General features: G+C 73.9%; 109 protein-coding genes and 2 pseudogenes (2 of these 111 only partly in view). 53 read left to right on the top strand and 58 right to left on the bottom strand.

Going from position 1 to position 112646, the window contains the following annotated elements; genetic code table 11:
- Positions 1-2298, top strand: the 3' portion of a protein-coding gene (locus AC27L3_RS12740) for a pyridoxal-dependent decarboxylase (RefSeq protein WP_487234130.1). It extends 486 nt beyond the left edge of the window; 2298 of the gene's 2784 nt are visible here — the last part of the coding sequence; its start codon lies off the left edge, out of view; its stop codon occupies positions 2296-2298.
- A gap of 24 nt (positions 2299-2322) precedes the next feature.
- Here AC27L3_RS12740 and AC27L3_RS12735 read toward each other — a convergent pair whose 3' ends face one another.
- From AC27L3_RS12735 to AC27L3_RS12725, 3 genes are read right to left on the bottom strand one after another with little or no spacing between them, the layout of a single operon-like run.
- Positions 2323-2964 carry a hypothetical protein gene (locus tag AC27L3_RS12735; protein ID WP_487234129.1) on the bottom strand — a complete coding sequence of 214 codons (642 nt, stop codon included), beginning with the start codon at positions 2962-2964 and terminating at the stop codon, positions 2323-2325.
- Between the two features lie 40 nt (positions 2965-3004).
- A complete protein-coding gene (locus AC27L3_RS12730; protein WP_487234128.1) occupies positions 3005-4456 on the bottom strand; it encodes an MFS transporter in 1452 nt (483 codons plus the stop codon).
- A complete protein-coding gene (locus AC27L3_RS12725; protein WP_487234127.1) occupies positions 4453-5868 on the bottom strand; it encodes an FAD-dependent monooxygenase in 1416 nt (471 codons plus the stop codon). The genes AC27L3_RS12730 and AC27L3_RS12725 overlap by 4 nt, the downstream gene beginning before the upstream one ends.
- A gap of 206 nt (positions 5869-6074) precedes the next feature.
- On the opposite strand from AC27L3_RS12725, the gene AC27L3_RS12720 reads away from it, so the two are divergent.
- Both AC27L3_RS12720 and AC27L3_RS12715 read left to right on the top strand, forming a co-directional pair.
- Entirely contained in the window at positions 6075-6926 is an 852-nt protein-coding gene (locus AC27L3_RS12720) for a hypothetical protein (protein WP_487234126.1), read from the top strand.
- Positions 6927-6992: 66 nt separating this feature from the next.
- Positions 6993-7553, top strand: a complete 561-nt coding sequence (locus tag AC27L3_RS12715) for a hypothetical protein (protein ID WP_487234125.1) — start codon at positions 6993-6995, stop codon at positions 7551-7553.
- Positions 7554-7607: 54 nt separating this feature from the next.
- Here AC27L3_RS12715 and AC27L3_RS12710 read toward each other — a convergent pair whose 3' ends face one another.
- Genes AC27L3_RS12710 through AC27L3_RS12695 form a run of 4 tightly spaced genes read right to left on the bottom strand, consistent with a single transcriptional unit; the run spans position 7608 to position 11182 of the window.
- Positions 7608-8201, bottom strand: coding sequence for a GTP-binding protein (locus tag AC27L3_RS12710; protein ID WP_487234124.1), 594 nt, complete (start codon positions 8199-8201; stop codon positions 7608-7610).
- The gene (locus tag AC27L3_RS12705) at positions 8188-8556 is read right to left on the bottom strand and encodes a DUF742 domain-containing protein (protein WP_487234123.1); all 369 of its coding nucleotides are present in this window, start codon (positions 8554-8556) and stop codon (positions 8188-8190) included. Before AC27L3_RS12705 ends, AC27L3_RS12710 begins: the two co-directional genes overlap by 14 nt.
- On the bottom strand, positions 8553-8960 hold the full coding sequence (locus AC27L3_RS12700) for a roadblock/LC7 domain-containing protein (RefSeq protein WP_487234122.1): 408 nt from the start codon (positions 8958-8960) through the stop codon (positions 8553-8555). The genes AC27L3_RS12705 and AC27L3_RS12700 overlap by 4 nt, the downstream gene beginning before the upstream one ends.
- Entirely contained in the window at positions 8957-11182 is a 2226-nt protein-coding gene (locus AC27L3_RS12695) for a sensor histidine kinase (protein ID WP_487234121.1), read from the bottom strand. The genes AC27L3_RS12700 and AC27L3_RS12695 overlap by 4 nt, the downstream gene beginning before the upstream one ends.
- 433 nt (positions 11183-11615) lie before the next feature.
- Here AC27L3_RS12695 and AC27L3_RS12690 point away from each other — a divergent pair, with 433 nt between their 5' ends.
- On the top strand, positions 11616-12869 hold the full coding sequence (locus AC27L3_RS12690) for a protein-glutamine gamma-glutamyltransferase (RefSeq protein WP_487234120.1): 1254 nt from the start codon (positions 11616-11618) through the stop codon (positions 12867-12869).
- Between the two features lie 37 nt (positions 12870-12906).
- Here AC27L3_RS12690 and AC27L3_RS12685 read toward each other — a convergent pair whose 3' ends face one another.
- Complete coding sequence (locus AC27L3_RS12685) at positions 12907-13416, bottom strand: O-acetyl-ADP-ribose deacetylase (RefSeq protein WP_487234119.1); 510 nt, start codon at positions 13414-13416, stop codon at positions 12907-12909.
- Between the two features lie 346 nt (positions 13417-13762).
- Here AC27L3_RS12685 and AC27L3_RS12680 point away from each other — a divergent pair, with 346 nt between their 5' ends.
- From AC27L3_RS12680 to AC27L3_RS12670, 3 genes are read left to right on the top strand one after another with little or no spacing between them, the layout of a single operon-like run.
- Positions 13763-14170 carry a M78 family metallopeptidase domain-containing protein gene (locus tag AC27L3_RS12680; protein WP_487234118.1) on the top strand — a complete coding sequence of 136 codons (408 nt, stop codon included), beginning with the start codon at positions 13763-13765 and terminating at the stop codon, positions 14168-14170.
- Entirely contained in the window at positions 14163-15350 is a 1188-nt protein-coding gene (locus AC27L3_RS12675) for an MAB_1171c family putative transporter (RefSeq protein ID WP_487234117.1), read from the top strand. Before AC27L3_RS12680 ends, AC27L3_RS12675 begins: the two co-directional genes overlap by 8 nt.
- Positions 15347-16552, top strand: a complete 1206-nt coding sequence (locus AC27L3_RS12670; RefSeq protein WP_487234116.1) for a cytochrome P450 family protein — start codon at positions 15347-15349, stop codon at positions 16550-16552. Before AC27L3_RS12675 ends, AC27L3_RS12670 begins: the two co-directional genes overlap by 4 nt.
- A gap of 111 nt (positions 16553-16663) precedes the next feature.
- On the opposite strand, the gene AC27L3_RS12665 is transcribed toward AC27L3_RS12670, so the two are convergent.
- Positions 16664-17044, bottom strand: a complete 381-nt coding sequence (locus AC27L3_RS12665; protein ID WP_487234115.1) for a peptidoglycan-binding domain-containing protein — start codon at positions 17042-17044, stop codon at positions 16664-16666.
- Between the two features lie 274 nt (positions 17045-17318).
- Between AC27L3_RS12665 and AC27L3_RS12660 the strand changes: the two genes are divergently transcribed.
- Both AC27L3_RS12660 and AC27L3_RS12655 read left to right on the top strand, forming a co-directional pair.
- Positions 17319-18107, top strand: coding sequence for a DUF4142 domain-containing protein (locus AC27L3_RS12660; RefSeq protein WP_487234114.1), 789 nt, complete (start codon positions 17319-17321; stop codon positions 18105-18107).
- A 4-nt stretch (positions 18108-18111) separates the two neighbouring features.
- The gene (locus AC27L3_RS12655; protein ID WP_487234113.1) at positions 18112-19509 is read left to right on the top strand and encodes a DUF1996 domain-containing protein; all 1398 of its coding nucleotides are present in this window, start codon (positions 18112-18114) and stop codon (positions 19507-19509) included.
- A 134-nt stretch (positions 19510-19643) separates the two neighbouring features.
- Here the strand turns inward: AC27L3_RS12655 and AC27L3_RS12650 are convergent, their stop codons facing one another.
- Entirely contained in the window at positions 19644-20732 is a 1089-nt protein-coding gene (locus AC27L3_RS12650) for a PucR family transcriptional regulator (protein WP_487234112.1), read from the bottom strand.
- Between the two features lie 287 nt (positions 20733-21019).
- Between AC27L3_RS12650 and AC27L3_RS12645 the strand changes: the two genes are divergently transcribed.
- The 3 genes from AC27L3_RS12645 to AC27L3_RS12635 all read left to right on the top strand — a co-directional run bounded on the left by AC27L3_RS12645 (position 21020) and on the right by AC27L3_RS12635 (position 24386).
- Complete coding sequence (locus tag AC27L3_RS12645) at positions 21020-21784, top strand: hypothetical protein (protein ID WP_487234111.1); 765 nt, start codon at positions 21020-21022, stop codon at positions 21782-21784.
- Positions 21781-23271: an NADH-ubiquinone oxidoreductase-F iron-sulfur binding region domain-containing protein gene (locus AC27L3_RS12640; protein ID WP_487234110.1), complete on the top strand. Its 1491-nt coding sequence runs from the start codon at positions 21781-21783 to the stop codon at positions 23269-23271. Before AC27L3_RS12645 ends, AC27L3_RS12640 begins: the two co-directional genes overlap by 4 nt.
- Before the next feature lie 128 nt (positions 23272-23399).
- A complete protein-coding gene (locus tag AC27L3_RS12635) occupies positions 23400-24386 on the top strand; it encodes an SCO0930 family lipoprotein (RefSeq protein ID WP_487234109.1) in 987 nt (328 codons plus the stop codon).
- An 83-nt stretch (positions 24387-24469) separates the two neighbouring features.
- Here AC27L3_RS12635 and AC27L3_RS12630 read toward each other — a convergent pair whose 3' ends face one another.
- From AC27L3_RS12630 to AC27L3_RS12615, 4 genes are all read right to left on the bottom strand, one after another.
- The gene (locus AC27L3_RS12630) at positions 24470-24892 is read right to left on the bottom strand and encodes an Hsp20/alpha crystallin family protein (RefSeq protein WP_487234108.1); all 423 of its coding nucleotides are present in this window, start codon (positions 24890-24892) and stop codon (positions 24470-24472) included.
- A gap of 88 nt (positions 24893-24980) precedes the next feature.
- Positions 24981-25133, bottom strand: coding sequence for a hypothetical protein (locus AC27L3_RS12625; RefSeq protein WP_487234107.1), 153 nt, complete (start codon positions 25131-25133; stop codon positions 24981-24983).
- A gap of 556 nt (positions 25134-25689) precedes the next feature.
- Positions 25690-26349 (bottom strand): transglycosylase SLT domain-containing protein, encoded by a 660-nt coding sequence (locus AC27L3_RS12620; protein ID WP_487234106.1) that lies wholly within the window; start codon positions 26347-26349, stop codon positions 25690-25692.
- A 318-nt stretch (positions 26350-26667) separates the two neighbouring features.
- Positions 26668-27897: a S8 family peptidase gene (locus tag AC27L3_RS12615; RefSeq protein ID WP_487234105.1), complete on the bottom strand. Its 1230-nt coding sequence runs from the start codon at positions 27895-27897 to the stop codon at positions 26668-26670.
- Positions 27898-28182: 285 nt separating this feature from the next.
- On the opposite strand from AC27L3_RS12615, the gene AC27L3_RS12610 reads away from it, so the two are divergent.
- Positions 28183-29688, top strand: a complete 1506-nt coding sequence (locus tag AC27L3_RS12610) for a carboxylesterase/lipase family protein (RefSeq protein ID WP_487234104.1) — start codon at positions 28183-28185, stop codon at positions 29686-29688.
- Here AC27L3_RS12610 and AC27L3_RS12605 read toward each other — a convergent pair.
- The gene (locus AC27L3_RS12605) at positions 29663-37357 is read right to left on the bottom strand and encodes an SDR family NAD(P)-dependent oxidoreductase (RefSeq protein WP_487234103.1); all 7695 of its coding nucleotides are present in this window, start codon (positions 37355-37357) and stop codon (positions 29663-29665) included. The genes AC27L3_RS12610 and AC27L3_RS12605 overlap by 26 nt on opposite strands.
- A gap of 215 nt (positions 37358-37572) precedes the next feature.
- Here AC27L3_RS12605 and AC27L3_RS12600 point away from each other — a divergent pair, with 215 nt between their 5' ends.
- The 3 genes from AC27L3_RS12600 to AC27L3_RS12590 all read left to right on the top strand — a co-directional run bounded on the left by AC27L3_RS12600 (position 37573) and on the right by AC27L3_RS12590 (position 39549).
- On the top strand, positions 37573-38190 hold the full coding sequence (locus tag AC27L3_RS12600; protein WP_487234102.1) for a DUF6230 family protein: 618 nt from the start codon (positions 37573-37575) through the stop codon (positions 38188-38190).
- Positions 38181-39086: a DUF6114 domain-containing protein gene (locus tag AC27L3_RS12595; protein WP_487234101.1), complete on the top strand. Its 906-nt coding sequence runs from the start codon at positions 38181-38183 to the stop codon at positions 39084-39086. Before AC27L3_RS12600 ends, AC27L3_RS12595 begins: the two co-directional genes overlap by 10 nt.
- Before the next feature lie 172 nt (positions 39087-39258).
- Positions 39259-39549, top strand: a complete 291-nt coding sequence (locus AC27L3_RS12590) for a hypothetical protein (protein ID WP_487234100.1) — start codon at positions 39259-39261, stop codon at positions 39547-39549.
- A 54-nt stretch (positions 39550-39603) separates the two neighbouring features.
- On the opposite strand, the gene AC27L3_RS12585 is transcribed toward AC27L3_RS12590, so the two are convergent.
- Positions 39604-40023: an SRPBCC family protein gene (locus AC27L3_RS12585; protein WP_487234099.1), complete on the bottom strand. Its 420-nt coding sequence runs from the start codon at positions 40021-40023 to the stop codon at positions 39604-39606.
- Positions 40024-40176: 153 nt separating this feature from the next.
- Between AC27L3_RS12585 and AC27L3_RS12580 the strand changes: the two genes are divergently transcribed.
- Complete coding sequence (locus AC27L3_RS12580; protein ID WP_487234098.1) at positions 40177-40545, top strand: low affinity iron permease family protein; 369 nt, start codon at positions 40177-40179, stop codon at positions 40543-40545.
- A gap of 10 nt (positions 40546-40555) precedes the next feature.
- Here the strand turns inward: AC27L3_RS12580 and hypE are convergent, their stop codons facing one another.
- The 6 genes from hypE to hypA all read right to left on the bottom strand — a co-directional run bounded on the left by hypE (position 40556) and on the right by hypA (position 46785).
- Positions 40556-41641, bottom strand: a complete 1086-nt coding sequence (gene hypE / locus AC27L3_RS12575) for a hydrogenase expression/formation protein HypE (protein WP_487234097.1) — start codon at positions 41639-41641, stop codon at positions 40556-40558.
- Positions 41634-42767, bottom strand: coding sequence for a hydrogenase formation protein HypD (hypD, locus tag AC27L3_RS12570; protein ID WP_487234096.1), 1134 nt, complete (start codon positions 42765-42767; stop codon positions 41634-41636). The genes hypE and hypD overlap by 8 nt, the downstream gene beginning before the upstream one ends.
- The gene (locus AC27L3_RS12565) at positions 42764-43075 is read right to left on the bottom strand and encodes a HypC/HybG/HupF family hydrogenase formation chaperone (RefSeq protein ID WP_487234095.1); all 312 of its coding nucleotides are present in this window, start codon (positions 43073-43075) and stop codon (positions 42764-42766) included. The genes hypD and AC27L3_RS12565 overlap by 4 nt, the downstream gene beginning before the upstream one ends.
- The gene (gene hypF / locus AC27L3_RS12560; protein ID WP_487234094.1) at positions 43038-45392 is read right to left on the bottom strand and encodes a carbamoyltransferase HypF; all 2355 of its coding nucleotides are present in this window, start codon (positions 45390-45392) and stop codon (positions 43038-43040) included. Before hypF ends, AC27L3_RS12565 begins: the two co-directional genes overlap by 38 nt.
- A 257-nt stretch (positions 45393-45649) precedes the next feature.
- Positions 45650-46429 (bottom strand): hydrogenase nickel incorporation protein HypB, encoded by a 780-nt coding sequence (hypB, locus tag AC27L3_RS12555; protein ID WP_487234093.1) that lies wholly within the window; start codon positions 46427-46429, stop codon positions 45650-45652.
- Positions 46429-46785, bottom strand: coding sequence for a hydrogenase maturation nickel metallochaperone HypA (gene hypA / locus AC27L3_RS12550; protein WP_487234092.1), 357 nt, complete (start codon positions 46783-46785; stop codon positions 46429-46431). Before hypA ends, hypB begins: the two co-directional genes overlap by 1 nt.
- Before the next feature lie 252 nt (positions 46786-47037).
- On the opposite strand from hypA, the gene AC27L3_RS12545 reads away from it, so the two are divergent.
- From AC27L3_RS12545 to AC27L3_RS12490, 12 genes are all read left to right on the top strand, one after another.
- A complete protein-coding gene (locus AC27L3_RS12545) occupies positions 47038-48780 on the top strand; it encodes a hydrogenase maturation protein (RefSeq protein ID WP_487234091.1) in 1743 nt (580 codons plus the stop codon).
- Between the two features lie 75 nt (positions 48781-48855).
- On the top strand, positions 48856-49905 hold the full coding sequence (locus AC27L3_RS12540) for an NADH-quinone oxidoreductase subunit B family protein (RefSeq protein ID WP_487234090.1): 1050 nt from the start codon (positions 48856-48858) through the stop codon (positions 49903-49905).
- Between the two features lie 49 nt (positions 49906-49954).
- On the top strand, positions 49955-51742 hold the full coding sequence (locus AC27L3_RS12535) for a nickel-dependent hydrogenase large subunit (RefSeq protein WP_487234089.1): 1788 nt from the start codon (positions 49955-49957) through the stop codon (positions 51740-51742).
- Positions 51743-51757: 15 nt separating this feature from the next.
- Complete coding sequence (locus tag AC27L3_RS12530) at positions 51758-52447, top strand: NifU family protein (RefSeq protein WP_487234088.1); 690 nt, start codon at positions 51758-51760, stop codon at positions 52445-52447.
- Complete coding sequence (locus tag AC27L3_RS12525; protein WP_487234087.1) at positions 52444-53061, top strand: DUF5947 family protein; 618 nt, start codon at positions 52444-52446, stop codon at positions 53059-53061. Before AC27L3_RS12530 ends, AC27L3_RS12525 begins: the two co-directional genes overlap by 4 nt.
- Positions 53062-53069: 8 nt before the next feature.
- Entirely contained in the window at positions 53070-53306 is a 237-nt protein-coding gene (locus AC27L3_RS12520) for a hypothetical protein (protein WP_487234086.1), read from the top strand.
- Positions 53303-53995, top strand: coding sequence for a DUF6084 family protein (locus tag AC27L3_RS12515; RefSeq protein WP_487234085.1), 693 nt, complete (start codon positions 53303-53305; stop codon positions 53993-53995). Before AC27L3_RS12520 ends, AC27L3_RS12515 begins: the two co-directional genes overlap by 4 nt.
- Complete coding sequence (locus AC27L3_RS12510) at positions 53992-55092, top strand: hypothetical protein (RefSeq protein ID WP_487234084.1); 1101 nt, start codon at positions 53992-53994, stop codon at positions 55090-55092. Before AC27L3_RS12515 ends, AC27L3_RS12510 begins: the two co-directional genes overlap by 4 nt.
- The gene (locus tag AC27L3_RS12505; RefSeq protein ID WP_487234083.1) at positions 55089-55928 is read left to right on the top strand and encodes a hydrogenase maturation protease; all 840 of its coding nucleotides are present in this window, start codon (positions 55089-55091) and stop codon (positions 55926-55928) included. The genes AC27L3_RS12510 and AC27L3_RS12505 overlap by 4 nt, the downstream gene beginning before the upstream one ends.
- Before the next feature lie 6 nt (positions 55929-55934).
- Positions 55935-56066 (top strand): DUF6893 family small protein, encoded by a 132-nt coding sequence (locus tag AC27L3_RS12500; RefSeq protein WP_344437552.1) that lies wholly within the window; start codon positions 55935-55937, stop codon positions 56064-56066.
- A 16-nt stretch (positions 56067-56082) separates the two neighbouring features.
- Complete coding sequence (locus tag AC27L3_RS12495; RefSeq protein ID WP_487234082.1) at positions 56083-56640, top strand: DUF892 family protein; 558 nt, start codon at positions 56083-56085, stop codon at positions 56638-56640.
- Positions 56641-56655: 15 nt separating this feature from the next.
- Complete coding sequence (locus tag AC27L3_RS12490; RefSeq protein ID WP_487234081.1) at positions 56656-57075, top strand: phage holin family protein; 420 nt, start codon at positions 56656-56658, stop codon at positions 57073-57075.
- Positions 57076-57099: 24 nt separating this feature from the next.
- Here the strand turns inward: AC27L3_RS12490 and AC27L3_RS12485 are convergent, their stop codons facing one another.
- Together AC27L3_RS12485 and AC27L3_RS12480 are read right to left on the bottom strand one after the other, a co-directional pair.
- Positions 57100-57366 (bottom strand): WhiB family transcriptional regulator, encoded by a 267-nt coding sequence (locus AC27L3_RS12485; RefSeq protein ID WP_487234080.1) that lies wholly within the window; start codon positions 57364-57366, stop codon positions 57100-57102.
- 107 nt (positions 57367-57473) lie between these two features.
- Complete coding sequence (locus tag AC27L3_RS12480) at positions 57474-58508, bottom strand: ABC transporter permease (protein WP_487234079.1); 1035 nt, start codon at positions 58506-58508, stop codon at positions 57474-57476.
- A 105-nt stretch (positions 58509-58613) separates the two neighbouring features.
- Here AC27L3_RS12480 and AC27L3_RS12475 point away from each other — a divergent pair, with 105 nt between their 5' ends.
- A complete protein-coding gene (locus AC27L3_RS12475; protein WP_487234078.1) occupies positions 58614-59039 on the top strand; it encodes a pyridoxamine 5'-phosphate oxidase family protein in 426 nt (141 codons plus the stop codon).
- 20 nt (positions 59040-59059) lie between these two features.
- Here the strand turns inward: AC27L3_RS12475 and AC27L3_RS12470 are convergent.
- The 5 genes and pseudogenes from AC27L3_RS12470 to AC27L3_RS12450 form a co-directional block, all read right to left on the bottom strand.
- Positions 59060-59292, bottom strand: a pseudogene (locus AC27L3_RS12470) (transposase); the annotation flags it as partial.
- Positions 59293-59381: 89 nt separating this feature from the next.
- Positions 59382-60914, bottom strand: a complete 1533-nt coding sequence (gene mhpA, locus AC27L3_RS12465) for a bifunctional 3-(3-hydroxy-phenyl)propionate/3-hydroxycinnamic acid hydroxylase MhpA (protein ID WP_487234077.1) — start codon at positions 60912-60914, stop codon at positions 59382-59384.
- A complete protein-coding gene (locus AC27L3_RS12460) occupies positions 60911-62803 on the bottom strand; it encodes an acyl-CoA synthetase (RefSeq protein WP_487234076.1) in 1893 nt (630 codons plus the stop codon). Before AC27L3_RS12460 ends, mhpA begins: the two co-directional genes overlap by 4 nt.
- On the bottom strand, positions 62800-63741 hold the full coding sequence (locus tag AC27L3_RS12455; protein ID WP_487234075.1) for a fumarylacetoacetate hydrolase family protein: 942 nt from the start codon (positions 63739-63741) through the stop codon (positions 62800-62802). Before AC27L3_RS12455 ends, AC27L3_RS12460 begins: the two co-directional genes overlap by 4 nt.
- Positions 63738-64883 (bottom strand): VOC family protein, encoded by a 1146-nt coding sequence (locus AC27L3_RS12450; protein WP_487234074.1) that lies wholly within the window; start codon positions 64881-64883, stop codon positions 63738-63740. Before AC27L3_RS12450 ends, AC27L3_RS12455 begins: the two co-directional genes overlap by 4 nt.
- Positions 64884-65026: 143 nt before the next feature.
- Between AC27L3_RS12450 and AC27L3_RS12445 the strand changes: the two genes are divergently transcribed.
- The 7 genes and pseudogenes from AC27L3_RS12445 to AC27L3_RS12415 all read left to right on the top strand — a co-directional run bounded on the left by AC27L3_RS12445 (position 65027) and on the right by AC27L3_RS12415 (position 71095).
- Positions 65027-65674: a TetR/AcrR family transcriptional regulator gene (locus AC27L3_RS12445; RefSeq protein ID WP_487234073.1), complete on the top strand. Its 648-nt coding sequence runs from the start codon at positions 65027-65029 to the stop codon at positions 65672-65674.
- A 149-nt stretch (positions 65675-65823) separates the two neighbouring features.
- Positions 65824-67470 carry an MFS transporter gene (locus tag AC27L3_RS12440; RefSeq protein WP_487234072.1) on the top strand — a complete coding sequence of 549 codons (1647 nt, stop codon included), beginning with the start codon at positions 65824-65826 and terminating at the stop codon, positions 67468-67470.
- A 541-nt stretch (positions 67471-68011) separates the two neighbouring features.
- Positions 68012-69655 (top strand): ribosomal protection-like ABC-F family protein, encoded by a 1644-nt coding sequence (gene abc-f, locus AC27L3_RS12435; RefSeq protein ID WP_487234071.1) that lies wholly within the window; start codon positions 68012-68014, stop codon positions 69653-69655.
- A gap of 55 nt (positions 69656-69710) precedes the next feature.
- A complete protein-coding gene (locus tag AC27L3_RS12430; RefSeq protein ID WP_487234070.1) occupies positions 69711-70487 on the top strand; it encodes a DJ-1/PfpI family protein in 777 nt (258 codons plus the stop codon).
- Positions 70472-70540, top strand: a pseudogene (locus AC27L3_RS12425) (hypothetical protein); the annotation flags it as partial. The gene AC27L3_RS12430 and the pseudogene AC27L3_RS12425, both read left to right, overlap by 16 nt.
- A gap of 31 nt (positions 70541-70571) precedes the next feature.
- Positions 70572-70715: a hypothetical protein gene (locus AC27L3_RS12420; RefSeq protein ID WP_487234198.1), complete on the top strand. Its 144-nt coding sequence runs from the start codon at positions 70572-70574 to the stop codon at positions 70713-70715.
- Positions 70694-71095 (top strand): SDR family NAD(P)-dependent oxidoreductase, encoded by a 402-nt coding sequence (locus tag AC27L3_RS12415; protein ID WP_487234194.1) that lies wholly within the window; start codon positions 70694-70696, stop codon positions 71093-71095. The genes AC27L3_RS12420 and AC27L3_RS12415 overlap by 22 nt, the downstream gene beginning before the upstream one ends.
- On the opposite strand, the gene AC27L3_RS12410 is transcribed toward AC27L3_RS12415, so the two are convergent.
- The 8 genes from AC27L3_RS12410 to gvpO all read right to left on the bottom strand — a co-directional run bounded on the left by AC27L3_RS12410 (position 71096) and on the right by gvpO (position 74492).
- Complete coding sequence (locus AC27L3_RS12410; protein ID WP_487234069.1) at positions 71096-71362, bottom strand: gas vesicle protein K; 267 nt, start codon at positions 71360-71362, stop codon at positions 71096-71098.
- Positions 71359-71562: a gas vesicle protein gene (locus AC27L3_RS12405; RefSeq protein ID WP_487234068.1), complete on the bottom strand. Its 204-nt coding sequence runs from the start codon at positions 71560-71562 to the stop codon at positions 71359-71361. The genes AC27L3_RS12410 and AC27L3_RS12405 overlap by 4 nt, the downstream gene beginning before the upstream one ends.
- Positions 71559-72380: a GvpL/GvpF family gas vesicle protein gene (locus tag AC27L3_RS12400; protein ID WP_487234067.1), complete on the bottom strand. Its 822-nt coding sequence runs from the start codon at positions 72378-72380 to the stop codon at positions 71559-71561. Before AC27L3_RS12400 ends, AC27L3_RS12405 begins: the two co-directional genes overlap by 4 nt.
- The gene (locus tag AC27L3_RS12395; protein ID WP_487234066.1) at positions 72377-72694 is read right to left on the bottom strand and encodes a gas vesicle protein; all 318 of its coding nucleotides are present in this window, start codon (positions 72692-72694) and stop codon (positions 72377-72379) included. Before AC27L3_RS12395 ends, AC27L3_RS12400 begins: the two co-directional genes overlap by 4 nt.
- The gene (locus AC27L3_RS12390) at positions 72691-72909 is read right to left on the bottom strand and encodes a gas vesicle protein GvpG (RefSeq protein ID WP_487234065.1); all 219 of its coding nucleotides are present in this window, start codon (positions 72907-72909) and stop codon (positions 72691-72693) included. Before AC27L3_RS12390 ends, AC27L3_RS12395 begins: the two co-directional genes overlap by 4 nt.
- The gene (locus tag AC27L3_RS12385) at positions 72906-73622 is read right to left on the bottom strand and encodes a GvpL/GvpF family gas vesicle protein (RefSeq protein WP_487234064.1); all 717 of its coding nucleotides are present in this window, start codon (positions 73620-73622) and stop codon (positions 72906-72908) included. Before AC27L3_RS12385 ends, AC27L3_RS12390 begins: the two co-directional genes overlap by 4 nt.
- On the bottom strand, positions 73619-74041 hold the full coding sequence (locus tag AC27L3_RS12380; RefSeq protein ID WP_487234063.1) for a gas vesicle structural protein GvpA: 423 nt from the start codon (positions 74039-74041) through the stop codon (positions 73619-73621). The genes AC27L3_RS12385 and AC27L3_RS12380 overlap by 4 nt, the downstream gene beginning before the upstream one ends.
- A 133-nt stretch (positions 74042-74174) precedes the next feature.
- On the bottom strand, positions 74175-74492 hold the full coding sequence (gvpO, locus tag AC27L3_RS12375) for a gas vesicle protein GvpO (RefSeq protein ID WP_487234062.1): 318 nt from the start codon (positions 74490-74492) through the stop codon (positions 74175-74177).
- 162 nt (positions 74493-74654) lie between these two features.
- Here gvpO and AC27L3_RS12370 point away from each other — a divergent pair, with 162 nt between their 5' ends.
- The 4 genes from AC27L3_RS12370 (at position 74655) to AC27L3_RS12355 (ending at position 77403) form a co-directional block, all read left to right on the top strand.
- A complete protein-coding gene (locus tag AC27L3_RS12370) occupies positions 74655-74825 on the top strand; it encodes a hydrophobic protein (protein ID WP_344437522.1) in 171 nt (56 codons plus the stop codon).
- A 230-nt stretch (positions 74826-75055) separates the two neighbouring features.
- Positions 75056-75943, top strand: coding sequence for an RNA polymerase sigma factor SigF (locus AC27L3_RS12365; protein WP_487234061.1), 888 nt, complete (start codon positions 75056-75058; stop codon positions 75941-75943).
- 295 nt (positions 75944-76238) lie between these two features.
- A complete protein-coding gene (locus AC27L3_RS12360; protein ID WP_487234060.1) occupies positions 76239-76460 on the top strand; it encodes a hypothetical protein in 222 nt (73 codons plus the stop codon).
- A gap of 130 nt (positions 76461-76590) precedes the next feature.
- A complete protein-coding gene (locus AC27L3_RS12355) occupies positions 76591-77403 on the top strand; it encodes an SDR family oxidoreductase (RefSeq protein ID WP_487234059.1) in 813 nt (270 codons plus the stop codon).
- Positions 77404-77509: 106 nt separating this feature from the next.
- On the opposite strand, the gene AC27L3_RS12350 is transcribed toward AC27L3_RS12355, so the two are convergent.
- Positions 77510-77701, bottom strand: a complete 192-nt coding sequence (locus AC27L3_RS12350; protein ID WP_344437514.1) for a DUF2795 domain-containing protein — start codon at positions 77699-77701, stop codon at positions 77510-77512.
- Positions 77702-77867: 166 nt separating this feature from the next.
- Here AC27L3_RS12350 and AC27L3_RS12345 point away from each other — a divergent pair, with 166 nt between their 5' ends.
- The 3 genes from AC27L3_RS12345 (at position 77868) to AC27L3_RS12335 (ending at position 79461) form a co-directional block, all read left to right on the top strand.
- Positions 77868-78023: a hydrophobic protein gene (locus tag AC27L3_RS12345; protein WP_344437512.1), complete on the top strand. Its 156-nt coding sequence runs from the start codon at positions 77868-77870 to the stop codon at positions 78021-78023.
- A gap of 63 nt (positions 78024-78086) precedes the next feature.
- Positions 78087-79064, top strand: a complete 978-nt coding sequence (locus tag AC27L3_RS12340; RefSeq protein WP_487234058.1) for an SDR family NAD(P)-dependent oxidoreductase — start codon at positions 78087-78089, stop codon at positions 79062-79064.
- Positions 79051-79461, top strand: a complete 411-nt coding sequence (locus AC27L3_RS12335) for a ChaB family protein (RefSeq protein ID WP_487234057.1) — start codon at positions 79051-79053, stop codon at positions 79459-79461. Before AC27L3_RS12340 ends, AC27L3_RS12335 begins: the two co-directional genes overlap by 14 nt.
- A 453-nt stretch (positions 79462-79914) precedes the next feature.
- Here AC27L3_RS12335 and AC27L3_RS12330 read toward each other — a convergent pair whose 3' ends face one another.
- The 8 genes from AC27L3_RS12330 to AC27L3_RS12295 all read right to left on the bottom strand — a co-directional run bounded on the left by AC27L3_RS12330 (position 79915) and on the right by AC27L3_RS12295 (position 85037).
- Positions 79915-80130, bottom strand: coding sequence for a hypothetical protein (locus AC27L3_RS12330; protein WP_365967704.1), 216 nt, complete (start codon positions 80128-80130; stop codon positions 79915-79917).
- Positions 80131-80218: 88 nt separating this feature from the next.
- Positions 80219-80398, bottom strand: a complete 180-nt coding sequence (locus tag AC27L3_RS12325; RefSeq protein WP_487234056.1) for a hypothetical protein — start codon at positions 80396-80398, stop codon at positions 80219-80221.
- Between the two features lie 60 nt (positions 80399-80458).
- On the bottom strand, positions 80459-80659 hold the full coding sequence (locus AC27L3_RS12320) for a hypothetical protein (RefSeq protein ID WP_487234055.1): 201 nt from the start codon (positions 80657-80659) through the stop codon (positions 80459-80461).
- Positions 80660-80803: 144 nt separating this feature from the next.
- Positions 80804-81682, bottom strand: a complete 879-nt coding sequence (locus tag AC27L3_RS12315; RefSeq protein ID WP_487234054.1) for a glycosyltransferase family 2 protein — start codon at positions 81680-81682, stop codon at positions 80804-80806.
- The gene (locus tag AC27L3_RS12310) at positions 81679-82665 is read right to left on the bottom strand and encodes a glycosyltransferase family 9 protein (protein WP_487234053.1); all 987 of its coding nucleotides are present in this window, start codon (positions 82663-82665) and stop codon (positions 81679-81681) included. The genes AC27L3_RS12315 and AC27L3_RS12310 overlap by 4 nt, the downstream gene beginning before the upstream one ends.
- A gap of 636 nt (positions 82666-83301) precedes the next feature.
- Positions 83302-83778 carry a DUF6098 family protein gene (locus AC27L3_RS12305; RefSeq protein WP_487234052.1) on the bottom strand — a complete coding sequence of 159 codons (477 nt, stop codon included), beginning with the start codon at positions 83776-83778 and terminating at the stop codon, positions 83302-83304.
- Positions 83775-84359, bottom strand: coding sequence for a hemerythrin domain-containing protein (locus tag AC27L3_RS12300; protein WP_487234051.1), 585 nt, complete (start codon positions 84357-84359; stop codon positions 83775-83777). Before AC27L3_RS12300 ends, AC27L3_RS12305 begins: the two co-directional genes overlap by 4 nt.
- 147 nt (positions 84360-84506) lie before the next feature.
- A complete protein-coding gene (locus tag AC27L3_RS12295; protein WP_487234050.1) occupies positions 84507-85037 on the bottom strand; it encodes a hypothetical protein in 531 nt (176 codons plus the stop codon).
- A gap of 124 nt (positions 85038-85161) precedes the next feature.
- On the opposite strand from AC27L3_RS12295, the gene AC27L3_RS12290 reads away from it, so the two are divergent.
- From AC27L3_RS12290 to AC27L3_RS12275, 4 genes are all read left to right on the top strand, one after another.
- A complete protein-coding gene (locus AC27L3_RS12290; protein WP_487234049.1) occupies positions 85162-85758 on the top strand; it encodes a TetR/AcrR family transcriptional regulator in 597 nt (198 codons plus the stop codon).
- A gap of 100 nt (positions 85759-85858) precedes the next feature.
- Positions 85859-86575, top strand: a complete 717-nt coding sequence (locus AC27L3_RS12285) for a YqeB family protein (protein ID WP_487234048.1) — start codon at positions 85859-85861, stop codon at positions 86573-86575.
- Positions 86576-86797: 222 nt separating this feature from the next.
- Entirely contained in the window at positions 86798-87157 is a 360-nt protein-coding gene (locus AC27L3_RS12280; RefSeq protein ID WP_487234047.1) for a hypothetical protein, read from the top strand.
- A 99-nt stretch (positions 87158-87256) separates the two neighbouring features.
- Entirely contained in the window at positions 87257-87559 is a 303-nt protein-coding gene (locus tag AC27L3_RS12275) for a hypothetical protein (protein WP_487234046.1), read from the top strand.
- 42 nt (positions 87560-87601) lie between these two features.
- Here AC27L3_RS12275 and AC27L3_RS12270 read toward each other — a convergent pair whose 3' ends face one another.
- The 7 genes from AC27L3_RS12270 to AC27L3_RS12240 all read right to left on the bottom strand — a co-directional run bounded on the left by AC27L3_RS12270 (position 87602) and on the right by AC27L3_RS12240 (position 96214).
- The gene (locus AC27L3_RS12270) at positions 87602-88780 is read right to left on the bottom strand and encodes a L,D-transpeptidase family protein (RefSeq protein ID WP_487234045.1); all 1179 of its coding nucleotides are present in this window, start codon (positions 88778-88780) and stop codon (positions 87602-87604) included.
- Positions 88781-88979: 199 nt separating this feature from the next.
- On the bottom strand, positions 88980-90023 hold the full coding sequence (locus tag AC27L3_RS12265) for an alpha/beta hydrolase (protein WP_487234044.1): 1044 nt from the start codon (positions 90021-90023) through the stop codon (positions 88980-88982).
- A gap of 171 nt (positions 90024-90194) precedes the next feature.
- Complete coding sequence (locus AC27L3_RS12260; RefSeq protein WP_487234043.1) at positions 90195-92252, bottom strand: phosphocholine-specific phospholipase C; 2058 nt, start codon at positions 92250-92252, stop codon at positions 90195-90197.
- 292 nt (positions 92253-92544) lie between these two features.
- Positions 92545-93186, bottom strand: a complete 642-nt coding sequence (locus AC27L3_RS12255; protein WP_487234042.1) for a hypothetical protein — start codon at positions 93184-93186, stop codon at positions 92545-92547.
- A gap of 322 nt (positions 93187-93508) precedes the next feature.
- Positions 93509-94987 carry an amino acid permease gene (locus AC27L3_RS12250; protein WP_487234041.1) on the bottom strand — a complete coding sequence of 493 codons (1479 nt, stop codon included), beginning with the start codon at positions 94985-94987 and terminating at the stop codon, positions 93509-93511.
- A gap of 326 nt (positions 94988-95313) precedes the next feature.
- Positions 95314-95709, bottom strand: coding sequence for a rodlin (locus tag AC27L3_RS12245; RefSeq protein WP_487234040.1), 396 nt, complete (start codon positions 95707-95709; stop codon positions 95314-95316).
- Between the two features lie 124 nt (positions 95710-95833).
- Positions 95834-96214, bottom strand: a complete 381-nt coding sequence (locus AC27L3_RS12240) for a VOC family protein (RefSeq protein ID WP_487234039.1) — start codon at positions 96212-96214, stop codon at positions 95834-95836.
- A gap of 255 nt (positions 96215-96469) precedes the next feature.
- Between AC27L3_RS12240 and AC27L3_RS12235 the strand changes: the two genes are divergently transcribed.
- The 3 genes from AC27L3_RS12235 (at position 96470) to phsA (ending at position 102270) form a co-directional block, all read left to right on the top strand.
- On the top strand, positions 96470-98791 hold the full coding sequence (locus AC27L3_RS12235; RefSeq protein WP_487234038.1) for an MMPL family transporter: 2322 nt from the start codon (positions 96470-96472) through the stop codon (positions 98789-98791).
- Between the two features lie 127 nt (positions 98792-98918).
- On the top strand, positions 98919-100382 hold the full coding sequence (locus AC27L3_RS12230) for a glycoside hydrolase family 47 protein (RefSeq protein ID WP_487234037.1): 1464 nt from the start codon (positions 98919-98921) through the stop codon (positions 100380-100382).
- A gap of 100 nt (positions 100383-100482) precedes the next feature.
- Positions 100483-102270, top strand: coding sequence for an O-aminophenol oxidase PhsA (phsA, locus tag AC27L3_RS12225; RefSeq protein ID WP_487234036.1), 1788 nt, complete (start codon positions 100483-100485; stop codon positions 102268-102270).
- Positions 102271-102318: 48 nt separating this feature from the next.
- On the opposite strand, the gene AC27L3_RS12220 is transcribed toward phsA, so the two are convergent.
- The 4 genes from AC27L3_RS12220 to AC27L3_RS12205 all read right to left on the bottom strand — a co-directional run bounded on the left by AC27L3_RS12220 (position 102319) and on the right by AC27L3_RS12205 (position 105020).
- The gene (locus AC27L3_RS12220) at positions 102319-103308 is read right to left on the bottom strand and encodes an alpha/beta fold hydrolase (RefSeq protein WP_487234035.1); all 990 of its coding nucleotides are present in this window, start codon (positions 103306-103308) and stop codon (positions 102319-102321) included.
- Between the two features lie 101 nt (positions 103309-103409).
- Positions 103410-103691 (bottom strand): hypothetical protein, encoded by a 282-nt coding sequence (locus tag AC27L3_RS12215; protein WP_365964720.1) that lies wholly within the window; start codon positions 103689-103691, stop codon positions 103410-103412.
- A 154-nt stretch (positions 103692-103845) separates the two neighbouring features.
- Positions 103846-104379: a hypothetical protein gene (locus tag AC27L3_RS12210; protein WP_487234034.1), complete on the bottom strand. Its 534-nt coding sequence runs from the start codon at positions 104377-104379 to the stop codon at positions 103846-103848.
- Between the two features lie 239 nt (positions 104380-104618).
- Positions 104619-105020, bottom strand: a complete 402-nt coding sequence (locus AC27L3_RS12205; protein ID WP_487234033.1) for a hypothetical protein — start codon at positions 105018-105020, stop codon at positions 104619-104621.
- Between the two features lie 200 nt (positions 105021-105220).
- Between AC27L3_RS12205 and AC27L3_RS12200 the strand changes: the two genes are divergently transcribed.
- The gene (locus tag AC27L3_RS12200; RefSeq protein ID WP_487234032.1) at positions 105221-106417 is read left to right on the top strand and encodes a glycoside hydrolase family 183 protein; all 1197 of its coding nucleotides are present in this window, start codon (positions 105221-105223) and stop codon (positions 106415-106417) included.
- Positions 106418-106432: 15 nt separating this feature from the next.
- On the opposite strand, the gene AC27L3_RS12195 is transcribed toward AC27L3_RS12200, so the two are convergent.
- Positions 106433-112414, bottom strand: a complete 5982-nt coding sequence (locus AC27L3_RS12195) for a WD40 domain-containing protein (protein WP_487234031.1) — start codon at positions 112412-112414, stop codon at positions 106433-106435.
- A 64-nt stretch (positions 112415-112478) separates the two neighbouring features.
- Here AC27L3_RS12195 and AC27L3_RS12190 point away from each other — a divergent pair, with 64 nt between their 5' ends.
- On the top strand, positions 112479-112646 hold the 5' portion of the coding sequence (locus AC27L3_RS12190) for an ArsB/NhaD family transporter (RefSeq protein ID WP_487234193.1). It continues 1059 nt past the right edge of the window; 168 of the gene's 1227 nt are visible here — the first part of the coding sequence; the start codon lies at positions 112479-112481; the stop codon falls past the right edge of the window.

The following is a 112646-nucleotide window of genomic DNA, read 5'->3' as shown; positions in this document are numbered from 1 at the left end:
CTGCTCGGCCGCGGGACCGTCCTCGTCGACGGGCCGTCGAGCCTGCGGGCCCGCCTGGAGGCATGGCCGGACGAACCCGTCAAGCTCAGCCGCTTCGCACCCGGGATCTCCCTGACCGTCACCGCGTGCGCCGGGCCGGACCGGACCGTCGTCTCGGCGGTCTCCCACCAGCTCGTCGGGCTGCCCGAGCTGGCCGCCTCCTGGGGCGCGCACTGCGGCAACCAGCTCGTCGGCCCGGCCGACCTGCCCGAGGGGCTGTACGGGCAGGCCCGAGCGGCCGCGTACCAGGTGGGCGAGGTCCTGCGAGGACGCGGTTTCCGCGGGGTCTTCGGCCTGGACCTGGTGGAGGACGGCGGCCGGCTGCGGGCCGTCGAGGTCAATCCGCGCTTCCAGACGGTCGTGTCCCTGGTCCAGGCCGCCGAGGGCGCGGTGGGCCTGCTGCCGTCCCTGGGCCTGCACGTCCTGTCCTTCCTGCTTGACGCCCTGCCCCCTGCGGCGGCCGCAGACATGCCGCCCGGCCTGCGCCCCAGTCAGCTCGTGGTGCATGCCGGTACGGACGCCGTGGCGCTCCGTCCGGCCCCGACGGGGCGCTACCGCAGGGACGGACACGCGGTGACGGGACCGCTGCCCGGGCCGCCCGTGGTCTCCCGGCTGGCCGACGACGAGGCCCTGTGGTGGGCCGTCGCCCGCTCCGGGCCGCTCGTCGCGGGCCAGGAGCTGGCCCTCGTCCAGTTCCCGCGGCCGGTCGCGGAACTGCGGCCCCGCCCGCACCTGCGGTCCGGCGCCTCGGCCTGGGTCGCGGCCCTCGCCCCCGGCGCGGGAAGGGACGACGCGAACGCCGAGGCCGCGCCTCCCCCGCTGCCCCCACTGCGGCTGGACGAGCGGCGGATGCGCGAGGCGGGACGCCACGCCGTCGAACTCGTCATCGACCGGATGACCGGCCCCGGCTCCCGGCCGCCCTGCCACGCCCCCGCGCCCGCCGCTCTGCGCGCCCGCCTCGACGAGCCTCTCCCCGAGCACGGCACCCACGACCTGCCCGGCCTCCTCGACCACCTCACCGAGCGGGCGCTCGCCGAGGCGACCCGGCTGGACCACCCGCGCTGCTTCGCCTTCGTGCCCGCCACCGGCACCTTCCCGGCCGTGCTCGCCGACGCGCTGGCCTCCGCGTACCTCTCCGTCCCCGGCGCCTGGCTCGTCGGGGCGGGCCCCACTCAGATCGAACTGACCACCCTGCGCTGGCTGAAGACGTTCCTGGGCCTCCCGGAGGGCCACGGCGGCCTGTTCGTCAGCGGCGGGTCCACGGCCAACCTGACCTGTCTGGCCGTCGCCCGCGACCACCGGCTCGACGGCCGGCCGCAGCCGCACGCCCGGCTGTACTGCTCCTCCCAGGCCCACCCTTCCGTCGCACAGGCGGCGCACCTGCTGGGCCTCGCCCGGGAACAGCTCACCGTCCTGCCCCCGGACGACGACCTGCGCCTGGACGCCGGCGCCCTGGCGGGGCGCATCGCCCGCGACCGGCGCGCGGGGCTGCGTCCCTTCGCCGTCGTCGCCACGCTGGGGACGACCGGCACCGGGGCCGTCGACCCGCTCGACCGCCTGGCCGATCTGTGCGAGGAGGAGGACCTGTGGCTGCATGTCGACGGCGCCCACGGCGCGGCCGTCGCCGGCACCTCACGCGGTCACCCTCTGCGCGGTGCACTCGGCCGGGCCGACTCCCTCACCGTCGACCCGCACAAATGGCTGTTCCAGCCCTACGAGATCGGCTGTGCCCTGCTGCGCCGCCCCGAGCTGCTCCCGGAGACCTTCGGCATGGCCCGCCACGCCCTGGACCAGGGGTATCTCCGCCCCGCCCATCCGGGCGCCCCGGCCCGCGAGGAGGTCGACCTCTCCGACTACGGCCCGCAGCAGAGCCGCGGCCTGCGGGCTCTGAAGCTGTGGCTCTCCCTGAAGACCTTCGGCGCCGCGGCCTTCCGCCAGGCCATCGAGCAGGGAGCGGACCTCGCCGAGTACGCCGCCGGACTCGTCGAGGCCCACCCCGAGCTGGAGCTGGTCACGCCGCCGAGCCTGGCCATCCTCACCTTCCGCTGCCGGCCCCGGGGTGCGCCCGCGACCTGGGACGCCGACGCGGCGCAGGCGCACATCAGCCGGAGGGTGTGCGCCGACGGCGGAGCCGTTCTCCTCACCACCACGGTGCGAGGAGCCACCGTGCTGCGCATGTGCACCATCAACCCCACCAGCACCCGTGCCGACGCCGCGTACGTCCTGGACCTGGTCACCCGCTACGGCCGCGAGACCTGACACGGCCACCGCACGGCCACCCGGTCAGAGGACCACCAGCGCCGACGGACCGGTGATCCGCCCCACCCCGCCCTTCGACGCGCACGCCAGCGGGTCGAGCGTGGCCTGAAGCCCCGGCGAGGCCACCGTCCGTCCCGCGAACTTCCCCTGCGTCACCCGGCCCACGACCAGGACGACCGCCTGCCCGGCCACCTGCTGGACGTTCCCCATGCGGTACACGACCGTCGTCCGCTCCCCCGTGTTCCAGGTGATCCGCTCGACCGTGGTCGCATCGGAGAAGAAGCAGCCGTTCCACCCGCCCCCGCTGATCGAGGACGTCCCCGACCGCAGCGCCGGGTCGGTGGAAACACAGCGGTACGCACCGCTGCCGCCGATCCGGGTCCGTTGCGCCGCCAGCGACAGACCGGGCGAGAACGCGATGGTGTTGCTCCCCGCGCAGCTCACGGCCGCACGTGATGGGTGTGCCGAGGCATCGGGCGCCGCGTGCACCAGCGCGGCCAGCGACGCCGCCACCACGCACCCGAGCCTTCGGCCCCATGAGACCGCTCCGCCCATGTCCGCCCACCCCTCCCGCCATGCCACCGCGTACCCGACGACAGCATCTTTGCGTTCGGGCCCGCAGTACGTCCGGCGCACGACCAGGAAGCCGGTGACGAGCAGCAGCACGCGATCCCCGTACGGCGCAGGAGCCCGCCGGCGCGCCCCGCTACACGTGGGCCACGGGGTGCAGGCGCCGGGCGGTCAGCGCCACGGCCACGGCGGCAGTGAGCAGCCCCAGCACCGTCAGCGCCAGTGGGGCTCCCGGCGGCGTTCCCAGGGCGTCACAGGTCGATGCCCCGCAGGCGCGGGGAGGATGCCCGACCAGGGCGAGTGCGGCTCCCGCCGCCGGCGGCCCCGCCGCGCCACCGAGCATGGCGCACGTGGTCGCCGCTGCCACCCCTTGCGCGGTGCGGTGCGACGTGCGGCCGCAGCTGAGCACGGTCATGGCGGAGCCGTTGGCCAGGCCGAGGCCGCTTCCCACGAAGGCGCACGCGCCACTGATCAACCACAGGGGCGTGGGGTGCCACTGGCCGCAGCCGCTGATGAGCATGCCGGCTGCCAGGCACATCAGCCCGGTGCGCATGAGAGGGGCGCCGTCGCGGTGTTCACCGGTCCGCCGGGCGGCCAGGCGCGCGGTGAGGACGGCGGGGGCCGCGGCAGGCAGGGCGACGAGCGCCGCCGGGAGCGGACTCAGGCCGTAGGAGCGGGTGAGAGTGAAGTAGGTGAGGAAGGTGAAGGCGGAGTTCGCGGCGAAGAGTGCCGGCAGGACGAGCAGGGCTCGGCGCGTGGCCGCCTGCCGCAGCAGCCCGGCATCCACAGCGCTCCGTGGGGCACGTCGTGTGCGCAGGACGAGAAGACCGGTCAGTGTCGCGGTCAGCAACCCGATCACTGCCCGTGCCGGTGGGGAAGCGGTGGCCGCCGGGGCGGTCAGCGTGATCAGCGCGGCGACAGCGGCGGCGGTGCACAGGGTGATGCCGACGACGTCCGCAGCGTGCCGGGGCGGCGTCGGTGGAGGGCGGCCGCCGGGCGCGTGAAGGGTGCAGACCGCACTGGCGGTCGCGAGGAGGGTGAGGGCGCCGAAGACCGCCCGCCAGCCCATCAGGCCGGTGAGCAGTCCACCCAGCACGGGCCCCAGGCAGGAGGCCGCGGCGGCGGTGGAGACCCACCCCGCGACGGCATGCGGCTCGCTGTCCGTTCCGCCGCGAAGAGTGAGCAGAAGGGCGAGGCTGACGGGCGAGAGGGCGGCGCCGCCGACGCCCTGGACCAGCCGGGCGGCGATGACGACGGCGGGGGTGGCGGCCGCGGTGGCCAGCAGGCTTGCCACGGCAAAGACGGCCAGGGCGACGAGCAGGACACGGCGGGCACCGTACCGGTCGGCGAAGTGGCTCACCCCGAGTTGCAGGGGACCGCAGGTGAGTTGATAGGCGGAGGCGAACCACTGGGTCCGGACGGGGTCCATCCCCAGGTCGGTCGCGACCGCGGGCACGGCCGCCGTGACCGAGGCGATGGCGAGTGCTCCGCAGAGCAGCGCCGCATGGCAGGCGAAGGGGGCGAGAGACGGTGGGCGGCCGGGCGTCGCCGTCCGCGCCCGCGCGTGGTCCGGTGGGCCGGGACTCACAGGTAGTACCCGTCGGGACGGACGATGCACGGCTGCCGCCCGGCCGCGGACCGGACGGTCACCATGGGCAGCGTGACGGCGGGTGCCCGGGCATCCGTCGTGCCCCGGGCGGAGGTCAGGTGCACATGGTGGCCTGCTCTGAGGGCCTCGAACAGCCGGCCCGGGGCGGTGGTCGCCGTGGCCAGCAGCGGCGCATCCGGGGCCCGCGCGCCGCTCCGGGGGCCCGTGCCGCGCCGCGTGGCGCTTGCCGGCAGGCCGGCCAGGCGGGCGGCGAGGCGTCGGCGCGGGAGGGGCGGGCGAAGGGCCGTGCGGACGAGGGCGCGAAGCGCGTGCCCCCAGGGCGAGGGCAGCGCGTTGACGTGGAGCATGGCGGCGGTGAGCCGCATGACGTGGGCGGCGCTGCGCCGCCGTTCCTCGGCGTAGGCGTCCAGCAGTGCCTCGTGGCGGGGCTCGGTGACGGCCGCCGCGAGGCGCCATCCCAGGCTCATGGCGTCGGCCAGGCCGGTGTTGAGGCCCTGGCCGCCGGTGGGTGGGTGGACGTGAGCGGCATCACCCACCAGCACGACGCGGTGCCGCCGGTAGCGGGCCGCGTGGCGGTGCTCGCAGCGGTAGCGGCTGAGCCACTCGACCTCGCGCAGCGCGAGCTCGCGGCCCGCGATCCGGCACAGCAGCGCCTGGATGCGGGCCGTGTCGCGGGCGTCGGCCCGGGCGGCATGGGCTTCGGGGCGACGGTAGGGGTAGAGGATGACGCGCCAGCGTCCGTCGCCGAACGGCAGGAGCAGCACCATGCCGTCCAGTCCCCATCGGCTCCATGGCTGTTGCGGCTCGAAGTCGAGCCGTGCGTCGACCGAAATGACGTCGTAGGGGTGCACGGTGCGTGACGCGGCTATGCCCGACAGCCGGCGCACGGCACTCCGGGCGCCGTCGCACCCGGCGATGTAGGCGGCACGTATTCGCCGCACGTTCCCCGAACGCCGGACGGTCAGCTCGGTGCCCGCCTCGTCCTGCCGGATTCCGGTGACTTCCGCCCCGCGGGCGATGAGGGCGCCGCTGTTGAGGGCGTACTCCTCCAACAGCACTGTGGTGCGGTGCTGAGGCAGCGCGAGCGCATAAGGAAAGGGGCTGTCGAGCGCGGCGAAAGGCGCAATGGATCCTTCGGAACCCAGGGGGTAGTGCCGGTACCGGTGTCCGTGGGCGAGAAAGGGTTCGGCAATTCCGCGCATGTCGAGGAATTCCAGGGTCCGGGAGTGCAGGACGAGGGCACGGGTCGCCTGCGGCAGCCGGACATTTCGTTCGAGCACGAGACAACTGATCCCCCGAAGGCCCAGCTCCCCGGCCAACTGCAGACCGACGGGCCCGCCTCCGACCACGGCGACCTGAACCGTATCGGGCAAGGGCGTGACGCCGGTCATGCGGTGAATTCCTTTGTCCGTCCTCCCGCTGACCGGTCCAGGCTGGCATCCGGCATCGCACGTGTCCAGAGCGTCTCGGCCCGACCCCACGGGTCACGACCGGTGCGATTTTCCTACTTACATAGGGCCCGTTGACCGTCCGAGAGGCTCCTGCGAAGGTGACCGCGGCACGTTCGCGCACTCCTCGTCCAGCCGAACGGAGAACGATGGGCCATTCCATCGGCGATCACGCCTACGGCGAATGCGGAATCGAATTCCTCCTCGTGGACCGGTCCGGCCCGCACCACCGGGTACGCCGGTTCCGGGCGGACGTCCGCCTGCTGATGGACCACCCCGAGGTCTACCAGGAGGGGGACAACACCCGTTTGATCCCCGTGAGTTCGATCAGCAACTCCGTCCTGGCACTCGGCGCCCGGCACACGGCGTCCGAACCCGAACCCTATGCGCTCGCCCTTGCCGAGCACTTCCTCGCCGCGACGCCGTGCGTCCGGATCGCCGAGGTGCACCTGACCGCCGCCGAGTTCTCCCCGCTCCCGTGCGACCGGCCGGCCTCCGCGGCGCAGCACTTCTGCGCCCTGCCCCGCCCCCAGGACCACACGCACCTCACGCTCCCGCGCCACGGCGAACCCGTGGTGCGCAGCAGTCTGGTGAATCTGGAGCTGTTCGCGACCGGCGGCGCGACGTTCACGGGATTCGAGCGCGACGCCTACACCACCACGCCGGCCTTCACCGACCGGGTCTTCGGCGCCCGGCTGAACGTGACGTGGCGGCACGCCGGGACGGACACCGACCATCGCCAGTGCCGTGCCCGCGCCGAACAGGCCGTCGTCACGGCCTTCGGCGAGCACACCAGCCGCTCCAGTCAGCACACCTTCCACCATCTGGGCACCGCCGTGCTGGACGCCTGCCCGGACGTCGCGGAGGTCCGCGTCGAGGGGGCCCATCTGACCCGCAGCCCGGTGGACCTGGCCCCGTTCGGAGTCGGCAACGAAGGCCGCGTCTACACGGCGACGGACCACCAGCAGAGCACCGTCACCGTCGACATCCACCGCACCTGAGCATCAGGGATCGAGGAGAGGGACCGCGTGAACACCACACGATTGCGCCGAGCCCGCGGACTTGCCGTGAGCGTCGCCGTCATGGCGGCGACGCTCACGCCCACGGCCCGGACGGCACAGGCCGACGGCCGGCCGTCCGGCACCCTCCTGACATGCGCCGGCACCGTCGCCGCCTCCTACGCACCGGGGCTGACCTTCGCGCCGAGAGCCACCTCCGTCACGTCCCGGGCAGTCGTCGGATGCCCTCTCTCGACGGACGGCAGGTTCGCCTCGGCGACCTTCGGCGGAGACTCCGCCGGCACCTTGTCCTGCCTCCTGGGGCCCGCGAGCGGCACCCTCACGTTCCACTGGGGCCACGACAAGGGTGAGGGCAAGGGGAAGGCGTCCCCCCACCACGGCGACCCCGGCGACGCGACGTCGACCGCCTCGATCCACAGCCTGGCAGCCGTACGCCCGAACGGAAACATCGTCACCGTGAGCACGGGAACCATCACCGACGGCGCCTTCAAGGGAGCAACCGTCGTCACCGAGGTGACCCTGCTCGCCTCCCGGCAGGCCGCCTGTCTCACCCCCCACGGCCTCACCTCCGCCTCGGGGCCCACCACCGTGACCCTCACCCGGATCTGAGAGGGCGTTCGTCCGGCGGGGACGGGGGGAACGCGGCCGCACGGTGTGCAGCGTTCACCCGTCCGCGCGCGCCCGGGTGATGAGCCGGTCCAGGAGCGCGAGCAGGCAGCCGCGGACGTCCTCCCGGGAGCGGGCGTCGAGCAGGAGGACGGGGGTCTTCGGATCCCTCAGGTGCAGGGCGGCCCTGATCTCCTCGGTGGTGTACGGCTGCTCGCCGTTGAAGCAGTTCGCGCCGACGACGAACGGCAGTCCGCGGTTCTCGAAGAAGTCGACGGCGGGGAAGCTGCGGTCCAGCCTCCGGGTGTCGACCAGGACGATCGCGCCGAGTGCCCCGTGCAACAGGTCGTCCCACATGAACCAGAAGCGTTCCTGACCGGGTGTGCCGAACAGGTACAGGACCACTCCGGCGTCGGTGAGGGTGATGCGGCCGAAGTCCATCGCGACCGTGGTCGCCGTCTTGCTCTCGATGCCGTCGAGGTCGTCGACCCCGACGCCCGCGGACGTCAGCCGCTCCTCGGTACGCAGCGGATCGATCTCGGAGATCGCCTCGACCAGCGTCGTCTTGCCGACGCCGAAGCCGCCGGCTATGAGGATCTTGACGGGGGACGCCTGCGGTGCGGCGGTGTCGGCGGTGTCAGAGGCGGGCAAGGTTGTCCTTGATCTTCATGAGCAGGTGGACGTTGGAGGTCTCGGAGGCGTCCAGCGGCGGCCGGTGGCGGATCAGACCGCGCTCCAGCAGCTCGCCGAGCAGGACCACCATGGGAGTCAGCCGCATCCCCATCCGGGCGGCGATCTCGGCGACCGCCCGTCCGGTCGGCGGCGCGCACAGGGTGAGGATCTCCTGCCACTCCGTGGGCAGGCTTCCGTGACCGTGGTCGGCGCCGGCGGCTGCCGTGATCACCGTGTCCATCGTCAGGCCATGGTGGGACGCGGCGGTACGCCCGTCGGTGAGGGCGTACAGCCGCGTCCGGCGGCGCCGTCCGGGCGGGGGCTCGGTCGTCATGACGACGTGGGCGCCTGTGAGCGTTCGGGGGTGTCCAGCCACTCGCCGAGCGCCTGCGCGGCGCGGACCGTCTCGCCGCCCAGCTCGCCGAGCCGTGCCTTGCGGGAGGCCACCACGATCAGCGTGCTGCCCGATCCGCAGCCGACGATGCACAGGTACCGGTCGTCCATCTCGACGAGTTGGCGGATCACTTGGCCGCCGTCGATCTCGCGCGAGATGGCCTTCATGGTGGAGGCGATGCCGGAGGCCGCCGCGGCCACCCGTTCGGCCTGATCCCGCTCCAGCATGTAGGCGCTGAGCCTGATCCCGTCGTTGGCGAGGAGTACGGCTCCCCGGATCCCCGCGATCCTGCTCAGGTTGTTGTCCAGGATGCTGTAGATCGCATCGTTCTGTGGCGTCGTCATGGCTGGTCCTGTCGGAGCTCGAGTTCCACTTGCCGGGTGCTGTCTTCGTAGTCCGCCCAGGCGTCGGCCACCTCTTCGGGCGTGGCCGCGTCCCGGCCGACCGGTTCGGCCGCACGCGGCTCGCGCAGCCGCCGGGAGATGTGGGTCTGCGGGACGCGCTCGGGGAGAGCCGGCCGGGCGGGAGCCTCCCCCGAGGCGCCGGGGGCAGGGGTGGGGGCGGGAGTGTGCGCCGGAGCACCGGTGCGCTGCCGTACGACGAGCTTGGGCAGCCGCTCCTCGGCGGGCCGCGGTACGGGCGCGGCCTCCTTCGTCGGCTCGGGCGGCGGCGCGGTACTGTGCCGGGCGGCCGGCACGAGGTGCTCGCTCGGGACGATCACCACCGCGGAGGTGCCGCCGAACGCCGACCGGCGCAGCGTGACCGTCGCCCCGAGCTGGTCGGCGAGGTGTCCGACCACGAAGAGGCCGAGCCGGTGCGCGTTGCGGGCCAGCACGGAGTACGGCGGGGCCGAGTGCAGCCGGTCGTTCATCTCCTCGTACCGCTCGGCGCTCACGCGCGGGCCGCGGTCCTCGATTTCGATGCACAGACCGTCGCCGACCAGTTCGGCCCGGATGGCGACCCGCGCCGTCGGCGGGGAGAAGCGCGTGGCGTTGTCCAGCAGCTCTGCCAGGAGGTGGCTGAGCTGGCTGATCACGCCGGCCTCCACCCCGGCCTCGTCCATGGCGTGCCGGTCGATGCGCCGGAAGTCCTCGACCTCGGCGGCCGCCTCCCGCAGCAGGTCGGCGATGCGCATGGGCTCCATGTGCGGGTCGGAGATCTCGCCGCCCGCCAGGATGAGCAGGTTCTCGATCTGCCTGCGCATGCCCACCGTGAGCTGATCGGACCTCATGAGCTCGGCGAGGAGTGCCTCGTCCTGGCCGAAGGTGTCCTGGATGTGCTCGGTGAGGGCGAGCTGCCGGCTGACCAGGTTGCCGGTCCGTGCGGCGATACCGGAGGCGAACACGCTGAAGCCCTGCCGCTCGTCGGCGAGCTTGCGGTGTCCCTCGACGGAGACGGCGACGGCGTGGGCGAAGGCGTCGCTGATCCGGCCGACCTCGTCCCGTTCGCCCCTGACCTGCGGCAGTGCGCCGGTGTCGACGTCCTCTCCGCGCTGGAGGCGCTCCACGACGGCGGGGAGGGTCTCCTCTGCGACCTTCACCGTGCGGTTGTGCAGGGAGCGCAGGCGGCGCAGGACCGATCGCGTGGTGAAGGCCACGACGGCGACGACCAGCAGGAGGCCGGCACCGCTGGCGGCCACCAGCAGGACCACCTGGTCCTCCAGCTGCGCCGCCCGGTCGTCGGCGTGTTCGAGCAGCTCCTGCAGCTCGCTTTCGTCGAGGGTGGCCAGCTGGGCGGAAAGGGTGTTGTAGGCGGCCCGCCAGTCGCGGACGTCCGGCGGCAGGGCGACGCCGGAAGCGGAATCCCGGTGGTCGGAGACGATCGCGTTCTCGATGCGGGACTTGGTCTGCCAGGCGTTCGAGGTGAGGATGCGCTGCAGGGCGTCCTGGTCGTCGAGGGGCAGGTCGACGGTGATCGTGTCGTACAGGTAGCCGCTCGCGCCCACGGCTTCGGTGAATTCACGGAACCTGGTGGACGTCAGCTTTCCGGAGGGGCCCGCCAGCGCGAGGATGGCGTCCTCGCGAGCGACCACCTCCGCTGCCGAGAACAGGGCCACGAGGGACGTCGCCTCCTGCGTGAGCCCGCCGTCGTCGACGTGGTTGAACTCTCCGAAGCAGTGGATCGTTCCGCCGATCACGTCGGTGTAGTACTCGACGGCATCGTCCGGGCTGCCGTGGCGTGCGTCGGCGCGTTCGCGCTGCGCACCCAGGTCGGCCAGGCGCCGCGCGACGTCGCGCAGGCGCTCCTTCCCCCGGTCGGAATGGAACTGATCGGGGTCCGACGACTTCAGGAACGCGGCCACGGCCCGGTCGGTGTCGGCCCGGCGGTCGCGCAGATCGGCGCCGGGCACGGGCATGCCCGACCACCACGCGGCGGTGATCGCGCGCTCGGACTGCAGGGCGGTCATGAGCCGGTACAGGGGTACGCCGATCTGCCGGCCGGCCACCACGTCCTTGCGCAGATGCCGGGACTCCTGCACCGATCGGTCGGAGCTGATGAGGACCTGGACGCCCATGGCCACGGTGGGCACCACCGCGAGCGAGACGAGCAGGGTACGCAGGCGCACGGCCCGTCGTCGCCTGCTTCGTACCGGCTTGCCCGGGTCTTCGGATCCTGTGGGAGTCATCAGTCCTCGTCAAACACAGCCGGTCATTTCGGAGTGGATGCCGATCATAACCAGCCAACTCCGGGAGGCAGGACCCGGATGCGTGGCTGGATATGCCCTAAGTGGCGGCTTGGCCGGTTTTCAAGCCGTGGTGTTGCCGGGACGTTAACTCGGGGACATGATCACTGCTCGTGTCGACCTGATCACTCGCGCAGGAGTCGAGAGGTGCCACGGCGCACCACTCTGTGCACCTGCGACGACGATCGCGTCGCCACCGCCGTCACGGCGCGATCGAGGCGCTGAGCGGCAGATCGCCGCACGCCCTCGTCTCCGTCGCGCTCGCGCACGCCATTCGCTTCACCGGACTTCACCAGCAAGGGAGTTGTGCATCCTCATGAACAAACGCCGGAGAATTCTTACTTTCACCGCCGTGAGTGCAGTCATATGCACCACCGGATTCACGCCGTCGATCAGCCAGGCCGCCGGCAGCAACAACGGGGAGAAAAGGGGGTCCTATGCCGAAACGCACGACCTGACGCGGGACGACGTCGAGAACATCAACGCACTGAACGAAAGGGCCCTGGCTCTGGGCCTGCCCGGCAAGCCTCCGGCGGAATTCCCTCCGAGCGCCGGCCCGTCCTTACGGCCCCCCGCCTCCGATGACCGGGAAACCCCTCCCGCCGAGCCGCTCGACCGGATGCCGGACCCGTACCGTGCCTATGGGGGCAGGGCCACGACGGTCGTCAACAACTACATACGCAAGTGGCAGCAGGTCTACAGTCAGCGTGACGGCAGGAAACAGCAAATGACCGAGGCGCAGCGAGAAAAGCTGTCCTACGGGTGCGTCGGCGTCACCTGGGTCAATTCGGGACCCTACCCCACGAACACCTTGGCGTTCGCGTCCTTCGACGAGAACAAGTACAGGAACGACCTCAAGAACCTCGCCCCCCGCCCCGACGAGACGCGGGCCGAGTTCGAGGGCCGCATCGCCAAGGACAGCTTCGACGAGGAGAAGGGCTTCAAGCGGGCGCGTGAGGTGGCGGCCGTCATGAACAAGGCCCTGGAAGGCGCCCACGACGAGGGGACCTACCTCAACAACCTCAAGACGGCGCTCACGAACACCAACGACCCCCTGCGCCACGAGGACAGCCGCTCGCACTTCTACTCGGCGCTGAGGAACACGCCGTCCTTCACGGAAAGGGACGGAGGCAACCACGACCCGTCCAGGATGAAGGCGGTCATCTACGCGAAGCACTTCTGGAGCGGGCAGGACCAGCGGGGATCCGCCGACAAGAGGAAGTACGGCGACCCGGAGGCCTTCCGCCCCGCCCAGGGAACCGGCCTGGTCGACATGTCGAAGGACAGGAGCATCCCGCGCAGTCCCGCCCGCCCCGGAGAGAGTTGGGTCAATTTCGACTACGGCTGGTTCGGGGCCCAAACAGAGGCGGATGCCGACAACACCGTATGGACCCACGGCGACCACTATCACGCGCCCCATGGCGGCCTGGGCCCCATGCACGTGTACGAGAGCAAATTCCCGAACTGGTCCGCCGGGTACGCGGACTTCGACCGCGGAACCTACATGATCACGTTCATACCCAGGAGCTGGAACACCGCCCCGGCCAAGGTGCAGCAAGGCTGGTCGTGACGGAAGCGGGCGTGGGAGGGCTGTTCCCGCACGGGATTCACCCCAGCTGCGCGGCGAACGCCTCGTACGCCCGCTCGTCGAACAGGACGAAGCGGACCTCCTCCACCGACGTCTCCGTCGCCCGCACCGTCTCGACCGCGATGCGTGCACCGTCCTCCATCGGCCAGCCGTAGATGCCCGTGGAGATCGCCGGGAAGGCGACGCTCTGCGCGCCCAGCTCGTCGGCCACCCGCAGCGACGCGCGGTAGCACGAGGCGAGAAGCGCCGAGCGGTCCTCCGTCGCCGACCACACCGGGCCCACCGTGTGGATGACCCAGCGGGCCGCGAGGCGGCCGGCGGGGGTGGCCACCGCATCGCCCGTGGGCAGGCCCTTGCCGTAGTGCGAGGCGCGCAGGGCGCGGCAGGCGGCGAGGATGTCGGGGCCGCCGGCGCGGTGGATGGCGCCGTCGACGCCGCCTCCGCCGAGAAGGGAGGAATTGGCAGCGTTGACGACGGCGTCGACGTGCTGGCGGGTGATGTCGCCCCGGGCGAGGGTGAGGGTGGTCATGGGCCCCATGATCGCGCACCCCCGATCGCGTGCGGAATCGATCTTTCTTGCGCCCGGTCGCCCTCGCAGTGCACCATTCCGCGAGGGAAGGTGGACGATCCGTGACGGAGCATGAAGGAAACGGAGGCCGGACGGGCGTGGTCCGGCGGTGTGGTGACGGTTCGTCGTGATGGTGGTGCGGTGGCGGCTGAGGTCCGGTGAGGGGCGGGGGGCGGGGCGTCCGCCGGGCTTGCGGGAGCGGTGCGAGCAGCGGGTGCAGGCATTGGGGCTGCCGCGTTCGGGGGCTCTGACGGTCGACGACGTCTGCGGGCACATCAGCCGCCTGCACGGTCGGCCTATTCATCTCATGGCTCTGGAGCTGCCGGTGGGCAGTCCGGACGGGTTGTGGGTCTCCGCGGAGAACGCGGACTACGTCATTTTCGAGCGCCGGCTGGCGCCGGTCCACCAGCAACAGGTGATCCTGCACGAGATCGGTCATCTGGTGTGCGACCACGAGGCGGCGCCGGTGCTCTCGGCGGACTCCTCGCGGCTGCTGCTGCCGTCGCTGGATCCGGACATGGTGCGCCGGACGCTGGGCCGCGAGCACGAGCACTCGGACGTGGAGATGGAGGCGGAGCTGGTGGGGTCCCTCATCGGGCGCCACATCAGTTGCTGGACCGCGCAGCGGCCGTGGTCCGTGCCGCCGGAGGCGCAGGAGCTCGCCGCCCGGCTCGCCGCCCTGCAGTCCCCGACCCACCGAGGGAGAAATGAATAGCGTCCTGTATCCGGTCTGCGCCGTCGTCGCCTTACTGGCGCTGCTGTACAAGGTGCGCGTGCTGCGCACCGACCGATCACCCACGCAGCTCGCCCTGACGGGCAACTTCGTGCTCCTTTTCGTCACGTACACCGTTTCCACGCCGGCCGTCTGGGTGGCCACCAGCAAAGCCGTGGGCATCGTCAACTTCTCGGGGCTGCTCACGCAGAGCTGTGTGGTGCTGATGTCCGCCTGCCAGCAACTGGTGCTGCTGCACCTGACGTACGAGCGCGAGGTGGCCCGGCGCAAGGCCGTGCCGCGTCTGCTGGGGCTGGCGCTGGCCCTGGTGGCGATGGTGACGCTGTTCTCGGCGGCGACCGTCGAGCGGGAGGCGCCGAACGACTTCGCGCTCTCGCACGCGCAGTACTACCCGGCCTACATCGTCGTCTACTTGCTGGCCTATACGGCGAACCAGATCGACGTCGGCCTGCTGGGCTGGCGCTACGCGAGGATCGCCGCCGCGCCGTGGCTGCGGCGCGGGCTGTACCTGATCGCGCTCACGCTGCCGTTCGCCCTGGTCTACAGCGCCTGCCGGGCGGCGGACGTCGTGGCAGGGCAGTTCGGCGCGAACGGGCGCGCCTGGGAGCCGGTCGCCCAGGTGGCCGTGACGATCGCCACGATCACCAAGACGGCGGGCTGGACGATCCCCGACTGGGGCCGGCACCTGAGCACACCGGCCGAGCGGTGGCGGGAGCGGCGGGCCCTGCGGCAGCTGTCCGCCCTGCACCGCGAGGTGACGGCGCTGGTGCCCGAACCGGTGATCCCGCTGGATGCGCGCGCCGACGTACGTACGCGGCTGTACCGCACGGTCGTCGAGATACGGGACGCCCAGTGGGCGCTGCGCACCTGGATGGACCCGGCCGTCGGGCAGGCGGCGCGCGAACGGGCGGCCGCGGCCGGGCTGGCGGAGCAGGACGCGGCCGCCGCCGTGGAGGCGGCCCTGCTGCGCGACGCGCTGCGGGCGAAGGCCGCGGGGCGGCGGCCGGAACGGCATGCGGACACCCCGCGCGTGGCCGAACCCGCGGACCTGGTGGCCGAGCTGGACTTCCAGCGCCGGCTGGCCCGGGCACTGCGCTCCTGCCCCGTCGTCGAGGAAGCCCTGACCACCACGCCCCGCCCCCGTGCCGAGGAAATCGCATGACCGGCTCCGCCTCCCCGTTGCCCATGCCCTTCGACGAGGCGTTCTTCGCCGACCCCTATCCGGTGTACGCGCGGCTGCGCGCGGCCGGTCCCGTGCACCGGGTGGCGACGCCCGACGGTTCGCCGGTGTGGCTGGTCCTGCGCGAGGCGGACGTCCGCGCGGGGCTGACCGACGAGCGGCTGTCGGTGAACAAGGCCCGTGCCCGCACCGGCTACCGGGGCTTCGCGCTGCCGCCGGCCCTGGACGCCAACCTGCTCAACATCGACCCCGCCGACCATCTGCGGCTGCGCCGCCTGGTGTCCCAGGCGTTCACCCCGCGCCGCGTCGAGGAGCTGCGCTCGCGCATACGCCTGGCCGCCGGGCAGCTGGCCGACGGCCTGGCGCAGCGGGCCGCCGGCGGCGGGGCCGTGGACCTCGTCGCGGCGTACGCCAATCCCCTGCCGCTCACCGTGATCGGGGACCTGCTGGACGTGCCGGAGGGGAGCCGGGGCGCGTTCTCCTCCTGGGTGGGGGCGATGTTCGACCCGGCGTACCCGGGGCAGGTCGCCGAGTGCGTCGGGCACATCCACCGCTTCCTGCTGGACCTCGTCGCGGCGCGGCGGGGCGCCCCGGGGCCCGACCTGCTGTCGGCGATGATCGCGGCGCGGGACGAGGGCGACCGGCTGAGCGAGGACGAGCTGGTGTCGCTGGCGTTCCTCATCCTCTTCGCCGGCAGCGAGAACACCCAGCACGTGATCGCAGGCGGCCTGCTGACCCTGCTGCGGCACCCGCGGCAGCTGGCCGAGGTGCGCGCCGATCCTGGCCTGCTGGAGGCGGCGGTGGAGGAGATCCTGCGCCATGCCCCGCCCAACCAGTGGGCCATCCGCCGCTTCCCCACCGAGGACGTGGAGATCGCGGGCGTGCGCATCCCGGCGGGCGACACGGTGATGCTGGGCATCGCCGCCGCGGGCCGCGATCCCGAGCGCCACCCGGAGCCGGACGTCTTCGACATCCACCGCGCCGACAAGCAGCACCTCGCCCTGGGGCACGGGCTGCACTACTGCCTCGGCGCGCCACTGGCCCGCCTGGAGACACGGATCGGCCTGGAGACGCTGCTGCGGCGCTTCGCCCGCATCGAGGTGGCCGCAGCGCCGCAGGAGCTGCGCCGGCGCTCCTCCTTCCGGTCGCACGCGCTCAAGGAGCTGCCCCTCCTGCTGGCCTGAAGGCCCCACCGGGGCACCGGAGCCTGAAGGCCCCGCCGGGGCACCGGAAAGGAGCACCGCCCGGCGGCGCGGACGCGGCCGGGCGGTGCGGGGCGGGGAGCCGGTGGGCCGTCAGGGACAGCCGTCGTGCTTGAGGGCGTACCACGTCTTGGGTCCGACGATGCCGTCCGCGTCGAGCCCGCAGTAGCTCTTCTGGAAGTCGATGACGGCGTTCTCCGTCTCGCTGCCGAAGTCGCCGTCGATGCCGTACTTCGGCAGCTTCTCGCCCCAGTGCAGCAGCAGGCACTGGGCCTGCTTGACGTACCGGCCCGAGCTGCCCCGGGAGAGCTGGGGCTCCTTGCCGTCGGAGTAGTTGCAGCCGTACGGGCCCGGTACGGCGCTGACCGCCGTCGGCGTGCCGGTGGCGGCCGCCTGGGCGGGGACGGCCACGGCCGTACCGGCCAGCACGATGCCGGAGAGGGCCAGGGTCGTGGGCAAAGTGCGCAGCTTCATGCTCGTCCTTCCTCGATGGACACGACGGACACGTGAGGGCCTTGCTTTGCCGGTGGGTATCCTCCTGGCCGCGTCCGGCGGGCGCGAGGCGGATTCCGGCCGTTCGGGGCCTGTGGTCCGGACCTTCGGCCGGGCGCGCGCACGGTAACAGCCGCCGGCGGGGGTGCCCGCGGATTTGTCACATGCCGAGGAACCTCGTTCCGCGTTCCCGCCCGGCGGCTAGCGTCGCCGATCGTTCGATGAGACGGCACCGAGGAACGAGGGAGGCGGCGCCATGCGGCGTATGCGTCCGGCCCCTGCCATCACCGCGCGCCTGGCCGGTCTGCGGGGCCGGCGCGCCGGCCCCGAGGCCGTGGTGAGCGGGGCGGGTGCGGGCCGGGTGCTGGGCACCTGGCTCGTGGTGGGGGCGCTGGCCGCCACCCTGGTGGCGCTGATCGTGCCGGTGACCCTGTTCCCGGCGGCGCGGCCGGCGGCCGCGGGCGCCGCGGTGGCCCCGGCGTGGAGCGACGACGGCCAGGGGGTGCGCGAGAGCGCGTACGGCCCGCTGACGGCGCTGGACCGCGACTTCGTGCGCAAGGTGCGGCTGGCGGGGCTGTGGGAGCAGCCGGCGGGCCGGCTGGCCCGCGAGCGGGGCACCACCACCGCCGTACGGGCCGCGGGCGAGCACCTGATCGGCGGGCACGCGGAGCTGGACCGGCGGTCGGTCGACACGGCGCGGATGCTGGGCATCGCGCTGCCGGACCGGCCCACGGACCAGCAGCAGGGGTGGCTGGAGCAGATCCGCACGGCGCAGGGCGCCGACTTCGACCGGGTCTTCGCCCAGCTGGTGCGCGCCGCGCACGGCAAGGTCTTCGGCCTGGTGGCGCTCGTGCGGGACCGCACGGGCAATGCGCTGGTCCGGGAGCTGGCGACGCGCGCGAACACCGTGGTGCTCGACCACATCACCGTGCTGGAGGGCACGGGCGTGGCGGGTGTGCCCAACGCTCCGGCCCAGTCCCCTCCGCCGGACCCGGTCCCGCCCCTCGCCGGGGTGCCGCCGCACAGCGACCAGGAGATGAAGTGATCGCATGACCCCCACCACACGACAGGGCCACAAGCGCCGTACACCGCTGAAGGTGCGGGCGCTGGCCGCGGCCGCCGCGCTGCTGCTGGGCGGCGGCGGGACGGCGGTGATCGCGGCCAACGCCTCGGCCGGCAGCACGCACCGGGAGCCCGGGCACGCCGGGGACGGGGCCCACGACGCGGCCCCGGCCGGGGCGGTGGCGAGCACCATCGCGTGTCCCGACGTCGGCGACCGGTTGCCGCAGGTGCCGGCGGCGGCCCGGCAGCGCGTCTCGCAGGGCCTGGCCGACCTCGACGCCCAGGTGGCGCGGGCGTACGAGCGCACCATGGCGTCGGGGTCTGCCGGGGCCGGGGTGCTCGGCGAGCTGGAGCAGCAGCGCTCGGCGACCATCGGGCGGATGGCCGACGCCATCGGGGAGGGCTCCGCCAGGCCGTCGGACCTGACGGGGCTGAGCGCGTGCAGCGCCCGTACGGTGCGTACGCAGGCCGCTTCCGGTCAGCCCACCGTGCTCAAGGCGCCGATGCCCGGCGGCCCGGCCCCGGGGGACTTCGCCGACATCCGCAGCGCCCCGGTGAGCCGGCAGCCGGCGGCGCGCGGCAACGGCTCGGCGGGGACGTTCGTCTCGCGCTGCGGGCGCAACGAGAACGGCCACTTCAACTCCGACAACGTCATCGTCACCCCGGGCGTGAGCAACGGGGCGCACCACACGCACGACTACGTCGGCAACGTCTCCACGAACGCGTTCTCCACCGACGCCTCCCTGGCGGCCGCCGGCACCACGTGCACGAACGGCGACCTCTCCACGCACTACTGGCCGGTGCTGCGCGTGCTGGACGGCAAGGCGGCGCCCGATGCGAACGCCCCGGGCGGCGGGCACGACGGGAACATGGGCCGGATCCTGCGCCCCGCGTCGGTGACGCTCACCTTCCGCGGGAGCCCGGTGACGAAGGTGGCGGCGATGCCGCGGTTCCTGCGCATCATCACCGGTGACGCCAAGGCGTTCACCAGCGGTCCGCGCAACGCGAATGCGTCCTGGAGCTGCACGGGCTTCGAGGAGCGGCAGCTGAAGGACAAGTACCCGATCTGCCCTGCCGGGTCGAGCGTGGTGCGCACCCTGGCCTTCCAGAGCTGCTGGGACGGGCGGTCCACCGACAGCGCCAACCACCGCACGCACGTGGCCTTCGCCCGGCAGGACGGTTCCTGCCCGCGCGGCTTCACGGCGGTGCCGCAGCTGGTGCAGCGCCTGACCTACGACGTGCCGGCGCGCACCGCGTTCGCGGTGGACAGCTTCCCCGAGCAGCTGCACAAGCCGGTCACCGACCACGGTGACTTCGTCAACGTCATGCCCGACGCGCTGATGGCGAAGGCGGTGGGCTGCATCAACGGCGGGCGCCGCTGCTGAAGGCGCGCGCCGGCGACTCCCGGCGCCGGGTGCTCCCCATCGCCCCAGCCGCCCGGTGCCGGGGAAGAAGGCGGCCCGGTCCTCCCACCAGGAGGACCGGGCCGCCGCAGTGCGCCGTGGGTGCCCGCCGGCCCTCACAGGCCGTTCACGCGGGCCTGGCGGCCCGGGCCGAGCGGAGGAGTACCGGTGCCGGCGGCGCGGGCGCGCCCGGCCGCACCGCGGGCGCGCGGCCGGCGGGACTGGGCCAGCAGCCGGCGGCTGCGCAGGGCGAGCTCCAGCTCGAAGCGGGTGCGCGGCTCGCGCAGGGCGGGGCCGAAGAGCTTCTCGATCTGGCGCAGGCGATAGCGCACGGTCTGGGGGTGGACCTGCAGGGTCCGGGCGGCCTCGGGGGCGGCGCCGCTCTCCAGCCAGGCCAGCAGGGTGTCCTCCAGGCGTTCGCTCTGCCGGGGGGTGAGCCCGTCGAGGGGGCCGAGCCAGCGGTCGGACAGGGCGCGGGCGAGGGACTCGTCCTGGAGCAGCAGCAGGTCCGAGAGGTGGTCGTCGACGAAGACGGGGCGCCGGCCCTCGCCGGCCGGGTGCGCGGGGGTGAGCGCGAGCAGGCGGCGGGCCCAGCGCAGGGAGGAGGCGGCGTCGGCGACGGGCACGGCGTGCCCGACGGCGGCCGTGCGGCTGCCGAGGACGGTGGTCAGGGCGGTGCGGGTCTCGGCGCCGGGGTCGGGGACCAGCAGGCAGACGTCGGTGTCGAGGATGCCGAGCAGGCCCGGTCCGAGGGCGCCGTCGAGCTGGGCGGTCAGGTGGGGGGTCTCGGTGGCGGAAGGATTCGCCAGGATCACCGCCCGCGCCCGGCCGGGCAGCGGCCAGCCGGCCGCCCGGGCCAGCTCGCCGAGGGCCTTGGGGGGCAGGCAGCGCTCCTCGGCGAGGGCGGCGAAGAGCACCTGGCGGGCCCGGGCGACGGGCATGGTGGTGACCACCCGGCCGGCGGGGCGCGCGGGCGCGGGCAGGGCCTGGCGGGCGGCGGCGCCCACCCGCAGTCCGAGGGCCAGGAGCAGGGCCTGCTCGACCGCCGCCTGTGCCACGTCCCTGCCGAGCCTCTCCACGGCCGGCGCGAAACCCGGTGTGTTGCGCAGCAGTTCGTCGACCATGCGGGCCGCGACGGCGGGGAGTTCCCTGCGCAGGACGCGGGTCCATTCGCGGCGTGGTCGTGACCAGATGCGGGTGAGCATGTCGCACATCGTCTACCTCCGGACTTTTGCACCGGACAAGCGATCCGAAGAGGGGTTCGGATCCGCTCGCCTGAGTGGGCATCATCGACAGCCCTCCGCCGTCTCGGGGTGCCCATGCGCGAATTTGTCACAGCGCGATAAAGCTTATGAAGGACTTGCGGAATTCAAGGATCCTGCTGTGCATTCGACCGCCCGGCAGCTGCTGCCGATGCGCGGGATTTTCCGGATTTCTCAAGCTACGCGGGCGCCCGCCCGGCTCGTCGCGGGCTGCCCCGCCGGAGGCCCCTATGTCCGTCTCCCCTTCCTCCCCGCCGGCGCCCGACCTGTTCGCGGGCCCTGCGGCGGGCCCGCCGCCCGGTGCGAGGCTCCCCGGGCCGCCGCCCCGCCGGCGCCTGGCGCCCATCCGGTCGCGGCCGCGCTCGCGGCCGGCGAGCAGGCCCTCGGCCCGGCCCGCGCTGCCGGCGGCGATCCTGCTGCTGCTCGCGGTGGCGGCCCGGGCGGGAGTGGCGGAACACACGCGGGAGTTCCTGGACTTCGGCGCCGGGGTGCTGGCGCTGGTCTCGCTGACCGCCACGGTGATGTGGGGGCTGGCGGCCACCGACCGGATGCTGCTGGGCTCGGCCCACCGGCTGCTCGCCCAGGGCGTGCACCGCGGGCTGGCGGTGGCCGGCTTCGGCTTCCTGGGGCTGCACCTGTGGGTGAAGGTGGCCGAGGGGCACACCAGCGGGACGGCCGTGGCGGTGCCCTTCGCCGACCCCGGCAGGCCCCTGCTGATCGGACTGGGGACGCTGGCCGGCTACCTGTTCGTCGTCGTGGCCGTCACCGGTGCGGTGCGCAGCGCCTTCGCCTCCGTGGGCCGTTCACGAGCCTGGCGGGCGCTGCACATGGGCGCGTACGTGGCCTGGGGGGCTGCGCTGGTGCACGGGCTGTACGCGGGGCGTGCGGCGCGCGGCTGGGTGACCGCCTCGTACGCGCTGTGCGTGGCGGGGGCCGCGGCGGCGCTGGTGCTGCGGCTGCGCCGGGCCCGGCGGGAGCGGGGTGGTGGCGCGTGAGCGGGCCGGTGCCGGCGCTGTGCGCGGTGGGGCCGCCGCGGCTGCTGGCCGGCCTGGACCGGCAGATGTGGGTGGACCGGGCGGCACACCTGGCCCTGCACGGGCCGCCGCCCGCCCTCCCGGCCGAGGAACTGGCCGCGCTGGCCGAGGAGATCGACCTGCGCGGGCGCGGCGGGGCGGGGTTCCCCTTCGCCCGCAAGCTGCGGGCGGTGCGCGATTCCCTGCGGCGTACGCAGGGCGGTGCCGCGGTCGTGGTCAACGGCAGCGAGGGGGAACCGGGCTGTCTGAAGGACACGGCGCTGCTGCTGCACGTACCGCATCTGGTCCTCGACGGCGCGCTGTTGGCCGCCGGTGCCCTGGGGGCGCGGGAGGTGGTGGTCGGTGTGGCCCGCGAGGACGTGGAGGCGTCCGTGCGCCGTGCCGCGGGCGAACGCGCCGTGGAGGGGCAGGAGGTGCGTGTGGTGCGGCTGCCGGAGCGGTTCGTCACGGGTGAGAGCAGCGCGCTGCTGCGCGGGGTGGGCGGCGGACCGGCGCTGCCGTCCGGGCGGCGGGTGCGGGCCAGCGACGCGGGCCTGGGCGGGGTGCCGACACTGCTGTCGAACACCGAGACGTTCGCGCAGCTGGCCGTCGCCGCCCGGCTCGGCGCCGCGGGCTTCGGCGAGCTGGGGTTGCCGGAGGAGCCGGGCACGGTGCTGCTGACCGTCGCGGGGACGCACGTGGTGGAGACACCGACCGGTCTCCCGCTGCCGTACGCCCTCCAGTTGTGCGGCACGGGCCCCGGCCAGGGGGTGCTCGCGGGCGGGTACCACGGCTCCTGGCTGCCGGCGGCCGGGGCCCGTACGGCGACGGTCTCGCGGGCGTCGGTGGCCGCGGCCGGCGCCGTCTTCGGGGCGGGGGCACTGATGCCGCTGCCCGAGGCCACCTGTCCGGCCGGGGAGATCGCCCGGGTGGCCCGCTGGCTGGCGGCGGAGACCGCCGGGCAGTGCGGGCCCTGCTTCCGGGGCCTGCCCTCGCTCGCCGAGGGCCTGTACGAGGCGGTGCACGGCGGCGGCCGGGGCGCGCTGGAGGCCGTACGGGCCGGGCTGCGGGCGGTGGAGCGGCGCGGCGCCTGCGGGCATCCCGACGGCACCGCCCGCTTCGTGGCCTCCTCGCTGGAGGTCTTCGCCGACGAGTTCGAGGCGCATGCGGCCGGCGCCGGGTGCGGGCGCCCGGTGCTGGGCTCGCTGCCGCTGCCCGCGGGACCGCGGTCGGCCGGGGCGGCGCCGCAGGGCGCCGCGCGGCCCGTCCCCGGTGAACGGCTGCTGGTCGACTGGACGTTGTGCCGCGGGCACGGTCTGTGCGCGGACCTGCTGCCGGGCCTGCTGCGGCTGGGCGCGGACGGCTACCCCGAGCGGGCGGCCATCGCGGTGCCGGCCCGGATGCGCCAGCGGGCGCTGCGCGCGGTGCGCCGCTGTCCCGCCCTGGCCCTGCGCCTGGAGACGGGCTGAGCCGGGCGGCGCCCGCCCACGGCGATTTTCCCCATCCCTTGAGTACGTGCGGGGCTCGTCCCCGTACTGACCGGTGGCGGCGCTGCCGCCGGGTCTTGCAGAGGAATCCCAGGAAGGAAGAGACGGACATGGACAAGCGGCACCACGCCTCCCTGGCGGCAGCAGCAGTGGCGATCGTGGCCCTGACGGCGGGCTGCGGCGGCAGCCCGGCGGCGCAGGGACGCAGCGACGCCCAGCCGGCGGCGGACAGTTCGCAGGCCGGCGGGTACGGGTCGGGGTACGGCGGCAAGGGGTCGGGCGGCGGTGCGGCCGCCACGGCGCCGGATGCGCCCGCGGGCATGCTGGCCGTCCGGCAGACGGCCGACCTGGGGCCGGTGGTCACCGACAGCAAGGGCTTCACGCTCTACCGCTTCGACAAGGACACCGCCAAACCCCCGGCCTCGCACTGCGACGGGGACTGCGCGAAGGCGTGGCCGCCCGTTCCCGCGGGCGACGCCTCGGCGGCGGCCGGTGTCAAAACGGCAGACCTGGGCCAGGTCGTGCGCGCCGACGGCTCGCGCCAGCTGACGCTGGCCGGCTGGCCGGTGTACCGGTACGCCAAGGACGCCTCGCCCGGCGACACCAAGGGCCAGGGGGTGGGCGGCACCTGGAACGCCCTGGCCCCCGACGGCGGCAAGGCGGGCAAGGCGGGCGCCGGCAAGGACGACACCAAGGGCGACGCGGGGGGCCGGGACGGCAAGGACGGCGCCGCGGGGCTGTCGGTCTCGGACAACCCCAAGCTGGGGAGGATCCTGGTCGACGGCCAGGGCCGCACGCTCTACCGCTTCGCCAAGGACAACCCCTGGCCGATGAAGTTCGCCTGCACGGGCGCCTGCCTGGACACCTGGAAGCCGGCGAAGCCGGCGGACAAGGCCAAGGTCAAGGACGTGCCGGAGAAGCTGGTGAGCACGGTGACCCGGCCGGACGGCACGCAGCAACTGGCCATCGACTGCTGGCCGATGTACTGGTTCACCGGCGACGGCGCGCCGGGGGACGTCAACGGCCAGGGCAAGCAGGGTCTGTGGTTCGCCGTGGACGACAAGGGCCACAAGGTCACCGCTGCGCCGGCCACCTGACGCCGCGCTCCCGCGCACGAGGGTGCCGGGGCCCCGGGCGGTGCACCGCCCGGGGCCGGGTGCACGATCAGGCGCTGACGCGATCAGCTGCTGATCTGGCGCGGCTTGCTGCCGCCACTGATGGCGATCTTGCGCGGCTTGGCGTGCTCGGCGACCGGGATGCGCAGCGTCAGCACACCGGCGTCGTACTGCGCCTCGATGCGCTCCGTGTCCAGGGTGTCACCGAGGAACACCTGGCGGCTGAAGGTGCCCGCGGGCCGCTCGGCCACCACCATCTCGACGCCCTCGCCCGCGGCGGGACGGCGCTCGGCCCTCACCGTGACGACGTTGCGCTCGACGTCCAGGTCGATGCTCTCGGGGTCCACGCCCGGCAGGTCGAGCTGGACGACGAAGGACTCGCCCTCCCGGAAGGCGTCCATGGGCATGGCGGCCGGGTGGGCGGGCGTCCCGAGCAGCTGCTGGGTGAGGCGGTCGAGCTCACGGAACGGGTCGGTACGCATCAGCATCGGCGATCCCTCCTTGCGACTGCGTGAGACAAGCGGATGCGTCGCTTTCTTATATACCTCCGACGGTAGAAAGCTGACAAGACCTGACTCAACCCTGGGGACGTGGATGCCGCCGCCAGGGGTCGAAGACCGGGGGCTCCCCGGTCAGCCGGGCCCAGTCGGGGTCGTGGTCGCCCGGCACGAGCCGGCCGGCCGCGCGCCATCGCTCCGCCAGGGCCTGGAAGATGGGCGGGTTCTCCACCGCCTTCCGCCCGGCCTGACCGGCCGGGCGGGGTGACGGCACCGCGGCTGTTGGCAACTTCGTCACGTGGGGTTCAACGTCCACTACGCGATGAGGTCACCCGGTATGGCGATAGGACGAACAGGCGCGGGGTCCGGGATTTTCCTTTCTAGCGATGCACGCCCACACGCGATCGCGATCCGACAACCGTTGCCACGAGTCCGACCAGTCCCAGCGCTTCGGGTTTCATGCCCGGCGCGCACACCGCGACGACGACCACGACGATCACAATGGTCAGCGCGTCATACACCTGATCGGCGAGAGGGTGCCGGCGGGGAGCGCTCCCACGCCGCCTTTCCTGGAACCTCTTGTGTCTGCCCTTCACGATCACTCCCCTGACTGTCGTGAACCGGGATACGACGGAACAAATACGTTTCCGCTTACCCGAACTGTGCAGGCACGGCGATCCTTAATCAAATACAAAACGAATTAATCAACCACGTGTCGCAACGACATGGGAAAGGGGCGGCGGCACCGTGAGGTGCCGCCGCCCCGGAAAGCCGGTGCGCTCCGTGCGTCAGTACGCGGAGTTGACGTTGTCCATGGAGCCGTACTTGTCGGCGGCGTAGTTGCAGGACGCGACGATGTTGGCGACCGGGTCGTAGATGTCCCAGGAGGTGCCCTCGACGTGATACGCCTTGAACGTCGGGTCGATGATCTGCAGCAGACCCTTGGACGGGACACCGTTGACGGCGTTGACGTCCCAGTCGTTGATCGCGCGCGGGTTGCCCGTGGACTCACGCATCACGTTGCGCTTGATGCCCTCGTACGAGCCCGGGATGTGCTTGGCCTTCATGATGTCCAGGGCCTGGGTGATCCAGCCGTCCAGGTTGTCGCCGTAGACCTGCGGCGCCGGGGCGGCGGACTTCAGGGCGGTACGGGCCTCGGAGCGGGAAGCGGCCTGGGCACCACGGCCGGCAGCGGCCTTGGCCTTCGCCGACGCGTCGGTCTTGGCCTGGGTGGCAGCGGCGTCAGCAGCCTTCGCCAGCTCCGCGTCCTGCGTCCGACCGAAAGCCTCCGCGTTCCACGCCACCGGCTTCACCGGAGCGTGCGTGGCAGCGCCGGCGGCGGGGACGACACCGAGCACGACACCGGCCGCACCGGCGGCGGTCAGGCCGGCAGCCATGAACTTGTGGGTCTTGGTCAGACGGGTATAGCCGGAGTGGGTGGAGCGCATAACTGAGCCGAACCTCTTCCAATCGTCTTCGTCGCCCGCAGCCGCCCGGCGGCCACACAAAAGCGCCGTTCTCGGTCAAACGGCGCCCAGCGACCTCGCAATTGTTAGCGGCGCCCGAAACCCCCCGCAACGATGTGACCTACGATCCGGCGCCGTACCCGCCGACGGCGAAGGGCCGTGACGTCCACCGACGTCAACGGCCCTCTTTCGTATGTGATCCACGCCCTATGGGCGTCCTCACGCCCCGCACCCCCCGCCGCTACGCGACGCGTGCACTCGTACGCGCGACGCCGGGGGGCACCGGGCAGGCGCCGGGGGCTACTCGACGATCTTGAGCAGCTTGTTGGGCGTCCCCTGGCCGGGGTTGCTGATCTTGTCCGGCGTGGCCCCGGCCGTCAGGGCCTGGGCGACCTGCTCGGGCTTGGCGTCCTTGTGACCGCTCAGGTAGACGGCCGCCGCGCCGGTGACGTGCGGGGTGGCCATCGAGGTGCCGGAGATGGTCTTGGTGCCGGAGTCGCTGTCGTTCCAGTCGGACGTGATGTCCGTGCCCGGGGCGTAGAGGTCGACGACGCTGCCGAAGTTGGAGAAGTCGGACTGCTGGTCGTCCTTGGTGCTGGAGGCCACGGTGATGGCCTCCTTGACGCGGGCCGGGGAGCCCTTGCCCGCGTCGGTGGACTCGTTGCCCGCGGCGACGGCGAAGGTCACGCCGGAGGCGATGGCCTTCTGCACGGCCGCGTCGAGGGCCTCGTCCGCACCGCCGCCGAGGCTCATGTTGGCGACCGAGGGGCCCTTGTGGTTCTTGGTGACCCAGTCGATGCCCGCCACGACCTGCTCGGTGGTGCCGGAGCCCTGGGCGTCGAGCACGCGCACGGCCACGATCTTCGCCTTCTTGGCGACGCCGTGCGCGGTGCCGGCGATGGTGCCGGCCACGTGGGTGCCGTGACCGTTGCCGTCGTCGGCCTTGTCGTTGTTGTCGACGGCGTTGAAGCCGTACGCCGCCCGGCCGCCGAAGTCCTTGTGGCTGATGCGCACGCCGGTGTCGATGACGTACGCGGTGACGCCCTCACCGGCGCCGTCCGGGTAGGTGTACTTGCCGTCGCCCTTGGTCTCGGCCTGGTCGATGCGGTCGAGCCCCCAGGAGGGTGGGGCCTCCTGCGCGGCGTTGATGGTGAAGCGGTGGTTCTGGACGACCTTGGCGACCGAGGGGTCCGCGGCGAGCCGCTTGGCCTCGGTGCGGTCCAGGCCGCTGGCCGAGAAGCCGTGCACGGCGGAGGAGTACGTGCGCTCCAGCTTGCCGCCGTACCGCTGCGCGAAGTCCTTGCCCTGGGCGGAGAAGGCGCCGTCGTGCGCCGCCGCCTTGCCGTCCTTGAGCAGGACGATGTAGCTGCCCTCAATGGCGCCCTTCGCGTCGGTCCCGTAGACCGTGCCCTCGGCGGGGGGCGTGGCCTGGGCGGGAAGGGTTAAGAGGGTTGCGCCGGCCGTGACGGCCGCTGCGGCGGATATCGCCAGTACGATCCGCCGCTTGCCGGCGCGCTTGTGGTGTGCCATGACGAGGGTTCCTCCTCGTGAGGTTGTGGGGGGGGACGTGCGTGTCGGCATGCGACACCCCGGAACCGAAGTGATCGGCTCCGGATGACCCGAAACCCTGTCAGCTTTGACGCGGGCAGATCAACACCTGAACCGAGGTGTGACATACGCAACGCTCCTGCGTAAATACAAACCGCATGGAAATACGGCAAGTTGGGACACCTGTTGGTGGAAATCACTGTCACGTTTTACGTCGGCGACACACATAATTCGCCTGTTGCTTACAGACCTTGAGGAGCGCCGAACGTGACCGTCTTCCCCACGACCTCCGGCCCGGTACGGGGACACCTGCGCGACGGCACCGTGGTCGCCGTGCCCGGAATCCCCTACGCCGCCGCGCCGTTCGGCGCGGCGCGGTTCCGCGAGCCGCAGCCGGCGGGCCCGTGGAGCGCGGTCAGGAACTGCACGGACTTCGGGCCCGTCGCCCCGCAGTCGGCGCGCCTGCCGGGTGCACCCCACTGGTCACCGGGCGACGAGGACGTCCTGACGCTGAACGTCTGGACGCCCACCGACGCGCGGTCGGCTCCGGTGCTGGTGTGGCTGCACGGGGGTGCCTACACCTTCGGGTCGTCGGCGCAGCCCGACTTCGACGGCACCGCGCTCGCCCGTGCCGGCCTGGTCGTGGTCACCGTCAACTACCGCCTGGGCTTCGAGGGTTTCGGTCACGTCCCGCCCGCAGCCGACGGCTCCCGGTACCCGGACAACCGCGGCCTGCTCGACCAGGTCGCGGCGCTGCGCTGGATCCGCGAGAACATCGCCGCGTTCGGCGGCGATCCGGGCCGGGTCACGGTGGCCGGGCAGTCCTCGGGCGCCGGTTCGGTGGTCTGCCTGGCGGTGATGCGGGGCGCCCGCGGGCTCTTCCGGCGGGCCGTCGCGCACAGCCCGGCGAGCCCCTGCCTCTCCCCCGCGCTCGCGGCGGAGACCACGCGGCGGGTGGCGGCGGCCGCCGGGCTGCCCGCGACCGCCGAGGCCCTCCTGGCCGCCCCGCCCGAGGCCCTGGTCGAGGCCTCCGACCGGGTCGTGGACGCCTACCGCCGCGATCCGGCGTCCGGCCACCGCCACTACGACCCGGTGCTCTACGGTCCCGTGGTCGACGGGCACGTCCTGCCCGCCGAACCGCTGTCCGCCGTGGCCGCCGGAGGTGCCGGCGACATGGAGCTGCTGGTGTGCCACACCACGCAGGAGTACTGGCTGCTGGACGCCGTCGGCAGCAGCGCGAAGGTGACCACCGAGGAGCAACTGCGCACTTTCGCCGCCGACTTCGCTCTGCCGCCGGAGCTGACGGCGGGATACCGGGCCCTCATGCCGGGCGCGTCCGTGCTGGAGGTGTACCTCGCCGCGTACGGCGACCTGCAGTTCGCCGAGTACGGCAGGCGGCTCGCCGAGGCCCACGCACGGGCCGGCGGGCGGGCGTTCCTCTCCCGCTTCGACCGGCAGCGCACGGGCCCCGCGGGCGTGGTGCGGCCGTGGCACTGCGCGGACGTCCCCTTCGCGTTCGGCACCCTCGCCTCCCCCCATCCGGAGTTCCTGATCGGCGGCCCGCCCACCGCCGCCGACCGGCGGCTGTCGGAGCGGATGGTGACCGCGTGGGCCTCCTTCGCGGCCACCGGCGACCCGGGCTGGCCGCCGCTGGGCCCGGCCGGCGGGCCCGTACGGACCTGGTCGGTGGACGACGGCGGGCCGGTGGACCCTCGCGTCCCCGACGCCCGGGCGCTGTGGCGGCCGTTCACGTACGCGCCACTGCGTCCGTGACCTGCTCCTGCCGGGCACCGGGCAGCGCCGCCGGCGGCTGCTGCCCGGTGGTCAGGCCGAGGCGCAACTGGACGATGCGGGCGATGTCCGCGATGGTGCCCTCGCTGCGCAGGAGCTCCATGGGCGGGATCTCCACGTCGTACTGCCGGCGGAGCATGGCCAGGGCCTCGGTGGCCATGAGGGAGTCCACGCCGAAGGTGTCGATCCTGCGGTGCTGGTCGATCTCCTCGACGGGGATCTGCAGGACCTCGGCGAGCACCAGGGCGAGCGAGCCGGCGATGTACTGGTGGGCCTCGTCGGGCGCCATGCCGGCCAGCTTGCGGCGGAGGTCCTCCCGGGTCAGGGCTCCCCCGGCGGTGCTCGCCGGCAGGAGGGTGGCCAGCCGGGGGGCGCCGACGCACTGCAGCAGCGCGTGGATCCGTCCCCAGTGGTAGCGCCCGACGCCTGCCACGTCGGCGCCGGCGGCGAGGAATTCCGCGGCCGCTTCGAGGGCCTCCTGCGGCATGACGGGCTCGATCCCCGCCTGTTCCAGGAGCGTGAGCATGTCGTTGCGGACCACGTAGCCCGTGCCGCCGAGGGCGCCCCAGGCGACGGCGGTCGCCGGCAGGCCCTGCCGGCGGCGCCGGCGGGCGAGGGCCTCCAGGTAGAGGTTTCCGGCCACGTAGTTGGCCTGGGAGACGTGGCCGAAGGTGGCGGTGGCGGAGGAGTAGGCGAGGAACAGGCTCAGGTCCCGGTTGCGGGTGACGGCGTCGAGGACGGCGCCGCCGGCCATCTTCGGCACCAGGACGGCACGCACCTGCTCGTCGGTGAGACGGGCCAGGAAGGCGTCGTCGATGTGCATCGCCGAGTGGACGACGCCGCGCAGCGGGCGGCCTTCGGCATCGGCCTGCGCGACGATGGCCTCGATGGCGTCGGCGTCGCCGACGTCCGCCGCGTGGGCGCGTGCCCGGGCGCCGAGGGCCGCGAGGTCGGCCAGCAGCTGCGCGGCCTCGGGGCTGTCGGGGCCGCGGCGGCCGACGAGGTCCAGGTGACGGGCGCCGTGGCCGGCGAGCCAGCGGGCGGTGGCGGCACCGAAGCCGCCGAGGCCGCCGGCGACGAGGTAGGTGCCCTTGGGGTCGATCGGGGGCGGGGCCGGGGCACGTTCGACGTACAAGGGCTCGTCGAGGGGGTCGAAGGCCACGACGACCTTGCCGATGTGCCGGGAGTGCTGCAGCAGGCGGAACGCCTCGCCGGCCCTGGCCGTCGGGTAGACGGTGTGCAGCAGGGGGCGGTAGCGGCCGCCTCGCACGAGCGCGGCGACCTCGGCGAACTGCCGCATGGCGAGCTCGGGGTGATGCAGCAGCCGGGTGAGGTCGACGCCGAAGAAGGCGATGTTCTTGCTGAAGGGGTGCAGCCGCAGCGGCTTGTCCTCCAGGATGTCGCGCTTGCCGAGCTCGACGAACCGGCCGCCGGGGCGCAGCACGTCCAGTCCCCGGGCGATGGCCTCGCCGGCGAGGGAGTTGAGGACGACGTCGACACCCTCGCCGCCGGTGATCCGCCGGACCTGTTCGGCGAACGCCGGGTCGCGGGAGTCCAGGACGTCGTCGATACCGAGGACGTGCAGCAGGTTGCGCTTGGCGGTGGTGCCGGCCGTGGCGATGACGCGGGCGCCGCGGCGCCGGGCGTACTGCAGGGCGGCCAGGCCCACGCCGCCGGCGGCGCCGTGCACCAGGACGGTCTCGCCGCGCCCCAGCCGGGCCAGATGCCCGAGCCCGTAGTGGACGGTGAGGAAGGCCACGGGCAGGGTGGCGGCCTCGGCGAACGACATGCGGGCCGGGACGGGCGCGAGGGCGTACTCGGTGGTGACCACGTGGGAGGCCAGTGCGTTGGGGGCCAGGCCGAAGACGCGGTCGCCCACGGCCACTGTGGTCACGCCGGGGCCGACGGCCTCGACGACGCCGGCGCACTCCATGCCGGGGCCGGGCTGCCGGGGCAGCTCGCGCATCATCTCGGCCGACGGCAGGACGCCGAGGACGTGCATGACGTCCCGGTAGTTGAGGGCGGCGGCGCGGACGGCCACGACGACCTCGCCGACGCCGGGTGCGGCGGGGGCCGCCTTCTCGGTCCAGGCGAGGCGGTAGGCCAGGCCGGGGTCGCGGACCTCCAGGGCGAAGGCGGCGACCGTACGGCTGTCGGCGGCGAACTGCGGATGCTCCGCGAGGTCGACCACGCGGGGCACGAAGCGTCCGCCGGCGGTCAGGACGATCTCGTCCTCGTCGGTGTCGGTCAGCAGCTCCCGGGCGAGGCGGTGGGCGTCCGCACCGGGGTCCGCGGTGCGTTCGAAGGACAGGCGCCGCACGGTGATGCGGGGGTGCTCGTTGGCCATCGTCCGGGCGGCACCCCAGACGGCGGCATCGTGGGGGGCCTCGGGGCGTTCGGGGGCCGGCAGGGCGCCGCTGGGCCGGGTGACGAGCCACACGGTCAGGCCGGTGCCGGCGGGGAGCCGTTCGCCGGCGGAGGCGAGGGCGGCCAGCACGGCGATCCGCCGTGCGGTGAGGCCGACCAGGTCGCCGGGGCCGGGGTCCGGGGCGGCGGGGTCCAGGAGGAGGACGACGGTCACGTCGCCGGTGTCGCACGCGAGAAGCCGGTCCCACGTCCCGGTGTCGTCCGGGGCGCCGGTGATCGTCACGGGCCCGTCCGTGCACGGCCGCAGGGCAGCGGCCAGGGCCCGCGGCTCGTCCTCGGCGTCCCCCTCGGCCGCCAGGATCCACGCGCCGGCCGTGCCCGAGGGGAGCGGGGCGGCCGGCGGGACGCCGGTGCCCGCGGCGGTGGCCAGCAGAACGGATCCGTCGGCGCCGGCGGTGCGGCGGTGTCCCTCGCCCAGGCCGATGACATCGGTGAAGCCGCACTGCCGCAGCAGTGGGGGCCAGCGGTGGGCGGGCAGCAACAGCACCTCGGGGCGCAGGTCGCGGTCGGTGTGGTGCCAGAAACTCTCCAGGGTGGCGAAGTACTGTGCCATGGCCTCCGCGTTGTGCTGCTCGGAGGCCAGCAGGCGGCCTGCGGGGGCCAGGAGGCCGGCGACGCGGCGCAGGGCACGGGCCAGGTCCTTGGCGGTGTGCAGGGCGTTGGCCGCGACGACCACGTCGAAACCACCGGGGGTCAGGCCCTGCTCGGCCGGGTCGGCGTCCAGGTCGAAGGGGCGGTACTCGACGAAGTCGTGGCGGGCGAAGCGCTTCTCGGCCCGGCCGACGAAGTACTGCGACACGTCGGTGAAGGTGTAGCGGGTGCGCTCCGGCGGCAGGACGGCCAGCAGGCCGGCGGTGGCCCCGCCGGTGCCACCGCCCACTTCGAGGACGCGCAGGGGCCGGTCGGCGGGCCACTGCCGCACGATCTCCTCCATGAGGGCCCTGAGCATGCGGTTCTGGCAGCGGATGAACGGGGCGAGGTCGAAGAACTGGTCCATCAGCTCCATGCCGCCCTCGACCAGGTACTCCAGCTCCTGCTTCTCGCCCCGCAGCACCTTGGCAAGGCCCCTGCGATGGAGGGCGGCCAGGGCGACCTCGGTGGCGAAGGCGGGCAGTTCGCAGACCACCCGGCGCAGGACGTCGTCGACGGTCACCGCGGACGGCTCCAGGGCCCAGCGACCGTCCGGCAGCCGCTCGGCCAGACCCCGGCGGGCCAGCACGGGCAGGACCCAGGCACACATCTGCCGGTGGTGCGCTCGCAGCGGCGGTGCGCCCTCGCCGTCGAGCGTGAGGATCCGCTCCCCCTGCGGCAGCAGCCCTCGCAGGCCCTCCGCGAAGCCGATGGTGGTGGCCAGCAGGTTCATGCGGCGGGCCCGTTCGTAGCCGCTGGCCCGCAGGGCGGCCCGGGCGGCCTCGATGCGCGGGCGCGCCCGGGACACCAGCTCGCTGCAGGAGGGCAGGGGCGAGGGCGGGCAGGGCAGTTCGGTGCGGGGGGCGGCGCACAGCACGCTGACGGAGCGGATCAGCGGTGCGGACCGTGCGGCGTCGAAGCGCCGCAGCCGGCAGCCCTGCAGTTCCGCCGCGACGGTGCCGTCGGGGGCCGTGACGGTGATGTCCCAGCAGACCTCGGTGGCGGTGCGCGGTCGTTCGCGCAGGTGGACGAGTCCTCGGGCGGGCGGTGCCTGCCACACGCGCACGGCCTCGATCCCGACGGGCAGGTATGCCTCGCCGCGGGCCAGGGCACCGGCCAGGAGCGGGAGTCCTGCCTGCAGGGCGCCGTCCAGCAGGGCGGGGTGGGCCTCGTAGGCGTCGCGGGGTTCCGGCATCTCGTAGGCGGCGAGGACCTCGCCGTCGCCGGTGTGCAGGCGGCGCAGGGTGCGGAAGGCGGGGCCGTGGTCGAGGCCGGCGGCCGCGGCGGCGCGGTACAGCTCGGCGGGGTCGGCGCAGGCGGTGCAGCGGCGGCGTACGGCGGTGAGGTCGAGGGGGCCGGGGCGCGGGCGCAGCAGGCGGCGCAGGCGGGCCCGGGCGTGCCGGGTGGGCGCGCTGCGGTCGCCGGTGACACTGGTGACGGTGACGGCGCCGTCGTCGGGCGAGACGGTGAGGTAGAGGACGGTGCTGCCGGGGTCGTCCCACGGCACGACGAGGGCGCGGGTGATCTCCAGGTGCTCGGCCTCGGCGGGGGCGTCCAGGACGCGTCGGCCGGCGGCCAGGATCATCTCCACGTAGCCGGTGGCGGGCCAGACCACCGCGCCGCCGACACGGTGGTCGGCGAGCCAGGGGGCGAGGGCCGGCTCGACCGGCCCCCGCCAGGTCGGCTGGTGCAGGGGGACGAGCCGGTCGCCGAGCAGCGGGTGGTCCACCCCGCCGTCCCCGGGGACGCCGGACCAGATGCCCGGGGAGCCGTGCCAGTGCCGCTCGCGCTGCCAGGGGTAGGCGGGCAGGTCCCTCACGCGGCCGGGTACGGGGTAGTGGTGCCGCCAGTCGAGGTCCGCGCCGGCGGCGGCGAGGGCGGCCACGGCGGTGTGCACGGCGTCCGGCCCGGCGTCGTCCTTGGCGAGGGTGGCCACGACGGCCACGGGTGCGGGGTGCTTGCGGGTCAGGCGGCGCAGGTAGGGGCACACCACGGGGTGCGGGCCGACTTCGAGGAAGACGTCGTGCCCGGTGGCGAGGAGGTGCTGGACGGCGGGGGTGAGGAGCACCGGTTCGCGGACGTTGCGCCACCAGTGGTCGGCGTCCAGTTCGGTGCCGGTCACGGGAGCGCCGGTGACGGTGGAGACCATGGGGATCGTCGCGGGCGCCGGGCGCAGCTGCGCGAGGTCGGCGCCCAAAAGGGCGCGGGCGGCGTCCATCACGGGGCTGTGGAAGGCGTAGTCGACGTCCAACCGGCTGCAGGCGACTCCCTTGCGCGCCAGCTCGTCCTCCAGGGCCGCCAGTTGGGCGGTGGGGCCGGAGACGGTCACGTCGCCGTCGGTGTTGACACAGGCGATGCCGAGGCCGGGGTGGCCTGCGAGGACGTCCTCGGCCTCGGGGCGCGGCAGCGAGACCGCGGTCATGCCTCCGCTGCCGGCCGTGGGGGCCTGGGCCCGGACGCGGGCCGCGATGACGGCGGCCGCCTGCGCGAGGTCGAGGGCCCCTGCGGCGTGCGCGGCCGCGACCTCGCCCACGCTGTGGCCGACGACCGCGGCGGGGGTGACGCCCTGCCGTCGCAGCATGCCGACGAGGCCCGCCTGGAGGGCGAAGAGCAGAGGCTGGGCGTACTCGGTGGCCGACAGGTCCGGGCCGCTGCCGGGCTCGGCCATCGCCCGGGCCACGGACCAGCCCAGGCCGGGGGCGAGCAGGGCGTCGAGCGTCTCGACGGTTTCCCGGAAGCCGGGGTCGGCGGCCATGAGGGCGGCGCCCATGCCGGGCCACTGGCCGCCGTTGCCGGTGAAGACGAGGACGACCCGGCCGTGGGCGACCTCGGTGCCGAGCGCCGCGAGGCGCGGCGAGGGGGCGGGGCGGTCGCCTTCGTCCTCGGCGGTGGGCGTGGGCGCTTCCGCGAGGAGGTCGGGCTGCTGCAGCAGGGTCGAGATGCGGTGCTGCCAGGTGCCGTCGGCCTGGCCGCAGGGCCGTTGGGGCTGGTCGCGCGGTTCCCCGTGCCCCGTGGGGGGCTCCGGTGGCGGGGTGAGGGACTTGGCGAGGGCATCGAGGCGTTCGGCCGCGGTGGACGGATCGGCGGCCAGGACCGCGGCGCGGTGGGGGTGCTTGCCGCGGCGCATCGTGGCCGTGTACGCCAGGTCGTAGAACTCCTCGTCCGGTGCCTGGGCCAGCCGGGCGGCCGTGCGGTGCGCGGCGTCGGCCAGGGCGCGCCGGGTACGCGCCGTGACCAGGACGGGGCGTGCCGCCGGTGGCGGGGGCGCGGGGGGCGCGGACGGGGCGGGTGGCGGGGCGAGGATCACGTGGGCGTTGGTGCCGCCGAAGCCGAAGGAGTTGACGCCCACCACCGAGCGCTCGCCGAGGGCGACGGACCGGGGCCGTACCGCGAGGTCCAGGCGCAGGGCGGCGAAGTCGACGTGGGGGGTGGGCTCGTCGGCGTGCAGGGTGGGCGGGATCTCGCCTTCGCGCAGGACGAGCAGGACCTTCATCAGCCCGGCCATGCCGGAGGCGGACTCCAGGTGGCCGAGGTTGGACTTCACCGAGCCGATGGGCAGGGCGCCGCGGGTGCGGCGGCTGCCCAGGGCCCGGCCGATGGCCTCGGCCTCGATGGGGTCGCCGACGGGGGTGCCGGTGCCGTGGGCCTCCAGGTAGGCGATGTCGTCGGGAGCGACGCCGGCGCGCTCGTAGACCTCGCGCAGGAGGCGTTCCTGGAGCTCCCTGCGGGGCAGGGAGATGCCCGGGGTGCGGCCGTCGCTGTTGACGGCGCCGGCCAGGATCAGGGCACGGATGCGGTCGCCGTCGGCGAGCGCGTCGGGCAGGCGCTTGAGAAGCACCATGCCGCCGCCCTCGGCGCGGACGTAGCCGTCGGCGGCGGCGGAGAAGGAACGGCAGCGACCGGTCGGGGAGAGCATGGAGGACTGGCAGAAGCCGACGTAGTGGTACGGGTTGAGCAGGACGTTGGCGCCGCCGGCGAGGGCGGCCCGGCTGGTGCCGGCCTGCAGGTCGCGGCAGGCCTGGACGAGGGCGACCAGCGAGGAGGAGCAGGCGGTGTCCACGACGACGCTGGGGCCGTGCAGGTCCATCACGTGGGAGATGCGGTTGGCGGCGATGGAGGAGGCGGCGCCGGACATGGTGTAGGCGTTGACGCTGCGGTTCATGAACTGCAGGGCGCCGTAGGAGTTGTCGAAGATGCCGACGTGCACGGCCGTGTCGGTGCCGGCGAGGGCGGCGGGGGCGACGGCTGCGTCGTCGCAGGCCTCGGCGGCCAGTTCCAGCAGCAGCCGCTGCTGGGGGTCCATCTGGGCGGCTTCGCGGGGCGAGATGCCGAAGTAGGAGGCGTCGAAGCCGCTGATGTCGTCGAGGAATCCGCCGGCCGCGGTGTAGCTCTTGCCGGGCCGGGGCCTGGCCGCATCGACGAAGCGGGAGCGCTCGAAGCGGTCGGCGGGGACCTCGGTGATCAGGTCGCGGCCCTCGCGCAGGGCCCGCCACAGTGCGTCGAGGTCGGCGATGCCGCCGGGCAGGCGGCAGGCCGCTCCGACCACCGCCACGATCCTCTCCGCCGCGACCTTTCCGTTGCCGTCAACTCCCATGGGCTCTCCCGCCTTTCCCCCCGGGCACCGTTCGCGGATATCGATGACCGTGCACGCCGGGCATAAACGGACAACACCCCCTTCGCAGGACCCCGGCAAAAGTCTGTGTGATTGACCGCCGATGCCCGCATTGGCTCGCTCTGCCTCTTCTCATCCATGTGGGTGATGGCTCGCGGCGGATGCCTGCCGCATTCGCGGGCAGTCAACTTCCCGTGATGTCAGTCGAGTCGGAAGGCGGACCGCCCGAGGGCAGGACGTCCTGGCCCCGGGCGGCCCTCGTCGCGCTGCCCGCGCTGCTGGCCGTCGCGGGCATGGCCGTGGCGATGGCGGACGGCGTCCTCGCCTCGTCCTTCGCGGTGTCCGGCACCGCCTTCCAGGTCTCCGCGCAGCAGTTGCGCAGCAAGGGCCTGGCCGCGTACGTCGACGTGGCCCCGACCACCGGCGGCGGCGGCCGTCCCGGCGCCCTGCTGGGCATCGGCGACGCCCGGCTGTCGGACATCTGCCAGGCGGCGCGCGTGCCCACCCCGGTGGGCGAGGTGGTCCTGCGGCTGCGGGCCGGCGGCAGCGCCGGGCCGGTGGACGTGCACGATCTGGTGCTGCACGGGGACGATTTGGTGGGCGACGCCCGCTTCGGTCAGGCGCAGATCGGCCGGGACGCCTCGACACTGGACCAGGTGCCCGGAGTGCACGGCGCGCCCGGACAGTTCGGCCTGCAGGCCCGCGAGGTGTCGGTGACCGGCGTGCGCTCCCACGCCTGGTCGGTCACCGGCGGCGACTTCCGCCTGACGGGGCTGCGGCTGGACGTGGGCCTGAACGGGCCGGCGTGCTTTTGAGCAGGCGCTGGCGGCGCACCCGGCCGTTCTGGGCGGCGGTGCTGCTCGTGCTGGCCGGCACCGAGCTGGCCCTGGTGCCCCTCGCGCCGTGGAGCGTTCTCCTGGGGCTCGGGCTGGGCGGCATCGCCGCGCTCGGCATCGGCGCGGCCCTGGTGGTCGCCGGGGTGTTCCTGCTGGTGCGGCCGCAGACCCGGCACTATGTGGGCCTCCACGCGGTGATCCTCTCGGTGGTCTCCTTCGCGGCCAGCAATCTCGGCGGGTTCGGGATCGGGATGCTGCTGGGCATCGCCGGCGGCGCCATGGCGTTCGCGTGGCGCCCGGTGCGGGCGGAAGCGCCGCCCGCACCGGGGCCCCGGCCGGCCGCGGGCGAATCGCCGTCCAAGGCGCTGGCGGTGGCGCTGCCCCTGGTCCTGCTGGCGGCCGGCCTGCCGGCACGGGCCCCGCAGCGGACCGGGCCCGTCACGGCCGGCGCCGTCCCGCCGACGGTGACCACCACCCGCTTCGCCCCCAGCGGTTTCACCCTCGCCTCCGTCGAGCGCCTGCCGACCGCCGCCGGGCCGCGCAAGGTGATGGTGCTCAGGATGCGGGCCGCGTCCCTGCGCGACTACCGCCTGCTCACCCACGACGGCGGCCCCGAACTGACCCTGGACGTACGCGACCTGAGGCTGCGCGGGGACGTCACGCTGTACGTCACCGACTTCAGCGGCTGCGTCCAGGGGCTGCTGTGCCTGTCCTTCAGCGCGGACGCCCTGCCCGTGCCGCCGGTGGTGCCGCCGTTCGTCTTCATGACCGAGGTGCGCGCCCGGCAGGCCCTGATCACCAGCGACGTCATCGACGCCGACGGGCTGCGCATCGCCCCGGAGCACGCCGCGGGTGCCCTGCCGTCCGGCGCGTGAGCGCGCCGTACCACCGGCGTGGCGTTCGCCGCCGCGCGCGGGCGGCGCTTCGACGAGCCGCCCGGGCCCGGGGGTTCCGCCCGGGGCCGAGGGGGAGACCGGTGGGTGCGGCCCCCACCCCCGACCCGCCGGGCCGCCGCCAGGACGGACCCCAGGGACAGGAGTGCCAGCAGTGGCCATCATCGTCACGTTCCACGCCGAGGGCGCCGGTCAGGAGCTGTACGACGCGTGCATCGAGCGCCTCGTCGGCAGGCCCTTCACCTCGCTCTCCGACATGCCCGTCGACGGACTGCTGGCGCACGTCGCCGGGCCGGTCGACGGTGGCTGGCGGGTCACCGACGTGTGGGAGTCGCCGGAGGCCCTGGAGGCCTTCGGCAAGATACTCGCCCCCGTGCTCGCCGAGCTCGGCTACGGCGACCTGCGGCCGGAGATCACGCCCGCGCACAACGTCGTCACGAGCTGACGGGCGCGCCTGCCCGCGGGGCGGTGCCGCTCCCCGCGGGCAGGCGGACCGGGGTCAGCCGGGGCCCTCCGGGCCATCGGCCCGCAGCCGCACCTGCTCCTCCAGGCGGTCCAGGCTGCGCTCCAGCGCCGTGGTGACGACGTCCGCTCCGGGGTCGTGCCGCTCGTCGAAGAACGACAGGTGGACCGTCACCTCGCTGGCGCCGCCGCCGATGCCGGCCACCTGCAGCCAGCCCGCGTAGCTCCCGCCCTCGCGCGTGCCCCACTCCACGCGCATCTGCTCGGCCTGGGCGCGGAAGAGCCCGGGCTCGTCCTGGCCGGTGCGGTCCTCGTGGACGGTGACCGCCGGCAGCTCCTCGGGCCGTACGTGCAGGTCGTCCGGGAGCCAGCTGCCGAGCCGGGTCACGTCGGAGGCCTCCTGGAAGACGTGGTCGGCCAGCGCGGGCATCGTGCGGGACCGCTCGTATTCGCTCATGCCATACCCATTCTCGGTGCGGGTCCGTCCCCCTGAAGGCGCCTGCCCGCCCGGCGGCGGACCGCGCGGTGAAGCCACCCGTTCGCGCCGCGCCGTTCCGCCTTTCGGCGTCATGGCGCGTTGGCGGGCCGGGCTGCGGGGTACCGCCGCCAGGTGAGAGTCCGGCACCCTTCCCACCGCGGCGGCGGGCGACGCGGGGCCTTCGAACGCCTGGCGGAGAACGCCTCGCACTTCACCAGCTCGCGGTCCTTCTTCGTGATCTGCTTCCTGCTGGTCGCCGACTTCGCGGCGATGCACGTCCTGCAGCCGTCCGTCGAGCTGGAACTGCTGGCGGCCGGTCTGATGACGGCCGTCACCCTGCTGCTGCTCGCCCTGCTGAAGAACTCCGAGCAGCGCGCCGAACACGCCATCCAGCGCAAGCTGGACGCGATCGCCCGGGCGCTGCTGGCGCAGCACGAAGGAGGCGACGAGGAGGCGTTCGACGCGCTGCGCGACGCGATCCGCATGGAGGAGGAGACGTAGGGCGCGGCCGTCAGCAGATGCGCGGCAGCTGCTCGCCGTCGGGCAGGGCGACCACGCGCGTACCGCCGAACCGGGTGCGCGCGACGACCGTGCCGGGGTGCTCGGCGACGCACTCGCCGACGACGGCGGCACCGGCCCCTTGCGGGTGCGCGCGCATCGCGGCCAGGACGGCGTCGGCGTGCTCCCGCGGGACGAAGGCCACCAGCCGGCCCTCGTTGGCGACGTAGAGCGGGTCCAGGCCGAGGAAGCCGCAGGCGCCGGCGACGGCCTCGGGCACCGGCACGGCGTCCTCGCTCAGCACGACGCCGGTGCCCGATGCCGCGGCGATCTCGTTCAGGGCCGTGGCGAGTCCGCCGCGGGTGGGATCGCGCAGGGCGTGCAGGTCGGGGGTGACGGCGAGCATGGCGGCGACGAGGGAGGCCAGCGGGGCGGTGTCGCTGGCGATCTCCACGCCGAACTCCAGGCCCTCGCGGACGCTGAGCACCGCCACCCCGTGCAGGCCGATCGGGCCGCTGACGAGCACGACGTCGCCGGGCCGGGCCCGCTGGGGGCGGATGTCCACGCCGTCGGGGATCACCCCGATGCCGGAGGTCGTCACGTACACGCCGTCGCCGTGGCCGGCGTCGACCACCTTGGTGTCGCCCGTCACCACGGTGACGCCGGCGGTGTGCGCCGCGGCACCCATCGCGCGGGCGACGCGTTCGACGACGCCGAGGGCGGTGCCCTCCTCCAGGACGAACGCGCAGGACAGGTGGGCGGGTCGGGCGCCGCTCATCGCCAGGTCGTTGACGGTGCCGTTGACGGCGAGGTCGCCGATGCAGCCGCCGGGGAAGAACAGCGGCCGCACCACGTAGGAGTCGGTGGAGAAGGCCAGGCGGGTGCCGCCCAGGCGCAGCTGGGCGCAGTCGCCGAGGGCGTCGAGGACGTCGTTGCCGTAGGCGGGCGTGAACAGGCCGGTGATCAGCTCGGCCGACAGGGCCCCTCCCCCGCCGTGGCCGAGGACGACGACGGGCGCGTCGCGCAGGGGTGCCGGGCAGGACCAGGCGCTCGGGTCGGGCAGCGGGGCGGTCTCTCGGGTGGTGGTGGCGTCAGCCAACGGGGGTGGCCTCCTTGCCGGTCGCGGCCGCCGGGCCGGTGCCCAGGCGGCGGTAGAGGTAGTACGCGGCGCAGGCCCCCTCGGTGGAGACCATGGTGGCGCCGAGGGGGGTGCGCGGGGTGCAGGTGGTGGCGAAGGCGGCGCACTCGTGCGGCTTGATGTGGCCCTGGAGCACCTCGCCGCTGCGGCAGGCCGCCGGTTCGCGGGTGCCGGGGCCCGTGACGCCGAAGCGGTGCTCGGCGTCGTACTCCCGCCAGGCGGGGGCCAGTCGCCAGCCGCTGCCGGGGATGGTGCCGATGCCGCGCCAGGGGCGGTCGGTGACCTCGAAGACGTCGGCGAGCATCGCGAGCGCGGCGGGGTTGCCGCGGTCCGGCACGGCCCGGGGGTAGGCGTTCTCCACCCGGTGCTCGCCGCGTTCGAGCTGGTGGACGGCGCGGCGGACGCCTTCGAGGATGTCGAGGGGCTCGAAGCCGGTGACGACGACGGGCACGCCGAACCGCTCGGCGAGGGCGGGGTACTCGGCGGTGCCCATCACGCTGCACACGTGCCCGGCGGCCAGGAACGCCTGGACGCGGCAGTGCGGGGAGCTCATGATCGCCTCGATGGCGGGCGGCACGCGCACGTGCGAGACGAGCATGCTGAAGTTGCGCACGCCCAGCCGGCGGGCCTGGTGCACCGTCATGGCGTTGGCGGGGGCGGTGGTCTCGAAGCCGATGCCGAAGAAGACGACCTGCTTGTCCGGGGTGCGGCGGGCGATGTCGAGCGCGTCCAGCGGTGAGTAGACCACCCGTACGTCGCCGCCGTCGCTCTTGACGCGGAACAGGTCGCGGCCGGTGCCCGGGACGCGCAGCATGTCGCCGAAGGAGCAGAAGACGACGTCCGGCAGGGCGGCGATGGCCAGCGCCTTGTCGATGGTCTCCAGCGGGGTGACGCACACCGGGCAGCCGGGGCCGTGGATGAGCTCGACGGCGTCCGGGAGCAGCTGGTCGATGCCGTGCCGGATGATGGAGTGCGTCTGGCCGCCGCAGACCTCCATCAGCGCCCAGGGGCGGGTGACGGTGGCGTGGACGTCCTCCAGCAGCCGCCGGGCGAGGCCGGGGTCCTGGAACTCTTCGAGGTACTTCACCGCGCGTCCTTCCCGGGGTTCTCGGGGGCGGGGGCGCCCGCCTCGGCCGCGGCGCGGCCCCAGGCGTCGCCGAACTCCTCCTCCAGGGCGCCGATGCGCCGGAAGAGGTCGAGCGTCGCCAGGGCGGCCTGCTCGTCCAGGCGCTGCAGGGCGAAGCCGACGTGCACGATGGCGTAGTCGCCGACCTCGATGTCGGGCAGGTAGGCCAGGCAGACGTCCTTGACCGCGCCGCCGAAGTCGACCTGTGCCATGCGGGTTCCGTCGCGTTCCTCAATGCGGACGACCTTGCCGGGCACGGCCAGGCACATGGGTTCCTCCTTCCGGGGGCCGGTTCATTGCGGGGCGGTGGGCGCGGGCGGCCACCAGCAGCTGGCCGAGGGCCAGTCCGCCGTCGCCGCAGGGCACGGCGCGGTGCCGCAGCACGGTGAAGTGCCGTGCGGTCAGGGCCGCCGTGCACGTCTCGTCGAGCACGGCGTTGGCGAAGACGCCGCCGGTCAGGGCGACGGTGGTGGTCCCGGTGCGCTGCCGGGCCGCCTCGCAGGCGGCCGTGACGGCCGCGGCGACGGCGTGGTGGAAGCGGGCGGCGACGATGTCGGGGGGTGTGCGCGCCCGTACGTCGGCGGCCGCGGCGCGCAGCACCGGGGCCGGGTCGAGGAGCTGCGGCCGCCCGGCCTCGCCGTGCAGCGCGAAGGCGTAGGGGGTGCCGCAGTGGTCCATGGCGGGCGCGGCGTGGGCCTCCAGTTCGACGGCGGCCTGCGCCTCGTGGCCGCTGCGGTGGCGGATGCCGGCGAGGGAGGCCAGGGCGTCGAAGAGCCGGCCCATGCTGGAGGTGGGCACGCACGCCACGCCGCGGTCCATCTGGCGGGCGAGCAGGGCGCGTTCGCGCTCGTCGCAGGCGCGTACGCAGGGCAGGTCCGGGTGCCAGGGCTCCCCCGCGGCGTGCAGGTGGGCGAGCGCCATGCGGCAGGGGTTGCGCACGGCGGCGTCGCCGCCGGGCAGCGGCACGTAGGCGAGGTGGGCCAGGCGCCGGTAGCCGTCGTAGTCGGCGAGCAGCACCTCGCCGCCCCACACGGCGCCGTCGTCGCCGTAGCCGGTGCCGTCGAAGGCGACGCCGATGACCGGTGCGCTGCCGTCGAGTCCGGCGTCGGCCATGGCGGAGGCGACGTGGGCGTGGTGGTGCTGCACCAGGTGCAGGGGGCGGCCGGCGGCACGGTCGCGGGCCCAGGCGGTGGAGCGGTAGCGGGGGTGCCGGTCGGCGGCCAGCAGGCGGGGGCGTACGCCGGTGAGTGCGGCCAGGTGGCGTACGGCCGCGTCGAGGACGGCGACGTTCTCCACGCGGTCCAGGTCGCCGATGTGCTGCGAGAGCCAGGCGGTGCGGCCGCGGGCGAGGCAGAAGGCGTTCTTCACGTCGCCGCCGGCGGCGAGGGCGGGGGCGACGTCGAAGGGCAGGTCGAGGGGTTCGGGCACGTAGCCGCGGGAGCGGCGCAGCGGCAGGTGGCTGCCGTCGGGGCGTACGCGCACCACGGAGTCGTCGCAGGGGGTACGGATGGCGCGGTCGTGCCCCAGGCGGGCGTCGCACAGGGCGGGCAGCCGGGCGTCGGCGTCGTCGGTGACCAGCGGCTCGCCCGAGCGGTTGGCGCTGGTCATCACGAGCACCCGGGGTCCGGGCGCATCACCCGGCAGCCCGAACAGCAGCCGGTGCAGGGGGCTGTAGGGCAGCATGACGCCGATGTCGGGGGTGCCGGGGCACACGGCGTCGGCCAGGGTGCCGGCCGTGCGGCGGCGCAGCAGGACGACGGGGGCGCGCGGGCCGCACAGCAGGTCGCGTTCGGCGTCGGTGACGGCGGCGAGGGCACGTACGGCGGCGAGGTCGGCGGCCATGACGGCGAAGGGTTTGTCGTCGCGTTCCTTCAGGGCGCGCAGCCGGCCGACGGCGGCGGGGTCGGTGGCGTCGCAGGCCAGGTGGTGGCCGCCGATGCCCTTGACGGCGACGATGCGGCCGCCGGCGAGCAGGTCGCGGGCCCGGGCGAGCGCCGCCTCGCCGGTGAGCCGCATCCCGCCGTCGTCCAGGTGGAGGCGGGGGCCGCAGTGGGGGCAGGCAACGGGCTGGGTGTGGAAGCGGCGGTCGCCGGGGTCGGCGTACTCGGCGGCGCAGCGCTCGCACAGCGCGAACGGCGCCATGGTGGTGGTGGCGCGGTCGTAGGGCAGGCCGGTGACGATGGTGAAGCGCGGGCCGCAGTGGGTGCAGGTGATGAAGGGGTGCCGGTGGCGCCGGTCGGCGGGGTCGGCGAGTTCGGCGTGGCACTGCGGGCACAGGGCGGCGTCGGGGGGTACGCGGGTGTGGCCGGGGCCGTGCACGGAGGGCCGGATGACGAAACCGCTCCCGCCGAGGGCGGGCAGGCGGTGCCGGTCGACGGAGGAGATGACGGCCAGCGGCGGGGCCTGGCCGGTCAGGCGCTCGTGGAAGGCGCGCAGGCGGTCGGGGTCGCCCTCGATCTCGGCGACGAGCCCGCCAGCGTCGTTGCGGACGAATCCGGACAGTCCGAGCTCCCGCGCGAGCCCGTGCACGAACGGCCGGAAGCCGACCCCCTGCACGGCCCCCCGGACGACGATCCGCTCCCGCACGCAGCCGCCGGAGGCGGCGCCGGCCCGATCCTGCCGGGTGGCAGCTCTTTCGGGGGGCTGCTCCTGGCGACCGGCCGGTGGAGCGGGCGCCGGCCCATGCGGGGGCAGCGGCTCTGCGGTGGCGGCCACGACGGGGCCCGGGCTCCCGGCCGCGGCGGCCGCCCGCGCGGCCCCCGGCGGGGGCGGGGCCTCGTCCGCCGTCGCGGAGGCGGCAGCCGTGCCGTTGCGCGCAGGCCGGCCCGCGGCGTGAGGTGGCGTCACGGCCGGGGTGCGGTCGCGTCGTCGGTGTCCGGGCGGCGGTGGCGGCCGGGGCCCGGGGTGCGCGCGGGCGGGGGGTCGGCCGGGGCAGCGGTGGTCTGCAGCGCCGGCCGGTGCAGCGGGGCGCCGTCGCATGCGGCCAGGACGTGGTCGACGAGGGTGCCCACGCCCTCGCCGGTGCGGGCGGAGGTGGTCAGGATCGGCACGCCGGGGTTGACGCGGTGGACGTGGACCGTGAAGGCGGCGCGGTCGAAGGCGGCCGCCTCCTCCAGGTCGGTCTTGGTCAGGACGACGAGGTGGGCGAGGCCGAAGGCCAGGGGGTACTTCAGGGGTTTGTCCTCGCCCTCCGTCACCGACATCAGCGTCACGCGCAGGGTCTCGCCCAGGTCGAAGGCGGCCGGGCAGACGAGGTTGCCGACATTCTCGACGTACAGCACGCGGGTGCCGGGCGGGGGCCAGCCGTCGAGGTGGGAGCGCAGGTGGGAGGCTTCCAGGTGGCACAGGCCGCCGGTGAGGACCTGTTTGACGGGGGCGCCGGAGCGGGCCAGGCGTACGGCGTCGTTGTCGGTGGCGAGGTCGGCGGTCAGGGCGGCGGCCGGCACGCCGCGGGCGGCGGTCGCGGTCAGGACGGGTTCCAGCAGGGCGGTCTTGCCGCTGCCGGGGCTGGAGAGCAGGTTGACCGCCGTGGTGCCGTGCGCGGCGAGTTCCTCGCGCAGGGCGCCGGCCAGCATGTCGTTCTCGGCCAGGACCGCCTGGCGCACGTCGATGGCGCGGCACATCACGCGCTCGCCTCCTGAAGGTCGATTCCGGTGATCTCCAGCTCCCGGCCGCTCAGCAGGTGCGTCCGGGAACCCTCGCAGCGCGGGCACCACAGGAAGGGCGGGGTGCCGACGGCGAAGTCGTGGGCGCACGCGGCGCAGTGGGCGCGTGCGGGGATCTCCTCGACGTCGAGCCGGGCGGCGGCGAGCTCGGTGTCCTGGCGGGCGACGGCGAAGGAGAAGCGCAGGGCGTCGGGGACGACGCCGGCGAGTTCGCCGATGCGTACGCGCACCGCGGCCACGGCGGGGGTGCCGTGCGACCGGGCCAGGGCGGCCGCGCGTTCGACGATCGCGGTGGCGATGGACAGCTCGTGCACGCGCCCTCCTGCTGAAGTCATCGCCATCGGAAAAGGTGCTTGTGCGACCACAGTGCGCCCGGTGCCGCCGTGGACGGCGCAGCGCCACGGCGGCACCGGTGTGACGGGGGCGGGGTATTCGCCCGCGTAGCGCAATCGCGGTGCCGTCCGCGCGGCGCTGCGCGGGGCGGAGGCCGCCCATGGTGACGATCGGTGGTGCCGGCGGCCCGCGCCCGGGCCGGGGCCCGAAAGCCGCGCCAGGAGGTCGACCCCGTGCAGATCCTGCTCATCGCCAGCGCGTTCAACAGCCTGACCCAGCGGGTGTTCGCCGAGCTCGGCGACCGGGGCCACGCGGTGGCCGTGGCCGTCGTGGACGGGGCCGAGTCGCTGCGGGCCGCGGTGCGCCGGCACTGCCCGGAGCTGGTCCTCGCGCCGATGCTGACGTCGGCGATCCCGCGTGACGTGTGGTCGCGCCGGCCGTGCCTGGTGGTGCATCCGGGGCCGCCGGGCGACCGGGGGCCCACGGCGCTGGACTGGGCGCTGCACGAGGGCGAGCGGCGCTGGGGGGTGACGGTGCTGCAGGCGCAGGAGGAGATGGATGCGGGCCCGGTGTGGGCGAGTGCGCAGTTCGCGGTGCCGCCGGGGGTGACCAAGAGCGAGTTGTACCGGGGGGAGGTGGCGGATGCGGCGGTGGAGGCGGTGCTGCTGGCGGTGCAGCGGTTCGCGTCGGGCTCCTGGCGTCCGCGGACGCAGGAGGGGCTGCGGGTGCGCACCCGGCCGGCGCTGCGGCAGGAGCAGCGGCGGATCGACTGGCAGGCGCAGCCGACGGAGTCGGTGCTGCGGACGCTGCGGGCGGCCGATTCGCGGCCGGGGGTGCGCGATACGTTCCTGGGCGCCGAGTGGTTGCTGTACGGCGGGCATCCGGAGGACCGGTTGCGGGGCCGGCCCGGTGAGGTGCTGGCGACGCGCGCGGGCGCGATCTGCCGGGCGACGGTGGACGGTGCGGTGTGGATCGGGCAGCTGCGGCGCGCCCGGACGCCGGACGCGCCGGCGGGGGTGAAGCTGCCGGCCGCCCTGGCGCTGGGTGACGCGCTGCCGGACGTGCCGGAGGTGCCGGCGCCGCTGGAGCTGCCGGCGCACCGGTGCACGTGGAGCGACATCCGCTACACGGAGCAGGGCGAGGTGGGTTTCGTCCGGTTCCGTTTCCCGGGCGGGGCGATGAGCACGGTGCAGTGCCGGCGGCTGCTCAACGCCTACCGGTTCGCCTGCCGGCGGCCGACGTCGGTGGTCGTGCTGGGCGGGGAGCGGGACTTCTTCTCCAACGGCATCCATCTGAACGTCATCGAGGCGGATGCGGACCCGGCGGCGGAGTCGTGGGCGAACATCAACGCGATGGACGACCTGGTGGAGGCGGTGCTGACGACCACCGACCGGCTGGTGGTGGCGGCCGTGGCGGGGAACGCGGCGGCGGGCGGGGCGATGCTGGCGCTGGCGGCGGACGAGGTGTGGTGCAGGGCGGGCTCGGTGTTCAACCCGCACTACCGGCTGATGGGGCTGTACGGCTCGGAGTACTGGACGTACACCCTGCCGCGGCGGGTGGGGGCGCGGCAGGCGCAGGCGCTGATGGAGCAGGCGGCGCCGGTGAGCGCGGGCCGGGCGCGGTCGCTGGGGCTGGTGGACCGGATCGTGCCGGGGCCGGCGCAGGAGTTCGCCGGTGCGGTCACCCGGATGGCCGCGGACCTGATCGGTGAATCGGATGTGCCGGTGCGGATCGCGGTGAAGAAGGCGGCGCGGGAGCGGGACGAGGGGCTGCGGCCGCTTGCGGCGTACCGGGCGCAGGAGCTGGAGCGCATGCGGGAGGCGTTCTTCACGCCGGACGCGCCGTACCACGCGTTGCGCTCGGCGTTCGTGCGAGGCGGGCCGGTGCCGGGGGCGCAGGAGCGGATGGAGGCGTTGTCGCGCCTGCACGCCCCGAGCAGGCGTATTGCCGGGAAAGATGAGGTATGTCAGTTTTAGCCCGGGGCCGTATCCCGGTGCCGCGGACCGCATCCCCGGTGCCGCGCCGCCGGACGCCGAAGGGAAGCGAAGCGAATGGGTTTCGAGCCCATGACACCCGGCTTCGACGAGGTGCACGTCCTGTGGACCTCGGAGGGCATGAGCTGCGACGGCGACACCGTCTCGGTGACCGCCGCCTCGCTGCCGAGCCTGGAGGACGTGCTCCTCGGGGCGATCCCCGGCCTGCCGAAGGTCCACCTGCACAACAAGGTGCTCGCCTACGAGACCGGGGACGACTTCACGGCCGCCTTCCACCGGGCGGCGCGCGGCGAGCTGGAGCCGTTCATCCTCGTGGTCGAGGGGTCGATCCCCAACGAGAAGATCAACGGCGAGGGCTACTGGACCTCGATGGGCAACGACCCGGACACCGGCGAGCCCATCACCCTCAACACCTGGCTCGACCGGCTGGCCCCCCGGGCCTGGGCGGTGGTGGCCGTCGGCACCTGCGCGGCGTACGGCGGCATCCACGCCATGGCCGGCAACCCCACCGGCTCCATGGGCCTGGTGGACTACCTGGGCGAGGACTTCCGCTCGGCCGGCGGGCTGCCGGTGGTCAATGTGCCCGGCTGCCCCGTGCAGCCGGACAACTTCATGGAGACCCTGCTGTGGGTGCTGCACCAGGCGGCGGGGCTGGCGCCGGTGATCCCGCTGGACGAACAGCTGCGGCCGACCTGGCTGTTCGGCAAGACGGTGCACGAGGGCTGCGACCGGGCCGCGTACTACGAGCAGGGCGACTTCGCCAAGGACTACAACTCCCCCAAGTGCCAGGTGAAGGTGGGCTGCTGGGGGCCGGTGGTCAACTGCAACGTCACCAAGCGCGGCTGGATGGACGGCGTCGGCGGCTGCCCGAACGTCGGCGGGATCTGCATCGGCTGCACCATGCCGGGCTTCCCCGACAAGTTCATGCCGTTCATGGACGAGCCGCCCGGCGGCACCCTGTCCACCGCCGCGATGGCCGTCTACGGCCCGGTCATCCGCACCCTGCGCTCGATGACGAACGTCAGCGCCAACCGCGAGCCGAAGTGGCGCCACAACGAACCGGCCCTGACCAGCGGCTACGAGCCGCGCTGGTCGGGCGGCCACTAGTCGGCGACACGGCCCGACGCACCTCAGGCACCAGGAGAGGAACCCGCCAGTGGCGAGCGCCCAGGACATCGACGCGGCACAGCGCGACCTCACCGAGGTCGCCTTCGACCCCATCACCCGGATCGTGGGCAATCTGGGCATCTACACGAAGATCGACTTTCCGGCGCGGCAGGTCGTCGAGTGCCGCAGCACCTCGTCCATCTTCCGCGGCTACAGCGTCTTCATGAAGGGCAAGGACCCCCGCGACGCGCACTTCATCACCAGCCGCATCTGCGGGATCTGCGGCGACAACCACGCCACCTGCTCGGTGTACGCCCAGAACATGGCCTACGGCGTCAAGCCGCCGCCGCTCGCCGAGTGGATCATCAACCTCGGCGAGGCCGCCGAGTTCATGTTCGACCACACGATCTTCCAGGACAACCTGGTCTTCGTCGACTTCTGCGAGCGCATGGTCAAGGAGACCAACCCCTCGGTCCTCGAACGCGCCGAGCGCACCCCCGCCCCGCGCGGCGACGTCCACGGCTTCCGCACGATCGCCGACATCATGCGCGCCTTCAACCCCTTCGAGGGCGAGGTCTACAAGGAAGCGCTGCGCATGAGCCGGATCACGCGCGAGATGTGCTGCCTGATGGAGGGGCGCCACGTGCACCCCTCCACCCTCTACCCCGGCGGCGTCGGCACGGTGGCCACCCCCCAGGTCTTCACCGACTACCTGGTGCGCCTGATGCGCTGCCTGGACTTCGTCAAGCGCGGCGTGGCCCTCAACGACGACGTCTTCGACTTCTTCTACGAGGCCCTGCCCGGCTACGAGGAGGTGGGCCGGCGGCGCACGCTGCTGGGCTGCTGGGGCTGCTTCCAGGACCCGGAGGTCGTCGACTACGACTACCGGCACATGAACACCTGGGGCAACGCCATGTTCGTCACCCCCGGCATCGTCGTCGACAACGAACTGGTGACCACCGACCTCGTCGACATCAACCTCGGCCTGCGCGTGCTGCTGGGCAGCTCCTACTACGAGGACTGGGCGGGCGAGGAGACCTACGTCGAGAAGGACCCCCTGGGCAACCCCGTCGACCAGCGCCACCCCTGGAACCAGACCACCCTGCCCCGGCCCCAGAAGCGCGACCTCGACGGCGGCAACTACAGCTGGGTGATGAGCCCGCGCTGGTACGACGCCCGCACCGGCGACCACCTCGCGCTCGACACCGGCGGCGGCCCGCTGGCCCGGCTGTGGGTCACCTCACTCGCCGGCAAGGTCCGCACGCCGTACGTGCGCTCCACCGGGCAGGGCGTGGAGATCGACCTGCCGAAGACGCCCTCGACCCCGGAGATGCGCCTTCAGTGGAAGCCGCCGCCCTTCCCCAACACCATCGAGCGCGACCGGGCGCGCATGTACTTCGTCGCCTACGCCGCCGGCATGGCCCTGTACTTCGTCGAACGCGCCCTGGAGGAGGTGCGGGCCGGGCGCACCAAGGTCTTCGAGGACTTCGGCGTGCCCAAGGAGGCCATCGGGGTCGGCTTCCACGAGGCCGTGCGCGGCGTGCTCTCCCACCACCTCGTCATCCGCGACCACAAGATCGCCAACTATCACCCGTACCCGCCCACCCCGTGGAACGCCAGCCCCCGCGACCCCTACGGCACGCCCGGCCCGTACGAGGACGCCGTGCAGGGCCTGCAGCTGTTCGAGGAGAACGGGCCCGAGAACTTCAAGGGCATCGACATCATGCGCACCGTCCGCAGCTTCGACCCGTGCCTGCCGTGCGGCGTGCACATGTACCTCGGCGGCGGGCGCACGGTGCGGCAGAGCCACTCACCGACCTTCGGCGCCCTGGCGTAGGCGGGAGGCGCACCCATGCCCTGGAACCGTGACGAGGCCCGCGCCCGCGTCGCCCGTACCGAGGCGCTGCTGGCCGGGCTGGAGGAACTGCCCGGCCCGGCCGTGCGCGAGGTGGCCGCCGACGCGCTGCACGCCGTCGTCGCCCTGTACGGCGAGTGCCTGGCCCGCATCCTCGCCCAGGTGGACGAGGCGACCGCGGCCGAGCTGGCCGCCGACGAGCTGGTCGGCCACCTGCTGCTGGTGCACGACCTGCACCCGCAGCCGGCCGCCGACCGGGTGCGGCGCGCCCTGGCCACCCTGCGCCCGGCCCGGGCCGCCGAGCTGACCTCCCTGGAGGGCACGGTGGCCCGCGTCCGGCTCGACACGGCCGGCTGCGGCTGCTCGGCGGACCAGGCACGCCGGCAGGTCCGCGACGCGGTGACGTGGGCGGCGCCCGAGATCGAGCACGTGGAGCTGCAGGAGAGCGCCCCGGCGGCCGCGCAGGCGCTGATCCCGGTGGAGGCGCTCTTCCGCTCCGGTGCCGATGCCGGTGCCGCTGCGGGTGCCGATGCCGGTGCCGTTGCGGGCGCCGGGGCCGGGACCGTTGCGAGCGCTGGTGCCGATGCCGGGGCCGCTGCAGGCGCCGGGGCCGGGGCCATTGCGGGTGCCGGTGCCGGTGCCGGTGCCGGTGCCGGTGCCGGTGCCGGTGGGGAGAGGGTGTCGTGAGCGGTACGGCCGTGCGCCTGCGCGCCCTGGCCCGGCGGCCGCCGCCCGCGGCGCCGCCGCAGCGCTGCGACCTGTGCGCCGGTCCCCTGCCCGCAGGCCACCGGCACCTGCTCGATGCCGCCGACGGCACGGCGCTGGCGTGCGCCTGCGGCGCGTGCGCGCTGCTCTTCGGCCACCAGGCGGCCGGGCGCTACCGGCTGGTGCCCCGGCGCCGGATCCGCCTGGCCGGCCACCGGATCGACGACCTGCTGTGGGCGGCGCTCGGCGTGCCGGTGCACCTGGCGTTCTTCGTCCCCGGCGAGGGGGACGCGGCGGCGACGGCCGGCTATCCCGGCCCGCTCGGGGCGCCGTGCGCCGCCGTGGACGCCGAGCTGTGGCAGGAGCTCGCCGCCGGCCTGCCCGAGCAGGCACGCCCGGCCGCCGGGGTGGAGGCGCTGCTGGTGGACCGGCAGGCGGGCGAGCACTGGATCGTCCCGGTGGACGACTGCCGTCGCCTGGTGGCCGTGCTCCGCGCACACTGGAAGGGCCTGACCGGAGGTCCCGGGGCCCGGGCCCGGATCACGGATTTCTTCCGGGGGCTGGCGGAGGACGCGCCGGTCCCCGGGGAGCTGTAGGAGGCGAGATGGACCGCACGCAAGCGTCGAACAGCATGGCCGCCATCACCGTCGGCAAGCCCCACGTGCACCTCGACAAGCCCGCGCACGTCCCCGGCGTACGGCAGGGCAACCACACCGGACACTACAAACGCCAGCCCGGCCACCAGAAGGACCAGCGGTCCTCCTCCCGCCGGTCGACCGGCGTCAACCCGGGCCCGAAGAACCCGATCCTGCCCGGCATGCCCAACCTCTCCCCCGCATGAGCGCGCCCACCGCCCCCGGCGGGTGCCCGCCCGGGCCGGCGCGGCGCGAGGACATCGCCGAGCTGTCGTTCGCCGTCACCGGCTGCCGCGCGCTCGAGCACGCCGCCGTGCCGACGCTGGCCTTCCGGCTGTCCCTCACCCGCACCGGCGGCGGACCCGTGCGCTCGGTGGCGCTGACCACGGACGTACGCATCGCGCCGGCGCGCCGGCGCCCGGCGGACGGCGAACGGCTCGCTCTGGCCCGGCTGTTCGGGCGGCCCGAGCAGTGGGCCACCAGCATGCGGCCCCTGTCCTGGGCGCGGCTGACCACGTTCGTTGCGCCCTTCGACACGCGCACAGTCCTTCAGCTGCCGGTGCCGTGCACCCGCGAGTGCGAGCTGGCCGTGACCGCCTACTTCGAGGCGGTGCGGGACGGGGAGGTGCCGCTGGAGTTCCACTTCAGCGGCACGGTCTTCCACACCGGGGACGACGGGAGGCTGCGCACCTCGCAGATCTCCTGGAACGGCGAGGCGCTGCACCGGCTGCCCGCCCGTCAGTGGCACGAGCTGACGGGCCGCTACTTCGGCGGGCAGAGCTGGCTGCGCGTCTCGCGGGAGACCCACGACCTCCTCGCCGCCCACCGCGACCGCCGGGCACTGGCCGGCTGGGACGAGACCGTCCGCGACCTCGTCGAGGGGGCCGCCGGATGACTGCGCGCACGCCCGCCCCCGGCACGGTCGCCCGGGCCGTCGACGAGATCACCCGTACCTGCCTGTACGAGGGCTACCTACTGTGGCCCTACCGTCGTTCGGCGCTGAAGAACACCCGGCGCTGGACGTTCGGCGCCGTCTTTCCCGCCACCTGCGCGGCGGCCCTGGGCGAGCGGGACCGGATGCGCACGGAGGTGCTGCTCCAGGCGCCCGGGCCGGTGCGCGTACGGGGCCGGGTGCGGTTCCTGCACGCCGTCGACCGGCAGGTGCACCGGCGGCGGCCGGACGGCGGCCGGGAGCCGGTCGACGCCCTGACCGTCGCCGGTACCCGGCACCTGACCTGGCAGGAGGCCACCGAGCGCGAGTGGCCGCTGCCGCCGTGGTCCCCGGGCGACGGCCCGCTGCGGGTGCCCGTCGAGGTGCCGGGCGGTCGCTGCGAGGAGGTGCTGACCGGCGCGGACGGGCGAGCGGAAGGCAGCCTGGTACGCAGCTGGCAGCCGCTGGCCGGAGCGCTGGAGGTCGCGGCCGTGCCGCTGGGCGGCGGCGCCTGGCGGGTCGGCGTCACCCTGCACAACGCCTCGCCGTGCCCGCCGGTGGAGCCGGGCCGGCGCACGGCCCGCGACGAACTGGCCCGGCACGCCTTCCTCTCCACCCACGCGGTGCTGGAGTGCGCGGGCGAGGGTGCGTTCGTCTCGCTCGCCGCCCCGCCCGCCGGTCCCCTCGCGCAGGCGGCGCGGGAGTGCCGCAACGAGGGCGTGTGGCCGGCCCTGGTGGCCGGCCCCGACGGGCCCGCGGACGGCGACCGGCACCGCTGCCGTACCGTGCTGGCCTCGCCCGTCACCCTGGAGGACTTCCCCTGCGTCGCGCCCGAGAGCCCGGGACCGATGTTCGACGGAGGTGAGATCGACCAGTTGCTGGTCCTCAGCGTGCTCGCCCTGACCGCCGAGGAACAGCAGGAGGCCCGGGCGAGCGATCCCAGGGCCCGGGAGATCCTCGACCGCTGCGCCGCGCTGTCCCCGCGCGAGCTGATGGCCCTGCACGGCACCCTCCGCGGCGTCCCGCCCGCCGCACCGGCCCCCGCGCGGGAGGGGGCGTGAACGCCCGGACGGTGGTCGTCGCCGGCGTACGGCTCGGCCGCGGCAGCACGGTGCGGCTGCGGCCGCTGCACCGCACCGACGTGCTCGACCTGGCGCTGACCGGGCGCACCGCCGAGGTCGAGGCCGTGGAGGAGGACATGGAGGGCCGCGTCCACCTCGTGGTGAGCCTGCAGGGGGACGCCGGGCGGGACTTCGCCACGGGCCTGGGGCACCGCTTCTTCTTCGCGCCGGAGGAGGTCGAGCCGTACGCCGCCACGGGTCCGGACGGGCCCGGCGCCGCGGCGCGGCCGCCGCACGGCGGCCGGCGCGTGCTGGTCGCGGGCATCGGCAACCTCTTCCTGGCCGACGACGGCTTCGGCCCCGAGGTGATCACCGCCCTGCTGGGCCGGTCACTGCCGCAGGGCGTGCACGCCGCCGACTTCGGCATCCGCGGCATGGACCTGGCCTACCGGCTGCTGGAGGGCTACGACGCGGCCGTGCTCGTGGACGCGGCCCCGCGCGGCGGCAGCCCGGGCACCCTCCGCCTCATCGACGTCGGCCCGGACGACGTCGGCGCCCTCGCGGACGCGCCCGGGGCGCACGGCATGGATCCGGTCAAGGTGCTCGCCCTGGCCCGCGAACTGGCCCGCCAGGAGGGCCTGGAACTGCCGCGCGTCCTCGTGCTCGGCTGCGAGCCGCTGCTGCGGATGCGCGGCGACGAGGCGGACGTGGAGGTCGGGCTCAGCCCGCCGGTGCGGGCCGCGGTCGGCGAGGCCGCGGCGTGGCTGCCGTCGCTGACCGAGGAGCTGCTGCGCGATCCGCGCGGCGCACTGACTGCGGACGCGGCAAGGAGGTGACTCGACATGCGGAACGGCATTTTCATCCCGGCGGTCGTGGTGCGCATCGCGGTGGGCGCGCTCGCCGCGGCCGCGCTCGCGGCCATTGCCTTCAGCACGCCCGACGCGGTGCGCTACATCAAGATGGAGAGCATGTGAGGACGGACCCGCGACCATGAGCCACCCGACGATCGAGGACGTGTTCCTCACGCACCTGCAGGACGCCCACGCGCTGGAGAAGCTCGTGGACACCGCGCTGGGCGCGCTGATCTCCACCGCCGGGGCCCCCGAGCTGCGCGACCTGCTGGAGCACCACCGCGAGCTGACGCGCGCCCACCTGGGCGCGCTGGAGGACCGGCTCGCCGCCCACGACCGGCACGCCTCGGCGCCCAAGGACTCCGGGCTGGCCGCCGCGGCGCTCGCCGAGGGGCTGCTGGCCCGGGTGCGGGCCGACCACGCCGGCAAGCACGCCCGCGACGCGTACACCCTCGTCCACGCCGCCGTCGCCGGCTACGAACTGCTGCGGCACCTGGCGCAGCGCGCCGGGGACACGGCGACCGCCGAGGTCGCCGCACGGCATCTGGCCGACGAGCGGGCGACGGCCGCGGCCGTCGACGAGAAGTGGGACCTGCTGCTGGACGTCTCCCTGCGGCACGCCGGGGTGCTCTCCGCCCCGCCGCCCGGCACGACGCGCTCCCTGCGCGGCATCGCCGGCGGGGACCGGCAGCGGTAGGCGGGCGGAGGCGTCATGGCGCACGGACGACCCCGGCCGCGGCGGTCCGGGCGGGCTCATTCGCCCGAGGACGAGGCGACCCTCGCCGCGGCCGCCGAGCGGCTCTCGCGCGACGTCGTGGAGCTGGTGCGGCGCGAGCTGGAGCGGGCGCGCCCGGAGGCCGTGGCATCGCTGCGCCGGGCCGGGCTGGGCACGCTCGCCCTGACGGCCGCGACGGTGTGCGGCGCACTCGCGGTGCTCTCGGCGCACGAGGCGGCCCTGGCCGCCCTGGAGCGGTCGATGCCGCGGCGGTGCGCCGCCTCGGCGCTGGGCGCCGGGTACGCGGTGTGCGGCGCGGGCCTCGCGTGGTGGGGGCGCCGGCAGCTGTACGAGGTGCGCAGGGCCTCCCAGCAGGCCCTGGACCAGGTGCGCGAGGGGCCGCCGTTCCGGGAGTGAGAGGGGATCGTGCCCCGTGCTCGTTCAGGCCGCGTGCTTCTGCTCCGCGGCGCGCTGCCGGCGCTGCCGGGCGCGGCGCAGGGCGCGCCGGTCGTCCTCGCTGGTGCCGCCCCACACGCCGTACTCCTGCCCGGTCTCCATCGCCCACCGCAGGCACTGCTCCTGCACGGGGCAGGTGCGGCAGACCGACTTGGCGTCCTCCGCCTGGGCGAGGGCGGGGCCGCTTCTGCCGATGGGGAAGAACAGATCGGGGTCCTCGTGCCGGCATTTGGCGTACTGCCGCCAGTTCATTGTGCGCGCTTCCTCCCTGTCGCCGGTGGCTGTCGTCTCCGCCGTTGCGGCGTTCCCGTAGCGGCTAACCGGGGGCGGCGCGGATATGCACGGGGGATGGCGCGATGTCAGCGGGCCGGGCGCATCGGTGGCCGGCCGCCGGGGTGGCGATGACGCCAGGTCCAGAAGACCGCGCACGCCACGGCCGCCCACACCAGGAGCACGGCGAAGGGGAAGAAGTGCTGGCGGTGGTGGAAGTAGACCGCGGTGTGCTGGGCGTTGACGGAGGCGCCGGGCGGCAGCCAGCGGCCGACCGCGCCCAGCAGCGAGGGCAGCAGCGGCCAGGAGACGGCGCCGCCGGAGGAGGGATTGCCCAGCAGCACCATCAGGCCCCAGGTGGGCAGCATCGCCCAGCGTCCCATCAGGGAGTTGAACATGGAGAAGACCATGCCGGAGGTGAACATCGTCAGCGCAAGGATCAGCCAGGACTCCACGAAGGGCAGGCGCAGGGCGCCCAGGCCCCAGTCGACGACGGCGGCGATGGCGAACCCGCCGAGCAGGGCGTAGCCGGCCGTGAAGGCGATGCGCTCGCCCGGGTTGAGGGCGGCGGCGTTGACGCTGAGCTGGATGGCGCCGACGAAGCCGACGACGACGGCGGCGAGGGTGATGTAGAACAGCGCCAGTCCGCGCGGGTCGCCCTTCTGCAGGGGGTTGATGTCCTTGACCGTGACGGGCGCGCCGATGGCCCGGCCGACCTGCGGGGCGGTCTGGGCGAGCAGTTGGGCGACGGTGGCGCCGGAGGCCCCGGAGACGTCCAGTTCGGCGGAGTCGGGGCGCTCGCGCAGGATCGCGTAGACCTTCTGCTCGTCGACCGCGCGGCGGGCGTCGGCGTAGGTGGCGTAGTGCCGGAGCCTGAGTTCGGCGCCGAGCGCCTTCTCCATGCCCTGGACGAAGGCGGCGCGGGTGACCTCGGGCGGGGGAACCCCGGTGACGGCGGTGGGGATGTTGTGGGGCGTGGGGTTGGCCATGGCGTACGTGTACGAGCCGGCGAACAGGCCCGCGGCCGCGGCCGTGATGAGGCAGACCACGACGGCGGGGAAGAACGGCGAATGCCGGAAGGCCCTCCATCGTCGCCGCTGCGTCGCGGGGTCGTCGCCACCCATGCCGTCACGATAAGCGGAGGATCGGCATCCGGCGCGGCCGGTGCCGCCGGCCGGACGGCCCGCGCCCCGCGCCGACGGCCGGCAGCCGGTGTTACCGTCGAACACATGGCGTTGTCCGTTCACGAACGAGAGCAATTCCTGGCCGAACCCCACATCGGTGCCCTGGCGGTGACCGGGCAGAGCGGCCGAGGGCCGCTGACCGTCCCGATCTGGTACCACTACGCGCCCGGCGGCGAGCTGTGGATCCACACGGGCCCGCACTCGCGCAAAGCGCAGGCCATCAAGGCGGCGGGCCGATTCAGCCTGATGGCGCAGCGGACGGACCCGACCGTGCGCTACGTGTCCGTGGAGGGTCCGGTCACCCGGATCGCCCCCGGCAGCCGGGAGCTGTCCTGGCAGATGGCCGCGCGCTACCTGCCACCGGAGCGGGTCGCGGCCTTCGTGGAGTACGAACAGACGCATCTGGGCGAGCACGTGGCCATTTATATGCGCCCGGAACACTGGCTCTCGGCGGACATGGGAGCGTTCTAGGGCCTGTCCGACACGAATAATCAGCCGACGAGTTCTCGCAGCCACAAGATCAGAGCGGCTATGACAATCCCGGCCAGGTAGCGTTCGGCGAGCTTGTCGAACCTCGTCGCGATGGCACGGAACTGCTTGAGGCGGGCGAAGCATCGTTCGACTACGAGGCTGTGGCGTCGTTGATGTTGCCCGGCGTGAGCACGATGGACAGCGGAAGGCCGCGGCCGTCGACGGCGAGGTGAATCTTGGCGGTGATCACGCCATGGACGGCCACGTCCGCCCCGCTTCGGCAACAGAGGTCCGATCCGCTCCCACGCCGCGTCCGTCAACTCGCCTCGCCCTGACACGCAATCACCCCCGGGCGCGCCCGCAGGAGCTCGATGCGGACAGCAGCCCGCCCAGGGCCTTCGGGTCAGATGTGGTGCGTTGGACGGTGCCGTCGGGGCGGACCAGCGCCGCTGCGATGCGGCCCCGGCGGAGCCAGCGGTGCAGAGCGGTGCCGGGCGGGGCGGTGACCAGGACACCGCCGCGGTCGTGGAGCTCGGAGCGCAGTGCGGGGGTGACGGGTACGAAGGTGACCAGCGCGTAGCGGCCCGCGGCCAGGTCGTCGAAGCGTCGGCCGTCCGGCAGCGGGGCGTTGGGGCACAGTCGTCCCGCGAGGCCGAGGCCGAGCCGTCCGCGGTCGACCAGGGCTGAGCGGTGCAGCGCCGGGGTCCGGCTGTCGAGGATGCGGTTGCTCAGGCCGGGGAGCCGGTGCAGATGGGGTGCGAGGAAGCGGCGCAGGGCGTTGCCGGTGTCCCCGCCGGCGGTCATGGCGGTGCCGATCAGCTTCGCGAGGGTGATCATCGAGCGGGTGTGGGGTTTGCGTTCGGTCTCGTAGCTGTCCAGCACATGTTCGGGGAGGCGGCCGTCGAGGACGGCGGCGAGCTTCCAGGTGAGGTTGGCGGCGTCGCGCAGGCCGGCGCCCATGCCCTGGCCGATGAAGGGCGGGGTGAGGTGGGCGGCGTCGCCGAGCAGGAAGAGCCGCTGCCCGCGCCAGCGGTCGGCGATCTGCGCGCGGAAGGTGTACTCGGCCGTGCGCACGATCTGCAGTTCGTCTGCGGGGAGGTCTCCGGTCCAGGGCCGGACGAGGGGATGCAGGCGGGTCGTGTCGCGGTAGTCGTCGGCACTTTCACCGGGAAGGAGCTGGAACTCCCAGCGGTAGCGGCGCTCGCCGATGCGCATATAGGTGGCCGCGCGTACCGGGTCGCAGACCTGGTGCACGCCTTCCCACTGGTGCAGGTCGGCGTCGGTGGCGATGTCGACGACCAGCCAGCGTTGGGTGAAGGCCAGGTCGTGCATGGTGGAGCCGATCGCCCTGCGGGTCAGGCTGTTCGCGCCGTCGCAGCCGAGCACGTACCCGGCGGTCACGGTGTCGGCCTCGCCGGTGGTCCGGTCGGTGAACCGTACTCGCGCCGGGCCGCCGTCGGACTGCTCGATCGCGGTGACGTCCACGTTGCCGCGCAGGGCGACGGTCGGGTGCCGTTCGAGGTTGGCGCGCAGCAGCTCCTCCAGTTGGGGCTGGTCGAACATGTTGGCCTCGGGATGACCGTGGCGCCCGAGGGCGGCGCCGCGCCGGAACTCGGCCAGCAGCCGCAGGTCGCGGTCCAGGAGTCGCAGGCCGTGGGCGGGGCGGGAGATGGTGGCGAACTCCTCGGCGACGCCGAGGCGGGCGAGCAGCCGGTAGATCTCGTCGTCGAGGTGGACCGCCCGCGGCAGTGGGTAGACCGACTCCCATCGGTCCAGCACGAGGGTTTCGATGCCGTACTGGCCCAGCAGTGTCGCCGCGGTCAGCCCGGTGGGGCCGGCGCCGATGATGACGACCGGGACGGTATCGGCGGTCATGATGTCACCGGACCGAATGTCGGCCGGGACCAGGTCCAGCGCAGGGCGTACTGGTCGAGGACCGCGCTGATGGCCTCGCGGTCGCCGGTGCCGGGGGTGACGGACACGAGGACGGACCCGTCCTCGACCGCCGCGTCGACTTCGATGCCGTGGCCGTGGCCGGCCAGGGCCTCTGCGACCGCGAGTCGGGTGGCGTCGGCCCGCAGGGCGGGCTTGTAGGGCTTGCCGACGTCGGTCACCGGCAGGGCGGCGAGGACGGTGACGGACTTCGGTGCGGCCGCGCGTTCCGGGACGCGTTCGGCGGCCCACTGGCGGAGCTCGTCCTCGGTCACGTCCGTCTCCGGGGCGAGGGTCACGTACGCGACCGGGACCTCGCCCGCGTGCGGGTCCGGGCGTCCGACCGCGCCGGCGCCGGTGACGTGCGGATGGGCGAGCAGCGCGTCCTCGATGACGGCCGGGTCGATGTTGTGGCCGCCACGGATGATCAGGTCCTTGGCGCGGCCGGCCAGGTGGACGAACCCGTCCGTATCGATCCGGGCCAGGTCGCCGGTGTCCAGCCAGCCGTCCACGAGCTTGCCGAGGCCGTCGAGGACCGGACGGCCATGGGTGTCGCGGCCGGTGACGTAGCCGGCGAACACGGTCGGGCCGGCGATCGCAAGCAGGCCGGTCCGCCCGGCGGGCAGCCCTGCCCCCGATTCCGGGTGGACGACCTTCACCTGCTGGTAGGGCATGCGCTGCCCGACCGTGCCGGGGCGCGGCGCGTCGGGGAAGCTGCGGACGCTGGCACAGGTGGCCTCGGTCAGGCCGTAGCCCTCGACCAGCGTCACCCCGGTGCGGGCCTCGAATGCGGTTCGGACGGCGTCGGGCAGCGGCGACGCGCCGACCATGGCGTACCGCAGGCTGCTGATGTCCGCCGTGCCGACCGGGCACTGGGCGAGCACCTGGTAGACGGTCGGCACGGCGCTCATCGCGGCGATGCCGTAGTGCTCGACGATCGACCAGAACTGCCCGTACAGGGCGGGTTCGCGATAGCCGAGCGGCCCCGCCCACACCACCTGCCGGCCCTTGAACAGCGGCGCCAGCAGCGTGACCACGAGGGCGTTGACGTGGAACAGCGGCAGGGCGGCGAAGACGACGGCGTCGCCGTCGAGCAGCGAGTTGGCGGCGATCATCCAGGCGTTCGCGACCTCGTTCGCGTGGGTGTGGGCGGCGAGCTTCGGGATGCCGGTGGTGCCGCCGGTGTGGAAGAACGCGGCCAGGTCGCCCGGCCGGGGTGGTTCTCCCGTGAATGCGGACGCCTCCTCGGCCCGGGCCAGGTCGGCGAGGTAGGCGATGCGTACCCCGTCGATCCGCGGCAGCGGCGCGGGATCGCCAACAGCCGCCGTGGGCCGAAGCACCAGGACCGCGTCGAGCCCTTCGGCCAGCTCGGGCAGCTTCGCCCACAGGTCCGGGGCCAGCTCCGGGCCCGCGGCGACGAGGACCCGGGCGCCGGAGCGCCGCAGCAGCTCGGCCAGGTGCGCGGGGGCAAGAGCGCCGTTGAGCGGCGCGGCGATGCCGCCGAGCTGCGCGGCGAGCGTCGCGGGGATGAGCTCGGCGCAGTTGGGCGCCATCAGCGCGACCGGGGTGCCGCGGCGGACCCCGAACCGGTGCATGACGTTGGCGTAGCGGTGCACTTCGGCCAGCAGGTCGGCGAAGGTGCACCGCAGCGGCCCGAGCCACCGCTCGGCCTCGGGGAGCACCGTCAGGGCGGTGCGGTCGGGCCAGAGCCGTGCGGCCCGGGCCAGCAGGTCGTAGGTGGAGGCAGGAAGGCCACGGGCTTCCAGCGGCACGGCCTCGATCGCGGCCAGATCGGAAGGGGTGGCGTATTGGGGCCACAGCAGTTCACTCACCGGGCGTACCTCACCGTCGTGCGCTGGCGGCCGAGGTCGATGGCGCCGTCGTCGGTGGCGACGGCGGCCTCCACCAGGTCGCCGTTCCGCAGGTACCTGGGGTTCTTGGCCTGGGCCTTGAAGAACAGCCGCCACTTGGTCGCGGTCGGCAGCAGCGAGGCCAGGATCTCGACCGGCTTGGGCGGCGCGCTGAGTGCGGTGCCGACCGGGGTGCCGGTGAGCAGCAGGTCGCCGGGGTCCAGCCGCTGGAAGCGGGTCAGTGCCCGGAGGGTTTCGAGGGGCCGGTAGATCATGTCGGAGGCGGGCATGTCCTGCCGCAGGTCCCCGTTGACCCACAGGCGCAGCCGCAGCTCGGCGAACCGGTCGAGGTCGCCTTCCTCCAGTAGCACCAGCACGGGTCCGGTGGGGGTGAAGGTGGGGTAGGACTTGGCCTCGTAGAACTGGGTCTTGGGCAGCTGCAGGTCCCGGGCGGAGACGTCGTTGGTGACCACCAGGGCGGCGATGTGGTCGGCGAGGTTGGCGGCGGTGACCTCGGTTCCGGCCGGCATCGGTGCGCCGATGACGAGGCCGATCTCCACTTCGTAGTCGAGCAGCCGGACGTGGGCGGGTTTGACGATGTCCTCGTACGGGCCGCTGATCGACCCGGACGCCTTGCGGAAGAAGGTGAGCGGAACGCTCTGCGGGTCGAGGCCCGCATCGGCCGCGTGCGAGACGAAGTTCGCCATCTGGGCCACGACCCGGCGCCCCGGGGTGACCGGCGAGAGCACCGCGAGGTCGGCGACCGGCACGCCCGCGTCGGCGCTGTGCAGGGCGGCGGTGACGGCGTCCCGGTCGGCCAGCAGTTCGGCGGTGGTGGCGGCCGTGGTCTGCACCCGGACGGCGCGCTGCTCGCGGACGGCGTACCAGCCGTCGGCGGTGCGCAGGACGTTGACGCTCATCGGTTCATCGCTTTCATCAGGCCCAGCAGACGGCCGGGGTCGATCTCGTTGTCGGCGCGCAGCGCGCGAACGACCTCGCGGAACAGGGCGGGGGTGGGGCTGGCGCCGAGGAAGTCGCGGGTGGCCGGCGGGCCCCACTGGGCCAGTCCGGACGCGGACATCGGGGCCCAGCCCGGTTCCAGGTCGCAGGAGAACAGGTCGCCGTCGGCGAAGTGCTCGACCATCAGGCGGTCCGGGTCGCGCCAGTAGTCGAAGAGCTGGCTGCCCTGGATGTGCCGGCCGATGCCCCAGCTGCGCTTGTAGCCGCGCTCGGCGAGGTACTGCCCGCCGGCGGCGATCGCGTCGAGGTCGGTGACCTGGTACGCGGAGTGGACGTAGCCGGTGCGCGGGCCCAGGTGCATCGCGAGGGTGTGGTGGTCGACCGGGACGGTGCCCTGGTCGCAGCGCATGAACGCCATGGTCGGCCCGCGGTCGCGTCGGCCGTCCAGGAACAGGAAATCGCTGACGATCAGGCCGAGGGTCTCCAGGTACCAGTCCAGGGCCCGGGTGAACCTCGGTGTCTCCAGGACCACGTGGCCGAGCCGCTGGATGCGGGCGGGTTCGCGGGGCGGGCGCTGGGGGGTGTTGGTCCGGGCCCGGACACCGCCGAAGTTGAGCAGGAGCGGGGACTGGTCGGGCAGGGCCGGGAGCTGCTCGGTGCCGTGGACGACGCGGACCGGGAAGCCGGACGGGTCGGCCAGGTCCACGACCCGCCCGCCGCCGAACTCCCCGAGGTCGCGGACCGGACGGCCGGTGGCCCGCGCCAGGCGGTCCAGGTCCGCGCGCTCGGCGGCCCGGAACACCGGCCCGAGGAACCGCGAGGTGCGGCCGTGGCGCAGCACCACGCACGCCGAGCCGGGCAGGGTGCCGCGCAGGTACAGCGCCCGGCCGGTGCGCGCGGCGACGGCGAAGCCGAAGTCGCGGGCGAACACCTCGGCGCGAGCCAGGTCGGGCTTCTCGAACTCCAGCCAGGCCAGGTCCGCCACCTTGATCACGGGCTGCCGGGCACGGCCGGGGTGTTCCCCGCACAGCGCCCCGTGCTCGCTGTGCAGGTCCTGGTGGGCGGTGGCGGGCCCGGGCGGGCGGGCTCGGTCGTTCGACATGAGGGGGCTCCGTCAGTGGTGGCTCGAACGAACACGCTTCTGATAGCAATATCTGAACTGATATCAGCATCAGTCTTGGTGGAGCGATCGTCAAGGGTTCGAGTGATGGAGTCATCAGATCTGAATGTGCCTAGACTTGCGGTATGCCGAACCAGCCCGACACCACCGACGGCCCCGTGAGTGCGAACCGCTTCGAGCGCCGCCGAGCGCGCACCCGCCAGGCGCTGATCGCCGCCGCGCGGCAGATCCTCGCCGAGACCGGCGAGACCTCGGCCAGCATCCAGGAGATCGCCGAACGCGCCGACGTGGGCTTCGGCACGTTCTACAACCACTTCGAGACCAAGAACGACCTGTTCGACGCCGCGGTCGGCGACGCCCTGGAGGAGTACGGCCAACTGCTCGACGGCGTCACCGCGGGCATCGACGACCCGGCCGCGGTCTTCGCCGCCAGCGTCCGCCTCACGCTGCGGCTGGCCGCCTCGCACCCCGAGATCACCCAGATCCTGCGCCTGCGCGGCCTGCCGCACATCAACGCCGCCACCGGGCTCGGGCCGCGCGCCCTGCGCGACCTGGAGATCGGCAAGGCGTCCGGCCGCTTCACCTTCGAAGACCCGCTCGTGGCACGGTCCGCCGTCGGCGGCGCGCTGATCGGCCTGCTCCAGCTCAACTCGACGCGCGACCTCGGCGCAGAGGCCGGCGAGCAGATGGCCGAGATGATCCTGCGCATGCTCGGCCTCCCTGCCGACGAGGCCCGTGAGATCGCCGCCCGCCCCCTGCCCGACCTGCCCTGACCTCAGCGCCGTCGGCCGCACGCCCCTCCAGGCCCCCGCACCGTTCCACGGTGCGGGGGCCTGCTGCATCCCTGGCCGCGCAGGCGCACCCGTGGGCCGTGATTGATTGTTCAGTCGTAACTGATGAATCCATCAGTTACGATGGTCGCATGAAGACGCTTGAGCGCAGCAAATCCCTCGCCCGAACAGGTCGTGGCGGCCAGAGCGGCGTGCTCTTCGCCATGTGCCTCTCCCTCGTCCTGGTCGTGGCCTCGGTCTCCGCGCTGAACCTGGCGCTGCCGGACCTCGCCGTGGAACTGGGCGCCACCAACTCGGCGCTGACCTGGATCGCCGACGGCTACACCGTGGCCCTGGCCGCGCTGGTGCTGCCGCTGGGCGCGCTCGGTGACCGGATCGGGCGCCGCAAGGTCCTGATCGCCGGGAACGTGGTATTCGGCGCCGCCGCGGTCTTCGCGGCCTGCTCCTCCTCCACGTCGCACCTGATCGCGTGCCGGGTGGTGATGGGCCTGGGCGCGGCCATGATCATGCCGGGGACGCTGTCGACGATCACCGCGGTCCTCCCCAAGGACAGCAAGGACCGCGGGGTCGCGATCTGGTCCGGCTTCGCCGCGGCCGGGGCGATCATCGGCATGCTCGCCGCCGGCGGCCTGCTGGAGCCGTTCTCCTGGAAATCGATCTTCTGGGCCAGCGGGGCCACCGCGATGGCGTGCGCGCTCGCCGCGCTGCTGCTGGCCCCGGAGACGCGCAGCTCGGTGAAGGAGCGCTTCGACTTCCCCGGGGCGGCCACCACCGCACTGGCGGTGGGGGCGCTGGTCTACGGGATCATCGAGGGCAACGACCGGGGCTGGACCCGCCCGGAGGTCCTCGCCGCGTTCGCGGTCGCCGTGGTGGCGCTGGCCGCGTACGTTGTGCTGGGCCTGCGCAGCCGCCACCCGCTGCTGGACCCGCGCCTGTTCAAACTGCGCGGCTTCGGGGCGGGCACGCTGGCGATCCTGGTGCAGTTCATGGCCGTCTTCGGGTTCTTCTTCGTCGGTCTGCAGTTCCTGCAACTGATCCTCGGCTACAGCCCGCTGCACAGCGCGGTCGCACTGATACCGGTCGCGGCCGTCGTCCTGCCCACCTCAGTGGTCACACCGCGCCTGGCCGAGCGCCTGGGCGTCAAGGCCGTCATGCCCGCGGGCCTGCTGTGCCTGGCCGGCGGCATGTTCTGGCTGACCCTCCTGCACGCCGACAGCGGCTACCTGCCCTTCCTCGGCGCCCTGGTCCTCGCCGGGGCCGGTATCGGCCTGACCAGTGCCACCGGCACCAGCTCCATCGTCGACTCCCTCGGCCCCGACAGCCAGGGGGTGGCCTCGGCCATGAACGACACCGCCCGCGAGGTCGGCTCCGCGATCGGCATCGCACTGATGGGCTCGGTGTTCTCCAGCCACTACCGCTCCGCACTGCCCGAAGACCTCTCCCGCCTGCCTGCCCAGGCCGCCGAGACCGTGCACCACTCCGCCGCCGGCGGACTCGAGGTCGCGTCCCACCTCGGTGCCCAGGGGCCCGCGCTGGCCGCCGCCGTCCGCGACGCCTTCATGTCCGGCTTCACCTCGGCGATGGAAGTCATCGCGGCGATTCTGGCGGTCGCGGCCATCGTCTGCGCCGCGATCGCACCGCTCCCCGGTCGGAAGGCCCGGGCCGCCGCCGCGCAGCCCCACTGGTCCGCCGAGCCCGAGGCTGCCACGAGGCAGCAGGCCACAGCCCTGGACAGGGACACGGACGTGCTCAACGCGTCCACCGCCGGCCGGCCGTAGCGGCCAAAAACAAGGAGCCCCCGTGCCCGTCATGCCCCTCGCAGCGGCGCGCCGTCACCCTGACCCACCATGACGACCTCTCCCAGCACTCCCCTCCAGACATCCGAGGAGGCCGCCGGAGGCCGGGCCGGGCCACCGCGGCGTCCTGTTCTCCATGTGCCTGGCCCTCGTCCTGGTGGGTCGCCTCCGTCTCGGCCCTCAACCTGGCCCTGCCGGACCTCGCCGTGGACCTGTCCGCCACCAACTCACCGACCGCTACCGCACCGCAGTCGTCTTGGCCTGATGCTCTTCCGACTCCGTGAATGCACAAGGTGATGGTTTGTCAGACAGGCTCTAGGCGTGCTGTTATAGTGCGGGAGAAATCCTTGATCAGCGAGGAGCCGCAAACATGGTGAGTGACGACGACATCTCCGGGTGATACCCGAGTCGTTCGGCTGTCGGCCGCGCCCTGAAGCGCTGCCGTGGCCCGTTCGTCGTCCCCTTTTCCCTTGTCTGCCGGTGGCACCCGTGTGCGTGCCCGCGCTTCGTTCGAGGTCCTTTCATGTCCGACGTTTCCGTCGTCTGTTCCCACCTGTCCTTCTCCTGGCCCGACGCGACCCCCGTCTTCCGGGACCTGTCCTTCGCGATGGGTTCCGGGCGCACCGGGCTCGTCGCCCCCAACGGCTCGGGCAAGAGCACGCTGTTGAAGCTCATCGCCGGCGAGCTCGCGCCCGACGCCGGATCGGTGTCCGTGCCCGGCACGGTGGGCTACCTCCCCCAGACCCTCCCCCTGCGGGGCGACATGACCGTCGCGCAGGTGCTCGGCGTGGCCGAGGTGATCCGTGCCCTGGACGCCGTCGAGTCGGGCGACGTCGGTGAGCAGCACTTCGCGACGATCGGCGACGACTGGGACATCGAGGAACGCACCCGCGCCCAACTGCAGCGCCTGGGCCTGGCAGACCTGTCCTTCGACCGGAGCCTGGCCACGCTCAGCGGCGGCCAGGTCGTCTCGCTCGGGCTCGCGGCCCAGCTGCTGAGGCGACCGCACGTGCTGCTGCTCGACGAGCCCACCAACAACCTCGACCTGAAGGCCCGTCACCGGCTCTACGACGTGCTGACGGACTTCTCCGGCACCCTGCTCGTCGTCAGCCACGACCGGGCCCTGCTCGACCGCATGGAACGCATCGCCGAGCTGGACGGCGGCGAACTGCGCTTCCACGGCGGCAACTTCACCGCGTACAAGGAGGCCGTACGGGCCGAACAGGAGGCCGCCGAGAAGAACGTCCGCAATGCCGAGCAGGAACTCAAGCGCGAGAAGCGGGAGATGCAGCAGGCCCGCGAACGCGCCGAGCGCCGCGCGAGCAACGCCGCCCGCAACCTCAAGAGCGCCGGCCTGCCCCGCATCTTCGCCGGCACCATGAAGCGGGGGGCGCAGGAGTCCGCGGGCCGGGCGGGTCAGATGCACGCGACGCGGATCACCGAGGCCCGGGCCCGCCTGGACGAGGCCGAGCGCTCGCTGCGCGAGGAGCAGCGGCTCACCCTCGACCTGCCCGACACCGAGGTGCCCGCCGGGCGCACCCTCTTCCTCGGCGAGGGCATGCAGGTCCGGCGCGGCGGCCGGGCCGTCTTCGCCCTGGACGGCCTGGAGCTGAACATCCGCGGCCCGGAGCGGATCGCCCTCACCGGCCCCAACGGTGCCGGCAAGACCACGCTGCTGCGTCTGATCAGCGGCGACCTCGAACCCGGCGGCGGAAGCATCAAGCGGGCCCGGGGCCGGATCGCCTACCTCTCCCAGCGGCTCGACCTGCTCGATCCCCAGGCCACCGTCGCCGACAACTTCGCCGCGGCCGCCCCGGGCCGGCCGGAGGCCGAACGGATGAACCTCCTGGCCCGCTTCCTCTTCCGCGGCGCCCGGGCGCACCTGCCCGTCGGCGTGCTCTCCGGCGGTGAACGCCTGCGCGCCACGCTGGCCTGCGTCCTGTGCGCCGAACCGGCCCCCCACCTGCTGCTCCTGGACGAGCCGACGAACAACCTCGACCTGCCCGGCGTCGCCCGGCTGGCCGGCGCCCTGAACTCCTACCGCGGGGCCTTCGTCGTGGTCAGCCACGACGAGCGGTTCCTGCAGGAGATCGGGGTGAACCGGTGGCTCGAGCTGTCCGCGGGCGCGCTGACGGAGACCGGGCATCCCGTGACGGCCGGGAACTGAACCGCCGCACGGCACGACTCCCTTGACGTCGCACTCCACATGAGGGGGTTGTTCCATGAGAACCAGCCGTCGTGCCCTGCTGGGCACCGCCGCAGCCGGTGCACTGTCCCTCGGCTTCGGGACCGGCGCACCGGCGCGCGCCGAGGGGAAGGGGGTGCGGGTCGCCGTCCTGCTCTACGACGGCTTCACCGCGCTGGACGCGGTCGGGCCGTACGAGACCCTGTGCCGCCTGCCCGGCGTCCGTGTCGTCACCGTGGCACGGCACGCCGGCACCGTACGCACCGACACCGGGCAACTCGCGCTCACCGCCGAGCGGTCCCTGGCCGACGTCCGCACCGCGGATGTCCTCGTCGTGCCCGGCGGGGGCAACCGCGGCATGGTCGCGGCCCTGGACGACGCGGTCCTTCTGGAGTGGATACGCCGCATCCACCGGAACACGACCTGGACCACGTCCGTGTGCACCGGCTCCCTGCTCCTGGCCTCCGCCGGCCTCCTCAAGGGCCGGCCGGCCGCAACGTACTGGGCGGCGAGGCCGTACCTGGCCCGGCTGGGGGCCGTGCCGGCCCCGGGCCGCTTCGTGGAGACCGGGAAGATCATCACGGCCGCGGGCGTCTCCGCCGGCCTCGACATGGGCCTGCACCTGGCCGCCCGCCTCAGCGACGAGGCAACCGCCCAGGCGATGCAGCTCGCCATCGAGTACGACCCGCAACCACCCTTCGACTGCGGGAGCCCGGAGAAAGCGGACGAGCCGACGCGACAGCTGGCACTGAAGCTCGTCGAGGGCGGGGGCGGCGGCGGGGGCGCATCAGCGGGCCGGTGCCGACCGTACTGATCACCGGGAGCGCCCGCGGCATCGGCGCCGCGCTGGTGCGCGCGTTCCTCGCCGAGGGGGCGCGCGTGGTGGCGCTGGACGTCGATGACGAGGCCAACCGGGCGCTGGTCGCCGGTGGACGTCCTGGTCAACAACGCCGCCCGGCCGCCGGCCGGGTCGCTGTGGGAGATCGGGGCGGCCGAGTGGGACGAGGTCTTCGACGTCACGTGCGCGCCGCGTTCCTGCTGAGCCGGGCGGTGGCGGTGGGCATGCGGGAGCGCGGGTGGGGGCGCATCGTGAACATGGCCTCCCTCGCGGGCCGGACGGCGCGGCCCACCGGCGCCGCCTACGGCAGCTCCAAGGCAGCCCTGATCGCGCTGACCCGCGTCTTCGCCGCCGAGCTCGCCGCGGACGGCATCACGGTCAACGCGATCGCCCCGGCGATGACGGACACCCCGATGGTCCGCTCGGTGGGGCCGGAGACGCTCGCGGAGCTCACGGCGCAGGTGCCGCTGGGGCGGATCGCCGCGCCGGAGGAGATCGCTCGGCTGGCCGTCTTCCTCGTGGCCGAGGCCCCGTTCGTCACCGCCGCCACGTACGACATCGACGGCGGGGCGCTGATGCGCTGATCACAGCAGGGTGCCCAGGGGGCCGAGGTCGAGGTTGAGGTCCTCCAGGGTGAGGCCGTAGCGGCCGGCGAGCTCTTCCATGCGTTCGGCCAGCAGCATCAGGGTCGTGCCGATGCGTTCCTCCTGCTCCTCGGTGAGGTCGCCGGCCTCGACCCGGCGCAGTGCCTGGCGTTCCATCAGCTGGCGCAGCAGTTCGACGATGGTGAGCACCAGCCGGACCAGGTCGCGCTCGACGGTGTCCCGGTCCAGCTCCACGCGGCGGGTCACGGTGCGTGCGCCTCCTCCCAGGGTGCGGGGACGCGCTCGCCGACGGAGCTGATCAGCGCGTGCAGGTCGATGCGGACGAGGTCGACGTCGGCGATCCGCAGGGTCAGGTCGCCGGCCACCACCACCCCGCCGGCCAAGAGCCGGTCGAGCAGGTCCACCAGTGCGATCCGCCGTCCGGCGAGCTCGTCGCCGGGTGTCACGACGGCTCCCGTGCGGTGTCCTGTGCGCTCACCTCGTCGCCCGTTGCAGCGAAGGAGTACGGGGCCCAGGGTCCGGTCAGCTCCACCTCCGCGCCGTCCGCCGGGGCGGAGCCGGTCAGGCGGGCGACGGCCGCGGTGAAGCGGTCGCCGGCGGTGCGGGGCACGAGGTAGGCGGCGTTGAGCAGGTTGCGGCCGGGGCGGCCGGAGAGCCCGGCGTGCTGCGGCGGGTACAGGCGGGTCTCCTCGGCGAGGGCGGTGAGCGCGGCGTGGATGTCGTGCGCAGTCTTCTCGGCGCGCCGGGCGTCCTCCTCGTGCGCCCGGCGCGCCGAGATGCGGCGGCGCAGGTAGTCGCGGCCGCTGACCGGGGCACCCGGGGCGGGCGTGGTGGCCTCGGGCGCCCTGGCGTGGACCTTGACGCCCCACTCGACGCGGCCGTCGAGGCGTTCCAGGGTGGCGGCCAGGTGGGTGCTGCGCTCCTGGAGCATGGCGCGTACCGAGGTCTCGTCGCGGTAGACCGTCGCCAGGCGCAGCGGCAGGACGCAGGTGCCGGTGGCGCCGGCCGCGTCGACGACCCGTTGGTGGGCGCGGGCGGTGTTCTCCAGCCAGGAGAGTTCCTCCAGGTGGGCGCGCAGGGCCCGCTCGCCGAAGTCCGCGGCGTCCACGGCCCCGACGAGGGCGATGAGCCCCAGGTGGCGTACGGCGCGTACGGGCTCGGCGGCGACGCCGGTGACCGTGCGCAGGGCGACGCGGCCGAGGGCGGGGGTGTCGCGGGCGACCGCGTAGGCGTACAGCAGCCGCCCGGTGTCGGGGTGGTTCACCGGTGTTCCTCCCTGTGCTGCTCGAGTTCGGCGACGCGGGCCCGCAGCCGCTCGTTCTCGGCGCCCAGTTCCCGGCGGCGGGCGCCGGAGGAGAGGGCCGGGTCGCTCTCCCACCAGTCGATGCCCATCTCCTTGGCCTTGTCGACGGAGGCGACGACGAGGCGGAGCTTGATGGTGAGCAGTTCGATGTCGAGGAGGTTCACGCGGATGTCGCCTGCGATGACCACGCCCTTGTCGAGCACCCGCTCCAGGATGTCGGCCAGGTTGGCGCCGGCGGCGGTGGGGGCCGGCGGCCCGGGGCGGTCGGGGGTCATGGCTGTCGGCTCCTTCCCCCGGTGTGCTGCCGGATCTCTTCCAGCCGTTCGAGCAGCGCGTCCTCGCGCCGGTCGAATTCCTCCTCGTCGATCTCCCCGCGCATCAGTTCTTCCTCCAGTGCCTTCAGTTCGGCCTGGACGACGGCCGGGTCGTAGTAGAGGCGTTCGGCCTCGTCGACGACCCGGCGCAGCACCCAGCCGACGAAGCCGATCATTCGACGAAGCTGTAGACCGGCAGGGGTCCGTGGATCGTCAGGTCGATGTGGGGGTGGGCGCGGCGCAGCCGCTCCGCCTCCTCCAGCAACGCTTCGGCGCCGGACTCGGGCACCAGGTAGGAGACGTTGAGGAACCATCCACCGCTGTCGGGGCCGGGGCGCTCGTCCTCCGCCCGGGGGGCGAGGGCCTCGCGCAGCAGGTGGGCGTCGCGCGTCTCGCGCTCGCGCACGGCCGCGGCCACCTTCTCGCCGAACTGCAGGCGCTGCTCGTAGGAGCCGCCGCCGTCGGCGCGGTTGGCCTCGGCCAGGGTGCGCAGGCCGGCGTCCTCGGCGAGGACGAGGTGCAGGACGGCGTCCTCGTGGTGGACCGCCTTGACGTTGTACTCGACGCGGCCGGCGAGCCGGTCGAGGCGGTCGCGGTAGCGGTCGGTGTGCTCGGCGAGGACCTCGCGCACCTTCTCGTCGTCGTCGGAGACGCTGCCGAAGCGCATGGGCAGCACGGTGGTGTGCAGGCCGACCTGTGCCAGGACGCGCTGGTGGGCGAGCAGGTCGCGCCGCTTGGGCCGCAGCTCGGCGGGGCAGTCGCTGACGACCGCGGCCAGGTCGGCGGCCGTCACCAGGCGCACCGGCAGCGCGGGGTCGCCGATGCCGGTGAGGCCGGCCGGCAGCGCTGCGTCGGCGGCGCGTGCGATGCCGTAGACGTAGGTGCTCACTCGCTCTCCTCCTTCTTGCGGGAGGTGCCGCGGCGGGAGCCCTGGGAGTCGCCACGCACCTGCTGCACCGCGTCCGCGATGCTCTGCGCGGCGCCGGAGATGGCGCCCTTGGTCTTGCCCCGGGCACCGCCTTCGGTGACGCCCTCGGTGACATTGCCGACGAGGTCGGGCAGGCCGGCGCTGCGATGCGGGCCGGCTTCCAGGTCGAGGCGGTTGCAGGCCTCGGCGAAGCGCAGGTAGGTGTCGACGCTCGCGACGACGACACGCACGTCGATCTTCAGGATCTCGATGCCGACCAGGGAGACGCGCACGAAGGCGTCGATCACCAGGCCGCGGTCGAGCACCAGCTCCAGGACGTCGTACAGACCGCTGGTACCGCCTGCACCCCCGCCGCCCTGTGGTGCGGGGACAACGCTCATCGAAAGACTTCCTCTCGTCCTTCCGCGGGACTTCCCACAGGACTTCCCGTAAGCCTTCCCACGGGATTTCCCGCCGGGAATTCCCTCCGGTACCTCCTGGATCCGCTTTTCTCGCTCCCGCCCTCCCGTGGGGCTAACGGGAATCGGTCCTTCCCCGTTCGTAGCGACGCAGCCGACGGTAGCCGGTGAGCATGCCGTCGGAATCGAGGGTGACTTCGTAGAGCGCCATCACGCTCATCGTGTCGGGAATGCGGGAGAGCTCGACCACTTCGGCCTCCAGCACCCACCCGCCGTCCTGCGTCCGCTCGAACCGGGCCAGCCCTTCGGGGCGCAATCCGGTGAGTTCGGCGAACTGTTCGCGGGCGGCGCGGAGCAGGTGGACGGCCGACGGGGCGGAGCGTTCGGTTCCGCGTTCGTCGGGTGTACCGGTTGTCTTCTCGGAGTCGGTCATGGGCCCCTCTCGGTTTCGGTCGACGGGCCTGCTGCTGCGGATACCGTGGTGTGGGCCGCTCAAACACGGGAAGGAGGAAAACATCCGTGCGCCCGTTCGTGGAGCGGGCCGTGGAGTAACCGGGGTAATTCCGGGAACACGAACCGTCGGAGGTTGATAACTATGGTTCCTCTGCTCCTTGTTCTGCTCCTCGCCCTGATCCTCTTCGGCGCGGGATTCGCCATCAAGGTCCTGTGGTGGTTCGCCGTCGCGGTCCTGGTGATCTGGCTCCTCGGCTTCGTCATGCGCTCCGCGGGAACGGGAGGTGGCCGGGGTCGCTGGTACCGATGGTGAGGGTGTGAATCGCTTTCCCGCGTGGACGTCGCACACCCACCGCGCAGGGGCCGCCGGGAATCCACCCGGCGGCCCCTGGCCGTTCACCGTCCATCGGCGTCCACCGGTGCACGTCATCCGCCGACGCGCGGCCGAAAGAAGTGGGGAATAAGTGCGCCGGGGACGGATGATCCGGCGCGCTCCGGGCAGGAGCTGCTCTGTGGGACTGCAGACGCAAAGGAGGCTGTGACATGACCGGCACCAGCGCGACGCGGTCGGTGACGACCCGGCGGACCGGTATCGCCACGCCGGAGTCCGCGACGGACCCGCTGCCGCGGGTGGAGGACGCGGGCAGTGTGGATCCGCGTGACGCCCGGGCGCTGACGAAGGTCTTCCTCGACCGCCTGGCCGTGCTGGAGGAGGGCACGCACGACTACCAGTACGTGCGCAACACCCTGATAGAGATGAACCTCTCGCTCGTGCGCTTCGTCGCCGGGCGGTTTCGCGGCCGCGCCGAGCAGATGGAGGACATCGTCCAGGTCGGCACGATCGGCCTGATCAAGGCGATCGACCGCTTCGACCTGACACGCGAGGTCGAGTTCACCACATTCGCCATTCCTTACGTCACCGGCGAGATCAAGCGTTTCTTCCGTGACACCGGTTGGGCCGTGCATGTGCCGCGGCGGCTGCAGGAGTTGCGGGTGGAGCTGGCCAAGGCCACCGACGAGCTCTCCAGCCGGCTCGGCCGCTCCCCCAGTGTCCGCGAGCTGGCCGAGGTGATGAACCTGTCGGAGGAGGAGGTCATCGAGGCCAGGATCGCCAGCAACGGCTACCGGGCCAACTCCCTCGACGTGCCCGCCGACGAGGCGCCGCAGCGCGGCCACGGCAGTGCCCGGCCGTGGTCGGAGCGGATCGGCACCACCGACGAGAACCTGGAGAAGGTCGAGAACCTGCACGTCCTGGAGCGGCTGCTGCCGTGCCTGGACGAGCGTGAGCGGCGGATCCTGGGGATGCGCTTCGGCCAGGAGATGACGCAGTCCCAGATCGGGGCCCAGCTGGGCATCTCCCAGATGCACGTCTCGCGGCTGCTGAGCCGTACGCTCGCGCGGCTGCGCGAGCACATGCTCACCGACAGCTGAGCACGGGCGCCGGTGCCTGCCGACGGTGAGCGCAGAGGGGCTGCGCATCTGCGCGGGTGCGGGCGGGTCGGGGCGCGTAGCAGCGGTACGGCGTCACCCGCGGCTCGACGGCCGCACGACGACGCCCTGCGCAGCGTGCCGTGCGGCGGCGTATGCGCCGGGGCGCGGTGCCGCCTGTCCGTGCGGGGCCTGCGTGCCGATACCGGCTGCTTCTTCGTGTTTGTTCCGGCTCGCGGGGGCAAGCCGCCTCCTGGTACGCGTCCGTGCCGCAAGCCGACGCCGGAAGGAGCCCTCCGTGGTCGTCGTCGCCCTTCTCCTGCCGCCCCTGCTGCTCGGGCTGGTGCTCGCCCTGGGCCAGTACGAGGAACGCCTTCTGAAGAATGGTTCCGCCACTCGGGTGCCGGAGCCCGCCGCACCGGACGGGCGGCAGGCGCCCGTCCGGCGGTTGCGAGCCCTGCCGGGGCCGCCCGGCGAGGACGGACCCCGGCACCGTTCCCGCGGCCGGCACGCCGCCTGAGGCCGCCTCACCGCGGCGGCCCGGGCGGGCCCCTCCCGCCCGGGCCGCCGTGCGGCATGCCGGCGGCCGTGGCAAGGATGCCGTAACGGGCGCATCCGCCCCCGGACGACCGCCACGAGAAGGGAACCCCATGGACCAGCAGCACAGCGGTGCCACCGGGCGCGTGGCCGTGGTGACCGGCGCCGACTCCGGCATCGGCCGCGCCACGGCCGTCCGGCTGGCCCGCGCCGGCCTGGACGTCGGCATCACCTACCACTGCGACCTCGACGGCGCCCGGGGCACCGCCGCCGAGGTACGGGCCCTGGGCCGGCGCGCGGCGCTCGCGCGCATGGACCTCACCGACCTGCCCGCGGCCGCCGACGCCGTCGACGAGCTGGCCGAGCAGCTCGGGCGCCTCGACGTCCTGGTCAACAACGCCGGGACGGGCGTACGGGCCCCCTTCGTCGAGGTGCCGCTGGAGACGGTCCGCGAGGTGCTCGACGTGGACCTCGTCGGCCCGCTGCTGTGCGCGCAGCGGGCGGCGCGGCGCATGATCCGGCAGGGCGGTGGCGGCCGGATCGTCAACGTCACCAGCGTCCACGAGCACCAGCCGCGGGTGGGAGCGGCCCCCTACTGCGCCGCCAAGGGCGGTCTGGGCCTGCTCACGCAGGTGATGGCCCTGGAACTGGCCGAGCACGGCATCACCGTCAACGCCGTCGCCCCCGGCGAGATCGCCACGCCCATGACCGGGCAGGAGGACGTCGACGTGCACGGCGTGCGCAGGCCGGGCGTCCCCCTGGGACGGCCGGGGGACGCGCGGGAGGTGGCCGCCGTGATCGCCTTCCTCGCCGGGCCGGAGTCCGGCTACGTCACCGGGGCCTCGTGGAGCGTGGACGGCGGGATGCTGCGCATGGGCCCGCAGGCCGGTTCCCACCTGCGGGACGACTCCTGGCGCGTGCCGTGAGCCCGCCGCGGCGGGCCCGGCGCGCAGCGCCGCCGCCGGGCCGCCGGCCTCGGTGGGCCGGCGTTCCGGCGGCGGACAGGAGTGTTCCGCGGTGGTTCGGGTCAGCTCATCCCTTCTTCGTCGCCTCCTTGGTGACCTCCGCCGGGGAGCCGTAGCTCTTCTTGGGCATGGCGCTCAGGGCGTCGACGGTCTTCTTGTCGGCACCGTGGCTCTTGGCGTGCTCCACGAGGGTCTCCTTGGAGGCGGGGTAGTCCACGCCGCCGAGGGACTTCTGGAGCTGGATGGGGTTCACTGTCATGGCCCCCGGGGTAACCGGCCCGGTGCACGGCATGAGCGGCTCGCCGGCGATTCACCCCGACGGCCCAGCTCGCGCCGGCCGGGCCGCCGCGAGCGCCCGATGAGCGCAACGGGCCCGCCGGGAGGACACTGGAGAGTGGAAAGGTCCCCTTGCGGAGGTGATCATTGTGGTGCCACTGCTGCTGGTCCTGGTCCTCGTCGTGATCCTCTTCGGCGCCGGCTTCGCCATCAAGGTCCTGTGGTGGATCGCCCTGGCCGTCCTGATCCTGTGGCTGCTGGGCTTCCTGATGCGCTCCGGCGGAGGCCGCTGGTACCGCTGGTAGAACCCGAGGCGGCCCGCGGGCCGCTGCGGAGGTGATGCGATGGCGCTGGCGCACCATGATCACTTGCAGGGCAGAGCCGCCCTGGTGACGGGCTCCTCGCGGGGCCTGGGTCTGCTGATCGCCCGCGAGCTGGCCCGGCGCGGCTGCGCGGTGATGCTCTGCGCCCGCGACGAGAGCGGCCTGCGCCGCGCCGAGCGCATGCTGCGCGAGGACGGGGCCGAGGTCGCCTCGGTCGCGGCCGACGTGAGCGAACCCTCCGCTGCCGAGCGCCTGGTGGCCCGCACCACCGAGGCGTTCGGCAGTTTGGACGTCCTGGTCAACAACGCCGGAGTGATCCAGGTCGGGCCGCTGCGGGCGATGCGGGAGGAGGACTTCCGCTCCGCGATGGAGACCATGTTCTTCGGGCCGCTGCGGCTCACGCTGGCCGCGCTGGAGGGCATGCGCGAGCGCGGCGAGGGCCGCATCGTGAACGTGTCGTCCATCGGCGGCCGCATCGCCGCCCCGCACCTGCTGCCCTACGACGCGGCGAAGTTCGCCCTCGCGGGCCTGTCCGAGGGCCTGCGGGCCGAGCTCGCCGGCGAGGGCATCAGCGTCACCACGGTGCTGCCGGGGCTGATGCGCACCGGCTCGCACACCGCGGCCCGCTTCAGCGGGCAGGCGGCGCGCGAGTACGGCTGGTTCGCCGTCGCCGCGGGACTGCCGGGGCTGTCCATGGACGCCGAACGGGCCGCCCGCGCCATCGTGCGCGCCGCCGAGCGGCGCCGGCCGGAACTCGTCCTGACCGCCTGGGCGAAGGCCGCCGTACGGATGCACGGCCTGGCACCGGCCACCACGACGCGGGCACTGTCGCTCGCCTGCCGGCTGCTGCCGGACACCGGAGCACGGCCGGAGCACGTCGTTGCAGGGTACGAGGCGGCGGCGGGCGTCTCCTCGCCCCTCGTGCACCGGCTCACCGTCCTGGGCGACCGGGCGGCCGCCCGCTTCAACCAGGCGGCCCGCCGGCGGGCCGGAAGGGAGAGGGTGCGTCATGCCCGGACGTGAGGAACTGCCCGACACCATTCGGCGCTCGGACGCGAAGGCCCGCCGCACCTGGATCAAGGCCCACGACTCGGCCGTCGAACAGTACGGCGAGGGCGAACGCGCCCACCGCGTCGCCTTCGGGGCACTCAAACACACCCACGAGAAGGTCGGCGACCACTGGCAGCCCAAGGAACACGGCCGCAAGGGCCCCTCCGACGAGCGCTCGCGCCGGCCCCGCGGCACCTCCGGCGCCTCGGCCGAGGGCGTCGACACCGGGGCGAGCAAGGAACACCTGCGGCAAGTGGCCCGCGAACTGGGCATCGAGGGCCGCTCGACCATGGCCAAGGCCGAACTCGTCGAGGCGATCCGCAAGGCCAACGCGCGCGAGACCGCGGCCGCACGCCGCCGGGACGGCTAACGCCTGTCCGACGCGACACGGCACCCCCGTCTGCCGTCTGCGGGGGCGTCGTGGCTCATCGCGCAGTTCCCGGCGCCCCATAGGGGCGCGGGGAACTGCGCGATCGGCCAGCGGCGGCCCGCAGCCGAACGCGCCACCGCGAGGCCCCGGCGAAGCACGGCACCCTGCCTGCGGGCACGTCGTGGCTCGTCGCGCCCACGCGGCGGGGCCGCACATCGACAACGCCCCGCGCCCCTACGGGGCGCCGTGGGCTGGGGCAGTGCCCCGTAGGGGCGCGGGGAACTGCGCGATCGGCCACGACGCACCCGCAGTCGAACGCACCGCCCCGAGGCCCGGGCCAAGCACGGCACCCCGTCTGCGGGCGCGCGGTGGCTTATCGCGCAGTTCCCCGCGCCCCTTACGGGGCACCCGTGGTGCCCCGCGACGAAGATCCGCCGGACAGGCGCCAGGGCGTCACAGCGTCGTCTCGGGCCAGACGCTGCTGCCGCCGCCGCGCCACTCGACGAGCGCGGAGTTGTCGAGGTCGACGGTGTCCAGCCCGTAGCGGCGCATGAAGTCCTGCAGGTCCCGCAGGGAGTGGGCCTTGCCCACCGAATCGCCGTGGATCTTCACCATGCGGGTGCCCTCCACGAGCGGGTGGACGACGACCGGGGGCTCTTGCTTGTCCATGGCGGCACACTAGTGCGGCCCGCCCCGCGGATCACGCAGCCCGCTCGTGGCGGGGCCCGGAGTGCGCCGGTGTGGCGCAGCGCCGGCCTCAGCTCGGCTTGCGCGGGCGGTGTTCGTCGAGGGGCTCGGCCTCCTCCGAGGTCAGCGCCTCGGGCTCGCGCCACTCCTCGGTCCGCGTGGGACGGCCGTCGCGGGTCTGCGCCGTGCGCATCTCCTTCTTCAGCTCGTCGTCCTTCTTCGGCCCGTGCTTGTCGCTCTGGCGCTCCATGGCAGTGCCGCTCCTTGTTCGCGTCCGGGTATCCGGTGGTTCGGCGGGGTCGATCAGGGTTCAGGTCTTGTCGGACTGCTGCTCGGGCGGCACGCCGCCACCGGGGCCGCCGCCCTTGGCGCCCTTGTCGCTCCCGTGCGCCCGCCGGGAACCGCCGGGGCCCACCGCTCGGTCCTGGCCCGCCTTGGCGTCCGCCGAATTCTGGACGGTGGCGCCCTTCTTGCTCCGGTGCACAGCACTCTGCTGGGGGTTCTTGCCCATCGCGTCCTCCACGCGTACGTACGGGTTGGTGCGCTTGCCGGTGCGCTTGTTGCCGATGCGCCTTGCCGGTCACCGCCGGCGGAAACCCGCCCCCTGTCACCAGCGTAGGCGCGGCCCGTGCCGGTGGCGCGGCGGGCGGGCGCGTCACCCGTGGGCGCCGTGCCCGCCGGCCTGCTCCAGCCGGCGGACGTCGGCCTCGACGGTCGGCGGCAGTCGCCGGCGGTGCACGACGACCGCCGGCAGCCGCGCCAGCGCCTCGTACAGCGCGCGCCGCACGGCACGGTCGTGCCGGGCCTGTGCGGCGGCCTGGACGGTGTGCCCGAGGACGTGCGGCAGCGGGCGGCGCAACCAGCAGGTCAGCAGCTCGTTGCGGCGCCAGCGCACGGTGCGTCCGGCGCGGTGCAACGGCTCGGGGTGGTGGTGGGCGACGACGTCGGGACGGTGGACCACGCCCCAGCCCCGGGCCGCCAGGTCGTAGGCCAGCAGGCTTTCCTCGCCCCCGAAGAACAGGACCGGGTGGAAGCCTCCCGCCTGCAGGTACGCCTCGCGGCGGACGACGGCGGCACAGCACAGGAAGCCCAGCACGCTGGGGCCGGGCAGGTCGGGGGCGCGGCCCAGCGGGGACGCCGCCAGGGCCGCGTTCATCGGGTCCGGCCGCTCGTCCTCGCCGACCAGGGCGGCTCCCGCGAGCAGGCCCAGCCGCGGATGGTCGCGCATCAGGGCCGCGGCCCGGGCCAGGGAGCCGGGCGCCCACCACGAGTCGTCGTCGCAGAACGCGACGTACGGCGCCCGGGCGTGGCGCACACCGTGCGTCCGCGCGAGCGCGCCGCGGTTGCGCGGCAGGCGCAGCACCCGGATGTGCGGGAAGCGCTCCCGGACCATGGTCGGGGTGCCGTCGGTGGACGCGTTGTCGACCACGAGGATCTCGGGTCGCTCCGGAAGACCGGTCAGCCGCTCCAGGGTGCGGGCCAGGGACGCCCTGCGGTCACGCGTGGCGACGACGACGCCGATGCAGGGCGTCACGCGGGCACCGCTTCGAGCCGGGCCAGGGCATCCAGGACCTCGTCGGGGGTGATCCGCAGCAGCCGTGCGTCGGGACGCGACGCGTGCGGGTCGCCCGCAGGGCCGGGGTGCCACAGGGCGCGGTGCCGCGGCAGCGGCGGGGGTCCCCACAGGGCGGGCGCCACGGGGCCGAAGAGAGTGACGCTGGGGGTGCCGTGGGCGACGGCGAGATGGGCAATGCCGGTGTCGCCGCTGACGACGGCCCGGGCACCGGCCACCAAGGCGGACAGGACGGGGAAGTCGAGCCCGCCGCCCAGGGCTTCGGCGCCGGGCACGGCCACCCGGGCGACCAGGTCGTCCTCGCCGGGCCCCCCGGTGACCACCACGCGCCGCCCCCGGGCCAGCAGGCTGCGGGCCACCGCCGCGTACCGCTCGGCTGGCCAGCAGCGGGCGGCGGAACCCGCGCCGGGGTGCAGCACGACCGCGCCGGGCGCCGGCGAGGGCCCCGAGGGCGGGTCGAGGGCCAGGTCGGCCGGGTCGGCGGGGATGCCGTAGAAGCGCAGCAGCCGGCACCAGCGCTCGCGCTCGTGCTCGTCCGGCGCCCAGCGGGGGCCGTCGATGCCGGGCGCCCCGGCGCGGGCGAAGCCCAGCAGACGATCCGGGGCGAGGGCGGCCAGCACGCGGTGGCTGGGCGGCCCGTTGCCGTGCAGGTCGACCGCGACGGCGGGGGGCGGTGCGTCCCAGGGGATGCTGCGCGGTACGGCCCGCCCGGGCGCCGCCGCCGGCAGGAGGGTGTCCACGGCACCGCATGCGGCGGCCGCCGCGGCGAGGCCGGGCGGGGCGGCGAGCACGATCTCGTGGCCGGGATGCGCGCGGCGCAGGGCCCGCAGCGCGGGCACGCCGGCGAGCAGGTCGCCCAACCCGAGCGCGCGCAGCACCAGCAGCCGGGGCCGCCGCTCCGGCCCGGCGCGCAGGGTCACCGCCGTGGGGTGACAGGACGTCACGAGGGTCCCCGCCGTGCCGGGTTCCCGCCCTCGTCCCCCCGGCCCCGCCGCCCGGGCGCCGCAGGCCGCCCCGGCCCAGGCCGCCGCCCCGCGGGCGCCGCCTCCTCCGACCGCCCGCCGGGCCGGTCCTTGACGGCCAGGGGGCCGGCCGGCCGCCCCGGCCCCGCCGCATCACCGCCAGGGCGTGTCCGGCGGATCTTCGTCGCGGGACACCACGGCGCCCCGTAGGGGCGCGGGGAACTGCGCGACAAGCCACGACGCGCCCGCAGTCGGCCCCGGGGTGGCGTGTCGGCTGCGGGCCGTCGCGGGCCGATCGCGCAGTTCCCCGCGCCCCTGACGGGGCGCCGTGGTTCCGCGTGACGAAGACCCGCCGCTCCCGCACGGCACGGGCAGCCGCGGGCCGGGAGGGGGCCGGCTCCCGCAGCTCGCGGGCCCCGCACCGCACGACATCGGGGACCCGCTTCAGACGGGCCGCAACGGGGCCGGCGCACCGCCCTCCGCAGGGGCTGCGGGCCGCAACGGGGCGACGGCGGGGTGGGCCGCATGGGGTGCTCCCTTCCGCGGGGGCGGCGGGGCCGCGGGGGCCCGGTTCAGGAGCAGGCTGGCACACAACCGGGCCGGGCACATCTCGGGGCGTCAGGGGGCGCGGCGCAGGGGTCCCCAGGGGCCGCGTTGGCGGCGGACCTCGTCTTCCGCCTCGTCGATCACGCGGGGGTCGATCCAGGCCATGGGGCGCACGTCGCGAACGAGGGGTTCGTTGTCGGGTCCGCGGCCGGCCTCGCGGCCGGTCAGGACCCAGGGGCGTACCCCGGGTGCCTTGTCGTGCCGCAGGTGGCTGTAGTCGTGCAGGCGTCTGGCCACCCACAGGCGGACGGGGCGGCCGGTCCACCAGGGTTCGATGCCGAGGGGGTTGGCCGACAGCCCGGGCAGGCTGGTGCCGGTGAGGTCGTCGGTGCTGGAGGCGCCCGCGTCGTGGGCGAGGTCCGGCTCGGGCCCGCGGGACCACCGCACGTACAGGGGCTCGTCGACGCGTTCGACGAGGGCGGCCACCGCGTCGAGGCTGGTGAGCACGGGGAGGCCGGACTGCGCCGCCGCGGGGCGGCGCCGGGTCACTTGCCGTCGCCCATGACCTTCCGCACGGCGTCGCGGGTGCGGTCGGCGATGGCGGTGAAGGGTCCGAGGAGGATGTTCTTCGTCGCGCTCTCGACGCCCGGGTGGGGGTGGGTGGGGGCCATGGCCTCCGCGGCCCGTACGGCCCTGGCCATGGTGGCGAGCCGGCGGGGGTCGTTGGCCTCGCGCAGCCGGTCGAACTCCAGTCGTTCCTCGGCGTCGGCGTGGGCCTCGACGTCGTCGCGCAGTGCGTTGAGGGTGGGGATGAAGTCGGGGCCCTCGGGGTCCATGTCCTCGAGTTCGGAGAGGACCTGTTTGGCTTCGCGTTCCTCGCGCAGCCGGTCGTCGACGACTTTGTCGCCGCTGGGGAAGGCGCGCCGGGCCGCCGGGTGGACGATCTCCTCCTCGGCCGTCTCGTGGATGGCCAGCAGCCGCACCAGGCGGTTGAGGGCGTCCTTGCGCGAGGTGCCGCCGCTGGCCTCGACCTCGCGGAAGAGTTCGCGGATCTGCTGGTGCTGCTGTTTGAGCAGCGTCACCACGTCGTCCTGGGCGCCTGCGGCGCCTTCGTGGGCCCTTTGTGCCATGACCACTCCCTGTCGGATCGGACGGCGGATACGCCGATACCGGGTACCCGGTGTGGTCCGCTCGCAGCAGCCGCGGGGGCGGCTTTTCATTCGCCTGGCCGAGTGGGATACGGCGTCCGGCGGCGGAGGTGGTACGGCCGGGCGCCGTCAGGCGGCGAGGGGGCCCGCGATGGCGTCGAGGTGCTGCAGGAGTGCGGGGCGGTGCAGGTCGGCCAGGGGGGCGACGAGGTCGGGATGGCGCAGCAGGGCGGCCGCGCGCCGGTCGCCGTCGTCGGGGGCGGTCAGGCGGCGGAAGTCGACGGGCAGCCCGCCCGCGTGGTCGGTGCCGGCGGCCGCAGCGGCCGCGGTGCGTGCCAGGGCGGGGTCGGTGAGCAGGCAGGCCGCCCAGCTGGCGACGACCTCGTCGACCCAGGTCCGCCACGCGTGGTCACCGTGGGTGTCCAGCTCGGCGCAGTCCGCGCCGCTGATCCAGTCGAGGCGGGCGGAGCCGCCGGGCCCGGCGACGAGGGCCAGGGCGGCGTCGAGCTCGGTGGGGTAGCGCAGCCAGGCGGCGGCGGTGACGGCCTGGCGGGCCTGTGTGTGCGCGAGGGCGGCGCTCAGGGCGCCGCCGGTGGGCGCGTAGGCGCGGGTGAGCCACTGGGTGGTGGCGGCGATGAGCGGGGTGAGGTCTGCGGACACGAGGAACGAGAAACCATTCGGCTCGGGTGCGGGAGAACCCGTAACGGTACCGGCCGGCTCGCCGGGCTCCCATGACGCGCGTCACGCCCGCCATTAGTGGAGCAGCTGCTCTATTATTGGAGCGATGCGCACGGTCGATCCCGAACAGCACGCCCGCAAGCGGGCGGCGATCCTTGACGCCGCGGCGGTGGAGTTCGCCACCCACGGGGTGGACGGCACCTCCACCGCCCGGATCTGCCGCCGGGCCGGTATCGGCTCGGGCACCCTCTTCCACTACTTCGCCACCAAGCGCGCGATCTTCCACGCGCTCTTCGGCGACGACTTCGAGAAGAATGCCGTCGCCTGCCGGCAGGCCCTGGATCTCGAGGATCCGGCCGCGGGGCTGGACGCGCTGCTGGACCATCTGCTGGCCGATCTCGGCGACCCGCTGGTGCCGGGCCTGGCCGCGGCGGTGCTGTTCGAGGTGAACCGGGACGAGGAGTTCGCCCGGCTGGTCGCCGGGGACGAGGCCCGTACGCGTGCCGCGCTCACCGAGCTGGTGCAGCGGCTGGCCGCGGCGGGCCGGGCCCCGGTCTTCGCCCCCGCGCGGGTGGCCGGGTGGATCCACACGCTCGTCGACTCCGGCTATCTCGGCGCCGGCGAGCCGGGCTTCGATCCCGTGGCGCACGCGGCCGAGCTGCGCCGGATCGTCGCCTGGCTGACGGGCTGCGCACCGTCCTGAGCTGCAGATGCGCACCGCGGCACGACCAACGACCCGACCAACGGCCGACCAACGGCACGACCTTCGACGAGACCACGACGACGAAAGGCGATGTACCGCCATGGCTTCGCACAACCCACCGGCCGACGGCCGCAGTCCGCTCGGCCCCACGCCCGGGGAGCGTGTCTTCGTCTGGAGCGTCTTCCCGCTCCTGGGGGCCGCCGTCGTGTGGCTGCTCAAGGTCTCGGCCGGCTGGGTGGCGTCGCTGCCCTGGGCGCCGCTGCAGGGCCCGTTCAAGCTGGTGGCCTCCGTCCCGGAGCCCCACGCCACGATCGGGGCGGTCGTCCTCGGGCTGGCCGCGGGGGCGGGGCTGGCGCTGCTCACCGAGCGCGAGTACGTCACCGCCGTCATGGACGGCAAGCAGGTGTCCTTCACCCGGGACGGGCACACGCGCACCGTGCCGCGCGACGCCGTGGCCGCGGTGTTCCGGGACGGCAAGCGGATCGTGCTGCTGGGGCACGGCACGCAGGAAGTGGCCCGGATATCCGGTGAGTTCTCGGTCAAGGCGTTCGAGGAGGCGTTCACGCAGCACGGCTGGCCCTGGCAGGCGGACGGGGATCCGCACCGGGACGCCTTCCGGCGCTGGATCGAGGGCGACCCGGCCCTCTCCCCCACCGCCCATGCCCTGTTGCGGTCCCGCGCGCATGCGCTCGGCAAGAGCCGTCACGACGATGCGGAGCAACTGCGCGCGGATCTCGGCGCGATGGGGATCGTCGTCCGGGAGGAGGGCCGGCGCCAGGAGTGGCGCCGCAGCGGCGGCGAGGCCCAGGGCGCGTGACGGCCGGGGCGGTAGTTACTGCGACCGGGTGAAGGTCGGCGGAGCCGGTTGCGGCGACCGGTGCCGCGCCGCGAGCGTGTGCTGATCACGTCCGAGCACCGATCGCCGAGCCGAGGGACGCAGCAGATGGGACGCATCGCCGCAGCACTCCGCCACGCCGCACGCCGTCGCACGGCACTGCGCCGTACAGCACTGCGCCGTACCGCAGGAGGGCGCCGTCGGGTGCGGTCGGCGCCGGCCGCCGCGGGCGCGGCCCTCCTGCTGTTCCTCACGGCCGCGCCGGCCGGGGCCGACGCGTCGGCGTGCGACGGCGGGACCTGTGTCGTCGTCGAGGGGAACGGGCTGTACGTCGCCAGGATCTCCGCTTCCCCGGCCCCCGACGGCGACTTCTTCGGGCACTTCCACCTCTACGGGGCCGGGCTGAACACCACCAGCGCCCTGCGGCACTGGCGGCACGGCCAGCGCTACACCCAGGCGCTGGGCCGGCGGCTGCCGGCCCCCGACCGGATCTGCGTCGAGGGCGTGGAGCACCTGGAGGAGAAGACCCTGCCGCACGGCCGTGCCTGTGTCACGATCCGCTGACCGCCGGCGGGGGCGGCGGTGGCCCCCTCCCGCAGGCCGCCCGGCTGCCCTACTGTGCTCCGCGACGACCGGCGGCAGCCGGCGGAGGGAGAGCGACGCATGGACGAGGACGAGGACCGGCGGTTACGGGCGATCGCGCCGGAGATCTCCTACGTCACCATCGGCCTGATGCGCAGGACCGTGGGGCTCGAGCCCGCGGAGCGGGTGCCCCAGGAGGCGCTGGCGGTGGCCGACGACGTCCTGGCCCGGCACGGCACCGACGGGCTGCGGGTGCTGGTGATGAGCCTGGCCGGGTGGACGGCGGTCGGCATCGAGAACATCGCCCACCTGACCAGCAAGACGCACGAGGCACTCATCGACGACATAGAACTGACGTGCCTGGAGGCCAATACCGACGGCTGACCCCGCGCTCACCGGGGCCCGCGTGCGCGGCCCCGGCCGCGGTCACTTCTTCAGCGCGCTGCGCTTCTGCCACTGCTCCCAGGTCTCCTGCCAGACCTCCAGGCCGTTGCCGACGTCCGTCTTCTTGGTGCTGGTGGTGTTCTTCACCTCGACGGTGGAGCCGATCAGCAGGAAGTCGTAGATCTTCTTGGCGTCGCTCGTGGTCATGCCGAAGCAGCCGTGGCTGTTGTTCTCCACGCCGATGGACTTGTTCCACGGGGCGGAGTGCAGGAAGGTGCCGGAGGCGGTCAGGTGGGTGACCCACTGCGAGTCCAGCATCCACTCGTTGCCGTGGCCGATGGTGGCCGAGTCCATCGTCTCCGCGGCGTTCTTGCTGCGCACGGTGTGCACGCCGCCGCGGGTGGGGTCGGTGGGAGAACCCGCGGAGCCCATGATGTGGCCGACCTCCTTGTTGTTCTCGTACATCGTCAGCTTGTGGGCCGGTACGTCGATGACGGCCTTGCGGTCGGCGCCTATGGAGAAGGCGAAGGCGTAGTTGCGGGCGAACCAGCCGCCCTCGCCGGAGTCGATGCCGGCGAGGCTGCCGTTGACGGAGACCTTGGTGCCCGTGGGCCAGTAGTCCTTGGGCCGCCAGTCGATGCGGTCCTGGCCGGACCAGTCCTTCACCCAGCCCCAGGCGCCCTCCACCTTCGGCTGGGTGGTGACCGTCAGGGACTTCTCGATCTCGGCGCGCTTGCTCTCGTCGACGGGGTGGTCGAAGAGGATGGAGACCGGCATGCCCGTGCCGACGGTCTCGCCGTTGCCGGGCGTGTTGGTGAGCTTGTTGACCTTCGGCGCCTGCTGGGTGGTGAAGGTCGCGGTGGACTGCGACTCCTTGCCCTTGCCGTCCTTGCCGCCCTTGGCCTTGGTGTGCACGGTGTAGGTGGTCTTCGGGGCGACCTTGCCGTCGGAGGTCCACGCGGAGCCGTCCCCGGCCAGCTTGCCCGTGACCTGATTGCCCTTGTCGTCCTTGACCTCGACGCCGGTGAGCCGGCCGCCGTCGGCCTTGACGGATATCGGCGAGCCGAGCTTGACGTCCTGGCCGCCGCCGGGCGTGACGGTCACCTTGGCCTCGGGCCCGGCATCCGAACCGCCGGAGCCCCCGGAGCAGGCGGTGAGGGCGACGGAGCCCAGAATTGCGGATGCCACCAGGGCGGTGCGACGGCCCGATGCGACGTGCACGTGAGTCGACCTTTCTCGCTGTCTGTCAGTGTCGTGAGCTTCGCGGCGGACACGCCCACGGCCGAACCGCCGCACGATGTCCGAACAGTCCGGCGGCGCCCCCACCACACCTCTACAGATGATCTGCGCGCTTGGACGGTTGCACGCAGAAAGAAACATTTGTCTGCGGGGGTGGGCGGGGGCGCCGGCGGACCGTCCGTCAGGGCGCCGGCGTCGGGCCCTGCATGTGCCGGCTGATCCACTGGATGGGGCCCTCGCCCATGCTGGGAACGTAGGTGGCGGCGTTGTGCTCGCCGTCCGGTATCTCCCGCAGCATGGTGTGGACGGGGCCCTTGTTCCCGTACGAGGCGATGAACTTCTTGGCCGCGGCCATCGCCTTCTTCTCCTTGGTGCCGACCTGGAAGGCGAGGTAGACGTCCGGGCCCTTGCGGGCGATGAGCTGCGGGGCGAGCTTCTCCGGGTTGTTCTCCTGCTTCTCCTTCTCGTGCCCGCTCCACAGCAGGGAGTCGGGGACGATGTCGGGGCCGGAGGCGATGACGGCCTTGAACTTGTCCGGGTGCTTCAGCACGGACTTCAGGCCCGCGAAGCCGCCGGTGGACGATCCCATGAACGCCCAGCCGTCGCGCGAGGTCAGCGTCCGGAAGTTGGCCTTGACGAGGTCGGGGACGTCCTCGGTGAGCCAGGTGCCCATCTTCGGCTGGCCGGGGATGTCACTGCCGTCCCAGTACCGGCCCAGCTTGGGGTCCTTGGGGTCCTGGTCGTGGTTCTCGGGGTTGAGCACGGGCATGACGACGATGAAGGGCAGGGACTTGCCCTCCTTGGACCACTGGGCGATGGAGGACTGCAGCTTGAGGTTGGTGCCCATCCAGTAGTTCCTGGGGTAGCCGGCGCCGCCCGGCAGCGCGATGAGCACCGGGAAGCCGCTGTTGGCGTACCGGGCGTCCTTGTACTGCTCGGGCGCCCAGACCCACACGTCGCCGGTGAAGCCGGACTTCTTGCCGTGCAGCGTGGTACGGGCGATCTTGGTGCCGTCCCCCAGCGTGTTCTCCACCCGGAAGTCGGCCTGCGGGCCGGTGGGCATCTGCGTCCCCGCGGCGCCCTTGCCCCCGCCCTTGCCGAAGTCGACGGGATCGCCCTTGTCGGAGAAGACGTCGAAGAAATTCAGCACCGGCCAGGCCACCAGACCGAGGACGACCACACAGGCCACCAGCCAGAGCCGGCGCCTGCGGCGCGAGAGGGGCATCACGACACTCCAGGGGTCTTGCTGCGCCCCGTCCGGGGCGCCATGAACGTGTTTCCGGAAGTGGTGATGTCACCCGTGACGACAGGGGTTCCTCTCGTCACACAATGGTCAAAAAGCACATCCGGCCGTCCCGCCGCGGGTGCGGCGGGACGGCCCGGGCGGCCGACGGTGTCAGTGCGTGGCGATGGCCGGGTCGCTCACCCCGTTCTCGCCGTTCTCCACGTGTCCGGCGAAGCGGCGCAGGTACGTGGGATCCCCCTCGCAGGTGACGGTCACGTCGTACCAGCGCTTGCCGTGGTGCAGGTCGAGGTGGTGCACGGCGCGCCCGCCCGCGCGCACGGCGAGGGTCCGGCGGTCGCCGCCGTAGGCGTCGGCGACGGTCAGCCGGCAGGTGCCGCTGCCCGGATTGGTCACGGTCAGCTGCAGGCCGCCGGTGCGGGCGTCGTGGCGGGCGGTGATCTCCGGTGCGGCCGTCGTCCCGGAGCCGCGGAAGGTGCGCAGGAAGCCGTTGGGGCCGTAGGCGGTCAGGTCGTAGACGCCGTGGGAGTAGGCGGTGTTCCAGGTGTCGGAGATCTTCTTGCCCGCCTCCGCGGTGTACGTCCACGGGCCGTCGGTGCGGTTGCCGGAGGCGACGGTGAAGCAGGCGCCGGCCGCCTCTCCCCCGCTGAAGGTGAGCGTGAAACGCCCGGTGGAGGGCGTCGCCGCGCCGTCGACCAGCGGGGCGTACGGCAGCGGGCGGGTGGGGCGGGTGCCGCGCTCCTGCACCGGCAGAGCCGGCGTGGCCGGCGGCTTGGGCACGTAGCTGTCGTGCCGCTGGTGGTCCTTGGGCACGTACGCGGCGGTGTCCGGCAGCGGGGCGGGCCGGGGCTGCTTGAGGCGGAAGTCGAAGGCGGAGGTCAGGTCGCCGCACACGGCCCGGCGCCAGGGCGAGATGTTGGGCTCGCGCACGCCGAAGCGCTGCTCCATGAAGCGGATGATCGAGGTGTGGTCGAAGGTCTCGGAGCAGACGAAGCCGCCGGTGCTCCAGGGCGAGAGGACGAGCATGGGCACGCGCTGGCCGAGGCCGTAGGGGCCGGCCGCGTAGTGGGCGTTGCCGCGGAAGACGTCGAGGGAGACGTCCACGGTGGAGCGGCCCTGGGCGGCGGAGGCGGGCGGGAAGGGCGGGGCGACGTGGTCGAAGTAGCCGTCGTTCTCGTCGTAGGTGAGGAACAGGGCGGTCCTGCTCCACACCTCGGGATCGGCCGTCAGGGCGTCGAGGACCTGGGAGACGTACCAGGCGCCGTAGTTGGCCGGCCAGTTGGGGTGCTCGGAGAAGGCCTCGGGCGCGACGATCCAGGAGACCTGCGGGAGCCGGCCGGCCTCGACGTCGGCCTTGAGGACGTCGAAGTAGCCGTCGCCCTTGCCGGCGTCGGTGCCCCGGCGGGCCTTGTCGTACAGCGCCTCGCCCGGCTTGGCGTTGCGGTACTGGTCGAAGTACAGCAGCGAGTTGTCGCCGTAGTTGCCGCGGTAGGCGTCCTGGATCCAGCCCCAGGAGCCGGCGGCGTCCAGGCCGTTGCCGACGTCCTGGTAGATCTTCCAGGAGATGCCGGCCTGCTCCAGGCGCTCGGGGTAGGTGGTCCAGGCGTAGCCGGCCTCCTCGTTGCCGAGGACGGGGCCCTTGCCCTTGCCGTCGTTGCCGGTGTGGCCCGTCCACATGTAGTAGCGGTTGGGGTCGGTGGCGCCGATGAAGGAGCAGTGGTAGGCGTCGCAGATGGTGAAGGCGTCGGCGAGGGCGTAGTGGAAGGGGATGTCCTCGCGGGTGAGGTGGGCCATGGTGCCGGCGGACTTCGCGGGGATCCACTGGTCGTACTTCCCCTGGTTCCACGCCTTGTGGCCGCCGGCCCAGTCGTGGTTGAGGCCCTCGATGAACTGCATGCCGAGGTCCTCGGCGTCCGGCCGGTAGGGCAGCACGTCCTTGCCGCCGGAGCTCTGGTGCCAGACGTCCTTGCCGCCGGAGAGCACCATGGGCCGGGGGTCGCCGAAGCCGCGCACTCCGGCGAGCGAGCCGAAGTAGTGGTCGAAGGAGCGGTTCTCCTGCATGAGGACGACGATGTGCTCGACGTCCTCGATGCCGCCCGCCCGCCGTCTTGCGGGGATGGCCGCGGCGCGGTCGATGCTGCCCGAGAGCGCCGAGAAGGCGGCGGTGGCCCCGGCTATCTGCAGGAAGCGCCGCCGGTTGAGTTCTGCCATGTCCGGATGACCTCTTGGGGTGAGGGGAAGGAAGCCAGCGAAGTGTTCCAAGGGGATCCGGAGCCGGGGAAGGTCTGGTATCGGCCGTGTGACGCGGCACGGTACGCGGGACGAACAGCCAGGTCAGCGGCGCGCGGCGAGGGCGGGGACCGCGCCCTGGTCCGGACCGCGCCGCGCGGAGGCACGAGGCAGGCGTGGCAGGCGTGCAGGAGATGCACGCGGCAGGCATGCAGGAAGGGCAGGCGGGCGCGGATGCGCCTGCCTGCCCTTCGGTGCGGTGCCGGGGGCTACCTCAGCGGGTGCTGTTGCGGAAGCCGATGATCACGGCGCCCCACCAGCAGATCTGGGAGATCACGGCCGTGGCGCCGCCCCAGGCCAGCAGGGCGTTGGTCGGGCCGCCGGCGCGCCGCTCGGCCTGCTCGGCCATGCGGCGGTCCAGCAGGCCCGCCTGCAGGCCGTTCAGCGTGAGCACGAGGACCAGCACCATCTTGATCAGGGTGGGCGTCGCGAAGGGGTTCGGGTGCAGGAACAGGCCGCTGAAGACCAGGCCCGCCAGGCCGGCCCAGATGGGCACGTGCAGGCGGCTGGTGTTGCCGAGGGCCTCGGGGAGGGTGCAGCGTCCGGTCATCCACAGCAGGCCCCAGTAGTCGGCCACCAGGACGGCGCCGAAGCCGAGCACGAGGGTCGACAGGTGGACGAACAGCGCCACGGAGTGCAGCGAGGCGTCGGCCTGCAGGTGCATGGCGACCCACACGGCCGCGGCCCAGGCGACGCAGATGGCCGCGCCGGCGGCGCCGACCGTCCGCCAGGAGTCGTACAGGCCGAGCCGGGGCCGGGCGTGCCGGCCGGCGGGGGCGGTGGTGGGACGGAGCGCACGGGGCGCCCGCAGCGGGGGAACGACGGTCAGGGACGATTCCGACGGCAGAGCGGCCACGTGATTGCTCCAAACAACCTGCAAAGGGCAAGGTCTTTCTCGATGAGATGAGTGCGCCTTTGTTTAGGCGCTCCTTAACCTCAGCATTATCCGGCCGGAAGGTCAAGCCTCCCAGGTCGGAGCGGGAATTCGGAGAATTCCGATCTTTGAATTGAAGCCCTGTGCGGATGCTTACAGAATTGCGAATGTCACATTCTGCGGGAAAAACTCGGTTGCCTCGGCGAACGAAAAAGCCCCCGGCGGCGCCCCGCGGCGACTGCCGGGGGACGCCGCCGGGGGCGGCCTGCGGGCGGCGCGCTCGGCGCCGCCCGCGGGAGAAGGCTCAGCCGGCCTCCACGGCCTGCGCCTCGGCCTCGCGCTTGGTGCGCTCGACCCGGCCGCGGACGAGGAACCAGCCGCCGACGAGGGCCGCGAGGATCAGCGGCAGGCACAGCACCGTGGTGCGGCCGGCGCCCGGCTCGGAGGCCATCAGGCCCAGCACACCGGCCAGGAAGACCAGCGTGACGATCTGGGTGTAGGGCGCCCAGGGCAGCTTGTACCCGGGGCGGGTGACCCGGCCGTCCTTGGAGCGGCGCCAGAACAGCAGGGAGCAGACCATGATCATGCCCCAGGTGCCGATGATGCCGATCGCGGCGAAGTTCAGCACGATCTCGAAGGCGTCCGCCGGGACCACGAAGTTCAGGCCGACACCCAGCACGCAGAAGAACGCGGTGAGCAGGATGCCGCCGTAGGGCACCTGGCCCTTGTTCATCAGGCCGGTGAACTTCGGCGCGGAGCCGGACATGGCCATCGAGCGCAGGATGCGGCCGGTGGAGTACAGGCCGGAGTTCAGGCTGGAGAGGGCCGCGGTCAGGACGACGAGGTTCATCACGCCGGCCGCGTACGGCACGCCGATCTTGGACAGGACGGTGACGAAGGGGCTCTCGCCGGCGTGGTAGGCGGTGTACGGCAGCAGCACCGCGAGCAGGATGACCGAGCCGACGTAGAACAGGCCCACGCGCCACATGATCGAGTTGATCGCCTTCGGCATGATCTTCTCGGGGTTCTTCGTCTCACCGGCGGCGACGCCGCACAGCTCGACGGAGGCGTAGGCGAAGACGACGCCCTGGACGACCATCAGCATCGGCATGATGCCGGTCGGGAAGATGCCGCCGTGGTCCAGGATGTTGGCCAGACCCGGCGTGGTGTCGCCGACCTTGTGCTGGCTGGCCAGCAGGAAGATGCCGACGACCATGAAGATGGTGATCGCCGCGACCTTGACGATCGCGAACCAGAATTCCATCTCGCCGAAGTACTTCACCGAGATGAGGTTCACCGTGAGTACGACGGCCAGGGCGATCAGCGCCAGCACCCACTGCGGAATGCTGCTGAACATGTGCCAGTAGTGCGTGTACGTGGCGACTGCCGTGATGTCGGCGATGCCGGTGGTGGCCCAGTTCAGGAAGTAGAGCCAGCCGGCGGTGAAGGCGCCCTTCTCGCCCATGAACTCACGGGCGTAGGAGACGAAGGCGCCGGAGGACGGGCGGTAGAGCACGAGCTCGCCCAGTGCCCGCACGACGAAGAAGGCGAAGAGGCCGCAGACGGCGTACGCGATGAAGAGGGAGGGGCCCGCGCTGGCGAGGCGGCCACCGGCACCGAGGAAGAGGCCGGTGCCTATGGCGCCACCGATGGCGATCATGTTGACGTGGCGGGACTTGAGGTCCTTGCTGTAGCCCGCGTCGCCGGCGTCGACGTGCGCGGACGCCGCGGCAGCGGGCGCGTCGAGCTGGGGGTCGGCCGCAGTGAGGGTGCGGTCACTCATGTAGTGCTTCGCCTTCTTTGGAGGGGGGCAGGACCGGGCGGCACGAAGTGGCGATCGTGGGGGTGATCATTCGTGCGCCCGGAACCCGCGGGCGGCAGGCGATGCCGCTCGCGGGGAGCTGGAACGTACGCGGAGCGGCCGGTCAGGCCGGGTGCGCTAACCGCGCGACAACCGCAGCGCCCACGCGGCGACGCGAGGGCGTCGGGCGTGCGGCACTGCACCGGATGTCGGACACGTTCATGCCGTGAATGGTGAGAGGCGCGTAAGCACGGCGTCAAGAGTTAACCGGAACTTGATTTATCTGTTCAGTTACGCTACGCGATTGATCATCCGCGGTCGCCGGAGCCGTTTCCGCTGATCACCGGGATCTGCTCCACCAGGTGCGACAACGGATCGTCACCGTCGTTGATCTCGGAGTTGTCCGCGCACTGCTGCTGTTGCTGCGAGGTGAGAAGGGGCACGTCCTGGATCCCGATGTTGATCAGCAACAGGAGCGACTGGATCCCCGCCCCGCCCACCCCGACGCACAGCTTCTCGGCGGTGCTCTGGATCGCCGACATCTGCGGGCTGCGCTCGCCCCCGGTCACCGTCCCTCCGTGCACCGTCCGGGCGCCATTGGCGTTGGCGCCCGGCATGTCGTCGCCGATCGCCACCGCCGGGGCGGCGGCGGCCCCCACGGCGGTGGCCGTAAGGGCGACGGTGGTGAGAACTCTGTGGAGCACGGCCCTGCCCTTCACCTGAGGTCTGCGCCTCCCGGGCGGAAGGCGCCCTGCCCAACTGCGGCGTCCTCCGTTGGTTCCGAACACTCACTCGTTCGCCCCACGCCCCGGGCCCGGGGCGGCGTCATCAGTGGGTGCGCGTGAGGAACTCCAGGTTGTGACCGTCGGGGTCGAGGACGTAGAAGCCGCGGCCGCCGGCAAGGTGGTTGATCTCGCCGGGCGTGCGGTGGTACGGGTCGGCCCAGTAGGTCAGGCCGCGCTCCTGGACCCGGGCGAAGATCTCGTCGAAGTGCTCGTCGGTGACCCGGTAGCAGAAGTGCTGCTGCACGATCTCCCCGGCCGGGACGATGTGGTCGGCGTAGTCGATGGTCACGCCGCCGGCCAGGCGCACGGCCGCGAACGGACCGTTGACCTCCGGGTCGGGAGCGCCGATCAGCTCGGTGAGGAAACGGGCTCCGGTGAAGCGGTGGGTGCTGTTGACGACGGTGTGGTCGAGATGGACGTTCACGGCTTCTCCTCGATCGGTGGGTCATCCCCACTGTAAGGACTGCTCTCGGCTTGCACCCATGACATTACGCAAGCTGACGACGTCTCACATCGGACCTTCGGCCTAAGCCCGTCCGCCCAGGTCGCAGGGCGGATCCGGCTACGCCGCGCCCATCATGCGGCAAATGCCGGTCTGATGAGCATTTATTACTACGCTTTCCTCCCTCGGCCTCGCCGCCTCCCCCGGCCCGCCCGAATCCGCGAAGGACGCCCCGCGATGCTCCTCCACCGGACCCAGCGGTTCCCCCTTGCCCGTGCCCTGCGCACTCCGCGCCGCGCCGTGGCCCTGCTCCTCGCCCTGTTGCTGCTGGCCCTCGCGGCCGCCGTCGGCGGCCACGGCGTCGGCGAGCGCCTGGCCCCCGGCGGCTGGACGCCGGCCGACGCGCCCTCCACCCGGGCCGACGCCTTCCTCGCCACCCGCTTCGGCGCCGGCCAGCCGCACCTTGTGCTGCTGGCCACCGCGCCGCAGGGCGTCGATGCGCCCGCCGCCACCCGCGAGGGCCGGGCGCTGAGCGACCGCATCGCCCGCGACCCGCGCACCGCCTGGGTGCGCGGCTACTGGCCGCACGCCCTCACGGAGCTGCGCAGCCGCGACGGGCGCAGCGCCACGGTGGCCGTGCGGTTCCGCGGGGACGAGAAGGCCGTGCTGGCGGCGGCCAAGGCGATCACCGCGCGCGAGAGCGGGCGCGCGGGACCGCTGCAGGTCTCGGTCGCCGGCGAGGCGGCGCTGTCCGCCGAGATGGAGCGGCTGAGCACCCGCGGGGCCATGATCGCCGAGATCGTCATCGCCCCGCTGGTCCTGCTCATCATGCTGTGGATCTTCGGCAGTCTGGTGGCGGCCCTGCTGCCGGTGGCGGTCGGCGCGTTCGCCGTCGTCACCACGACCGCGCTGCTGCGGCTGCTGAGCGAGGTGACGACCGTCTCGGTGTTCGTCCTGAACATCGCCACCGCCCTGGGCTTCGGCCTGGCCGTCGACTACTGCCTGCTGATGGTCAGCCGCTACCGGGAGGAGCTCGCCGCCGGCGCGAGCCCGGTGCGGGCCGCCGAGCGGGTGCTCGCCACCGCGGGGCGCGCGGTGGCCTGCTCGGCGACCACCGTGGCCGCGGCCCTGGGCGCCCTGCTGGTCTTCCCGCTGCCGCTGACGCGGTCGCTGGCCCTGGGCGGGGCGGCGGTGGCGCTGTGCTCGGCCGCCGGTGCCCTGGTGCTGCTGCCGGTGCTGCTGGTGCTGCTGGGCGAGCGGGTCAACCGCTACGACCTGTTCGCCCGCTGGCGCCGCGGGGCGGGCCGGAAGGTGGCCGAGGGCCGCTGGTACCGGCTGGCGATGTGGGTCACCCGGCGGCCCGCCGCGGTCGCCGTGGGCACCCTGCTGCTGCTCGGACTGCTGGCGGCACCCGGTGCCCAGGCCCGGTTCGGGATGTACGACGACCGGATCCTTCCCCCCTCCTCGCCGGTGGCCCGGGCCTCGCAGCGGCTGCGCACCGGCTTCGCCGGGGACGGCGGCACCGCGGCGAGCGTCGTCCTGCCGGGCGTGCGCGTGGCGGGGCCGGGGACGGCCGTGCCGGCCCCCGTGCAGGAGCGGGCCGCGCGCGCGGCCCGGCCGGCGCCGGCGAGGGCGACCGCTGCGGTGGACGCCTACGCCACGCGGCTGTCCCGGCTGCCGGGCGTACGCCAGGTGAGCACCGCCACCGGCGTCTACCGCGGCGGCCGGCACGTCGGCGCGGGCGGGCCGTGGGCGGCGGGGTTCACCGGAGCGGCCGGCACCTGGCTGAGCGTGACGCCGAGCACCACCTCCGCCCTGTCCCCGGACGGCCGGATGCTGACCCGGCGGCTGCGCGCTGAGCCGGCCCCGACGCGGGCGGCCCTGGTCGGCGGCCCGGGGGCACGGCTGACCGACACCGAGGACGCGCTGGGCACCCGGCTGCCGGCCGCCGTGGCCCTGACGGTGGCCGCCACGCTCGCGCTCCTGTTCACCTACACGCGCAGTGTGCTGGTGCCCCTGAAGGCCGTGCTGCTCAACGCGCTGAGTCTGGCGGCGACGTTCGGCGTCGTCGTCGCGGTCTTCCAGCAGGGCCGGCTGGAGGTGCTGCTGGGCCCCCTGCACGGGCCGCCCACCACCGACGTGATCATTCCGGCGGTGATGTTCTGCACGGCCTTCGGGCTGTCCATGGACTACGAGGTCTTCCTCCTCTCGCGCATCCTGGAGGAGCACCGGCGCGGCACGCCCACGGGGACGGCGGTCGCCGTCGGACTGCAGCGCACCGGGCGCCTGTTCACCTCCGCCGCGCTGGTCTTCGCCGTCGTCATGGCCTCCCTGGCCGCCTGCGACCTGGTGATGCTGCAGCTGATGGGCTTCGGGCTGGCCGTGGCCGTCCTGCTGGACTGCACGCTGGTGCGGGCCCTGCTGGTGCCCGCCGTGATGTCCCTGGCCGGCCGTGCCAACTGGTGGCCGGCCGGCCGCCGCCGCAGCGGCCCGGGCGCCCCCGTCGCGGACGCGGGCGCATGCCCGGTGCCCGCGCCCGGGCGGACGCCCGTGCGCTGAGCGGTACCGGGATGCGCGCCTGCACGGGGTGAAATCCGCCGCGCCTGCCGGGGACGGCCGTCGCCCGGCCGCATACTGCGATCACGGCCCGCGGTCCGGGGCCGGTGGTCAGGAGGGCCTGCGTGTCATGATCAGCACTTCACTCGCGGCACGGCCGACCCGCCGCCGACTGCTCTGCGCGCTTGCGGCCGCCGGCGGTCTGGGCACGGTCGGCGGTCCGGTGGCGCGTGCCGCTGCCGAGCCGGGCCCGCCGGCGGGCGGCACCCGGGGGCACATGACCACCCGGGCCGTTGACCCCGATCCGCAGCGCGCGCGGGAGATCCGCGCGGAGTTCGTGCACGCCTGGCAGGGCTACAAGCGCCACGCCTGGGGCCACGACGAGCTGCTGCCGCTCTCCGGCGGGCACCAGGAGTTCTTCGCCCGCGGCCGGCCGGTGGGCCTGTCCATCGTCGAGGCGCTCGACACCCTGTACGTCATGGGGCTGGACGCCGAGGTCGAGGAGTGCGTGGAGTGGATCGAGGACCGGCTGGACTTCGACCTCGACGCCGACTTCCAGGTCTTCGAGGCCACGATCCGCCTGGTGGGCGGGCTGCTGGCGGGCTACGCCGCCACCGGCGTGCGCACCCTGCTGGAGCTGGCCGCGGACCTCGCCGACCGGATGCTGCCGGCCTTCACCCGCTCGCCGACCGGCATGCCCTACCGCTTTGTGAACCTGCGCACCGGCCGGGTCTCGGGCGCCGTCCTTCCGGTGGCGGAGATCGGCACCAACATCCTGGAGTTCGGGGTGCTCTCCGAGCTGACCGGGGACGCACGCTACCGGCGGGCCGCCAAGCGGGCGCTGGGCGCGGTGGTGGAGCGGCGCTCCTCCCTGGACCTGATCGCCACCGCCATGAACGTGGAGACCGGCGAGTGGACCGACCGCGAGGGCATCGGCGTCGACCCGCCCGTGGACTCCTTCTACGAATACCTGTGGGGCGCCTGGGAGATGTTCGGCGACCGGGACTGCCGTGACTGGTTCCGCCTGTTCGCCTCCTCCCTGGAGCGGTACCAGGCCGAGCGGGTGGACGGCCGGCTGTGGTTCCGCCACGTCGACTTCCGCACCGGGGAGGTCCTCGGCCGCCGCCAGTCCTCGCTGGCCGTGGCGATCCTGCCGGTGGGCGGCGCCAACTCCCTGGCCGCGGACTACTACCGCTCGTGGACGGCCGTGCTGGAGAAGTACGAGGTGATCCCCGAGCTGATCGACTACGGCCGGCTCGCCGCGCTGGACCGGCGCAATCTGCTGCGCCCGGAGTACGCCAACTGTGCCTTCGAGCTGTACTGGCAGACCGGTGACCCCTCGTACCGCCGGACCGCCTGGCAGTACTTCGAGAACCTGCGCCGGCACCACCGCGTCGACGGCGGCTACGCCGTGGTCACCGACCTCACCCGCCGTCCCATGACCAAGGGCGACCACTGCCCCGCGTACGTCTTCGCCGAGAACTTCAAGTGGCTCTACCTGCTGTTCTCCGGCACCCCGCGCTTCGACTACCGCACCGGCTACCTCAGCACCGAGGGCAAGGTGCTGCGCGGGCTGCGCCGCACCCGGTCCTGACGGGCGATCAGGCAACCGCCGGGCCCCCGGCGGCGTCCTGTGGGACGAGAGCTGCCGCCGGAGACGGCCGGCGGTACGGGGGATCCACGGGGGTCGTGGCATGTCCACTGCTGTCACCAAACAGGAAGCCGTTGCCGAGCTCGTACCCTTCCTCGACGCGCTGCGCGTGCCGCCGGTGCTGCGGCCCGGCCGGGCCGAGGCACTGCGCGGCATCGAGATCGAACTGACCACCACCTGGGTGCGGCTGCACTCCCAGCTGCCGCCCACCCGCATGTGGACCTACGAGGGCCACTTCCCGGGGCCGACGATCGAGGTGCGCCGCGGCCGGCGGCTGCGCGTGGCCTGGACCAACCGGCTGACCGGGCCGCACCCGGTCGTGGCCGTGGAGGTCCCGCCCGTGCCGGGCGCACCCGATCCGGCCGACGTACCCGGCCGCGGCGGCGCCGAGCCGCTGGCCGACGTGGCCGCGCTGCCGCCGTGGGCGGTCACGCACGTGCACGGCGCGCGCACCGGCGGCGGCAACGACGGCTGGGCGGAGAACGCGGTCTCGCCCGGCGACAGCCAGCTGTCGGAGTACCCCAACGACCATCCCGCGGTGGCCTGGTGGTACCACGACCACGCCATGGACATCACCCGCTGGAACGTCTTCGCGGGCCTGGCCGGGATGTACCTGGTGCGCGACGAGGAGGAGGACGCCCTGCGGCTGCCCCGCGGCGAGCGGGAGATCCCGCTCATCCTGCAGGACCGCAACCTCGACCAGGACGAGGACGGCCGGCCGACCGGCGCCCTGCTGCACAAGACGGTGGTGCTCGGGCAGGACGCCCACGGGCGGAACGTCACCCGGGCCTTCACCGGCCCGTACACCCTGGTCAACGGCGTCATCTGGCCGCACCTGGACGTCGGTGCCCGCTGGTACCGCTTCCGCCTGCTCAACGCCGCGAACGCGCGCGGCTACCGGCTGCGGCTGGTGGACGACGAGAGCGGGCAGCCGGTGCAGGGGGTGCTGTGGCAGATCGGCACGGACGGCGGGCTGCTGCCCCGCCCGCTCGCGCTGGACGCGCCCCTGCCGGTGGCGCCCGCCGAACGGATCGACCTGCTGGCCGACTTCCGCGCCCTGCGGGGCCGCAGGCTGCGCCTGGTGGACGACACCACGGGCGTGCGCCACCCGCAGGTGATGCAGTTCCGCGTGGGGGCCGCGGCGGTGCACGACTCCTTCGTCCTGCCGCAGGTGCTCTCGCCGTCCTTCCGCCGGATCACCCACGACGACGCCCCCGGACACGCCCACCGGATGGTCGTCATCACCCCGCCCGGTACGGACGGCAGTGCCCACCCGGAGCTGTGGGAGATGCACCCGGTGGCCGACGGCTCGGTGACGGCGCCCGGCACGGGCGTGATCCAGTTCGAGGGCGCCGACGGCACCCTGCACACCTACGTCAGGGGCGCCCGGGCCTTCGACGACGCGCTCGGCTACATGGTCGAGCACGACGGCTGGGAGCAGTGGAGCTTCCTGAACCTCGGCGGCCCGGCCCACCCGATGCACATCCACCTGGTGGACTTCCAGATCCTGCGCCGCGACCTGTACCCGGCGGCCACCGCCTTCGACCCGGCCCTGGGCGGCACCCGCACCCCGCTGCAGCACACCGGCACGGTGCCCGTGGCATCGACGGAGGCGGGCTGGAAGGACACCGTCCTGGTGCCGGCCGGGCAGATGGTGAGCGTGCTGGGCCGCTTCCACGGCGCCAAGGGCCGCTTCATGTACCACTGCCACCTGCTGGAGCACGAGGACATGGGGATGATGCGGCCGTTCGTGGTCATGCCGCCGGAGGTGATGCGGTTCCACCACGGGGGTGCGGAGAGCCACCCCCACCACGCCGGCCGCGCCGGCTGATTCCCGGCTCCGGTGGGGGCGGCCGCTCCTCGTCCGCTGCCTCGGGCCTCAGCCCTCGGCGGGCAGGTGTTCGAGGAAGTCCAGCAGGGCCTCGTTGACCTCCTGGGGGCGCTCCTGCTGGGTCCAGTGGCCGCACCCGGGAAGGGTCAGGCTGCGGTGCAGCCGGGGCAGTTGCTGGTCCAGTGAGGCGATGAGGAGGTCCATGCCGGGGAAGGAGCGCACCAGATCGCGGTCGCCCGCGACGTAGAGGGCGGGCACCTCGATGCGGCGGCCGTCGAAGGGGGCGAGCAGCTCGAAGTTGCGGTCGATGTTGCGGTACCAGTTGAGCCCGCCGGTGAAGGCGCGTGCGCCGTGGGTGGCGTACTCCTGCACGAAGGTGTCGATGTCCTCCTCGGTGAGCCACGCGGGGAGTTCCTTCGGCTCCGGCATCGTGTCCAGGAGGGTCTGCCCCTGGGGAATCACCCAGGGGCGCGGGGGGTCGGTGGCCGGGCTCTGGCCCGAGGCGCCCGCGAGCAGGCTGCGGAAGGTGCGGGCGGGATCCTGCACGAGCTCGGCGTCGGCGCGGCCGGGCTCCTGGAAGTAGATCTGGTAGAAGCCGTCCCCGAGCAGGGCGCGCAGGGCCGGCAGCGGTGGCTGGGTGCCGCGCGGGACGGGCGGGACGCTCAGCCCCGCCACGCCGCGGACGACGTCCGGGCGCAGCAGGGCGGTCGTCCAGGCGACCGGCGCGCCCCAGTCGTGTCCGACGACCACGGCGCGCTCCTCCCCCAGGGCGTGGATCAGGGCGATCACGTCGCCGGTCAGGTGCGCCATGGTGTAGGCGCCGATGTCGTCGGGCTGCTCGCTGCGGGCGTACCCGCGCTGGTCGGGGGCGACCACGCGGTAGCCGGCCGCGGCCAGCGGGGCGAACTGGTGCCGCCAGGAGTACCAGCTCTCCGGGAAGCCGTGCAGGAGCAGGACCAGTGGCCCCTGCCCCTGTTCGGCGATGTGCAGCCTGATGCCGTTGACCTCTACGTCCCTGTGCTCGACCGTGCCGGTCACGTGCCCTCCTGCCGTCCGCCTCGTGGGCCGTGCGGGTGCCGGGCCCTGACGTGCCCAACGAGGCGGGGTGCCCCGGGTGTTCCCGGGCGGGCGCGGTGGCTTCAGTCGCGGTGGCAGCGGCGGATGAGCGAGCGCACGGCCTTGCAGGTGGTGTCGGAGGGGCGGTGCACCCCGATCTGCTCGGCGGCGACGCGTATGCGGCGGTCGGTGGCGCGGTCCGCGGTGTAGACGCCGGAGTGGAGCAGGGCGATCGTCAGGCGCATGGCCTTCAGCTGGCGGTTGTGGGACTCGTACCAGGCGCGCGGGTGCCCGGCGGGCAGGCGCTTGGGCGGCAGCGTGGGCAGGGTCGGCAGGTTGGGCAGCGGGGTCGGGGCAGCGGCCATGGGGCGTCCTCCAGAGGCGGTCGTGCAACCCTCTTTCTTACGCTCCATTTTACTGCGGGGCACTGACAATCGACCCTGGTCAGCCCGGGTTTGGGCGGGGTACGGCGACGGCCCCGGCCAAGGGCCGGGGCCGTGCTTCGGCGTGCGCTGCTCGTTACTTGTGCGCGGCGACCCGGGGGGTCGCCGGGCAGGCGATGTCGGTGCCGGTCTGGTAGATGCCGTCCTTCTTGGCCTGACCGCCCTGGTACTCGTAGTAGAGGTACGAGTAGAACTCGATGCGACGGCTGGGGCCGCAGGCCGAGTCGGGGGCGATCTGGTAGGTGATCTTGGCGGTGCGGCTGGCGCCCGGGACGACGGGGACGTTGTAGCGCAGGGTGCCGGTCGTCGGCGTGACGTCGCACTGGACGGTGTCGCCGGTGCAGGTCTTCAGGGCGTACTTCAGGCCCGGGTCCTGCGAGGTGTTCCACGTCGGCTGCAGCGACTGGTAGACGAACTGGGTGTTCGTCGTCTGGTCGTTGGTGAAGGTGAGGGTGATGGTCACCGTGGAGCCGGGCGTGGCGCTGGCCTTGTCGACGGTGAGCGTCATGGGCGCGGGCGCCGCCGAGGCGGGCTGGACCATCCCGGACAGGCCGGCGGCGAGGGCGAGGACGGCGGACAGACCGAAGCGTCTGAGGCTGTGAGAGCGCATGGCCGAGGAGAGTAGGCACGCGCATGCCGTATGACAGCACCGCCCGAACGACACCGGCCACGCCCGATCGCTTCCGGCACGGTTCCGTTGCTGGTGTGAGGCCTGATGCGGCACGGGCACATGCGTACGAGTTGGCCGGGACGTGTCGGTCGGTGCGGGTGGTGAGGCCGGTGCGTCCGGCCGTCCGGGGCCCGCGCGCCCGGCCGGCCGGGCCGCCGCACCGCCGCCGTGCCGACCCGTCAGTCCGCCGCGGCCGCCGCCTGCGGAACCATCGCCTCCTGGCGCTCCTCCTCCACCGCCCGGCGCAGCTGCTCGTCCTCGATCAGGCTGCTGGGGTACAGGGCGCGCCCTGCGGCGTACGCCCCGGCGTAGACGGCGATCAGCTGGCGCACCTTGGCGCTGTCGGCCTGGGACGGCAGCCGGGCGCCGCCGGCGGTGCCCGGCTCGGGCAGGCCGGACCACATCTCCTCGGCGGCGCTCATCAGCTCGTCGGCCTCCTCGCGCAGGCGGTGCCAGGCGCCGTCCCGCAGGGCCTGCTCCATGGCGGAGAGCGACCCGAGGATGGTGACGAAGTCCTCGGCCAGGCGCTCCTCCTCGGGGGTCGGCTCCAGCGCCTTGACTGCCAGCTCGGTTGCGTACATGGACACCTCCACGGACGGGACGGGGGTCGCCGGGTTCAGGTGCGCGATCCCGGCATCCGGCATCGTCGCGCCCCGGGCGCGCGGGTGCGGCCGTTCAGCGTGAGCGCGCTGGCATTTATCACCCGGTCGGCCGAGCGGTGCGCGCCGCCCGCCGGCCGCCCGCCGCAACCCCGCCGCCCGCGGCTCGTTGGCGGGGTGTCATGAGCCGAGCGCACGCCTGCCCTCCGCGCCCCCGGGCGGCGCACCGGACGCTGCTCGCCGCCCTCGCGGCGACCTGCGCCTTCCTGCCGCCGTCGGCACCGTCCGGCGCGCCGCCGCGGGTGCTGGCCGTGCGGCCACTGCCGGCCCTGACGGGCGCGTTCGCCGCGTACGCGGAGCACGGGCGGCCGGACGGGCGCTGGACCGGCGGCGACAGCACGTACTCGGTGCCGGTGCGGGCGGGGCGGCTGTGGGTGTTCTCCGACACCTTCCTCGGCGCCGTCCGCCCGGACGGCTCCCGGCCGCCCGTCGGCGACGGCCGCCCGGGGCCGGACAGCAGCGGTTTCGTGCACAACAGCTTCGTGCTGTGGGACGCCCGCGGCCCGCACACCCTGACCGGGCGCGACCGGGCGGGCCGGCCCGTCTCGCTGGTGCGCGAGGCGGACGGCGACCGGCCCGGCGCCCCCTGGTACTGGGCCCGGGCGGGGCTGCCCGAGGGGGGCGGGGCCGCGGTGGTCTACGCGCGCTACGCCCGCACCGGCCCGGGCCCGCTCGACGTCGCCTGGCGCGGCAACGTCCTCGCGCGCTTCGGCGCCGACAACCTCACGCGGCCCCGAACGCTCACCCCGCTGCCGTCCGCGACCGGTACGGCCTGGGGCGCGTGGCTGCTGCGCGCGGGCGGGTGGACGTACGTCTACGGCACCCGGGCGGCGCCCGGCGGCGGCAGCCGGCTGTACCTGGCGCGGACCTCCGGCCGGGACCTGCGCGGGCCGTGGCGCTACCGGACGGCCGGCGGCGGGTGGTCGGACGCCGAGACGCGCGCGGCGCCGCTGCGCGGCCCGGGCGGGGCGCCGCTGCGGGTCTCGGAGGAGCTCAGCGTCGTGGCGCACGGCGGGTGGTACGCGCTGGTGACGCAGCAGGCCGACGAGGCGCTCAGCCCGCGGATCCAGCTGGCGTGGGCGCGCTCCCCGGGCGGGCCGTTCACCCGGCCCACGACGCTGTACACCGCGCCCGAGGCGGGCCCGCGGGGCACCTACCGGGACGCGGACGTCATCGCCTACAACCCGCACGAGCACCCGGACCTGGAGCGGCCGGGCGAGCTGGTGGTGTCGTACAACGTCAACAGCCTCGACCCGCGGGACGTGATGGCGCGGGCGTCCGTCTACCGGCCGCGCTTCGTGCGCGTCCGGCTGGGCTGAGCCCGGTGCCGGCCGTCACAGCGGGGCGTCGGCCGAAAGGCGCGTCACCCCTGGCAGGTGCTCGTCCAGTTCACCCGGTTCGAACCGGCACATGCCCACCACGTGCCAGAACTCGCCGCCGACGTCCCCGTCGAACTTGTAGCCGCCGGCGGGGTTCAGGGCGGCCCAGCCGCCCGGCACCCCGACGAAGGTGGCCCGGGCGGTCGGGGGCCCCTCCTGCGGCACGGTCCACAGCCGTACGGTGCCGTCCTCGCCGCCGCTGGCCAGCAGGGTGCCGTCCGGGCTGAAGGCCAGGGCGAGGACGCGGCCGGTGTGGCCGGTCAGCCGGGCGGTCTCCTCGCCGCTGAGCGGGTCCCACAGGCGTACGGTCCGGTCGTCGCCGGCGGTGGCCAGCAGCGTCCGGGTGGGGTGGGCGGCGGCCGTCCACACCCGGCCCGTGTGGCCGCGCAGGTGTCTCCAGGGCAGGTTGCCGCGCCAGACGATGGCCGTGCCGTCCCAGGAGGCGCTGGCCAGCCAGGCGTCCCCGGGCCCGTGCACCACGGCGTAGACGCGGTCCTCGTGGCCGGCGAGTTCGGCGGTGAGCGTGCTGTCGGCGAGGTCCCACACGCGCACGATGCGGTCGTCGCAGCCGGTGGCGAGCCGGGTGCCGTCGCCGGTGAAGGAGATCGAGCGCACCCGGCCGCGGTGCTGGGAGAGCGTGGTGACGTGGGCGCCGGTGCTGCGGTACCACAGCCGTACGGTGTCGTCGTCGTTCGCGGTGGCGAGGATCTCGCCGTCGGCGCTGAAGGCCTCGGCCCAGACGTGGTCGGTCTCGGCGTCGATCTCCCGCTGGTACTCGCCGCTGGCCGCGTTCCACAGGTACACGTCGCCGTCGCTGCTGGAGGTGGCCAGCACCGGGGCGCCGGGGGCGAAGACCGCGGAGACCAGGCGGTCGTTGTGGCCGGTGACCTCGCGCAGGCAGCGGCCGGTGACGGGCTCCCACAGCCGCACCACGCCGTCGTTGCCGCAGGCGGCGAGCTGGGTGCCGTCGGCGCTGAAGGCGAGCTGCGAGACCTTGCGCCCGTGGCCGCGCAGGATGCTGCGGCCGCGGCCGGTGCCGGTCTCCCACAGCCGTACGACGCCGTCGTTGCCCGCGGAGACCAGCAGCGGTCCGCCCTCGGAGGGGCCCGCGCCCGCCCGGGGCCGGAAGCGGCAGGCCCACACCGATCCCTGGTGGTCCGCGGGCTGCTGACGCAGCGCCACCGCCGGCGCGCCCCCGGGCTCGGCCCCGGCGGGGGCCGGCGCGCCGGGCGGGGCGACGCGCCAGATGCGCACGGAGCCGTCGCTGCCGCCGGCGGCCAGCAGGGAGCCCTCGGGGTCGAACACCACCTGGTAGACGGCGCCGCCGACGACCAGCGGCGCCCCCTGGGCGCGGCCGGTCAGCGGGTCCCACAGCAGGACGCGGCCCTCGGTGTCGCCGCTGGCCAGCAGGTGCCCGCCGGGGTGGAAGTCGAGGGTGTAGACGCGCCCGGGGTGCCCGGCGCAGGCGTGGCGCAGCCGGCGCCCGGCCACGTCCCAGATGCGCACGGTGCCGCGGCCGCTCTCCCCCATGTCGCCGGTGGCCAGCAGCGTGCCGTCGGGGCTGAAGCGGACGCGGAAGACGGCGCCGTGGTGGCCGGGCAGTTCGCCCAGGAGCCGGCCGGAGGCGGTGTCCCACAGCCGTACGCAGGCCGCGGCGTCGCCGGTGGCCAGCAGGGAGCCGTCGGGGCTGAAGACGGCCGTGTAGACCGGGGCCCGGTGGCCGGCCAGGCGGTGGCCGGCGGCGCCCGAGGCGGTGTCCCACAAGGTGACCAGGCCCTCGGCGTCGCCGGTGGCCAGGCGGGTGCCGCCGGGGTCGAGGGAGACGGGCCAGACGCCGTCGGGGTGGACGCTCAGGCGGTGCAGGCAGGCGCCGGAGACCGGGTCCCACAGGCGTACGGTGCCGTCGGCCCCGCCGGTGGCCAGGACGTCGCCGCGGAACTTCACCGCGTACACCCGGCCCGTGTGCCCGTGCAGGGTGCGCAGGGCGGTGCCGGTGGCGGCGTCGCACACCAGGACGCCGCCGTCCTCGCTGCCGAGGGCGAGCAGTTCGCCGCCGGGGCTGAAGGAGACGGGCTCGGGCAGGCGGCTGGTGCGCATGTCGAAGCCGTAGGGGACGCCGACGGCCGCGGGGCGCAGGCCCGGTTCGGCGGGCAGGCCGGGGGTGACGGCGGCGACGCGCAGCTCCGGGGTGCGCAGGGTCTCCGGCTCGGTGAGGGAGTTGATGAGGGCGGCGCGCTGCCAGCTGCTGTCCGCCACGCGCACCCCGCGCAGGTCGGTGCGCACCAGGCGGGCGCGGCGCAGGTCGGCGCCGCGCAGGTCGGCGCCGGAGAGGTCGGCGTCGTCCAGGCGGGCGCCGGCGAGGCGGGCCTCGCGCAGGACGGCGCCGGAGAAGTCGGCGCCGACGAGGCTGGCGCCGGAGAGGTCGGCGCGGGTGAGGTCGACGCCGGAGAAGTCGCGGTAGGACAGGTCCTCGCCGGCCAGGACGGCGCCGCGCAGGTCGGTGTGGGCGGGCACCCGCAGCCGGCTGAGGATCTTGACGGCGTTGGCGCGGGCGGTCTCGCCGGTGGGGCCCTCGGCGTCCTCGCCCTCGCCGGCCAGGGCGCGTTCGGCCCACTGCTGGCAGGTGCGGTGGTCGGCGATGTCGCACAGGAACTCGACGGCGAGCTGGCTGAGCGGGCGGCGGGCGAGCAGGTCGGCCTCGCCCTGGCCGGGGTCGGCCAGACGGGCCGCGGCCTCGCGGGCGACGAGCCATTCGACGACGGAGCCGTGGATGAAGCGGAAGAGGCCGTCGTCGGTGCGCACCAGCAGGCTGCCGGAGCCGACGGCGTGCGCGGCGTGCGGCACGGAGAGCCTGCTGTCGGCCAGTTCGGCCAGCGCCTCGGCCACGTCGTGGAGCTCGTCCAGGCGCAGGGCGCCCTGGCCGCTCTCCCACAGCCGCAGGGCGAGGGTGGTCACGGCCCGCCACAGCTGGGCCAGGCTCAGGCCGGGGGTGGCGCCGGGGGCGCCCTGGCCGCGGTGCTCCTCGTGGCGCAGCCAGGAGGTGAACACCTCCTCGTACAGCCCGGCCGGGCTCAGGGCGCGGCCGGCGCCGGCGACGGCGCGCAGCCGCTCCTGGTCGAGGTCGGCGACGAAGCTGAGCAGGCGGGGGTTGCGGCACAGGGCGAGCAGGTCGGGGATGCCCTCCAGCAGCCGCACCCGGCGGTCGGCGGCCTGGACGTCGCCGTAGCGGTTGACGAGGTAGGAGCGGATCTGCTGGGGGCTGAACTCCTGGACGGCCAGCAGGCGGCGCTGCGGCAGCAGGCCGACGCGCTCGCCGAGGGCGGTGAGCACCTGGGCCTGGGAGCGGAAGTGCTGGGTGCGGCTGCTGACGACGATCTTGGCGTTGTCGACGGCCGCGTCGAGAAGGACCTGCAGGTGGTCGGCGGCGCGGTCGTAGCTGACCTGGTTGACCAGCTCGTCGAAGCCGTCGAAGAGCAGGACGACGCGGCCCTGGCGGAGCATGTAGCGAAAGGCGCGCAGGTCGATGGTGTCGACGCCGTGGCCGGCGAGGTGCGCGGCGACCAGGCCGTCGAGGGAGTGGGCCTTGTCGAGGGCGTTGAGCTGGATCAGCAGGGGCGCGAGGTGGGGCAGTTCGGCGGGCAGGCGGCGGGCGAGCTCGCGCATGGCGAAGGTCTTGCCGTGCCCGAAGTCGCCGAGCAGCAGCACGAACCGGCCGTGGTCGGCGCCGAGGAGCTGCACGAGGTCGTCGACCAGGCCGTCGCGCTCGGCGCCGCCGGGGCGCTCGAGTTCGCGGTAGCGCTGGGGAAGGTAGAGGCCGGGCAGGTACTGGGGGTCGCTGCTCAGCCGCTCGGTCTGGGCGGCGACGTATGCGCGCAGGTCGAGCAGGCCCTGGAACTCGGTGAAGCTGCGCACCAGCACGCCGCGGCGGCGGGCGTGTTCGCGCAGGGCCCGCTCGGGGGGCGGGCCGTCGTGGACGAGTTCGGCGTCGACGTCGCCGCCGGAGGCGTGCACGTGGTCGATGAAGGCGTCGACGTCCTCGGCCTGCGGGGTGCCGCTGCACACGCCGACGCGCTGCTGGCGCACGAAGCCGGACTCGCTCCAGGTGACCAGCAGGGAGGGCGGGCTGCCGGGGATGCGCCGCAGCTGGACGCCCTCGTGGCGGATCCGGCAGACCTCGGCGACGCGGGAGACGAGGGACTCCAGCGGGCCCTCGACGGCGCGGGCCTCCGCGTCGGCCGTGGGGGGCGCCTGCGTGCCGTCCGCCGGTGTCCCGCCCTGCCCGGTGGCGTCCTCCGTGCCGGGCGCGAGCGCGGCGGTCTGCTGCGGGCCGAAGACCCCGCGGGTGCCGGGCCAGGCGACGGCATAGCGGCGCGGGGTGCCGCCGGGGTTCTCCGGCCAGCGGGTAAAACCTTCCCGGGTGATCTCCAGCAGCCGGTGGCGGCCGGGGGCGGCGGTGCCGAGCACCGGCAGCTCCCGGGCGGCCAGCGGCAGGGCGCCGGCGGCGTCCGGGCTCGCGCCGGGCCGGGGGCCGGTGGCGGGGCCGTGCAGCAGCAGGTGCAGGCGGGGCGCGGTGAGACGGACGAGGACGTCGGTGTCGCGCAGGGGGCCGGCCTCGGTGCGCCGCCCGGTGCCCGTGGGGGCGCCGGCGCGGTCGGTGGTGCCCGGGTGGGGCTCGGGCCGGGCGTCGAGCGGGTGGCGGCCCTCGGGCGGGTGTCTGAGGGCGCCCAGGCGCAGCCAGCCCTCGGCCTCGTAGGGGCGCAGGGCCTGGGCGAACCAGGCGGCCTGCTCGTGGCCGAGCCAGCCGTACTGGTCGTCGGGGCGGTGGCTGTAGGCCATCGAGGAGTTGAGGCCGGCCACGACCGTGCGCAGGGCGGGCACGGGGAAGAGCGTCCAGGGCTGGTCGCTGTCGAAGACGACGTCGAGCCCCTGGTAGAGCTCGCGGAAGAGCCGGGCGTACTGGCGCCACTTGGGCCAGTACGGGGGGCGGGGCTGCAGCTCGTCGGCCTCGCAGTAGTTGAAGTACGCCCGGCAGGCGGCGAGGTTGACGTCCTGGCCGCCGGGGACGACGACGAGCCGGTCGGCGGCCAGTGACAGCCGGGAGCGCAGCCCGGTCAGGAAGGTCAGTGCCTGGTCGCTCTCGCGGGGGCTGCCGGAGGCGGTGAGGTCGCCGGTGACCAGCAGCAGGTCCGGGGCGGGGGCGCCGGCGTCGGTGAGCTCGACGAGGTCGCTCCAGACGGTGGCCTGCAGGTCGGCGGGGTCGGCGCCGCGGCCGAAGCAGGGCCCGGCGAGGTGCAGGACGCTGACGGACTGCCGGGTGCGGGTGTCGGCGCCGGCGCGCGGGTAGCCGGGCGCGGTGGCCGGCCGGCGGCGCCCGGCCCAGCCCGGGGTGCCGGGGGCGTGCCCGTCCCGGGGCGGCGGCAGGGCCGGGGCGCCGGCGGGGCGGACGTCGCCGCCGGGCAGCCCGGGGAAGGCGGGGTGGCGGGTGGGGCGGGCGCGGCCTTCGAGGGCGTGGGCGACGCGGGTCAGCAGCAGGTCGCGGGCGGCGGTGGCGTCGTGGACGCCGACGAGGTCGACATAGGTGATGGTGGCCAGCAGCCCCTCGACGGGGATGTCCTGCACGCGCACGGTGATCAGCCGGCGTTCGGGGGCGTCGGGGTCGGCGCGCAGGGCCGCCTGCCACTCCATGCGTCCGTACCGGGAGCGCTCGTAGTTGCGGGAGAGGACGGCGATGACGGCGGCGGACTCGCTGACCCCACGGTCCATGAAGTCGACGAAGTTGGTGCCGGGGACGAAGTCCCAGGCCTGCAGCACCGTGCGGTAGCCGGCCTCCTCCAACGTCCACGCTATCCACGACGCCCAGTGTTCGTCGGCGGGCGAGTAGCTGACGAAGAAGTCCAACGGCCGGTGCTGCCCGTCGATTCCCTGGGGTGCGACCATGGCCCCATCCTAGGAAGCGGCTCCCGCCCGGTCACTGTGTTCGCAGGAATCGTGTGCCATGCTCATGCACGTGCGCTCCATACGTCTGCTGACCGGCCGGATTCGTCGACGCCTGCATGTGCTGGACTGGCTGGCCGGCGGGATGCTGGCGCTGGGGCTGCTCCTGCTGGCCTGCGGGCTGCTGCCGGTGCACGCGGCCGGTGCCGCGATGGAGCGCATAGCGCCGCTGCTG

This window comes from Streptomyces sp. PKA51, from assembly GCF_057552455.1.
Note: the sequence above shows the minus strand (reverse complement) of the source record. Positions and strands in the feature narration are given on the sequence as shown.

Coding starts and splice junctions, on each gene's coding strand:
- AC27L3_RS12455 (WP_487234075.1), bottom strand. CDS start 63,741: ATGAGCGTCAACGTCCTGCGCACCGCCGACGGCTGGTACGCCGTCCGC.
- AC27L3_RS12495 (WP_487234082.1), top strand. CDS start 56,083: ATGAGCCACCCGACGATCGAGGACGTGTTCCTCACGCACCTGCAGGAC.
- AC27L3_RS12720 (WP_487234126.1), top strand. CDS start 6,075: ATGGGCCATTCCATCGGCGATCACGCCTACGGCGAATGCGGAATCGAA.
- AC27L3_RS12300 (WP_487234051.1), bottom strand. CDS start 84,359: ATGGCACAAAGGGCCCACGAAGGCGCCGCAGGCGCCCAGGACGACGTG.
- AC27L3_RS12645 (WP_487234111.1), top strand. CDS start 21,020: ATGTCCGTCTCCCCTTCCTCCCCGCCGGCGCCCGACCTGTTCGCGGGC.
- AC27L3_RS12655 (WP_487234113.1), top strand. CDS start 18,112: ATGACCCCCACCACACGACAGGGCCACAAGCGCCGTACACCGCTGAAG.
- AC27L3_RS12675 (WP_487234117.1), top strand. CDS start 14,163: ATGAATAGCGTCCTGTATCCGGTCTGCGCCGTCGTCGCCTTACTGGCG.
- AC27L3_RS12690 (WP_487234120.1), top strand. CDS start 11,616: ATGAACAAACGCCGGAGAATTCTTACTTTCACCGCCGTGAGTGCAGTC.
- AC27L3_RS12265 (WP_487234044.1), bottom strand. CDS start 90,023: ATGCCCCTCTCGCGCCGCAGGCGCCGGCTCTGGCTGGTGGCCTGTGTG.
- AC27L3_RS12260 (WP_487234043.1), bottom strand. CDS start 92,252: ATGGCAGAACTCAACCGGCGGCGCTTCCTGCAGATAGCCGGGGCCACC.
- AC27L3_RS12395 (WP_487234066.1), bottom strand. CDS start 72,694: ATGACCCCCGACCGCCCCGGGCCGCCGGCCCCCACCGCCGCCGGCGCC.
- AC27L3_RS12520 (WP_487234086.1), top strand. CDS start 53,070: ATGGACCGCACGCAAGCGTCGAACAGCATGGCCGCCATCACCGTCGGC.
- AC27L3_RS12290 (WP_487234049.1), top strand. CDS start 85,162: ATGCGCACGGTCGATCCCGAACAGCACGCCCGCAAGCGGGCGGCGATC.
- AC27L3_RS12440 (WP_487234072.1), top strand. CDS start 65,824: ATGAAGACGCTTGAGCGCAGCAAATCCCTCGCCCGAACAGGTCGTGGC.
- AC27L3_RS12480 (WP_487234079.1), bottom strand. CDS start 58,508: ATGGGTGGCGACGACCCCGCGACGCAGCGGCGACGATGGAGGGCCTTC.
- AC27L3_RS12390 (WP_487234065.1), bottom strand. CDS start 72,909: ATGATCGGCTTCGTCGGCTGGGTGCTGCGCCGGGTCGTCGACGAGGCC.
- AC27L3_RS12630 (WP_487234108.1), bottom strand. CDS start 24,892: ATGCTGATGCGTACCGACCCGTTCCGTGAGCTCGACCGCCTCACCCAG.
- AC27L3_RS12325 (WP_487234056.1), bottom strand. CDS start 80,398: ATGGAGCGCCAGAGCGACAAGCACGGGCCGAAGAAGGACGACGAGCTG.
- AC27L3_RS12605 (WP_487234103.1), bottom strand. CDS start 37,357: ATGGGAGTTGACGGCAACGGAAAGGTCGCGGCGGAGAGGATCGTGGCG.
- AC27L3_RS12660 (WP_487234114.1), top strand. CDS start 17,319: ATGCGGCGTATGCGTCCGGCCCCTGCCATCACCGCGCGCCTGGCCGGT.
- AC27L3_RS12195 (WP_487234031.1), bottom strand. CDS start 112,414: ATGGTCGCACCCCAGGGAATCGACGGGCAGCACCGGCCGTTGGACTTC.
- AC27L3_RS12475 (WP_487234078.1), top strand. CDS start 58,614: ATGGCGTTGTCCGTTCACGAACGAGAGCAATTCCTGGCCGAACCCCAC.
- AC27L3_RS12365 (WP_487234061.1), top strand. CDS start 75,056: ATGACCGGCACCAGCGCGACGCGGTCGGTGACGACCCGGCGGACCGGT.
- AC27L3_RS12450 (WP_487234074.1), bottom strand. CDS start 64,883: ATGTCGAACGACCGAGCCCGCCCGCCCGGGCCCGCCACCGCCCACCAG.
- AC27L3_RS12725 (WP_487234127.1), bottom strand. CDS start 5,868: ATGACCGGCGTCACGCCCTTGCCCGATACGGTTCAGGTCGCCGTGGTC.
- AC27L3_RS12230 (WP_487234037.1), top strand. CDS start 98,919: ATGATCAGCACTTCACTCGCGGCACGGCCGACCCGCCGCCGACTGCTC.
- AC27L3_RS12515 (WP_487234085.1), top strand. CDS start 53,303: ATGAGCGCGCCCACCGCCCCCGGCGGGTGCCCGCCCGGGCCGGCGCGG.
- AC27L3_RS12320 (WP_487234055.1), bottom strand. CDS start 80,659: ATGGGCAAGAACCCCCAGCAGAGTGCTGTGCACCGGAGCAAGAAGGGC.
- AC27L3_RS12350 (WP_344437514.1), bottom strand. CDS start 77,701: ATGACAGTGAACCCCATCCAGCTCCAGAAGTCCCTCGGCGGCGTGGAC.
- AC27L3_RS12275 (WP_487234046.1), top strand. CDS start 87,257: ATGGACGAGGACGAGGACCGGCGGTTACGGGCGATCGCGCCGGAGATC.
- AC27L3_RS12250 (WP_487234041.1), bottom strand. CDS start 94,987: ATGAGTGACCGCACCCTCACTGCGGCCGACCCCCAGCTCGACGCGCCC.
- AC27L3_RS12380 (WP_487234063.1), bottom strand. CDS start 74,041: ATGAGCGTTGTCCCCGCACCACAGGGCGGCGGGGGTGCAGGCGGTACC.
- AC27L3_RS12430 (WP_487234070.1), top strand. CDS start 69,711: ATGAGAACCAGCCGTCGTGCCCTGCTGGGCACCGCCGCAGCCGGTGCA.
- AC27L3_RS12335 (WP_487234057.1), top strand. CDS start 79,051: ATGCCCGGACGTGAGGAACTGCCCGACACCATTCGGCGCTCGGACGCG.
- AC27L3_RS12615 (WP_487234105.1), bottom strand. CDS start 27,897: ATGGCACACCACAAGCGCGCCGGCAAGCGGCGGATCGTACTGGCGATA.
- AC27L3_RS12485 (WP_487234080.1), bottom strand. CDS start 57,366: ATGAACTGGCGGCAGTACGCCAAATGCCGGCACGAGGACCCCGATCTG.
- AC27L3_RS12705 (WP_487234123.1), bottom strand. CDS start 8,556: ATGACGACCGAGCCCCCGCCCGGACGGCGCCGCCGGACGCGGCTGTAC.
- hypB (WP_487234093.1), bottom strand. CDS start 46,429: ATGTGCCGCGCCATCGACGTGCGCCAGGCGGTCCTGGCCGAGAACGAC.
- AC27L3_RS12635 (WP_487234109.1), top strand. CDS start 23,400: ATGGACAAGCGGCACCACGCCTCCCTGGCGGCAGCAGCAGTGGCGATC.
- AC27L3_RS12500 (WP_344437552.1), top strand. CDS start 55,935: ATGCGGAACGGCATTTTCATCCCGGCGGTCGTGGTGCGCATCGCGGTG.
- AC27L3_RS12285 (WP_487234048.1), top strand. CDS start 85,859: ATGGCTTCGCACAACCCACCGGCCGACGGCCGCAGTCCGCTCGGCCCC.
- AC27L3_RS12530 (WP_487234088.1), top strand. CDS start 51,758: ATGCCCTGGAACCGTGACGAGGCCCGCGCCCGCGTCGCCCGTACCGAG.
- AC27L3_RS12680 (WP_487234118.1), top strand. CDS start 13,763: ATGGCTCTGGAGCTGCCGGTGGGCAGTCCGGACGGGTTGTGGGTCTCC.
- AC27L3_RS12420 (WP_487234198.1), top strand. CDS start 70,572: ATGACGAGGCCAACCGGGCGCTGGTCGCCGGTGGACGTCCTGGTCAAC.
- AC27L3_RS12685 (WP_487234119.1), bottom strand. CDS start 13,416: ATGACCACCCTCACCCTCGCCCGGGGCGACATCACCCGCCAGCACGTC.
- AC27L3_RS12700 (WP_487234122.1), bottom strand. CDS start 8,960: ATGACGACGCCACAGAACGATGCGATCTACAGCATCCTGGACAACAAC.
- AC27L3_RS12650 (WP_487234112.1), bottom strand. CDS start 20,732: ATGCTCACCCGCATCTGGTCACGACCACGCCGCGAATGGACCCGCGTC.
- AC27L3_RS12565 (WP_487234095.1), bottom strand. CDS start 43,075: ATGTGCCTGGCCGTGCCCGGCAAGGTCGTCCGCATTGAGGAACGCGAC.
- AC27L3_RS12585 (WP_487234099.1), bottom strand. CDS start 40,023: ATGAGCGAATACGAGCGGTCCCGCACGATGCCCGCGCTGGCCGACCAC.
- AC27L3_RS12205 (WP_487234033.1), bottom strand. CDS start 105,020: ATGTACGCAACCGAGCTGGCAGTCAAGGCGCTGGAGCCGACCCCCGAG.
- AC27L3_RS12235 (WP_487234038.1), top strand. CDS start 96,470: ATGCTCCTCCACCGGACCCAGCGGTTCCCCCTTGCCCGTGCCCTGCGC.
- gvpO (WP_487234062.1), bottom strand. CDS start 74,492: ATGACCGACTCCGAGAAGACAACCGGTACACCCGACGAACGCGGAACC.
- AC27L3_RS12215 (WP_365964720.1), bottom strand. CDS start 103,691: ATGGCCGCTGCCCCGACCCCGCTGCCCAACCTGCCGACCCTGCCCACG.
- AC27L3_RS12370 (WP_344437522.1), top strand. CDS start 74,655: ATGGTTCCTCTGCTCCTTGTTCTGCTCCTCGCCCTGATCCTCTTCGGC.
- AC27L3_RS12665 (WP_487234115.1), bottom strand. CDS start 17,044: ATGAAGCTGCGCACTTTGCCCACGACCCTGGCCCTCTCCGGCATCGTG.
- AC27L3_RS12200 (WP_487234032.1), top strand. CDS start 105,221: ATGAGCCGAGCGCACGCCTGCCCTCCGCGCCCCCGGGCGGCGCACCGG.
- AC27L3_RS12510 (WP_487234084.1), top strand. CDS start 53,992: ATGACTGCGCGCACGCCCGCCCCCGGCACGGTCGCCCGGGCCGTCGAC.
- AC27L3_RS12540 (WP_487234090.1), top strand. CDS start 48,856: ATGGGTTTCGAGCCCATGACACCCGGCTTCGACGAGGTGCACGTCCTG.
- AC27L3_RS12670 (WP_487234116.1), top strand. CDS start 15,347: ATGACCGGCTCCGCCTCCCCGTTGCCCATGCCCTTCGACGAGGCGTTC.
- abc-f (WP_487234071.1), top strand. CDS start 68,012: ATGTCCGACGTTTCCGTCGTCTGTTCCCACCTGTCCTTCTCCTGGCCC.
- AC27L3_RS12490 (WP_487234081.1), top strand. CDS start 56,656: ATGGCGCACGGACGACCCCGGCCGCGGCGGTCCGGGCGGGCTCATTCG.
- AC27L3_RS12600 (WP_487234102.1), top strand. CDS start 37,573: ATGTCAGTCGAGTCGGAAGGCGGACCGCCCGAGGGCAGGACGTCCTGG.
- AC27L3_RS12620 (WP_487234106.1), bottom strand. CDS start 26,349: ATGCGCTCCACCCACTCCGGCTATACCCGTCTGACCAAGACCCACAAG.
- AC27L3_RS12355 (WP_487234059.1), top strand. CDS start 76,591: ATGGACCAGCAGCACAGCGGTGCCACCGGGCGCGTGGCCGTGGTGACC.
- AC27L3_RS12330 (WP_365967704.1), bottom strand. CDS start 80,130: ATGGACAAGCAAGAGCCCCCGGTCGTCGTCCACCCGCTCGTGGAGGGC.
- phsA (WP_487234036.1), top strand. CDS start 100,483: ATGTCCACTGCTGTCACCAAACAGGAAGCCGTTGCCGAGCTCGTACCC.
- AC27L3_RS12445 (WP_487234073.1), top strand. CDS start 65,027: ATGCCGAACCAGCCCGACACCACCGACGGCCCCGTGAGTGCGAACCGC.
- mhpA (WP_487234077.1), bottom strand. CDS start 60,914: ATGACCGCCGATACCGTCCCGGTCGTCATCATCGGCGCCGGCCCCACC.
- AC27L3_RS12210 (WP_487234034.1), bottom strand. CDS start 104,379: ATGCGCTCTCACAGCCTCAGACGCTTCGGTCTGTCCGCCGTCCTCGCC.